The organism is Nocardioides sp. zg-1230 (assembly GCF_013155335.1).
GTDB lineage: Bacteria > Actinomycetota > Actinomycetes > Propionibacteriales > Nocardioidaceae > Nocardioides.
This window is the reverse complement of the sequence record NZ_JABJQZ010000001.1, coordinates 1,511,814-1,623,578: the sequence shown is the minus strand read 5'-3', so window position 1 is coordinate 1,623,578 and position 111,765 is coordinate 1,511,814. Positions and strand designations below refer to the sequence as shown.

Here is a 111,765-nt window from a genome sequence, read left to right as displayed (position 1 = left end):
GAAGGCCGGCATGCGCAACGACGTGATCGTCATGGTCGGCGGCGCACCCGTCACCCAGGAGTACGCCGACGCCGTCGGGGCCGACGGCTACGCGGCCGACGCCTCGCAGACGGTGAAGCGCGCCAAGAGCCTGCTCGAGGCGAAGCGTACGAAGGTCCCTGCCTGATGAGCCCGGCCGAGCCACTGCGCACGGTCCTGCGCTCCGCCTCGCGCGAGGTCGTCATCGGGCACGACACCCGGTTCACGGTCATCGGCGAGCGGATCAACCCCACCGGTCGCCGCATCTTCCAGCAGCAGCTGCGCGACGGCGACTTCTCCGCGATCGAGCGCGACGTCAAGGCCCAGGTCGAGGGCGGCGCCGACGTCCTCGACGTCAACATGGGCGTGCCCCTCACAGACGAGCCCGACCTGCTCGCCAAGGCCATCACCATGGTCCAGGACCTCACCGACCTGCCCGTGTGCATCGACTCCTCGGTGGTCGAGGCCCTCGAGGCCGGCCTGGCCGCCTACCAGGGCCGGGCGCTGGTCAACTCCGTGACCGCGGAGGACGACCGACTCGAGCTGATCCTCCCGCTCGTGAAGAAGCACGACGCCGCGATCATCGCCCTGCCCAACGACCACGACGAGATCCCGATGGAGGCCGACAAGCGGCTCGAGCTGACCGCCAAGATCGTCCGGGTCGCCACCGAGGAGTACGGCATCGCCCAGGCCGACATCGTGATCGACCCGCTGGCCATGCCCATCGGCGCCGACACCACGACCAGCCTGGTGACCTTCGAGGTGATGCGCCGCATCCGCGACGACTTCGGGGTCAACATGACCTGCGGGGCCTCCAACGTGTCCTTCGGGATGCCCGGTCGCCACACCCTCAACGCCACCTGGCTGCCGATGGCGATGACGTCAGGACTCACCAGCGCGATCATGGACGCCCGGACGCCCCAGGTGGTGGAGGCGGTGAAGGCCGCCGACGTGTTCCTGGGCCACGACGACTGGGGCATGGCCTGGATCTCCGCCCACCGGGCGAAGCAGGCAGCCGCCGAGGGCGCGTGACGGCACCACGATGAGCCGACCGCCCGACGGGCCGGACTTCTCGCTCGCCGACGTCGCCCGCGAGGGCCTGATCGAGAGGCCGGGAGCCGAGCCGGTGCCGCACGACGGCACCGGTCGCGTCGACCTGTCCTTCACCGTCCGGACCACGGCCGAGGACGGCGCGGAGGTCGCGCCGACCGTGCGCGGCGTACGCGTCCCTCCCGGCGTGACCGTCTTCGACGCTGCTTCGTGGAACGGCATCGCGATCGACTCGACCTGCGGGGGCCACGGCACCTGCCACAAGTGCCGTATCCAGGTCACGTCCGACGTCGAGGTCCCCCTCACCCGCCACGACGTCCGGACGTTCACTCCCGAGCAGCTCTCCGCCGGCTGGCGCCTCGGCTGCCTGCTGCACGCCACCCGCGACCTGACCGTCGAGGTCCCGCCGCTGACCACGCGGCCCAAGGCCGCGACGGTGGGCATCGGGCGCCAGGTCATCCTGCGCCCCGCCCTGCAGAAGCGCTACGTCGAGCTCGACGAGGCCACGCTCGCCGACCAGCGCACCGACCTCGCCCGCCTCACCGACGCCATCGACGACCTCGAGCTGACCGCCGACCTCCACGTCCTGCGGCGGCTCTCCACGGTGCTGCGCGAGGCCGACTTCAAGGTGACCGCTGTTGTGCTCGACGAGGCGCTCGTCGACGTCGAGCCCGGTGACACCACGGCGATCCGCTACGCGATCGCCTTCGACCTCGGCACCACGACGGTCGTCGGCACCCTGCTCGACGTCGGCACCGGGACCCCGCTGGCCGTCGCCTCCAGCCTCAACTCCCAGCAGCCGTTCGGCGGCGACGTCATCACCCGGATCAGCGCCACGATGATGGACCCCGAGGCCCTCGGCCGCCTCCAGCAGGCCGCCGGTGCCACCCTCGCCGACCTGGCGCGGCGCGTGTGCAGCGAGGCAGGGATCGAGCCCACCGACGTCTACGAGGTGGCGGTCGCCGGCAACGCGACGATGACCGCCCTCGTGCTGGGCATCGACCCCGAGCCCCTGGGCGTCGCCCCGTTCGTCATGTCCGCGGCCAGGCCGCCCGAGGTGCTGGCCTCGGAGATCGGGCTGGACCTCCACCCCCGCGCCCGCGCGTTCTTCTTCCCCGCGCTCGGTGCCTACGTCGGCGGCGACATCGTCGCCGGCATGCTCGCCACCGGCATGGACCGCGACAAGCGCACCCGCCTGTTCATCGACGTCGGCACCAACTGCGAGATCGTGCTGAGCAACGGCGAGACGCTCCTCTCCACCGCTGCCCCCGCCGGCCCGGCCTTCGAGGGCGGTGCCATCCGCTGCGGCATGCGGGCCGCCGACGGGGCGATCGAGGTGATCAAGGTCGACCCGCACGCCGACGACCCTGCCGAGGCCGTGCGGCTCGGCGTGATCGGCGACGTCGAGCCGAGGGGGCTGTGCGGCTCCGGACTGGTGGACGCCGTCGCCGAGCTGGTCAGGGTGGGGCTGCTCGACAGCACCGGACGCCTGGTGCCCGACGGGGAGGCGAAGGAGGTCGCCCCGGCCCTGGCCGACCGCCTGGCCCTCGTCGGCGAGGAACGGGTCTTCCTGCTGCACCGGCCCACCCCCGACGCCGAGCCCGCCGAGTGCGTCTACCTCTCGCAGCGCGACGTCCGCGAGCTGCAGTTCGCCAAGGCCGCGATCTCCACGGGCTGGTCCCTGCTGCTCGACGAGCTCGGACTGGAGCACCGCGACGTCCAGCAGGTGCTGCTCGCCGGCTCGTTCGGGAGCTACCTCTCCCCCGCGTCGGCCGTCCGGATCGGCCTGGTTCCGAGGCTTCCCGTGCTGCGGATCGTCGCCGCCGGCAACGTCGCCGGCGAGGGGGCGAAGATGGCCCTGCTGTCCGTGCGCGAGCGCGCCGGTGCCCTGGCACTGCTGGAGGAGGTGACGTATGTCGAGCTCTCCGACCGTCCCGACTTCAACGACGCATTCGTCGACCAGCTCGGGTTCTCCTGACCGGGTCGCGCTGATCGCGTGCGGAGCCCTCGCCCAGCCCGCCGCGGCCGTCGTCGCCCGCAACGGCTGGGCCGTCGACGTACACCCGCTTCCGCCACTGCTGCACAACCACCCCGAGCAGATCGCGGGCGAGGTGCGCACGATGGCGGTGCGGCTCGCGGCGACGTACGGCCGGGTCGTCGTCGGCTACGCCGACTGCGGCACCTACGGCGCCCTCGACGAGGTGTGCCGCGACCTCGGGCTGGCCAGGCTGCCCGGCCTGCACTGCTACGACGTGTACGCCGGGGCCTCCCGCCTCGAGCGCTTCTTCGACGAGCAACCCGGCACCTACCTGCTGACCGACTTCCTGGTGCGGTCCTTCACCCGCACCGTGGTGCAGGAGATGGGCCTCGACCGCTACCCCGAGCTGCGGGAGGCCTACTTCGGCAACTACACCCGCGTCGTCTGGCTGGCCCAGGCGCCGGACGACGAGCTGCACGAGCTCGCCCGGCAGGCAGCCGCGACGATCGGCCTGCCCCTCACGGTCGTCGGTACCGGCGACCACGGGCTCGAGGAGGCCCTGGCCGGCCTGCTCAGTCCCTGAGCCGCTCGAGCATGGCGGTGCGCCACGCCTCGGTCTCGGCGACCTGGTTGAAGGTGAAGACGTGCAGGCCCTCGACACGAGCGCCGTCCTCCCCCAGCGCGGGCGCGCACTTCTCCAGGAAGGACTCGCCGGTGAACCCGCCGGGTGCGGCGAGCCGGGCGAAGAGTCCCTTGTTCTTGGCGAGGAACTTCGTCGACTCGCCGACCCCGATCCTGGTCGCCATGGTGAGCAGCTTGGTGCGCTCGACCGGGCCGGGCATCCCCAGCAGCAGCGGCATCGTGACGCCGCGGGCACGGAGCCTGCGCACCCAGTCGCGCACGCCGGCCGGGTCGAAGGTGAGGTTGCTGACGATGTGGGTGGCGTAGTGCCGCTTGTCCCACATGGACTGCACGGTCAGGTCGTCGTGGATGGTCGGGTGCGACTCGGGGTAGCCGGTGATCCCGACGTGGGCGAACGGCGATCCCATCGCCTTCAGGTCCTCGAGCAGCGCGAGGGCGTCGGGGTAGTCACCGACCGCCTCGGCGTCGCCTCCGGGCACGAACACCTGGCTGATGCCCTTGCCGCGCAGCCGCTCGACGATCTCGGCCAGCTCGGTCCGCCCCGACACCATGCGCGCTGCGAGGTGGGGCACCACGAGGTAGCCGTGCCCAGTCAGACGCTCGGCGAGGTCGAGCGTGGCCTCCAGCCCCTTCGACGGCGAGGCGGTCACCGTGACCGTGCGGTCGCGGGCCAGGTGCGTGAGGACCTTGTCCTCGGTGGCCGCGGTGGGCAGCACCTCGTAGCGTGCGTTCTCCAGCAGCCGGACCAGGGTCGCCGCCGTTCGCTTGTTGCGCATGGAGCAACTCATTTCGTGATGCGCATCCCTGGCGGCCCACTCTAGTGGTTCGCGCAGCCGCCTGAACAGGCATCGGCGCCCCCGAAATGGCACGAGGGGCGGCCACCTCACGGTGACCGCCCCTCGTGGAGCGACTAGCGGATCGTCACTTGACGGTGACGGTGGCGCCGGCGGCCTCGAGGGCCTCCTTGGCCTTGTCCGCGGCAGCCTTGTCGACGTTCTCGAGGATCGTCTTGGGGGCGGCCTCGACGAGGTCCTTGGCCTCCTTCAGACCGAGGGAGGTCAGGGCGCGCACCTCCTTGATGACGTTGATCTTCTTGTCGCCGGCGGCCTCGAGGACGACCTCGAACTCGTCCTTCTCCTCGGCGGCGGCGTCGCCACCGGCAGCGCCACCGGCGGCCGGGGCGGCGGCCACGGCAACGGGGGCAGCGGCGGTCACGCCGAAGGTGTCCTCGAACTGCTTCACGAACTCGGAGAGCTCGATCAGGGTCATCTCCTTGAAGGCGTCAAGGAGCTCGTCGGTGCTGAGCTTCGCCATGATGGCAAACCTTTCGTCAGTGGGCGGCAGCGTGGCGCGGAGCGACACGCTCGCCCGATGTGTTCTGTAGGTGGTGTACGTCGGCCCTGGTCAGGCGTCGGTGGACTCGGCGGCCGCGTCGGCCGTCTCGTCGGTCGCCTCGGGCTCGGCGGCCTCCTCCGAAGAGGCGGCCTCCTCGACCGGGGCGTCCTCGGCAGCCGGAGCAGCCGGCGTACCGGCACCACCTGCGAGGATCGTGGGGTCCTGCTCGGCCTTGGCCTGCAGCGCACCCGCGAGACGGGCGGCCTGGGCGATCGGGGCGTTGAGCAGGTAGACGGCCTGGGAGAGCGAGGCGAGCATCGCGCCCGCCAGCTTGCCCATCAGCACCTCGCGCGACTCGAGGTCAGCCAGCTTGGCGACCTCGGCAGCGTCGAGGGGCTTGCCGTCCAGCACTCCACCCTTGATGACAAGAGCGGGGTTTGCCTTGGCAAAGTCACGCAGACCCTTGGCGGCCTCGACCACGTCTCCATTGATGAAGGCGATGGCGGTGGGGCCGGTCAGCAGGTCGTCGAAGCCGTCGATGCCAACCTCGTTGGCGGCAATCTTGGCCAGCGTGTTCTTGACCACGGCGTAGTTGGCGTTCTCGCCGAGGGAGCGCCGCAGGTCCTGCAGCTGCTTCACGGTGAGCCCGCGGTACTCGGTCAGCACAGCGCCGGCGGAGTCGTTGAAGGACTCAACGATCTCTGCGACGGCGGCAGTCTTTTCTGGCCGCGCCATGGGTCTCCTTCCGGGGTTGACCACCGGCATCAGGCCCACAGACGACGAACGCCCTGAGCACAGGCTCAGGGCGTGGATGCGGGCGAACCCGCTGCTCTGAATCCTGCGCCGGCCGCCCGCTCCTGCGGACCTTCGGTCACGAGCGAGGAGCTCACGACAACCTGCGGTCTCTGGTTTCGAGTGGAACAGTACGCGTCGGGGCGCGGACCAGACAAATCGGCGAGCGGAGGCGGGAAACACCTCAATCGCCCCACGCCGGCCGCCCATCACTGGTCCAATGACCTCGTGGATCACCAGCTCATGACCGTCGGGGCCTCCCTGGCCCGCAGCGACGAACGCATGCTCACCGGTCGCAACGCCGCCGGACGCCTCTGGAAGACCGGCTTTGCGGGCCTCGACCCCCTGATCGGCGGCGGGATGCGGGCCGGCTCCCTGGTGCTGCTCGCCGGACCGCAGGGCCTCGGCAAGTCGACGTTCGCGCTCCAGGTCGCCCGCAACAACGCAGCCACCGGGCGCCCGGTCCTCTACTTCTCCTACGAGCACGACGCCGAGGACCTGACCCAGAAGCTCATCGCCATGGAGGCGGGCGAGCTCGACGACTCCGACCAGGTGCGGGTCAACAGCATCCGCTCCATCTTCGACGACCTGTGGGTCAGCTCGCTGGAGCACCGCCTGGAGTCGGTCCCTGCCGGTGTCGAGGCGCTGACCCGGGTCGCGCAGTACTCCGAGATGTTGTTCGTGCACCGCTCCACCGGCACCCGTACCGACCTCGCCGCGATCCAGAACGCCATCGATGCCGTGCGCGAGCTCTCCGGCACGACCCCGCTCGTGATCGTCGACTACCTGCAGAAGGTGAAGTCGAGCCACGCCGACGAGGAGTCGAGCACCACGGAGATCGTCGAGGGCCTCAAGGACCTCGCCATCGACATCAGCGCGCCGGTCCTCGCGATCGCCGCGGCCGAGAAGGAGGCGCTGCGCTCGGGCAAGCGGATGCGCGCGAACGACCTGCGCGGATCGAGCGCCCTGGCCTACGAGGCCGACGTCGTGCTGGTGCTCAACAACAAGTTCGACATCGTCGCGCGCCACCACCTGACGTACGACCTCAGCAACGCCGAGCGCTTCCGCGACTACGCCGTCCTGACGGTGGAGAAGAACCGGTTCGGCCGCGACGGCGCGGTGCTGCAGTTCCGCACCCGCTTCGACCAGGGTCGCTACGAGCCGGAGGGCACGGAGGTCAAGGAGCAGCTGATCGACGAGCGGGTCTTCCGGGAGTGAGGCGAAGCCGAATGCGCTGAGACGGCCGGGGGCGCTAGCACTGCTTGCAGTGCGACGCCCCTCGGCCGTGTCAGTCTGGCGACCCGCCCGCCGTGGCTCACATCCCCGGCTGCTGGGTGACCTGGCTGGACGGGGGCTCCTCGATCTCGACCTCGGTGCCGAAGTCGGAGTAGGTGCCCTCGGTGGTCGTGGTGGTCGGCTTCCCACCGCCGACGGCCGGGATCTGCATGGTCTGGGTGAACTTGCGCGGCAGGTCGTCCGCGTCGACCCACATCTCGGTCACGAGCTCGTCGGGGAGCATCTCGGCCATGGCGGGCGGGAACTCCATGGCCTTGAGGTACTGCGTCGGGTCGAGGGTGATCCGGTAGTGGTTGGCCTCGACCCCGTCGACGTCCTCGGTGCCGACGAGCTCGAGCTTCTTCGGCGCCTCCATGGCCTTGAACATGACCTCGGGATCGGTGGCCTTGCCGATCATCCCGAACAGCGAGTTGGGGTCGCTCAGGTCGATCTTGAGCCACTTGTCGCCGGTGCCGAGGTCGGGCGACTTCATGTACATCGCCTTGCCGAGCAGGATCATCTCCATCGCCTGCGCACCCGTGCTGGACGCCTGCATCTCGACGCCGTCGTCACCGAACCGGGCCTGGCCGGTCATGGTCTGGGTCTGGCCCGCGGAGCCGGAGGTGGTCTCGAAGGCGAAGGTCTCGGCCTCGCGCATCGCCTCCATCACGGCGGGGTAGAACTCGTCGGCCGAGAGCTCGGCGAGCGCCGCCTCGGCCGGATCCTCGCTCTCCTCGCTCGAGGTTTCCTCGTCGGTGCTGTCGTCGCTGCTCGTGTCGGTGGCCGAGCTGGAGGTCTCGTCGGCGCCGGAGTCGTCGCTGCACGCGGCGAGCCCGACCCCCATGGTCAGCACCAGGGCGGCGGAGCCGAGGCGGCGGGTGAGGGACGTGACGCGCATGTGTGTCTCCTGGGACGAGTGGTACGGCGATGTCGGCGGCGGGTGTGCCACTGACGTTCTACCCGATGGCCCCCCAGCCAAACGGTGTCCGGGTCCGTGGAAGCAGAACGGCCCGGCCGCCCCGAGGGGCGACCGGGCCGTCAGGCGGCGGTGGATCAGGCCTGGACGGCCTCGTCCTCCGACGCGACGTTCTTCACGCGGTTGGGGTCGACCTGGATGCCGGGGCCCATCGTCGTGGAGACGGTGATCTTCTTGATGTAGCGGCCCTTGGAGCTGGCCGGCTTGAGACGCAGCACCTCCTCGAGGGCGGCGGCGTAGTTCTCCGCGAGCTGGGCCTCGGAGAAGGACGCCTTGCCGATGATGAAGTGCAGGTTGGCGTGGCGGTCGACGCGGAACTCGATCTTGCCGCCCTTGATGTCCGTGACGGCCTTGGCGACGTCGGGGGTCACCGTGCCGGTCTTCGGGTTGGGCATGAGCGAGCGCGGGCCGAGGACGCGGCCGAGGCGACCGACCTTGCCCATCATGTCGGGCGTCGCGACGACGGCGTCGAAGTCGAGCCAGCCACCGGCCACCTTCTCGATCAGCTCGTCGCCACCGACGAACTCGGCGCCGGCCTCGCGGGCAGCCTCGGCCTTGTCGGCGTTGGCGAACACGAGGACACGGGCGGTCTTGCCGGTGCCGTGCGGGAGGTTGACGGTGCCGCGGACCATCTGGTCGGCCTTGCGCGGGTCGACACCCAGGCGCATGACGACGTCGAGGGTCTCGTCGAACTTCTTCTTGGAGCCACCCTTGGCGATCTTGATGGCGGCCAGCGGCGCGTAGAGCTCGTCCTTGTCGAACGTCTCGGCGGCCGCGCGGTAGGTCTTGCTGCGCTGCATGGTCTTCTCGTTTCTCTGGTGCGAAGGATGTGGTTAGCGAGCCAGCGCGGCTCTCCCACGTGTCAGTCGGTCGTGACGCCCATCGAGCGCGCAGTGCCCTCGACGATCTTCATGGCCGCGTCGATGTCGTTGGCGTTGAGGTCGGGCAGCTTGGTGGTGGCGATCTCGCGCACCTGGTCCTTGGTCAGCTTGCCGACCTTGTCCTTGTGCGGCACGCCGGAGCCCTTGGACAGACCGGCGGCCTTCTTGATGAGCTCGGCGGCCGGCGGGGTCTTGGTGATGAAGTCGAACGAGCGGTCCTCGTAGATGGTGATCTCGACGGGGATCACGTTGCCGCGCATGGACTCGGTCTGGGCGTTGTAGGCCTTGCAGAAGTCCATGATGTTGACGCCGTGCGGGCCGAGCGCCGTACCGACCGGCGGGGCCGGGGTGGCCGAACCGGCCTGCAGCTGCACCTTGACGAGTGCGGCGATCTTCTTCTTGGGAGGCATTGCCTTCTTCTTTCTCTCGTGTGGTCATGACGAGGGCACCTGCCCCCTGCCACGGGTTGTTGCTCGTTCATTGTCGGGCCGCGCGGCGGCCCGGACGAAATCGTCAGACCTTCTGGATCTGGCTGAAGCTGAGCTCGACCGGCGTCTCGCGGCCGAAGATCTCGACGAGGGCCTTCACGCGCTGGGACTCGGCGTTGATCTCGGTGATCGTCGCGTGGAGCGTGGCGAACGGACCGTCGACCACCATGACCGAGTCGGAGACGTCGAAGTCGGCGACCTCGACCGGCTTGCGGGGCGTGGTCGCAGCACCCTTCTCGCCCGAGGCAGCGGCCTCGGCCTCGGCGACGGCCACGACGGCCGGCGCGAGCATGTCCTCGACCTCGCTCATGCTCAGCGGCACGGGCTGGTGGCTGTGGCCGACGAAGCCGGTGACGGACGGCGTGTGACGCACGGCGGACCAGGACTCGTCGGTGAGGTCCATGCGGACCAGGACGTAGCCGGGGAGGACGGTGCGGGTGACCATCTTGCGCTGGCCGTTCTTGATCTCCGCGACCTCCTCGGTGGGGACCACGATCTCGTGGATGTAGTCCTCCATGTTGAGGGAGATGATGCGGTTCTCGAGGTTGTGCTTGACCCGCTTCTCCATGCCGGAGTAGGTGTGCACGACGAACCAGTCGCCAGGCTTGGCCCACAGCTCGCGGCGGAAGGCCTCGAGCGGGTCGTTGTCCTCGGCAACCGGGGCGGCCTCGCCGCCCTCGGCGTCGGCAGAGTCCTCGTCAGACACCTCGGCGGCGTCGTCGCCGGCCTCGTCGGTCACGTCCTCGGTGTCCTCGACGACGTCGGCGTCGGCGTCCTCGGGGGTCACCTCGTCGACGGACTCGACCTGGTCGTCGACCTGGTCCACGTCATGGTTGTCAGACACGTCTCACTCCGTAGTTCGTAGCTGGGGGCGGGGAACCGTCTCCCCCGTCGTCACTGGGCGCTGCTGCCCGCGAAGATCTCGAAGACCAGCTTTCCGAAAGCCAGGTCGAGGACCGTCACGAGCGCCATCACCACGACGACGAAGACCAGCACGACGAAGAAGTAGGTGATCAGCTGCTGCTGGGTGGGCCACACCACCTTGCGGAGCTCGGCCACCACCTGGCGCAGGAACGTGGCGGGGCTGGTGCGCCCACGGTCGTCGCCGCGCGAGTCGCGCCGGTCCTGAACCGCGTTGCCGTCAGCCACGTCATCCACCTTCTCGTTGTTGCTGTGCAGTGTTCCTCGCAGGGCACGAGGGACTTGAACCCCCAACCTTCGGTTTTGGAGACCGATGCTCTGCCAGTTGAGCTAGTGCCCTCCGGCGGTCTCGTCCCCATCGCTGGGGGCATGCCGAAGCATGTGGCGAAACCACCAATCCGGAAGCATACGGGGCGGGCCCAGTCCCAGTCGAACCGAGGCACCCCACCGGTCGGCGGGACGCCCACGGCGTCCCCCTACGATGCGTGCATGGCAGGTGCGGGGGCGAGGCCGTCGGAGGGTGCTGGGCCGCGCCGCGAGGTGTCCCGGCTGCCGAAGGCGCACCTCCACCTCCACTTCACCGGGTCGATGCGCCACGAGACGCTGCTCGAGCTGGCCGAGCGCGACGGCATCGCCCTGCCCGACTCACTCGTCGAGGACTGGCCGCCGCAGCTGAGCGCGGCCGACGAGAAGGGCTGGTTCCGCTTCCAGCGCCTCTACGACGTGGCGCGCTCGGTGCTGCGCACGCCCGACGACGTACGCCGCCTGGTGCTCGAGGCCGCCGAGGACGACGTGCGCGACGGGAGCCGCTGGCTGGAGATCCAGGTCGACCCCAGCGGCTATGCCGCCCGTTTCGGCGGCATCACCGCCTTCACCGACCTCGTCCTGGACTGCGTGCGTGACGCCTCGGAGCGCACGGGGCTCGGGATGGCGGTGGTGGTCGCGGCCAACCGCACGCGCCACCCGCTCGACGCCCGCACGCTGGCGCGCCTCGCCGGCCAGTACGCCGGTCGGGGCGTGGTCGGGTTCGGGCTGTCCAACGACGAGCGCCGCGGGCGCACGGAGGACTTCGAGGGAGCGTTCCGGATCGCCGACCGCGCCGGCCTGCTGCTCGTGCCGCACGGCGGCGAGCTGCGCGGGCCGGACCACGTGCGGCAGTGCCTCGACCGTCTCGGCGCCCACCGCCTCGGGCACGGCGTACGCAGCGCCGAGGACCCCGAGCTCCTCGACCGGCTCGTCCAGGACGGTGTCGCGCTCGAGGTCTGCCCGGTCTCGAACGTCTCGCTCGGCGTCTACAGCGACCTCACCTCGGTGCCGCTGCCGCAGCTGCTGGCTGCGGGCGCGACGGTCGCGCTCGGTGCCGACGACCCGCTGCTCTTCGGCTCCCGGCTCGCCGGCCAGTACGCCACGATGCGCGCCGCGCACGACCTCGACGACGCCACCCTCGCCCGCCTGGCGGAGATGTCGTTCGAGGCGTCGCAGGCTCCGTCGGACGTCCTGGCCGCGGCGAAGCAGGACATCGCCGCCTGGCTGGCCTGACGCTCAGAGGGAGCAGCCGACCGTCACGGGCTCGTTGACCAGCGTCACGCCGAAGCGCTCGCGCACGCCGTCACGCACCTCGCGGGCGAGGGTGAGCAACTCCTCGGTGGTGGCGCCGCCGCGGTTGGTGAGGGCGAGCGTGTGCTTGGTGGACAGGCGCACCCGCTCCCCCGCCGCCGCGCTGGCGTAGCCCTTGCCGAAGCCGGCGTGCTCGATGAGCCACGCGGCGCTGGACTTCACCGTGCCGTCGGGCTGCTCCCAGCGGGGAGCGCCGTCGGGCAGCGCGGCGGCCTGCTCGGGGGTGAGGAACGGGTTGGTGAAGAACGAGCCGGCGCTCCAGGTGTCGTGGTCGCCGGCGTCGAGCACCATCCCCTTGCCGCCCCGCAGGGCGAGCACCGCGTCGCGCACCGCGGCGAGCGGGGCCCGCTGCCCGGGCTCGATGCCGAGGCGGCGCGCCAGCTCGGCGTACTGCACCGGCTCGGACAGGTCGCCCTGCCGCAGCTGGAAGGTCACCTCGAGCACGACGTAGCGGCCGGGCTCGGCCTTGAAGCGACTGTGGCGGTAGCCGAAGCCGCAGTCGGCGGCGGCGAAGGTGCGTTGGGTGCGGTCGACGCGGTCCCAGGTGCGGACGCGGGCAATGGTCTGCGAGACGTCCTGGCCGTAGGCGCCGACGTTCTGGATCGGCGTCGAGCCGACGGCGCCGGGGATCCCCGACAACGCCTCGATGCCCGCCCACCCCTGGGCGACGGCGTGGGCCACCAGCTCGTCCCAGTCCTCGCCGGCGGCCACCGTGAGCACCACGCCCCCGCACTGGGCGAGGGCGTCCACGTCGCAGGTGTCGGTGTCGGCGTCCACACCAGTCGTCGCGACCTGGACGACCAGGCCGTCGAAGCCCTGGTCGGCGACGACGAGGTTGGAGCCGCCCGCCAGCAGCAGGACGGGCGTGCCGGCGGCGTCGGCGTCGGCCACCGCCGCGACCAGCTCGGCCTCGGTGGTGGCGCGCACCCACGCGCGGCCGGGACCACCCAGGCGCAGGGTGGTGTGGTCGCGCAGGTCAGGCACGGACGGCGGCCTCGCGGACGACGGCCTTCGGCATGCCGAGGACCTTCTGGCCCCCGCAGGTCACCTCGAGCGCGAGCGTGACGAGACCGTCGGCCACCGACTTCACGGTGCCGCCGACGACCACCTCCGCGCCACCCTCGGCGGGTACGACGACGGGGCTGGTGAACTTCGCCCCGAGGTCGACGACCTCGGCGCCGCCGGTCCACTCCGCGACCGCACGGCCGACCAGGGCGAGCGTGTACATGCCGTGGGCGATCACGCCGGGCAGGCCGACGCTGCGGGCGACGTCCTCGTCCTGGTGGATCGGGTTGTGGTCGCCGCTCGCCTCGGCGTAGGCCACGAGGTCGGCGCGGGTGACCGTGAAGGTCCTCGGCTCGAGGGCATCACCGGCGTTCATCGACGTGGTCATGAGGCGTCTCCGGAGGAGTGGACGAGGGTGGCCTTGCCGGTGCAGACGACCGCGCCGGTGGCGTCGGTGATCTCGCTGGCGGTGGCGATGATGTCGGCGCCGCCGATCTGGCGCAGCCCGGTCACGGTCAGGGTCGCGGTGAGCTCGTCGCCCACCGCGAGCGGGCGGGTGTAGGCGAAGCGCTGCTCGCCGTGGACGATGCGGTGGAGGTCGATGCGCTCGGCGTCGAGGAAGGCCTGCATGGCGTCGAAGGCGAGCACGATCGGGAACGTCGGCGGGACGACGTCACCGGGCTCGCCGGGCCCAGTGGGGTGGCCGACGGCGGCGGCGAATGCGCCGACCCGTTCGGAGGTCACGGTCAACGGTGCCGGCGCGGGGAACTCGCGCCCCACCAGGGAGGGGTCGACGGGCATGTCACGACCCTAGCCGGGTACGACGCAGTCGCACACGGCGTGGGTCGGGAGGTCGAACAAGCCCGCGGCTGAGCCGGCGAAGCCGCGACGGCGCGTCGAAAGCCGCGCCCGAAGACGCAAACGACCCGTCCGATGACTCGGACGGGTCGGTGCGACGGGGAAGAACGCGTCAGCGGGTCTCGCGGTGGGCCGTGTGGTTGCGGCAGCGCGGGCAGAACTTCTTCAGCTCGATCCGGTCGGGATCGTTGCGGCGGTTCTTCTTGGTGATGTAGTTGCGCTCCTTGCACTCCGTGCACGCGAGCGTGATCTTGGGGCGAACGTCAGAGCTCTTGCTGGCCATTGGGAGATCCTTGGGTTTGCGGGTGAGGCGGAGACTTGGTGGTAGCGGGGGCGGGACTCGAACCCGCGACACCACGATTATGAGCCGTGTGCTCTAACCACCTGAGCTACCCCGCCGCGGAGGACGGACGACCCCGGAGGGAGGTCCGACCCAGAGCCCCTTTACGGAATCGAACCGTAGACCTTCTCCTTACCATGGAGACGCTCTGCCGACTGAGCTAAAGGGGCAACGACGGAGAACGATACACACGCCCCGCCACGATGAGAAATCGGCTCAGGCGGCGCCCGGACCGGCCTGGATCCGGGGCCATCCGACGGCCTCCTCGAGCTCGTAGGACAACCCCAGCAGGCGGGCCTCGCGGCCGGCTCCGGCGCCCAGCATCATCCCCTGCGGGAGCCCGGCGGCGGTGGTGGCGAGGGGCAGCGAGATCGCCGGCTCGCCGGTCGCGTTCTGCAGCGGCGTGAACGCCACCCAGTCCATCAGCCGGCCCATGATCTCGTGGTAGTCCTGGTCGGGTCGCAGGTGCCCGACGCGTGGCGTCTCGGTCGCGAGCGTCGGGGTGAGCGTGACGTCGTACGACGCCCGGTGCTGGGCGGCGAGGCGCTGCGAGCCGCGCAGCACCGCGATCGAGAACGGCTGCTTGTGCAGGTTGCGCGCGGCGTGCCGGGCCAGGCCGAGGGTGAGGTTGTCCAGCTTCGCCGGGTCGAAGGTCGGGCCGTAGTCCTTCTTCCCCCGTCGGGCGACGACCAGCGCCAGCATCGACCAGAACCGGACGAAGTGCTCCGGGAAGCTGGCCGGAACCGGGTTGTCGACCTCCTCGACGTGGTGGCCGAGCCGTTCGAGCAGCGCGGCGGTGCGCAGGGTGAGCTCGCGCACCTCCGGGCTGCAGGAGCGGCCGATGCCCTCGGTGACGACCGCGACGCGGAGCCGGGCCTTGCTCGGCCGGGTCACGTCGCCCACCGGAGCGAGGTACGGGTTGCGCCACACCTTCTCGGCCTCGCGGTAGAACGCGGCGGTGTCGCGGACGCTGCGGGTCAGGACGCCGTCGGAGACGATCCGCACCGGCATCTCGCGCATCATCCGGTCCTGGGCGAGGCGACCGCGGGTGGGCTTGAGGCCCACGAGCCCGTTGACCGCCGCCGGGATCCGGATCGAGCCGCCGCCGTCGTTGGCGTGGGCGATGGGCACGGCACCGGCCGCGACGAGGGCGGCGGAGCCGGCGGACGAGGCTCCGGCGTAGTGGTCGGGGCTCCACGGCGAGCGGACCGGGCCCAGGCGCACGTGGTCGGCCGCGCCGGAGAACCCGAACTCCGAGAGCTGGGTCTTGCCGAGCGGGATCAGCCCGGTGGCGAGGTACATCCGGGCGAAGTCCCCGTCGGCGGCCTGCGGCTGCCCGACGAACGCGTCGGACCCGTGCTGGGTCGGCATGCCGGCCACGTCGACGTTGTCCTTGACGAACGTCGGCACGCCTGCGAACCAACCGCCGCGCGGGTTCCTGGCCTCAGCGCGGGCGCGGTCGTAGGCGGCGTACGCCACGGCCCCGAGCGCGGCGTCGACCTGCTCGGTGCGCGCGATCGCGGCCTCGACGACCTCCGGCACCGACACCAGTCCGGAGCGCAGGGCCTCGACGAGGCCGGTGGCATCGAGGTCGGTCAGGGCGTCACCGGCGGAGAAGGCGTGCACGCGCGTCATAGCGGGGCAGCCTACGGACTGCCCGGGTCCGGCGGGAGGGGTGAAATCGGTGGTGGTCCGTGGTCCTCGTGGGGCAGCGTGGTCGCCATGAGCAGCAGCGACCACTGGGACGCCGAGACCGCGACGACGTACGACGAGAGCTCGGCGTTCATGTTCGAGCCCGAGGTCCTCGACCCGGCGGTCGACCTCCTGGCCGGGCTCGCCGGGGACGGCGCCGCCCTCGAGCTGGCCATCGGCACCGGCCGCGTGGCCATCCCGCTGGCCGACCGCGGCGTCCCGGTCTCCGGCATCGAGCTGTCGCAGCCGATGGCCGACCAGCTCCACCGCAAGCGGGCCGACCTCCCAGTGGTCGTCGGCGACATGGCCACGGCCCGCGTCGAGGGCGAGTTCAGCCTCGTCTACGTCGTCTGGAACAGCATCGGCAACGTGCGCACCCAGGCCGAGCAGGTCGCGACCTTCCGCAACGCCGCCCGCCACCTGGCGCCGGGCGGTCGCTTCGTGGTCGAGCTCTGGGTGCCCGGCATCCGTCGCTTCCCACCCGGCCAGGCCGCGGTGCCGTTCCACGTCGGGCGGCGTCACGTCGGGTTCGACACCTACGACATGACCACCCAGCAGGGCACGTCCCACCACTACCGCCGGCACGACGACGGCACGGTCACCTACGGCGAGAGCAACTTCCGCTACATCTGGCCGAACGAGTGCGACCTCATGGCGCAGCTGGGCGGGATGGGGCTGGAGCGCCGTGTCGCCGACTGGCACGGGGCACCCTTCACCAACGACAGCGAGAGCCACGTCTCGGTGTGGTGCAAGCCCGCCTGACCCGGACCGCCTCAGCCGGCGCACCCGCGCCGGTGGCACCCCTCGAGGTGGTCGTCCACCAGACCGACCGCCTCCATGAGGGCGTACATCGTCGTAGGGCCGACGAACGCGAACCCCGCCTTCTTGAGCGCCTTCGACAGCGCCACCGACTCCACCGATGTGGTGGGCACGTCCACGGTGGTGCGCGGCGGCGGACCGGGCTCGGGACGGAAGGACCAGATGAAGGCCTCCAGCCCGCCCTGCTCGCGCAGTGCGACCGTGGCACGCGCGTTGGTGATCGCCGCGTCGACCTTGCGGCGGTTGCGGACGATGCCCGCGTCGGCCATCAGCCGCTCCACGTCGCGCTCGTCGTACGCCGCGACCACGTCGGCCTCGAACCCGCCGAAGGCGGCGCGGAAGTTCTCCCGCTTGTCGAGGATCGTGCGCCACGAGAGACCGGACTGGAAGGCCTCGAGGGTGAGCCGCTCGAGGTGGGCGGCCTCGCCGTCGACGCGCAGGCCCCACTCGGTGTCGTGGTAGGCGAGGTTGACCGGGTCGCCCGCACCCCAGGGGCAGCGGGCCACCCCGTCGTCGCCGACGACGGGACCGGCGCCGCTCAGTGCCGTTCCTTGAGCCGGACGTTGGGCAGGACCGGCGCGGGAATGGGCGGCAGGCCGAGGTCCACCGTGCCGAAGCGGCCCTCGGACACCTCGCGGCCATCGGCCACGACGCCGCGCTCGTCGAAGCCGTCGCCCGCCGCGATCTGGTCCTGCCACTCCCGGCGGTAGCCGGCGATCTCGTCGTGGCTGCGGCCGATGAAGTTCCACCACATCACGATGGCCTCGCCGAACGGTGGCCCGCCGAGGACGAGGAGCCGGGCCTCCTCCTGCGCGGTGACGGTGAGGGTGGACCGTCCGTGCGGGAGGTGGGCGAGGTCGCTGGGTGCCAGCTCCTGGCCGTCGACGTCGATCGTGCCCACGTCGAGCAGGACGCCGTGCTCGAAGGTGGGGTCGACCTCCACCTCGAGGCTCTTGCCCGGGGCGAGCATGACCTCGGCGCCGAGGAGCGGGGTGTGGACCTCGACGGGTGAGCTCGCGCCGAGCACCGAGCCGATGAAGACCCGCGCCTCCCAGCCGGGCCCGCGGACGGGGTCGGGCGCGAAGTGCTCGAAGCGGGGCTCGACGTGGCGGCTGTCGTCGGGCAGCGCGATCCACAGCTGGGCGCCGTGGAGGGTGGTGGTGCCGGGCGTGGAGACCTCGGTGTGGCTGATGCCGCGCCCAGCGGTCATCAGGTTGACCTCGCCGGGGCGCACGGTGGCCAGGCTGCCGACGGAGTCGCGGTGCTCGATCTCGCCGTCGAAGAGCCAGCTGACGGTCTGCAGGCCGGTGTGCGGGTGGGCGGGGAGCACCATGCCGCCGGTCTCGTCCACGGCGTCGGGCCCGTAGTGGTCGACGAAGCACCAGGCGCCGATCAGGGAGCGGTGCCGTTGCGGGAGCGTGCGTCGTACGCGCATGGCCCGGGGACCACCCAGCGGGACCTCACGCGGAGCCATCACCTCGACATCCGTCATTGATCGCCACGGTACCCGCAGGGGTGAATGTGCGCAGGAGGGCCGCCGGACTCGGCCGGCCGACGGGCGTGAGCCGGGTCACGCTCGACCGCTGCGTCGGAACAAGCGACGGGTGGTGCCTGTTGGCGGGTGTCGTGCCCTCCCTCTTCGAGCCCCTGTCCCTCGGTGCCGTCCGCGCCGACAACCGCGTGCTGATGGCTCCCCTGACCCGGATGCGCGCCTCGGTGCCGGGCGACGTGCCCAACGACCTGATGCGCGAGTACTACGTGCAGCGCGCCGGCGCCGGCCTGCTCATCTCCGAGGGCACCCAGATCAGCCCCGAGGGCAAGGGCTACATGGACACCCCCGGCATCCACAGCGACGATCAGGTCGCGGGCTGGCGCCGGATCACCGACGCCGTGCACGAGGCGGGCGGGCTCATCGCGGCTCAGCTGTGGCACGTCGGCCGGGTCTCGCACGAGTCGTTCCACGGCGGCGAGCGGCCCGTCTCGGCCAGCGACGGGCCCTACCGCAACCGCACCACCGTGCGGGGCGAGGACGGGCGACCGACCCGCGTCAGCTGCCCCGTGCCGCGCCCGCTCGCCCTAGACGAGATCCCGCGGGTGATCGAGGACTACCGGCGCGCAACCGTGAACGCCCGCGAGGCCGGCTTCGACCTCGTCGAGATCCACGGCGCGCACGGCTACCTGCTCCACCAGTTCCTCGCCGCCGACAGCAACCTGCGCACGGATGCGTACGGCGGGTCGCTGGCCAACCGGGCACGGCTGATGCTCGAGGTCACCGACGCCGTCGTCGACGCGTGGTCCGCGGACCGCGTCGCCGTCCGGATCTCCCCGATCGGGTCGTTCAACGGGACCGAGGACCCCGAGGGCGCCGAGGCGGGGCTGTACGTCGCCGGTGAGCTCGGCCGCCGCGACCTCGCCTTCCTGCACCTGTCGGAGCCCGACTGGGCCGGCGGGCCGGCGCTGGACGACGACTACCGCCGCGCCCTGCGGGCGGCCCACCCCGGTCCGATCGTCGGCGCCGGCAGCTACGACCTCGCCAAGGCGGAGCGGCTGCTGGAGGCCGGCTTCGTCGACGCGGCGGCCTTCGGCCGGTCGTTCATCGCCAACCCCGACCTGCCGCGCCGACTCGCCGAGGGGCTGCCGCTCAACCCGCCGCGGCCCGAGACGTTCTACGGCGGCGACGCCGAGGGCTACACCGACTACCCGGCGTACGGCGCGGCCTGAGGCGATCGCCGCCCTTCCCCACGCGTTATCCGTTCGTGCCGGCAGGGCACCGGCACCTAGGGTTCGACACGACATGCAGGACTACCCACCCCGGATCGCGACGTTCTACACGGGTTCAGACGACGCACCCACTCCGGACCCCGACACCCGGTCTCCCCTGGCGTTCCTGCGGTGGGTCCTCGGCCAGCAGAAGGCGCTGATCGCGCTCTCGTCGCTCTGCTACGCGCTCTGGTTCCTCCCGATGACGCTCGGGCCGTGGATCTTCGGCCGGGCCGTCGACGACGGCATCGTCGGCGGCTCCGAGTCGGCGCTCCTGGGCTGGGCGGCGCTGCTGCTGCTCGTGGTCGTCATCGGCGGCGTGTTCGGCATCGTCTCGCACACGCTGGTGGTGCGCAGCTGGCTGGTCGCGCTCTACGGCGCGCTCGAGATGGTCACTCGCAAGGTGGCGCAGATGGGCCACGTGCTCCCGCGTCGCGCGCCCACCGGTGAGGTGCTCAGCGTCGCGTCGAGCGACTCCGACGAGTTCGGCGCCCTCACCGAGATCCTGGCGCGCGCCACGGGTCAGCTGGTGTCCTACCTCACCGTCGCGTTCATCGTGCTGACGATGTCGTGGCAGCTCGGGCTGCTCACCCTCGTCGCGGCCCCGGTCCTGGTGGGCGCGGCGCTGCCGCTGCTGCGGCCCCTGCACCGGCGCCAGCAGCTGGAGCGCTCGCGCACCTCCGACCTGACCTCGCTCGCGACCGACATCGTGGCCGGGCTCCGCATCCTGCGCGGCATCGGCGGTGAGCAGACCTTCGGCGCCAACTACGCCCGCCAGTCGCAGTCGGCCCGCCGGGCCGGGGTGTCCGCCGGCATCTGGCAGGCCGTCGTCGAGGCCGTCGGCGTGCTCCTCTCGGGCATCTTCCTCGTGGCGCTGGTCTGGCTCGGCACCCGACAGGTGCTGGACGGCACGCTGAGCGTCGGCCAGCTCATCACCTTCCTCGGCTACGGCCTCTTCATGGTCGGCCCGATCCGCACCTTCTTCGAGTTCGCGCAGAAGTGCACGCGGTCGCTGGTCAGCGCCCGCAAGGCCATCGCGATCTTCGACCAGCGGCCCCCGTGGCGCGACCCGGCCGAACCGGTCGCCCTCGACGGCACCGCACCGCTGCACGACGTCGCCAGCGGGCTCACCGTCCAGCCCGGGCTCCTCACCGTCGTCGTCAGCGCGGTGCCCGAGCAGAGCGCGGCCCTGGCCGACCGCCTCGGGCGCTACCTGCCCGCCGACACCGAGCCGGTGCCGGTGGGCGAGGACCACGGCTCCAAGGGGCGCGCCGCCCGTCGCTCCCGGGCCGAGCGGGCGGCCGAGCGGGCCCGCATCGCGGCGCTCGACGAGGAGCGGGTCCGCCGCCCGTGGGGCGTCACCCTGGGCGGGGTCGACCTGTCGCGCGCCCGCCTCGACGACGTACGACGTCAGGTGCTGGTCAGCGACACGACCAGCCAGCTCTTCGCCGGCACCCTGCAGGACGCCGTGGACCCGCACGCCCGGCTGACCCGCGAGCAGGCCGAGGAGGCCCTGCAGATCGCGAACGCCGAGGACGTGTACGACGCCCTTCCCGAGGGCTGGCAGGGCCAGCTCGACGAGCGCGGCCGCGGCCTGTCCGGTGGCCAGCGCCAGCGCGTGGTGCTCGCCCGCGCCATCGCCGCCGACGCACCGGTCCTCGTGCTGGTCGAGCCCACGTCCGCGGTCGACGCCCACACCGAGGCCCGCATCGCGGCCCGGGTCGCGGAGGCCCGCCGGGGCCGTACGACCGTGGTCACGACGGTCTCGCCGCTGTGGCTCCACCACGCCGACCGCGTCGCACTGCTGCACGACGGCACCGTGGTCGCCGAGGGCCGCCACGCCGACCTGCTGGCCGGCGACGAGGCCTACCGCCGCGTGGTCACCCGCGACCTCGACGAGGAGGCGGTCCGATGAGCACCGACCTCCTCGCCACCTCCGCCGACACCTGGCGCGACCGGGCCGCGGACCCGCCGGCCGTCCCGCCCGAGCTCGACCCGCCCGGCCACGTCGGGCTGCGCGAGCGCAGCCGCGCCCTCTGGCAGCGCCACGACCTGCGCCGCCAGCGCGCCGAGGCCGTCTACGACGCCTCGCGCAACCCGGTGCGCGGCTGGCCGGTCTCGGGCAACCGCGCGGTGCTCGCCTTCTTCGGCGACCTCGTCCGGCAGCGCAAGCGCGCCTTCGCGCTGATGGTGGTCCTCAACGCGCTCGCCGCCGGATCAGCGCTCGTCGTGCCGCGGCTGCTCGGGTCGCTCGTCAACCGCGTGGACGCCCAGGGCGCCGCGGCCACCGGTCTCGACACGCTCGCCCTGGCCGTGGTCGGCGTCGTCGTCCTGCAGGCACTCTTCACCTTCGGCGCCCAGCGCACCTCCACCCACTTCGGCCAGGACCTGCTCGCGTCGGCTCGCGAGCACGTCGTGAGCACGATCCTGCGGCTCCCGGTCGGCCGCGTCGAGGGAGCCAGCACCGGCGACCTCGTCACCCGCGTCACCCGCGACGTCGGCACCATGGCCCGGTCGGTGCAGTGGGGCGTGCCACGGCTGCTGATCTCGCTGATGACCGTCGTGCTGTCGGTCGTGGCGATGCTGCTCAACTCGGTCGTGCTCGCCGTGCCCGCCCTCGTGGTGTTCGCCCTCTGCACCCCGGCGGTGCGCACCTACCTGCGCCGCGCGCCGAAGGCGTACATCACCGAGGGCGCCACCTACTCCCGCATCAACACCACCCTGACCGAGACCGTCGAGGGCTCGCGCACCGTCGAGGCGCTCGGCCTGTCACAGGCCCGGGTGAAGGCGGGCTCGGACGACATCGCCGTCTCGGCGCAGGCCGAGCGCTACGGCATGACGCTCCGCAACGTGCTCTTCGCGGCGCTCAACGCGGCCTTCCAGGTCCCGCAGGTCGTCACGCTCGTCGTGGGCGCCTACGGCTACAGCCGCGGCTGGGTCGACCTGGGCCAGATCACCACCGCCCTGCTCTACGTCGTCGCGCTGGCCGAGCCCCTCGACGCCGTGATCGGCGAGGTCGACCGCCTGCAGGTGGGCGCCGCCTCGACCAGCCGCCTGCTCGGCATCGCCGAGGTGCCGCCCGACCGGGAGCCCGGCGACCGGCTGCCCCACGGGGTCGAGCTGGCCGCCGAGGACCTCCGGTTCGCCTACCGGGAGGGCCACGACGTGCTGCACGGCGTGGACCTGCGGCTGCGCACCGGCGAGCGGCTGGCGGTCGTGGGCCCGAGCGGGTCCGGCAAGTCGACCCTCGGGCGCCTGTTGTCCGGGATCAACCGCCCCCGCACCGGCTCGGCGCGCGTGGGCGGCGTGGACCTCGTCGACCTCCCGCTCGAGGTGCTGCGCACCGAGGTCGCGCTCGTCACCCAGGAGCACCACGTCTTCATCGGGTCCGTGCGCGACAACGTCCTGCTGGCGCGCGAGGACTCCCCCGACGACGCCGTACGTCAGGCGCTCGCCGCGGTCGGCGGCCTGTCGTGGGTCGAGCGCCTGCCCGAGGGGCTCGACACGCTGATCGGCTCCGGCCGCTTCTCCCTGACGCCCGCGCAGGCCCAGCAGGTCGCCCTGGCCCGGCTGATCATCGCCGACCCACACACCCTCGTGCTCGACGAGGCGACCTCGCTCATCGACCCGCGCACCGCCCGCACGCTCGAGGGGTCGATGAACAACCTGCTCGAGGGCCGCACCGTCGTGGCGATCGCCCACCGGCTGCACACCGCCCACGACGCCGACCGCATCGCCGTGGTCATCGACGGGCGCATCGTCGAGCTCGGCAGCCACGACGAGCTGCTCCAGCTCGACGGGGAGTACGCCGACCTCTGGCACGCCTGGACCTCCTGACATCGAGCCCGGGCGTTCGCCTCCTCAGCCGTCGAGGCTGCGGTCGAGGTTGATCACGGCGCTGATCAGGCTGAGGTGGGTGAAGCCCTGGGGGAAGTTGCCCAGCTGCTCGCCGCTGAGGCCCACCTGCTCGGCGTACTGCCCGAGGTGGTTGGCGTAGGTGAACATCTTCTCCAGCGCGAGGCGGGCGTCGGCGAGGCGACCGGCGCGGGTCAGCGCCTCGACGTACCAGAAGGAGCAGAGGGAGAAGGTGCCCTCCTCGACCGGGCCGTCCCCGCCGTCGGCGGCGGTGACGCCGTCACCGAAGGCGTCGGCGTCGTAGCGCAGCACGAGGCTGTCTGAGACGAGCCGCTCCTCGATCGCGGCGAGCGTCGAGAGGAAGCGCGGGTCGTCGGGGGCGAGCATCTTCACCATAGGCATCAGCAGCGCACCGGCGTCCAGGACGTCGCTGTGCGCGAAGGCGGTGAAGGCGCCGAGGTCGTCGTTCCAGCACTCGGTCATCACGCGCTCGTAGATCTCGTCGCGGGTGGCGGCCAGCTCGGTGAGGTCGCCGGGCAGCCCGCGGCGGCGGGCCACCCGCATCATCCGCTCGACGGCGACCCAGCTCATCACGAGCGACGAGGTGTGGGTGCGCGGGTCCGACCGGATCTCCCACATGCCGGCGTCGGGGCGCTGCCAGTTGTCCATCAACCAGGAGACGATCCGGCGCAGGTCGCTCCACGCGTCGTGGCTGATGCCGCGCCCGTGCTTGTCGAAGAGGTAGACCGAGTCGACGATCTCGCCGTAGACGTCGAGCTGCAGCTGGTCGACCGCGCCGTTGCCGACCCGCACGGGGCGGGAGCCGCGGTAGCCGGCGAGGTGGTCGAGCTCGCGCTCGTGCGGCAGCCCGCCGTCGAGGTCGTAGAGCACCCGCAGCGGGCCGAGCTCGTCGTCGCACTCGTCGGCCGCCTCGCCGAGTCGCTCGGAGAGGAAGCGCACGAACGCCGCCGCCTCGTCGGTGAAGCCGAGGCGCAGCAGCGCGTAGACGCTGAAGGCGGCGTCGCGGACCCAGACGTAGCGGTAGTCCCAGTTGCGCGAGCCGCCGATGGTCTCCGGGAGGCTGGTGGTCGGGGCGGCCACGATGCCGCCGGTCGGCTCGTGGCACAGCAGCTTGAGGGTCAGCGCCGAACGGTCCACCCACTCGCGCCACCGGCCGGTGTACGTCGACTGGGCGAGCCAGCCGCGCCAGTAGGCCGCCGTCGCCTCGAACAGGTCGGCCACGTCCGAGCGGGCGCACCCCTGGGCGGGCTCGCCGGGGGCCAGGACCTCGAGCACGAACAGGGCCGACTCGCCGGTGGCCAGGCCCAGCCGCGCCGTGGCGGCGGTGGCGGCGACGTCGAGGTCGACGGTGCTCGACAGGGCGAGGTGCACGTCGCCGTCGGCGAAGCGGACGACGCCGTCCTCGAGGCTCAGGTCAGGGTCGGTGCTGCCGTAGTCGGGCCGGGGCGCCATGTGCATGGTGAGGTCGACCGTGCCGCGCAGGCCGACGACACGGCGGACGAGCCGCTGCCGGTGGTCGGGGTCGTGGGCACGCAGGACGGGCATGAAGTCCTGCACCTCGACCACGCCGTGCTCGGTCATGAAGCGGGTGACGAGGATGTTGGTCTCGGGGTGGTAGTACTGCTGGCTGCGGGCGTCGGGGTCGTCCGGTCCCAATCGCCACGAGCCCCCGTCGGGGTCGAGGATCGAGGCGAACACGCTCGGCGCGTCGAAGCGGCCCGGGCAGAACCAGTCGATCGTGCCGTCGGTCGCCACGAGGGCCGCGGTGCGGAGGTCCCCGATCAGGCCGTGGTCCGCGATGGGCGCGGCCGGGCCGACCGGGCCGGTCGCGCCGGGTCGGTCACTCGCCATCGGCGTCGCCGCTCCCGAGCCGCCAGCCGCCGTCGGGCAGGTCGAGCGCCTCGGTGGGTCCCCAGGACCCCTGCTCGTACGGCAGCGGGGCCGGCCGGTCGTCGAGCACCGGCTGGCACACCTCCCACAGCCGCCGCGTCTCGTCGGCGTGCGCGAAGAGCGTGTGGTCGCCGTGGAGCACGTCGAGCAGCAGGCGTTCGTAGGCCTCGAGCGGCTCGTCGTGCGGGAGCTCCTCACCCAGGTCGAGGCGCATGGTGGCCGGCGCGAGCTCCATCTCCGGTCCCGGCCGCTTGCCGAGGACGTCGACGTGGATCTTCGCCTCGTCGGTCAGCTCGAGGACCAGCTCGTCGCGCGCCCGTCCCTCCCCGAAGACCGTCGAGTCGGGGGCCCGGAAGCGGAGGGTGACCGTGCGCCGGGTCTCGGCCATCGCCTTGCCGGTGCGCAGGTGGAACGGGACGCCGCGCCACCGGTCGTTGTCGACGCGGGCCTCGAGCGCGACGAAGGTCTCGACGTCGGAGTCCTCGTCCACGTCGTCCTCGCCGCGGTAGCCGTCGTACTGGCCGAGCACGACGCGCGCCGGGTCGAGCGGCTGGACGTCGGCGAACACCGCGGCGCGCGCACGTCGTACGGCGTCGGCCGACCACTCCCCCGGGTCCTCGAGGGCGACCGCGCCGAGGATCTGGAAGAGGTGGGTCGAGACCATGTCGCGCAGTGCGCCGGTGGACTCGTAGAACGAGCCGCGGCCCTCCATCGCCAGCGTCTCGGGCACGTCGACCTGCACCGACGCGATGCTCTGCCGGTTCCAGGCCGGCTCGAAGAGGGCGTTGGCGAAGCGCAGGGCGAGCAGGTTCTGCACGGCCTCCTTGCCGAGGAAGTGGTCGATGCGGAAGACCTGCTCCTCCTCGAACACCTCGTGCACGTCACGGTCGAGCTCCTCGAAGGACTGGAGGTCGAGCCCGAAGGGCTTCTCGATGACCAGCCGCGCCCGCTCGGCCAGCCCCTCGCGCCCGAGCATGCCGACCATCCCGGACATCGCGGTCGGCGGCACCGACAGGTACACGAGGCGGCGTACGTCGTCGCCGAGCGCCTCCTCGACCTCCCGCACCCGGGCGGCGAGGTCGGCGCCGTCGTCGGCGTCGGAGGTCTGGAACGACAGGCGGTCGAGCAGGTCCCGGACGACGTCGTCGTCGAGGTCGTCGATCGAGTCGCGCAGCCCCGAGCGCACCTCGTCGCGGAAGTCGTCGTCCGACCCCGGGGAGTGCCGACCGCTGCCGATGACGGCGTAGTGCTGCGGCAGCCGTCCGGCCGCTGCGAGGCGGTAGAGGCCGGGGAACAGCTTGCGCGCCGCGAGGTCGCCGCGGGCGCCGAAGAGGAGGAAGACGCAGGGCGGGAGGTCTGCGGAGCTCATGCCGGCCACGCTAATGACCACCCGAAGAGGGGGTCCGGGCCGGAGACGGGCTCAGCTGTTGCTGTAGACCGCCGGCCCGCCGTCGTCCCCAGCAGCGTCGGGGCCGCGCCCCGCCCACGTCCAGGCGTACGCCGGATCCTCCACCGAGAGGCCGCCCTCACCCAGCTCGAGCGGGGCGAACGTGTCGACCATGACGGCCGACTCGTCGAAGTACTGCACGCCGAGGCTGGCCTCGATCGCGCTGGGCTGCGGCCCGTGGGCGTGACCACCGGGGTGGAGGCTGATCGAGCCGATGCCGATGCCCGATCCCTTGCGGGCCTCGTAGTCGCCGCCGACGTAGAACATGACCTCGTCGGAGTCGACGTTGGAGTGGTAGTAGGGCACCGGGATGGCGAGGTCGTGGTAGTCGACCTTGCGGGGCAGGAAGTTGCAGATGACGAAGTTCCAGCCCTCGAAGACCTGGTGGACCGGCGGCGGCTGGTGGACCTTGCCGGTGATCGGCATGTAGTCCTCGATGTTGAACGTGTAGGGGTAGAGGCAGCCGTCCCAGCCGACCACGTCGAAGGGGTGGGTGGCGTAGGTGAGGCGCGATCCGACGATGCCCGCGCTCGTGCGGTGCTTGACCAGCACCTCCACGTCGGTGCCGTCCGCCTGGAAGGTCTCGGCGGGGCCGTGGAGGTCGCGCTCGCAGTAGGGCGCGTGCTCGAGGAGCTGGCCGAAGCGCGAGAGGTAGCGCTTGGGCGGGTGGATGTGGCTGTTGGCCTCGATGGCGTAGAGGCGCGACGGCTCAGCCGGGACCCAGCGGTGGTCGGTCGCGCGCGGGACGACGACGTAGTCGCCGGCGCGGTAGGGCACGACGCCGAAGACGGTCTCGACGACACCGGTGCCGGACTCGACGAAGACGCACTCGTCACCGATGGCGTTGCGGTAGAGCGGCGAGGGGTCGGTGCCGGTGACGACGTAGGTGAGGCGCACGTCGTTGTTGCCGAGCACCAGCCGGCGGCCCTCGACCGGGCAGGTGCCGGTGGAGAGGTCGTGGAGCTTGAGGTGGCGCGGCTTGAGCGGGTGGTTGGGGGTGCGTGACTGGTCGGGCAGCTCCCAGACGGTGCTGTCGGTGATCGCGCTCGGGACGCCGCGGCGGTAGAGCAGCGAGGAGTCGGAGGAGAAGCCCTCCTCGCCCATCAGCTCCTCGCGGAAGAGGTGGCCGTCGTCGTCGCGCAGCTGGGTGTGGCGCTGGCGCGGCAGCCGGCCAAGTGCTCGGTAATGGGCCATCGCTCGATCCAATCATCCGACTATCGGACGCAGGTGTCCGCTATCTGGTGGCTAGAGTAGCCCCGTGGACCCCGATCCTGCACCTGTCGATCCCACCTCGCCGCCCCCTGCCTGGCCCGCGGAGTGGCGCGGCCTCGTCGACGACGCCGCGATCTTCCCGCCGGGCGACGTGCCGCTGCACGACGCGACCGCGGCACACACCGCGCGCCGCGGGGAGTGGTATGCCGACCTGGTCGGCAGCTTCGTGCTCCGTGACACCGACCTGCCCCACGTGCGCGGCTTCGGCGCCCCGCTGTTGGTGGTGGTCACCGGCGGGGCGGGCCAGCTCGCCGGACCCCTCGGGGCGGCCGACCGGCTCGGTCTGCACGTCGCGGCCGTCGAGATCGCCGTGCGCGACGTCGACGACCCGGTGGGCAACGTCCGGCGGATCGATGCCGCCCTGCGTGCCGCGGAGGTCGACGTACCCCTCTTCGTCGAGCTGCCCGGACCTGCCACCGCAACCTGGCTCGCGGCCGCCGACGAGGTCGCCGCGTGCGGGCACCAGCTCAAGCTCCGCCTCGGCAACGTCGACCACGACCTGGTCCCGGACTCCGCGACCGTCGCCGCGTGGATCGATGCCGCCCTCGACCGGGAGACCCGCTTCAAGGCGACCGCGGGGCTGCACCGGGCCGTCCGCCACGAGCCAGAGGGGGGCGGTGCGCACGGCTTCCTCAACGTGCTGGCTGCGACGAAGGCCCTCTGGGACGGCGGCACCGTCGACGACGCAGAGGCCACGCTCGAGCAGCGCGACGGCGCTGCGCTCGCGGCGGGTCTCGCCGACGGAGGCGTCGACGCGGCGCGGCGCTGGTTCACCTCGTTCGGCTCGTGCTCGGTGACCGAGCCGCTCGACGACCTGGTCTCCCTCGGACTCGTTCCGGCCCCCACTTCCGACCTCACTTCCGACAACGAGGAGGACGCATGACCGCGCACAGCTGGGTCGAGGGAGCCGCCGGCTCCGGGTTCGACGTCGACCACCTGCCTTATGGCGTCTTCGCGCGCTCCGGCGAGCGGCCGCGAGTGGCCGTGCGCATCGGCGACCAGGTGCTCGACCTGAGCGTGGTCGCGGCGGCCGACATGGTCGACACCCACGCGCTGTTCGACCAGTCCACCCTCAACCCGTTCATGGCGGCCGGGCCGGCCGTGTGGGAGTCCACCCGGACGTGGGTGACCGGGCTGCTCACCGACCAGACCGAGCGCGACCTCGTCGAGCCCGCACTGGCGCCGGTGGACTCGGTGACGATGCTGCTGCCGTTCGAGGTCGGCGACTACGTCGACTTCTACGCCTCCGAGCACCACGCCTCCAACGTCGGGCGGATGTTCCGCCCCGACGCCGAGCCGCTCCTGCCCAACTGGAAGCACCTCCCCGTCGGCTACCACGGCCGCTCGGGCACGGTCGTCGTGTCGGGCACCGACGTCGTACGACCGTGCGGGCAGCGGAAGGCGCCGACGGAGGACGAGCCGACGTACGGCCCCTCCCAGCGGCTCGACATCGAGGCCGAGCTCGGCTTCGTGGTCGGCGTGCCGTCGGCGATGGGCGACCGGGTCGCGACCGCCGACTTCGCGCGCCACACCTTCGGCGTCGTCGGCCTCAACGACTGGTCCGCACGCGACATCCAGGCGTGGGAGTACGTCCCGCTCGGCCCGTTCCTCGGCAAGTCCTTCGCCACCTCGATCAGCGCGTGGGTCACGCCGCTGGCCGCCCTCGACGCCGCCTGGACCGACCTGCCCGGCCAGGACGACCCGGAGGTCCTCGACTACCTCCGCGTCGACGGACCCGCCGGGCTCGACATCGAGGTGGAGGTGGTCCTCGAGGGCGAGGTCGTCGCCCGCCCGCCCTACCGCACGATGTACTGGTCGCCGGCCCAGATGCTGGCCCACACCACGGTCAACGGCGCCAGCGTGCGCACCGGCGACCTCTGGGGCTCGGGCACCGTGTCGGGGCCCGAGCGCGACCAGCGCGGCTCGCTGCTGGAGCTGTCGTGGGGCGGCAAGGAGCCGTTCACCGCCGGCGGTCGCGAGCGCACCTTCCTCGAGGACGGCGACGAGGTGGTGCTGCGCTACTCCGCGCCCGGCACCGGTGGCGGCCGCATCACCCTCGGCGAGGTCACCGGCCGGATCCTGCCCGCCCGCTGACCGACCGGGTCCTAGGCTGCAGGTCGTGAAGCAGCTCGGCCAGTACGCCGCCCCGCGGCACGTCGTCGCCCACCTCAGCGACCCGCACCTGATCGGCGGCGGCGGCCTCCACTACGGCGTCATCGACAACGACGCCAACCTGCGCCGCACGCTCGACCGGCTGGCCGCCGTGCACCCGGCGCCGCAGGCGATCGTCTTCACCGGCGACCTCGCCGACCGGGCCGAGCCCGACGTCTACGACACCCTCCGCTCGATCGTCGAGCCGTTCGCCGCGGGGATCGGCGCGACGGTCGTCTGGACGATGGGCAACCACGACGAGCGCGCGCCGTACGCCCGGGGGCTCTTCGACTCCGACGACACCGGGCCCCAGGACCGGGTGCACGAGGTCGACGGCCTGCGGATCGTCGCCCTCGACACCAGCGTCCCGGGCTACCACCACGGCGACCTGACGCCCGACCAGCTCGCGTGGCTCACCGACGTCCTGGCCACTCCCGCCGAGCACGGCACCCTGCTGGCGATGCACCACCCGCCCCTCCCGGTGCCGATGCTGCGGGCCGCCGAGCTCATCGAGCTGCACGACCAGCAGGCGCTGGCCGACGTGGTCGCCGGCACCGACGTGCGCGGGATCCTCGCCGGTCACCTGCACCTCTCCACCTGGTCGACGTTCGCGGGCGTGCCGGTGTCGGTCGCGGCAGCCAGCTGCTACACCACTGACCCGGCCCCGGAGGACCGCTTCGTCTCCGGCGTCGACGCCAACCAGGCCTTCACGATGGTCCACACCTACGACGACCGCCTCGTCCACACGCTCGTGCCGCTCGAGCGGGGCGTCGAGGTGAGCCACATCGGCTCCGACATCGCCGAGGCGCTCGAGACCATCCCGCTGGAGCAGGCGCGCGAGCTCGCCTCCAGCAAGACCTCCCAGTTCAACTCCTAGCCCCCAGGAATCCTGCCTTGCGACTGCTGCTCATGCGCCACGGCCAGACCCACGCCAACGTCTCGGGCGAGCTCGACACCGCCCACCCCGGCCTCGAGCTGACCGAGCTCGGTCGCGCCCAGGCAGAGGCCGCCGCCAAGGCCATCGCCGAGCACCACCTCGACGCGATCTACGTCTCCAGCCGGGTGCGCACCCACCAGACGGCCGCGCCGACCGCCGAGCAGCGGGGCCTCACCCCGACCGTCGTCGACGGGCTGGAGGAGATCGACGCCGGCGACTTCGAGATGCGCAGCGACCACGACGCCGTCGCCGGCTACATCGGCGCCGTCGCCACCTGGCTCGAGGGCGACCTCACTCACCGGATGCCGGGCGCCGAGACCGGCGAGGAGTTCCTCGCCCGCTACGACGCCGCCGTGCGCACCATCGTCGCCGCCGGCCACGACACCGCGCTGATCGTCAGCCACGGCGCCGCGCTGCGCACCTGGGTCTCCACCCGGATGTGCCCGCACCCCGACGCGCCGTCCGTCCACCAGCCGCTGCACAACACCGCGCTCATCGTGCTGGACGGCCACCCGGACACCGGCTGGGAGATGGTCTCGTGGCAGGGCCACCCCGTCGGCGGGGAGTTCCTCGAGGACCCGGCCGCCGAGGACCCCACCGGCGACCTCGACTCCGACGGGGACGGCGAGATCGGCTGACCGTCGCCGCACCTGCGGCAGTGAAGATGTCATGCAGCCCCGAAGTCGGGCCTACACGCCCTCGGTGCCGATGCCCGGGTGGACGAAGGGGTGCCCGGCCCGCATCTGCTCGACCGAGCCGGGGTGCACGCGGGCCAGGTGGGCCAGGCCGCGGCGGCGGTAGCGGAGGGTCTGGACGACGCCGAGCGTCCAGAAGAGGTACTGCACGGCCAGAGCGAGCTTGAAGTCGCCGAGCGTGTAGGTCTCCATGCCGCCCGGCGAGGACAGGTCGAGCACCACGCCGATCAGCGCCATCGTCAGCAGCGAGGCGGTGAAGCCACCGATGTTGACGAGCCCGTTGGCGCGCCCGGTCTCGTGCGGGGGCGTGAACGAGCGGGCCAGGTCGAAGCCGACCATCGAGGCCGGTCCGCCGCTGGCCGTGGCGAAGGCCATCACCACCACGAGCCAGACCGGCGCGGCGCCGGGCCAGAGCAGGACGGCGGTCCAGGGCACCACCATGGTCAGCACGACGCCGACCACGATCCAGGAGCGGTAGTAGGGCAGCCGGCCCACGAGCCGCGCCAGGACGAGGCCGCTCACCACGGCCCACGCGGTCATCGCCATCAGCAGGGTGCTGGCCTCGCGGGACGACCAGCCGAGACCCTGCACCAGGAACGGGTAGCCCCACAGCAGCGCGAAGACCGTGACGGAGAACTGCGAGGAGAAGTGCGACCACATCCCCAGCCGCGTGCCGGGGTTTCCCCACACGGTGCGCACCGACTGGGCCAGCGCCCGCAGCTTGACGGCCACCACGTCCGAGCGCCGGTAGGGCGAGTCCTTGACGAGGGCGAGGACCGCGACGAGCAGCACGATGCCGACGCTGGAGGTCAGCGCGAAGGTGCGGGTCCAGCCGAGCTCGTGGAGGAGGTACGCCAGCGGCCCGGCGGCGACGATCGCGCCGAGCTGGCCGGTCAGCCCGGTGAGCTGGGTGACCATGGGCGCCTGTCGCACCAGGAACCAGATGGTCACGAGCCGGATCACGCTCACGAACACCATCGCGTCGCCGGCTCCGACGATCGCGCGGGACGCGACCGCACCGGCGTACGAGGTCGAGAAGGCGAAGCCCAGCTGGCCCGCCGTCATCAGCGCGAGACCGGCGAGCAGCATCGTGCGCGAACCGTAGCGGTCGAGCAGCACGCCGACCGGCACCTGCATGGCGGCGTAGACGACCAGCTGGAGCACGGTGAACGTCGCCAGGCTGGTGGCGTTGATGTCGAACCGGTCGGACGCGATGATGCCCGCGACGCCGAGCGAGCTGCGGTGGAAGACCGCCAGCACGTAGACGGCGAGCGAGACCAGCCAGATGACCCAGGCCCGCCGCCTCCCGATGTCGTGGATCTGCTCCGCGCTCACTCCTGTCCGGCTTCGCGGTCCACGCCGAGCGCGGAGGAGAGCTCCGCGCGCGTCGGCGGGTCGGCACCAGGACGGGAGACGTTGATGGCCGCGCCGACGGCGGCGGTGGTGACGACGTCGAGCAGGTCGCGGTCGGTCAGCGCTGCGAGTGCCTCGGCGGCATCGCGTCCGTGCACGCCGAGCGCGAGGAGGGCATCGATGAGCACGCCGCTGAAGGTGTCGCCCGCACCGACCGTGTCGGCCACGGCGACCGGCACCCCGGGCACCTCGAGCGCGGTCCCACCAGGACGTACGGCGACCGCGCCGGCCCCGCCGCGCGTCACGACGACCAGCCCGGGACCGGCGTCGGCCCACCGGGTGGCGGTCGTCACGGGGTCGGCGTCGGGGTGGAGCCAGTGCAGGTCCTCGTCGCTCACCTTGACCACGTCGGCGAGCTCGACGAGCTGCTCGACGCGGGCCACCGGGCCGGTGCGGTCCGGGGTGATCGCCGGGCGCGCGTTGGGGTCGAGCGAGAGGAGCGCCCGCCCGCGGTGGGTCCGGAACGCCTCGAGGACCGTGTCGGCGCCCGGGTCGAGGACGGTGGCGATCGAGCCCACGTGGAGCACATCGCACGCCTCCTCGGGCACCGACCGCAGGTCCCAGTCGAGGTCGAACTCGTAGGTGGCGGCGCCCGACTCGTCGAGCGTCACCGCCGCGCTCGACGTACGACCCGAGCCGGTCGGTCCGGCCAGGACGGTGACGTCGCTGGCCTCCAGCCAGGCCCGGACGGCGGCACCGCGCTCGTCGTCGCCGAGAAGCGTGACGAGGCGGACGTCGCGCTCGAGGCGGCCGAGGGTGATCGCGACGTTGGCGGGGCTGCCACCGGGGTGGTCGCGGGTCGTCCCGCCGGGGCCGGGCACCACGTCGACGAGCGCCTCGCCGACGACGAGGATCCGGGGCTGCGCGTCGGTCATGCCCCCATCATGCCCGTGCCGGCCCGCCGCCCGACAGCGCCACCGCGCGGGCGAGACCCGGCGCCAGCGGCATCCGCGGGAGGAGGGTCGCCTGGACCGCGTGGTAGAGGTCGGGCTTGCCGGGCCACACGCTGGCCTGCGGCCGGTTGGACGCGTCGAGCTCGTGGTGCCACGACCCGCGCCTGTGGTCGAGGAGGTGCTCGCGGGCGTAGGCCCACCACTCGGCGTAGCGCCGTGCGTAGCCCTCCTCGCCCGTACGACGGTGCAGCGCCGCGGCGGCCGCTATCGCCTCGGCCGCCACCCAGTGCATCCGCTCGCGTACGACCGGCCGGCCATCCCAGTCGGTCGTGTAGACGAAGCCCGGCGCCCCGTCGGCGTACCAGCCGTCCGCCACCGCGCGGTCGAACAGCAGGCGCGAGGTGTCGAGGAGTCCGGGCGGTGCGGCGTCGCCGAGGGTCGCCTCGAGGTGGAGCAGCAGTCGCGACCACTCGAGTGCGTGCCCGACGGTCGCGCCGAAGGGCTTGAACGGGTCGTCCGGCCGGTCTCGGTTGAGGTCGAGGTCGACCGACCAGTCGGGGCGGAAGTGCTCGGGCAGCCGGCCGTCGTGGGACGGCGCGAGCTCGAGCACCAGGCCGGCCAGGCGCGCCGCCCTCCGGTGCCACACGTCGTCGCCGGTGGCGTCACCGACGGCGAGCATCGCCTCGACCGAGTGCATCGTGGAGTTGAGGCCGCGGTAGGGCGCGGGTGTCGTCCAGTCCCGGTCCCACTCGTCGAGGACGCGTCCGAGGTCGTCGTCCCAGAAGCGCTCCTCGAAGACCTGCATCGCCTCGGTGAGCAGGTCGTCGGAACCGGGCAGGCCCGCGACGACGGCGGTCGAGCCGGCCAGCAGCACGAAGGCGTGGGCGTAGCAGGACTTGGCGTCGTCGGGTTCGCCGGCGGGACCGACCGCGCCGAACCAGCCACCGTGGTCGTCGTCGTGGAGCACCCCGCGCAGGCCGTCGAGCGCGCCGGACGCGATCGCCGCCGCACCCTCGACGCCGAGCAGCGAGCCGAGACCGTAGACGTGCACGGTGCGGCTGGTGATCCACGTGTGCACGGGCCGCGAGAGGTCCGGGGCGCCGTCGTCGTCGAGCCACGCGGCGCCGCCGGCGGGGTGCACGACGCGGCGGCCGAAGCCGAGGAGGCGCCGGCACTCGCCGTCGAGCCAGGCGTCGTCAGGAGGGGCCTGCGTGGAGGGCTGGTCGCTCACCCGGGCAGTCAAGCAGTGACCACCCACGACGCACGAGACCCCCGCACACCGTGCGGGGGTCTCGCGACTGGACTGCGTCCAGTGGCAGGTAGAGGATTCGAACCTCTGTAGGCAATGCCGGCTGATTTACAGTCAGCTCCCTTTGGCCGCTCGGGCAACCTGCCGGGCCGTGCGGAACAATAGCAAGGCACGCACTTCACCACGAATCGCCGGGGCACGCTCCAGGAGGCCCCACGACCAGCCCCTCAGGAGGCACAACACCATGGCTGACTCGAGCTTCGACATCGTGAGCAAGCTGGACCGCCAGGAGGTCGACAACGCGCTCAGCCAGGCGGCCCGCGAGATCGCGACCCGCTTCGACTTCAAGGGCACCGGCGCGTCCATCGAGTGGAAGGGCGAGCAGGCGATCGAGATCACCGCTTCCGCCGACGACCGCGCCAGCGCGGTGCTCAGCGTCTTCCAGGACAAGCTGATCAAGCGCAACCAGAGCCTCAAGATCCTCGACGCCTCCGAGCCGCGCCAGTCCGGCCAGGTCTCCAAGATCGACATCGCGCTCAAGGAGGGCATCACCTCCGAGGACGCGAAGAAGATCTCCAAGCTGATCCGCGACGAGGGCCCCAAGGGCGTCAAGGCGCAGGTGCAGGGCGACGAGCTGCGCGTCTCGTCGAAGAAGCGCGACGACCTCCAGGCCGTCCAGCAGCTGGTGAAGTCGCAGGACTACGACTTCGCGGTGCAGTTCACCAACTACCGCTGATCCCGGCCGCGCCGAGACGGTTCTGTTGGGAACGTCGAAGATTCCTCGAAGCCCCTGACGGCGGTCGTCGCGGCGCCTACGTTGCTGCTACGGGCGTGGCGACCGCACACGAGTCGGCCGCCTCGCCGGGGGGACGAGAACGCCCCACGACCAGGGGGTTGGTCGTGGGGCGTTCTTCATGCGTGGGTGACCCCGATCGCTCACGGGGGTCGAACGACCGGGGTCGGGATGAGTCTAGGCAGGCCCGCGGTGCCACCGAAGGCGAAGGTGTTGTGACTCGTTTCACCAGCCGCCGCTGAGCGACGCCAGCGCGCCGACGAGCGCCACGACCGCGCGGACGGGGTCGGCGGGCAGCGGGAGCGCCCCGATCTCGGCGAGGGTCTGCGCGTCGGCACCGCGCCCGGCGGCGTAGAGGGGGTGGTCGGCGGCGAGCTTGCGCAACGCCGAGGCGTGGGAGGTGAACATCGTCGGCCGCGTCGCGGCCAGCACGACCGCGTCGGCACCGGTGCCCCGCGCAGCGGTGAGGATGGCCGGGACAGGGGTGTCGGCCCCCAGGAACCGCACCCGCACTCCGCGCTCGCGCAGCATCAGAGCCACGCACAGCAGAACCATGTCGTGCCGCTCCCCCGGCGGGCAGGCGAGCAGGACGACCGGCGCGACCGCCGTGGCGTCCGCGAGCACCGGCGCCGGGGGTACGGCGGCCAGTGCGGTCAGCTTGCGCCGCAGCATGTCGCTGACGAAGTGCTCGTGGGCGACCGACAGCGTGCCGGCCTCCCAGCGGTCGCCGACCTCCTGCAGGAAGGGCAGCACGACACCGGTCACCGCTCCGGAGAGCGGGACGTCCCAGAGGAGCCGGGCGATGGCGACCTCCGCGGCCTCGGCGTCGAAGGTCTCGACTGCGGCCCACAGCTCGTCGGAGGTCGTCGTCGTGATGGTCACGGTCGCAACCTAGCCGCCACCACGCTCGCTCGTGACCTTCTGGACGACGCTCCGAGGCTCAGACGGCCGCCGCCATGCGCGGGACCACCGTCGCACCCGCCGCAGGGGTGAGCCACACGGTGCTGCCTTCCGCGAGCCCGTGGGCCCGGGCATGGGCGCGCGTCACCACGACCGACACCTCGTCCCCGTCCACGGTCAGCACGGTGAGACGTACCTCGAAGCCGATGCGGACCATCCGGGAGACCGTGCCCTCGACGCTCCCCGCGAGCTGGGGCGTGGAGTCGAGCTCGATGTCGTGCGGACGGAGCGAGACGCCGCCGAGGTGGGTCACCTCGCCGAGGAACGACATCACGAAGTCGTTGGCCGGCTCGTCGTAGAGCTGGTCGGGGGTGCCGACCTGCTCGACGCGACCCTCGTTGATGACCACGATCTCGTCGGCGACCTCGAGGGCCTCCTCCTGGTCGTGGGTCACGAAGACGGTCGTCACGTGCACGTCGTCGTGCAGGCGCCGCAGCCAGTCGCGCAGCTCCTTGCGGACCTTCGCGTCGAGCGCGCCGAACGGCTCGTCGAGCAGCAGCACCGACGGCTCGACCGCGAGGGCGCGGGCGAGCGCCATGCGCTGGCGCTGGCCGCCGGAGAGCTGCGAGGGAAGGCGGTGGGCGAACTGCGAGAGGTGCACGAGCTTGAGCAGCTCGTGGACGCGGTGCTCGATCTCGTCCTTCGGGCGCTTGCGGATCTCGAGGCCGAAGGCGACGTTCTTGGCCACCGTCATGTGCTTGAAGACGGCGTAGTGCTGGAAGACGAAGCCGACGTTGCGCTTCTGCGCGGGCAGGTGGGTGGCCTCGACGCCCTCGATGGAGACCGATCCGGTGTCGGCCTTCTCCAGCCCGGCGATGATGCGGAGCAGGGTCGACTTGCCACCGCCGCTGGGCCCGAGCAGGGCGGTGAGCTGGCCCGTCGGGATGGTGACGTCGACGTCGTCCAGCGCGACGAAGTCGCCGAACTTCTTGTTCAGGCCTCGGACCTCGATGCTCATGACTGACCTTTCAGGGGTGGTTCTTGGGACGGATGATCGCGACGATGACGATGCAGGCGACGGAGACCATCGCGAGCAGGAAGGCGGTGGCGTACGCGCCCTGCTGGTCGAAGTTGAGGTACTTCTCCTCGACCGCCAGGGTCGCCGTACGGGTCTGGCCGAGCACGTTGCCGGAGACGACCTTGACCGCCCCGAACTCGCCGAGCGAGCGCGCGAGCGTCAGCACGACGCCGTACGTGATGCCCCACTTGATGGAGGGCAGGGTGATCCGCCAGAAGCGCTGGAACCCGTTGGCGCCGAGGCTCTCGGCCGCCTGCTCCTGCTCGGTGCCGATCTCCTCGAGCACCGGCACGATCTCACGGATCATCAGCGGCAGCGCCACGAAGGTGGTCGCCATGATGATGCCCGGCGTCGAGAAGATGACGTCGAGGCCCCAACCGGCCAGCGTCGGACCGAGCCAGCCGTTGCGGCCGCCGTAGACCAGCACCAGGGCGAGGCCGACGACGATCGGCGAGACCGAGAGCGGGATGTCGAGCAGGGCGTTGAGCAGCCGCTTGCCCGGGAACTCGTAGCGCACGAGCAGCAGCGAGACCCCCACGCCGAAGAGGGTGTTGATGACGACCGACCACACCGCGACGTACGCGCTGAGCTGCAGCGCCACCACCATGTCGGGGTCCTCGAAGAGCGAGCGGATCGACCCCCACCCGTCGTCGAAGGTGTTGGTGACGACCAGGGACACCGGCCACGCCACGAGGAAGAACAGGTAAGCGGTGACGATCAACCGGAGCAGGTAGGTCACGGGTGTCTTTCGCACCCGCGGGGGCCGGCGACGTTCCTCGACGGGAGGCGCCTCGCCGGCGACCGGGTGGATCAGCGTGTCAGCCACGTGCGGCCACCCGCCTCTGGATCAGGTCCAGGACCACGATCACCGCGAGCGAGATGGCCAGCAGCACGGTCGCGACGGCGGCGGCCGCAGCCACGTTGTCGTTCTCGATGCTGCTGAGGATGCGCACGGAGGTGACCTCGGTCTTGAACGGGAGGTTGCCCGAGAGCAGGACGAGCGAGCCGTACTCGCTGACGCCCCGGGCGAAGGACAGGGCCGCGCCGGCGGTGATGGCCGGCGTGAGGCTGGGCAGGATGATGCGGCGGAAGACGGTGAACCGGCTCGCGCCGAGCGAGGCAGCCGCCTCCTCCACATCGCGGTCGAGCTCCTCGAGCACCGGCTGGACCATGCGGACCACGAACGGCAGCGTGACGAAGAGGAAGGCGAGGAAGACGGCCGGGCGCTGGTTGGCGATGTCGACGCCGATCGGGCTGCCGGTGCCATAGAGCGAGAGCAGCACCAGGCCGGCGACGATGGTCGGAAGTGCGAACGGGATGTCGATGAGCACCTCGAGCACCGACTTGCCCCAGAAGCGGTCGCGGACCAGGACCCAGGCGATGATCGGGCCCATCACGACGTTGACCGCGGTGACGCCGGCGGCGGTGAACACGGTGAGCTTGATGGCGGCAGCGGTCTGGCCGTTGGTGATGGTCGCCCAGAAGACCTCCCAGCCGCCGTCGATGGCGGTGACGACGACGGCCGCCAGGGGGATCAGGACCAGCGCACTGAACCAGATCATGGCGATGCCGAGCCCGAGCCCCGACGACCGCGTGAGCGTGGAGCGCGGCCCCGACCGGCGAGGAGTCCTCGCCGGTCGGACCGCTGCGATCTCAGTGGATGTCATGGCAGAGATGGGGGTGTGACGTGACGCCGCAGGTCACTCGAGGGACAGTCCGGCGCCGAGGATCGCCTCGAAGATGAGGCCGTTCTCCTCGTCGAAGAACTTCGTCGAGACCTCGTCCCAGCCGCCGAAGTCGTCGTCGACGGTCAGCAACGTCCCGACCTCGGGGAACGGGTTGGACGGGTCGGCTGCGCCCTCGACCGTGCCGCCGTAGTCGACGTCGTCGCGGATCGGGCGGAAGCCGGTGAGGGCGAACTGCTTCTGGCCCTCGTCGGACAGGACGAAGTCCAGCCAGGCCTGCGACGGCTCGGAGGCGTCCTCGAGGATCGCACCCGCGTTCTCGATCAGGAGGCTGGTGTCGGGGAGGACGTACTCGAAGCCCTCGTCGTTCTGGGCGGCGAGGATCGCCTCGTTCTCGTAGGCCATGAGGACGTCACCGGTGCCACCGAGGAAGGCGGTGGTGGCGTCACGACCGCTGCTCGGCAGGGACACGACGTTCTTGAAGAACGCGTCGACGTACTCGGTGGCCTCTTCCTCGGTGCCACCGTCGCTGATCACCTGGCCGTAGGCGGCGAGGGCGTTCCAGCGCGCGGCACCGGAGGACGCAGGGTTGGGCGTGACGATCTCGACGCCCGGCTTGACCAGGTCGTCCCAGTCCTTGATGTCCTTGGGGTTGCCGTCACGGACACCGAACACCACGACCGAGCGGGAGACGACGCCCTTGTTGTCACCGGCGTCCCAGTCGTCGGCCACGAGACCCTCGTCGACGAGGCGGGTGACGTCGGTCGGCACGGAGAAGTGGACGTAGTCGGCCTTGAGGCCCGCGGCGACCGCGCGGCTCTGGTCGCCCGAAGGACCGTAGGAGGTCTGGAACTTCACGCCCTCGCCGTCGGGCGTCTGGGTGAACTCCGTGGCGATGTTCTTGTTGGCGGCCTCGGGGACCGCGAAGCCGACGATGTGGATGGTGTTGGCGGCATCCTCGTCGCTGCTGCTGGCGCCGCCGGGGGCGCACGCGGACAGGGCCAGTCCGGAGACTGCGAGTGCGGCCGCAAGAGCGGCACGTGAACGGATCTGCATGGGGGATGCTCGACTTTCTCGATCGGTGTGCAATGTCGAGAAACATACATGACTTTATTGACTGCAAGGACATTGACCGGTCTTCGAGCGCGTGTCGTGGACCACACCTGCAGCGAACGGGGTACCGGAGAGGCGTCCATCACGTGGGGAGCGGCGGGATTCTGCTGGCGCCGCGACTATCGTGGGCAGCTGGGAGATCACTCTCGAGACACGTAGGAAGCAGGGCAGAGGTGACCCACACCGACAAGCAGGTCAAGCAGCTCGACCGCGTCATCATCCGGTTCGCGGGGGACTCCGGTGACGGCATGCAGCTGACCGGTGACCGGTTCACCCAGGAGACCGCGGCGTTCGGCAACGACCTGGTGACCCTGCCCAACTTCCCCGCCGAGATCCGGGCGCCGCAGGGCACCCTGCCGGGCGTGTCGTCGTTCCAGGTGCACTTCGCCGATCACGACATCCTGACCGCGGGCGACGCGCCCGACGTGCTGGTCGCGATGAACCCGGCCGCGCTGCGCGCCAACCTCGGCGACCTCCACAAGGGCGCGACGATCATCGTGGACACCCACGACTTCACCGCTCGCAACCTCACCAAGGCCGGCTACACCGCCAACCCGCTCGACGGCGACACCCTCGCCGAGTACGCCCTGCACACCGTCGACCTCACCGGCATGACGGTCGAGGCGGTCAAGGCCTTCGGCCTCTCCCGCAAGGACGCCTCGCGCGCGAAGAACATGTTCGCGCTCGGGCTGCTGTCGTGGATGTACGGCCGTCCCACCGACCCCACCACGGCGTTCCTCACCAAGCGCTTCGCCAAGGTGCCCGACATCCGCGACGCCAACCTCGCGGCGTTCAAGGCGGGCTGGAACTTCGGCGAGACCACCGAGGCCTTCGCCGTGCAGTACGAGGTCAAGCCGGCCGTCCTGCCCCCCGGCACCTACCGCAACATCACGGGCAACCTCGCGCTGGCCTACGGCCTGGTCGCCGGCGGCGTGCAGGCCGGTCTCCCGGTGTTCCTCGGCACCTACCCGATCACCCCCGCCTCCGACATCCTCCACGAGCTGTCGAAGCACAAGTCCTTCGGCGTCACGACGTTCCAGGCCGAGGACGAGATCGCGGGCGTCGGCGCCGCCATCGGTGCGTCGTACGCCGGGCACCTGGGCGTCACCTCCACCTCGGGCCCCGGTGTGGCGCTGAAGTCCGAGGCGATCGGCCTGGCCGTGATGACCGAGCTGCCGCTGGTCGTCGTCGACGTCCAGCGCGGCGGCCCCTCGACCGGCCTGCCGACCAAGACCGAGCAGGCCGACCTGCTGCAGGCGATGTTCGGCCGCAACGGCGAGGCTCCGGTGCCGATCGTGGCGCCCCAGTCCCCCGGTGACTGCTTCGCCGCCGCGGTCGAGGCGACCCGGATCGCCGTCACCTACCGCACGCCGGTGCTGCTGCTCTCCGACGGCTACCTCGCCAACGGCTCCGAGCCGTGGCGGGTGCCCGCCGTCGACGAGCTGCCCGTGATCGACCCCGCCTTCGCCACCGAGAAGAACCACGGCAGCGGCGACGACGCGGAGTTCTGGCCCTACCTGCGCGACGAGAAGACGCTCGCGCGCCCCTGGGCGATCCCGGGCACCGCCGGTCTCGAGCACCGCATCGGTGGCCTCGAGAAGGGCGACGGGCACGGCAACATCTCCTACGACCCCGCCAACCACGACTTCATGGTCCGCACCCGGCAGGCCAAGGTCGACCGGATCGCCGACTCGATCCCGCTGGTCGAGGTCGACGACCCGTCCGGCGAGGCCAAGGTGCTGGTCCTCGGGTGGGGGTCGACCTACGGCCCGATCGGTGCCGGCGTACGCCGCGTGCGCAAGGCCGGCTACCAGGTCGCCCAGGCCCACCTGCGCCACCTCAACCCGTTCCCGAGCAACCTCGGCGAGGTCCTGAAGGGCTACGACAAGGTGCTCGTCCCCGAGATGAACCTCGGCCAGCTCTCGCTGCTGCTGCGCGCCAAGTACCTCGTCGACGCCGTCGGCTACAACCACGTCCGCGGACTGCCCCTCAAGGCCACCGAGCTCGCCCACGCGATCGGTGAGCTGGTGGGTCAGGCCGAGGGCATCGACGTCGAGCTCGGCGTGTGGGGCGAGCCGACCCAGAAGGAGCACATCTGATGAGCACGGATCTCGGCCTCCCCGGCCTCCGCTCCGGGACCGAGCAGGTCCCGGCGGCCGACGGGCCCCAGACCGGCAAGGACTTCACCTCCGACCAGGAGGTGCGCTGGTGCCCCGGGTGTGGCGACTACGCCGTGCTCAAGGCCGTCCAGTCGTTCCTGCCGGACCTGGGCCTGCGCCGCGAGAACATCGTCTTCGTCTCGGGCATCGGCTGCTCCTCGCGCTTCCCCTACTACCTCGACACCTACGGCATGCACTCGATCCACGGCCGCGCGCCGTCGATCGCGACCGGCATCGCCACGGCCCGCGAGGACCTGTCGGTGTGGGTCGTCACCGGTGACGGCGACGCGCTGTCCATCGGCGGCAACCACCTCATCCACGCCCTGCGCCGCAACGTCAACATGACGATCCTGCTCTTCAACAACCGGATCTACGGCCTCACCAAGGGGCAGTACTCCCCCACGTCGGAGACCGGCAAGGTCACCAAGTCGACCCCGATGGGCTCGCTCGACCACCCGTTCAACCCGGTGTCGCTGGCGCTCGGCGCGGAGGCGTCGTTCGTCGCCCGCACGATCGACTCCGACCGCAAGCACCTCACCTCCGTGCTCGCCGCGGCCGCGGCCCACCGCGGCACGTCGCTGGTCGAGATCTACCAGAACTGCCCGATCTTCAACGACGGCGCCTTCGACGCGATCAAGTCGCCCGACACCAAGTCCGACGCGATCATCCCCCTCGTGCACGGCGAGCCGATCACGTTCGGCGCCACGCTCGAGGACGGCCGCGGGTCCAAGGCGCTCGTCTGGGACGCCGCCACCGGAGGGGTCACGGTCGTCGCGACCGCCGAGGTCGACGCGGCGGACATCCTGGTCCACGACGCCCACAACGACGACCCCACGATGGCCTTCGCGATCTCGCGGCTGACCGCGGCCGACTACCTCGACCAGTCGCCGATCGGGATCTTCCGCCAGGTGGAGCGACCGACGTACGACGACCAGGCGCGCGAGCAGGTCACGTCCGCGACGACCGGGGCCGGAGATGGCGACGCCGCCGACCGCTCCACCCGTCTGGCGGAGCTGATCGGCGGCGGCGACACCTGGACGATCATCTGATCGTCGGGCCTCAGTCGAAGTAGAGGGTCCAGACCTTGCCCTTGGTGTTGCCGTAGCCGTTGGAGTGGTCGACCTTCGAGCGCCACTTCCACCGGCCGCGGTCGGGGGCGAAGATGCGCGTCTTGAACACGCCGCTGTCGTTGGTCTTGACCTTCTTCACGGTCTTCCACTTGCAGCTGCCGCACTTCTTCTTGAGGATCTTCACCTTCTGCTTGGCGTAGGGCAGCAGGGTGCCGTCGATCTGCGGCTCCATGACGGTGCCCTTGAGCTTGAAGGCGTTGTAGGAGACCTGCTTGTCGCGCGGCGGGACCTCGTCGATGATCCGCTTCGGCAGCGACCCGGCACCGGCGCTCGTGGTGAGCACGCCGACGACGAGCAGGGCGGCGACCAGAGTCGCCAGGACGGTGCGGAGAGTCCGCATGGTGAGTTCCCCCTCGAGTGGTGATGTCTGACTGCCGCAGGGTCCCGACCCCGAGGCCACCCCATCGTAGGTGACGGGGCGCCTCTAGACTCCGGGAGTGCCAGATAGCCGACGCGGACTGATCTTCGGCGCACTGGCCTACACCCTCTGGGGCACGTTCCCTCTCTACTGGACGCTGCTCGAGCCGGCCGGTGCGCTCGAGATCCTCGCCCACCGCATCGTCTGGTCGGTGCTCACGATGCTGGTCATCCTGGTGCTGGCACGACGCGTCGAGCAGTTCCGCGCCCTGCTCCGCGACCGGCGCAGGCTGCTCCTGATCAGCTGCGCGGCCGTCGTCATCACCGTCAACTGGGGCGGCTACATCTGGGGCGTCAACAACGGCCGCGTCGTCGAGACGTCGCTGGGCTACTTCATCAACCCGCTCGTGACCGTGCTGATGGGCGTCCTCGTCCTCGGCGAGCGCCTGCGACGGCTGCAGTGGGTCGCGATGGCGATCGCGTTCTTCGCGGTCGTCGTGCTGACCCTCGACTACGGTCGCCCGCCCTGGGTCGCGCTCGTGCTCGCCTTCTCCTTCGGCACCTACGGCCTGCTCAAGAAGCAGGCGGGTGTCGGCGCCGTGGAGAGCATCACGCTGGAGACCCTCATCATCGCGCCGTTCGCAGCGGCGTACGTCGCCTGGCTCGTCGCCACCGGCGCCTCCACCTTCGGCACCAACGGCGTCGGGCACGCCCTCCTCTTCACCACCACCGGCGTGATCACCGCCGTACCCCTCATGCTCTTCGGCGCCGCGGCGATCCGGGTCTCGATGGTCTCGCTCGGGCTGCTGCAGTACCTCGCCCCCACGATCCAGTTCGCCCTCGGCATCCTCGTCTTCCAGGAGGACATGCCCGCCAGCCGCTGGATCGGCTTCGGCCTCGTCTGGGTCGCGCTCGCGATCTTCACCGTCGAGGCGCTGAACCACCGCCGCCGCCAGCTGCGCCTCATCGCCCAGGCCAGCGCCGTCTGAGCCCTTCCCTGGCGGCGTACGACACGCGGGCGGCGGTGGCCCACCCACATTCCGGCGACCAGAAATGTGGCTTCACCACCGCTCCCCCGGGCAGCGGTGGGTCACGCAGGTTTGCCGGCCGCGGAACATGCCTGACTCACCGCTCGCGCAGGCCGACGCGGTCTGAGTGAAGCCGCTCGTCTGACCGGGTTTCGACTCAGGAGGTGCGGGTCGCGACGATGTCGGCGAAGGACTCCAGCGCCGTACGGACGGGGCCGGGGTCGAGGGCCTCGAGGAGCTTCTTGGCGCGGGCGGCCTCGGCGAGCACGTGGTCGCGGGCCTGGTCGATGGCGGGGTGGCGACGCAGCAGCTCGAGCGCCTCGGCGTGCTCGGCGTCGTCGGCCAGCGGGCGGCCGAGCAGCGACAGCAGGCGGGCGTCGGCCGGGTCGGTCGAGGCCTGGGCCATGAGGACGGGGAGAGTGGGTACGCCCTCGCGGAGGTCGGTGCCGGGCGTCTTGCCGGAGGTGTCGGACTCCGAGGCGATGTCGAGGATGTCGTCGGTCAGCTGGAAGGCCGAGCCGACGATCTCGCCGTAGGAGCTCAGCGCCTCGACGACCTCGGGGCGGGCGCCGCTGAACATCGCGCCATAGCGGGCGGAGGTCGCGATCAGCGAGCCGGTCTTGCCGGCGACGACGTCGAGGTAGTGCGCCAGCGGGTCCTCGCCAGGGCCCGGCGGGACCGTCTCCATGATCTGGCCCTCGACGAGGCGGGTGAACGTGCGGGCCTGGATGAGGACGGCCTCGGGTCCGAGCTCGGCGGTGAGCTCGGAGGAGCGGCCGAAGAGGAAGTCGCCGGTGAGGATGGCGACGTTGTTGTCCCAGCGGGCGTTGGCCGTGGTGGCACCGCGGCGCAGGGACGCCTCGTCCATGACGTCGTCGTGGTAGAGCGAGGCGACGTGGGTGAGCTCGACGACGCAGGCGGCGGTCTCGACCGCCTCCGCGTCAGGGTCGGGACCGGCCTCGGCGGCGAGCAGCACCAGCAGCGGCCGGAACCGCTTGCCGCCGGCCATCATCAGGTGGGCCGCGGCCTCCGAGACGAACTCGGCACGCCCCTTGCAGTGGTCGGCGAGCATCTCCTCGATGCGCGCCAGCCGCTCGACCAGCCGCTGCTCGAGAGCGGGGTCGACGACGGGCATGGCGAGGGGCGAGTCGGTCACCTGATGAATTCTCCCGCAACCGCCGCGAGGTCGAGCACCGGGCCCGGCAGCACGCCGAGGACGAGGGTGATCGCGGCGCCGACGGCGATGGTCGTGGCGGTGAGCACCGAGGGGTACGCCACGCTCGGACCGTCGCCGACCGGCTTGTCGAAGTACATGACCTTGATGACCCGGACGTAGAGGAACGCCGCGACGATGCTCGCGAGCACGGCCGCGACCACGACCGGCCAGGCACCCGCCGCGAGGGCCACCGAGAAGACCGCGAGCTTGCCCACGAACCCGGAGGTGAGCGGGATGCCCGCCATGGCCAGCAGGAAGAACGCGAAGACGGCCGCCACGACCGGCGACTCCTTGCCCAGGCCCGCCCACCGGTCGATGGCGGTGGTCTCGCCACCGCCGTCGCGCACCAGGCTGACGACCGCGAAGGCGCCGATCGTCGCGAAGCCGTAGGTCGCGAGGTAGAAGAGCACGGCCTGGACCGAGCTGATCTCGCCGACGGCGAGCTGGTCGGAGGCCTGCAGGCCCACGACGCCGGTGAGGATGAAGCCGGTGTGCGCGACCGAGGAGTAGGCGAGCAGGCGCTTGATGTCGGTCTGCGTGATGGCCAGCGCGGCGCCGACGAACATCGAGAGCACGGCGATGATCCAGAGCATCGGCTGCCACGACCAGCGGTCGGCGCCGAGCGCGACGTAGAACAGGCGCATGATCGCGCCGAAGGCGGCGACCTTGGTGCCGGCCGCCATGAAGGCGGTCACCGGGGTCGGCGCGCCCTGGTAGACGTCGGGCGTCCACGCCTGGAACGGCACCGCACCGACCTTGAAGAGCAGGCCGACCGACAGCAGGCCCGTGCCGATGAGCAGCAGGCTCTGGTTGCCGACGTCGTTGCGCACGGCCTCGTTGATCGCAGCGAAGTCCAGGGAGCCGGCGTAGCCGTAGAGCAACGCGGCACCGTAGAGGAAGAAGCCGGACGAGAAGGCGCCGAGCAGGAAGTACTTGAGCGCTGCCTCCTGGCTGAGCAGGCGACGCCGACGGGCGAGGCCGCTGAGCAGGTAGAGCGGCAGCGAGAGGACCTCGAGGCCGACGAACATCGTGAGCAGGTCGTTGGCCGCCGGGAAGAGCATCATGCCGAAGACCGCGAACATCATCAGCGGGTAGACCTCGGTGTGCTCGCGGTTGGCCGCGATGGACGCGGTCTCCGCGTCGGTGCCCGGCACCGCCGCGGCCTGGCCGGCGAACGCCGACACCCCGCCGTCGAGGTGGCGCTCGGCGAAGAGCAGCACCCCGGCGATCGCCAGCGCGAGGACCAGGCCCCAGATGAAGAGGCTCGGCCCGTCGACCGCGATCGTGCCACCGACGGCGAGCACGCCGCGCGCGGCGCCGTCGTCGTACGTCTGGACGTCCTGCGCGACGAGCACGACACCGACGAGGGCGAGCACGAGGCCGCCGAGGGCCAGCACCACCTGGGCGGTGTAGCGGACCGAGCGCGGGAGGAACGCCTCGACGACGACGCCGAGGCAGGCGACACCGAAGACGACCAGCAGCGGCCAGAGCTCGAAGTACTCGACGCTGGGCTTCACGAACTCGGTCACTGGGGACCACCCTCCTGGCCGATGCCCACACTCGCGAGCGAGTCGTGGACGAACGGGTTGATGACGTCGAGCAGCGGCATCGGGTAGAAGCCGAACAGCACGAGCGCGAGCAGCAGCGGGGCGAGGATGCCCACCTCACGACGGTCGAGGTCGGCCACCGGGGCCATGCCGACCCGGTCGGGTCCGGTCATCGTGCGCTGGTACATCCAGAGCGCGTAGAACGCGGCCAGGACGATTGCGAGCACCGCGACCGAGCCGACCAGCCAGTGGTGGTCGAACGCGGCGATGATGACGAGCATCTCGGACACGAACGGCGACAGGCCGGGCAGGCCGGCTGCGGCGAGGCCGCCGACGAGGAAGAAGCCGGCGAGCACCGGGGCGGCCTTCTCGACCCCGCCCATCTCGCGGATGGAGGCGGTGCCGGTGCGGTGGATCAGGAACCCGGCCACCAGGAACATCAGCGCCGTCGCGATGCCGTGGTTGACCATGTAGAGGATCGCCCCGGTGCTGCCGTTGGAGCTGAAGACGAAGATGCCCAGCACGATGAAGCCGAAGTGCGAGAGCGACGTGAGGCCGATGAGGCGCAGGACGTCGTCCTGGCCGATGGCGACCAGCGCGCCGTAGATGATCGAGATCAGCGCGAGCACGACCACGACCGGTGTCGCCCACTGCGACGCGTCGGGCAGCAGCCCGAGGCAGAACCGCAGCATGCCGAAGGTGCCGATCTTGTCGAGGATGCAGACCAGCAGCACCGAGGTGCCGGTGGTCGCCTTCTCCGTCGTGTCGGCCAGCCAGGTGTGCACCGGGAACATCGGCGCCTTGATCGCGAAGGCGACGAAGAAGCCGACGAACAGCCAGCGCTGCGTCGTCTCGTCGATGTCGAGGGCGGCCAGGTCGCTGATGAGGAAGCTCGGGTTGCCCGCGTTCGCGGAGACGACGTAGAGCCCGATCACCGAGGCGAGCATGATGAGGCCGCCGGCGAGCTGGTAGATGAGGAACTTGGTCGCGGCACGCCCCCGGCCGGCCCGGCCGAAGCCGCCGATGAGGAAGTAGGCCGGGATCAGGGTCGCCTCGAACACGACGTAGAAGAGCAGCACGTCGGTGGCGGTGAAGACGGCCAGCGACATGGCCTCGAGGGCCAGGGTCCAGGCGAAGAAGGACTTCGCGCCGTTGTTGCCCGGGGCCTCCGACTCGTGCCAGCCGGCGAGCAGCACGATCGGCACGAGGACGACCGTGAGCAGGACCATCAGCAGGCCGAGGCCGTCGACGCCGAGCGCGTAGTGGACCCCGAGGGACTCGATCCACGTGCGGGTCTCGGTGAGCTGCATGCCGCCGCCCAGCGTGTACTGCGTCGCGGCCACGATGCCGGCGACGAGGGTCGCGGCGGCGAAGCCGAGGCCGACCAGCCGGGCGACCGCAGCCGGCACGAAGGCCGTGACGAGCGCGCCGACGAGCGGCAGCAGGATCAGGACAGTCAGGATCATCCGAGGTTCACCGCCAGCAGAGCGAGGACGACCAGCAGGGCGCCACCGAGGAGGGACAGGGCGTAGGAGCGGACGAAGCCGTTCTGGACTCGACGCAACGTGGTGGACAGGCCGCCGACGGCGGAGGACCCGCCCTCGACGACACCGTCGACGCCGACGCGGTCGAAGGTGGCCAGGCCACCGACCAGTCCTGCTCCGGGACGTACGACGACGGCGTCGTTGATCGCGTCGCCGTAGAGGTCGGCGCGAGCGGCGCGGGTCGCGAACGACACGTCCTGCGGGGCCTCGCGCGGGATCTCGCGCTTGCCGACCAGGAACCAGGCCGCGGCCACGCCGAGCGCGACGACGGCGGTGATGATCAGCGTGATCACGATGGCCGGCAGCGGCGGCTCGTGGTGCTCGGCGACACCGGTCACCGGCTCGAGCCAGGTGACGATCCAGTCGCCGAGCAGCAGGGCGCCGCCGAGGACGGACAGCGCGGCCAGCACGATCAGCGGCACGGTCATCACCTTGGGCGACTCGTGCGGGTGCACGTCCTTCTCCCACCGCTTGGTGGTGAAGAAGGTCATCAGCATCAGGCGGGTCATGTAGAAGCCCGTGATGCCGGCGCCGAGGAGGGCCAGGACGCCGATGACCAGGTTGTCGGCCAGCGCCGACTCGATGATCTTGTCCTTGGACCAGAAGCCGGAGAAGCCCGGGAAGCCGATGATCGCAAGGTAGCCCATCGCGAAGGTCAGGAAGGTGACCGGCATCGCCTTGTTGAGCGCCCCGTAGTGGCGCATGTCCACGTCGTCGTTCATCCCGTGCATCACCGAGCCCGCGCCGAGGAACATGTTGGCCTTGAAGAATCCGTGCGTCAGCAGGTGGAAGATCGCGAACGGGTAGCCCACGGGACCGAGTCCGGCGGCCAGCATCATGTAGCCGATCTGGCTCATGGTCGAGCCGGCCAGCGCCTTCTTGATGTCGTCCTTGGCGCAACCGAGGATCGCACCCCACAGGAGCGTGACGGTGGCGACGACGACGACCGCGGTCTGCGCGACGGGCGTGAGCTCGTAGATGAAGTTCGAGCGCACGACGAGGTAGACGCCGGCGGTGACCATGGTCGCCGCGTGGATCAGGGCCGAGACCGGGGTCGGGCCCTCCATCGCGTCGAGCAGCCAGGCCTGCAGCGGCACCTGCGCGGACTTGCCGCACGCGCCGAGCAGGAGCAGCAGGCCGAGGGCGTTGAGGGTGCCCTGGCTCGCCTCGCCGGCGAGCTCGCTGACCGCGCCGAAGTCGGTGGTGCCGAACGTCGCGAACATCAGCGCGATCGCCAGCGACAGGCCGATGTCTCCGACGCGGTTGATCACGAAGGCCTTCTTGGCCGCGGCCGCGGCCGACGGCTTGTGCTGCCAGAAGCCGATGAGCAGGTAGGACGCGAGGCCGACGCCCTCCCAGCCCAGGAAGAGGCCCACGAAGTTCGCCGAGAGGACCAGCATGAGCATGGCCGCGACGAACAGGTTGAGGTAGCCGAAGAAGCGGCGGCGACGGGGGTCGTGCTCCATGTAGCCGATGGCGTAGACGTGGATCAGCGACCCGACACCGGTGATGAGGAGCAGGAAGAGCGCGGCCAGCTGGTCGTAGAGCAGATCCATGCCGACCGTCAGCGAGCCGGTCTCGAACCAGGTCCACAGCTGCTGGCCGATCTGGCGCGACTCGGCGTCGCGGCCGAGCAGCGCGAAGAACAGCACGAGGCTCAGCACGAAGGAGAGTGCGGCCATCGCGGTGCCGAGGAGGTGGCCGTGCTTGTCGGCGGTCGCCCTGAGCGAGGTCGGCAGGAACGGCGCGACGCCGAGCAGCAGGATCGCGCCGAGCGCCGGGAGCGCGATGACCAGCCAGAGCAGGTCGAAGACACCGCCCGCGCCCATGTCGGGCGCGACCACGGGGGTCGTGTGGGCGCCCTCCTCGGCCATGGGGAGGCCGACCGCGAGGACTGAGTGGGACAACAGGTTCACAGGTGCTCCCTCAGTACTTCAGCAGGCTGGCGTCGTCGACCGAGGCCGAGCGTCGGGTGCGGAAGATGGTCATGATGATCGCGAGTCCGATCACGACCTCGGCAGCCGCCACCACCATCACGAAGAACGCGGTGATCTGGCCGTCGAGGTTGCCGTGCTGGCGGGCGAACGCCACGAACGCCAGGTTGCAGGCGTTGAGCATCAGCTCGACGCACATGAACACGACAATGGCGTTGCGGCGCGTGAGGACGCCGACGCAGCCGATCGTGAAGAGGATCGCCGAGAGGACGATGTACTGGGTCACTTGACGTCCTCTTCCGTGCTCGCGGGCGCGCCGGCCTTGCCGGAGGTCTCGGGCATCGTGGCCGGGTCGTGCCCGTCGAAGCCGGCGATCTGACGTCGTACGTCGTCGATGTCGTCGGCGAGCGCGGGAGCCGAACGGACCGTGCCGCGGGCGGCGAGCACCCGGGAGACCGACGACTCGGCGGCGGTGCCGTCGGGCAGCAGGGCCGGGGTGTCCACCGCGTTGTGCCGGGCGTAGACGCCCGGCGAGGGCAGCGGCCCGAGGTGCTTGCCGTGCTCGGCGTAGTCACGCATGCGCTGGGCGGCGAGGTCGGCCTGCGTCTGCTTCGGCGTCAGGCGCTCGCGGTGGGCGAGCACCATCGCGCCGAGGGCGGCGGTGATCAGCAGGGCGCTGGTCGCCTCGAAGGCGAAGACATAGCGGGAGAACAGGATGTTGGCGATCGCCGGCACGTTGCCGCCGGCGTTGGCCTCGTCGAGCCCGACCACCGCGCCGAGCGCGACCTGGCTGACACCGAGCACCAGCACGGTGCCGAACAGCAGGCCGAGGACGACCGCCATCACGCGCTGGCCGCGGATGGTCTCCACCACGGAGTCGGTCGCGTCGACGCCGATGAGCATCATCACGAAGAGGAACAGCATGAGGATCGCGCCGGTGTAGACGATGATCTGCACCGCGAAGAGGAACGGCGCGTCGAGCACGGCGTAGAGGAACGCCAGGCTGATCATCACGACGGCGAGCAGCAGCGCGGCGTGCACGGCCTTGCGGACGAACAGGATGCCCAGCGCGGCGGCCACCATGATCGGGGCCAGGATCCAGAACGTCATCGGGGTCCCCTCGGAGTTGTCGTGCGGAGGAGCGCAGCGGGGGAGGACGAGAACTTCGTGGGGTGGTTCATCGGGTGGCCCCCCGGTAGTAGTCACCCTCGTCGTCGCCGAGTCGCATCGCGTGCGGCGGCTCCTCCATGCCCGGCAGCAGCGGCGCCAGCAGGTCGGACTTCTCGTAGATCAGGTCGGCGCGGTTGTCGTCGGCGAGCTCGTACTCGTTGGTCATCGTCAGGGCGCGCGTCGGGCACGCCTCGATGCACAGCCCGCACAGGATGCAGCGCAGGTAGTTGATCTGGTAGACGCGGCCGTAGCGCTCACCGGGGCTGAACCGTCCCGAACCGTCGGGGAGGTCGACGTTGGACGCGCCCTCGACGTAGATCGCGTCGGCCGGGCACGCCCAGGCGCAGAGCTCGCACCCGATGCACTTCTCCAGGCCGTCGGGCCAGCGGTTGAGCTGGTGCCGGCCGTGGAAGCGGGGAGCCGTCGGCAGCTTCTCGAACGGGTACTGCTCGGTGACGACCTTCTTGAACATGGTCCGGAAGGTGACGCCGAACCCGGCGATCGGGTCCCAGAGGCTCTCCTTGATGCCCTTGGACCCCTGCCCGGACTGAGGGGACTCACTCATGGTTCTCCTCCGCTGCAGCGGTGACGGTGGTGCGGCTCTGGGCGAACGACAGCGGCGCGGCGCCTCCGCGGACGGCACCGCCCGTGGGCATCGGCGGCACGGGGAAGCCACCGGCGAACGCGTCGTGCGGCTCCTCGCTCGCCTCGATCGCGGCCTCCTCGTCCGAGGTGTCGCCCTTGTCGCCGACGAACATCAGTCCGACGGTCAGGACGAGCAGCACCGCGATGGCGGCGACGAGGTAGGTGCGGTTGATGTTGCCCTCGAGCGAGATGACGCGGATCGTCGCGACGGCCACGATCCAGGCCAGCGAGACCGGGATGAGGATCTTCCAGCCCAGCGCCATGAACTGGTCGTAGCGCATGCGGGGCAGCGAGCCGCGCAGCCAGACGAACAGGAAGATGAAGCAGAAGACCTTGCCGAAGAACCACAGCAGGGGCCAGTAGCCGCTGTTGGCGCCCTCCCACACGTTCTCGATGCCCCACGGCGCGGCCCAGCCGCCCAGGAAGAGGGTGGTGGCGATGGCCGACACGGTCGCGAGGTTGATGTACTCGGCCAGGAAGAACAGGGCGAACTTCAGGCTGGAGTACTCGGTGTGGAAGCCGCCGACCAGCTCACCCTCGGCCTCGGGCAGGTCGAAGGGTGCTCTGTTGGTCTCGCCGACCATCGAGATCACGTAGATCACGAACGACGGCAGCAGGATCAGGCCGAACCACAGCCGGTCCTGGGCGGCGACGATCTCCGAGGTCGACATCGACCCGGCGTAGAGGAAGACCGCGACCAGCGCGAGGCCCATGGCGACCTCGTAGGAGATCATCTGCGCGCTCGAGCGCAGGCCGCCCAGCAGGGAGTACGTCGAGCCGGACGACCAGCCACCGAGGACGATGCCGTAGATGCCGATCGAGGCGATGGCGAGCATGAAGAGCACGGCCACCGGCATGTCGGTCAGCTGCAGCGGGGTCTCGTGGCCGAAGAAGTTCACCACCGGGCCGAGCGGGATGACCGCCCAGGTGACGAAGGCGGGAACGACGGCGATGACGGGCGCGAGCAGGAAGACGACCTTGTCGGCCGCCTTGGGGATGATGTCCTCCTTGAGCGCGAGCTTCACGCCGTCGGCCAGCGACTGCAGGAGGCCGAAGGGGCCGTGCACGTTGGGCCCGACGCGGTGCTGCATCCGGGCCACGACCCGGCGCTCGAACCAGATGTTGAAGAGCGTCAGCAGCACGAGGATCAAGAAGATGAGGACGGCCTTGAGGGCGATGACCCACCACGGGTCCTGGCCGAAGGCGGCCAGGCCGGGGTCGGGCAGGTCCGCCGCCAGCGGGGCGAGATGCATCACTGGACCCGTCACTGTGCTGCTCCCTTCAGGGTGACCGTGCTGCCGGGCGAGGCGAGCTCGGCGAGGACGCCGCGACCGATCGACCGGGCCGGGACCCAGACGACGCCGTCGGGCATGTCGGCGACCACGACGGGCAGCGTCATGCTGCCCCGGTCACCGGTGACGGTGACGAGCGGCTCGTCGCCGGGCTGGGCCTCGAGCATGCCGAGCACCGACTCGTACGACGCGCGGCTCACGCGCGCGACCGGCCTGCGGGCGGTGGCGCGGAGGTGCTCCTCGCCGTCCTGCATCGAGCCGAGGTCGATGAGCTGCTTCCAGGTCGCCAACGCGAAGGCGGTCCCGGCGTTCTTCGGGGCCTTGGCCGGCTTCGGTGCCTTGCCGGCGTCGAGTGCCGGGCGGGCGCCGTCCCACGGGCCGAGCGACTGCATCTCGTCACGCACCTCGGCGACCGTGCGGAAGCCGAGCGGGCGACCGTGCCCGATCGCGGCGAGCTCGTCGGCGATGCCGGACAGGACGCGCAGGTCGGGCAGCGACGCCGGGTTGGCGAACACCGCGTCGAAGGACCGCGCGCGCCCGTCCCACGTCACGAAGGTGCCGGCCTTGTCGGTGACCGGGGCCACCGGGAGCACGACGTCGGCGACGCGGGTCACGTCGGTCTCGCGCAGCTCGAGGCTGACGACGAACCGGGCGACGTCGAGGGCGGCGCGGAAGGCGGCGGGGTCGGCGGTGTCGTCGGGGTCGACGCCACCGACGACGAGGCCGCCGAGGTCGCCCTTGGCCAGTGCCGCGACGATGGCGTTGCCGTCACGGCCGACCTTGGCGGGGAGCTGGTCCGCCCCCCATGCGGCGCCCAGGTCGACACGGGCTGCCGCCTCGGTGAGCGGACGTCCGCCGGGCAGGAGGTTGGGCAGCGCACCGGCCTCGACCGCGCCGCGGTCGCCGGCGCGACGCGGCACCCACGCGATGCGGGCGCCGGTGCCGGCGGCGAGCTCGGCGGCTGCGCTGAGCGCACCGTGGGTCTGGGCGAGGCGCTCCCCGACGAGGACCACGGCGTCCTTGGTGACGCCGTGCTCGGCGTCCTTGAGCGAGCCGATCACCTCGACCTCGGTGCCGGGCGCGGCCGGCACGAGGCGGCCGTTCATCTTGGTCAGCCCGCGCGAGGCGTAGGGCGCCACCGACACGACCTGCGTACGACCCTTCCTGGCGGCCTTGCGCAGCCGCAGGAAGAGCGTCGCTGCCTCGTCCTCGGGCTCGAGGCCCAGCAGCACCACGACGGGAGCTGCCTCGAGGTCGGCGTAGGTGACGTCACCGGCGAGTGCGACGTGGCTGGCGAGGAAGCTCGCTTCCTCGGCGCTGTGCGGGCGGGCACGGAAGTCGATGTCGTTGGTGCCGAGGGAGACCCGGGCGAACTTGGCGTAGGCGTAGGCGTCCTCGGCGGTCAGCCGGCCGCCGGTGAGCACGGCCGCGGCGCCGGCGTCGCGCAGGCCGCGGGCGGCCACGGCGAACGCTTCGGTCCACGATGCGGGGCGCAGCACGCCCTCCTCGCGGACCTGCGGGTAGGTGATCCGGTCGTCGACCTGCGTGTAACGGAAGGCGAAGCGGTCCTTGTCGCTGATCCACTCCTCGTTGACCTCGGGGTCGTTGCCCGCGAGGCGCCGCATGACCTTGCCGCGACGGTGGTCGACGCGGATCGCGGCCCCGCAGGCATCGTGCTCGGCGACCCCGGGCGTGGAGACCAGGTCGAAGGGACGTGAGCGGAAGCGGTAGTCCGCCGAGGTGAGCGCACCCACCGGGCAGATCTGGATCGTGTTGCCGGAGAAGTAGCTCTCGAAGGGCTCGCGCTCGTAGATCGCGACCTGCTGCAGCGCACCGCGCTCGGCGAGGGCGATGAACGGGTCACCGGCGACCTGCTCGGAGAAGCGGGTGCAGCGCGCGCACAGCACGCAGCGCTCGCGGTCGAGCAGCACCTGGGCGGAGATGTTGATCGGCTTGGGGAACGTGCGCTTGATCCCGCCCTTGGCCGAGAAGCGGCTCTCGCCGCGACCGTTGCTCATCGCCTGGTTCTGCAGGGGGCACTCGCCGCCCTTGTCGCAGACCGGGCAGTCGAGCGGGTGGTTGATCAGCAGGAACTCCATGATTCCCTGCTGGGCCTTGTCGGCCACCTCGCTCGTGGCCTGGGTGTTGACCACCATGCCCTCGGCGACCGGCAGCGTGCAGGAGGCCTGAGGCTTCGGGAAGCCGCGGCCGTTGCCGGCGTCGGGGATGTCGACCAGGCACTGGCGGCACGCGCCGACCGGGTCGAGCAGCGGGTGGTCGCAGAAGCGCGGGATCTGCACCCCGACCTGCTCGGCGGCGCGGATGACCAGCGTGTCCTTGGGGACGCTGACCTGGACGCCGTCGATGGTCAGGGTGACCAGGTCGACGTCGGTCTTCTCCGGCGCCTTGTCGGTCGCTGTCATGCAGTGGCTCCAACCGGTGCGAAGGCGGTCGAGGCGGCCGGGTCGAACGGGCAGCCGCCGTGGGTCAGGTGGGCGAGGTACTCGTCCCGGAAGTACTGGATCGAGCTCGAGATCGGGCTCGTCGCTCCATCGCCGAGCGCGCAGAACGCGCGGCCCAGGATGTTGTCGCACTGGTCGAGGAGCAGGTCGAGGTCGTCCTCGCTGCCCTCGCCCTTCTCCAGGCGGGCCAGGGTCTGCGCCAGCCACCAGGTGCCCTCGCGGCACGGGGTGCACTTGCCGCACGACTCGTGCTTGTAGAACTCGGTCCACCGCAGCACCGCGCGGACCACGCAGGTCGTCTCGTCGAAGATCTGCAGGGCGCGGGTGCCGAGCATCGAACCGGCCGCGCCCACGGACTCGAAGTCGAGCGGTACGTCGAGGTGCTCGGGGGTCAGCAGCGGCGTGCTGGAGCCGCCGGGCGTCCAGAACTTCAGCTCGTGACCTTCTCGGACCCCTCCGGCCAGGTCGAGCAGCTGGCGCAGCGTGATGCCCAGCGGGGCCTCGTACTGGCCGGGGTTCTTCACGTGCCCGGACAGGCTGAAGATGCCGAAGCCGTTGGACTTCTCGGTGCCCATGCCGGCGAACCAGGCGGCGCCGTTGGTGATGATGCTCGGCACGGAGGCGATCGACTCGACGTTGTTGATCACGGTCGGGCTGGCGTAGAGCCCGGCCACGGCCGGGAACGGCGGGCGCAGGCGCGGCTGGCCGCGACGTCCCTCGAGGCCCTCGAGCAGCGCCGTCTCCTCGCCGCAGATGTACGCACCCGCACCGGCGTGCACGATCAGGTCGAGGTCGTAGCCCGAGCCGTGGATGTTCTTGCCGAGGTGGCCGGCCAGGTAGGCCTCCTGCACGGCGCGCTGGAGGCGACGGATGACGTGGAGGACCTCGCCGCGCACGTAGATGAACGCAGTGTGGGCGCGGATGGCGTAGGAGCTGACGATGACGCCCTCGACCAGCGTGTGCGGGCTGGCCATCATCAGCGGGATGTCCTTGCAGGTGCCCGGCTCGGACTCGTCGGCGTTGACGACGAGGTACTTCGGCCTCGGGTTGTCCTGCGGGATGAAGCCCCACTTCATGCCCGTCGGGAAGCCGGCGCCACCGCGGCCGCGGAGACCGGAGTCCTTGACGGCGGTGATCACGTCGTCGGGCGTCATCGCGAACGCCTTGTCGAGGGCGGCGTAGCCACCGCGCTCCTCGTACGACGCCAGCGTCCAGGCGCGCTCGGCGTCCCAGTTGTCGGTGAGGACCGGGGTCAGTGTGTCCGTCACTTGCTCTCTCCCTCCGGAGCGGTCCAGCCCTTCTCGCGGGCGATCGCGAGACCGGCCAGCGAGGCAGGACCGGCGGCCGGTCCCTCATCGGCGCGGTCGTCGGGGAAACCGGCCATCACGCGCTCGGCCTCGCGCCAGGTGCACAGCCGCGGCCCACGGGTCGAGTGGACCTCGCGTCCGGCGCGCAGGTCGTCGACGACCTGGACGGCCGACTCGGGCGTCTGGTTGTCCATGAACTCCCAGTTGACCATCATCACCGGGGCGTAGTCGCACGCCGCGTTGCACTCGACGTGCTCGAGGGTGATCTTGCCGTCCTCGGTGGTCTCGTCGTTGCCGACGTCGAGGTGGTCCTTGAGGCGCTCGAAGATCAGGTCGCCGCCCATGACTGCGCACAGCGTGTTGGTGCAGACGCCGACGTGGTAGTCGCCGACCGGCTTGCGCTTGTACATCGTGTAGAAGGTCGCGACCCCGTTGACCTCGGCGGCGCTGATGCCGAGGACCTCGGCACACGCCTCGATGCCCTCGGGGGTGATCCGGCCCTCGACCGACTGCACGAGGTGCAGCATCGGCAGCAGGCCGGACCGGGCCTCGGGGTAGCGGGCCGCGATCTCGCGCAGCTCGGCCCAGGTCTTGTCGTCGAGACTCATCTGTCGACGCCTCCCATCACGGGGTCGATCGAGGCGATGGCGACGATGACGTCGGCGACCATGCCGCCCTCGCTCATCACGCTCGTCGCCTGCAGGTTGGTGAACGACGGGTCGCGGAAGTGCGCGCGGAAGGGTCGCGTACCGCCGTCGGAGACGACGTGGGCGCCCAGCTCGCCGCGCGGCGACTCGATCGGGACGTAGGCCTGGCCTGCCGGGACCCGGAAGCCCTCGGTCACCAGCTTGAAGTGGTGGATCAGCGCCTCCATGGACTCGCCCATGATGTGGCGGATGTGGTCGAGGCTGTTGCCCATGCCGTCGCTGCCGATGGCGAGCTGGCTGGGCCACGCGATCTTCTTGTCACCCACCATCACGGGCGCGCCCTCGAGGCCGGCGAGGCGGTCGGCGCACTGCTCGACGATCTTGAGCGACTCCCACATCTCGTTGAGCCGGATGCGGAAGCGGCCGTAGGAGTCGGCGGTGTCCCAGGTCTGGACCTCGAAGTCGTAGTCCTCGTAGCCGCAGTAGGGCTGGGTCTTGCGCAGGTCCCAGGCGTAGCCGGTCGAGCGGAGCACCGGCCCGGTGAGGCCGAGCGCGAGGCAGCCGGCCAGGTCGAGGTGGCCGACACCTTCGAGGCGTCCCTTGAAGATCGGGTTGGCGTTGCAGAGGGCGGCGTACTCCGGGAGGCGCTTCTTCATCAGCGCGATGAAGTCGCGGATCTCGTCGAGGGCGCCGGGCGGGAGGTCCTGGGCGACGCCGCCGGGGCGGATGAACGCGTGGTTCATGCGCAGGCCGGTGATCAGCTCGAAGAGGTCGAGCACGAGCTCGCGCTCGCGGAAGCCGATCGTCATCACCGTGAGGGCGCCGATCTCCATGCCGCCGGTCGCGATGGCGACCAGGTGCGAGGACATGCGGTTGAGCTCCATCAGGAGCACGCGCATGACCTGCGCCTTCTCGGGGATGTCGTCCTCGATGTCGAGCAGGCGCTCCACGCCCAGCACGTAGGTGGCCTCGTTGTAGAACGGGGAGAGGTAGTCCATGCGGGTGCAGAACGTCGTGCCCTGCACCCAGGAGCGGTACTCCATGTTCTTCTCGATGCCGGTGTGGAGGTAGCCGATGCCGCAGCGGGCCTCGGTGACCGTCTCGCCCTCGAGCTCGAGGATGAGTCGGAGCACGCCGTGGGTGGAGGGGTGCTGGGGGCCCATGTTGACCACGACCCGCTCCTCGGCGGACTCGCCGATGCTCTGCGTGATCGAGTCCCAGTCCTGGCCCGTGACGGTGAAGACGCGGCCCTGGCTGGTCTCGCCGGGCGCGGCGTAGAAGTCCTGCTCGGTAGTCATTCCGGGGTCCCCGATCGATTGTTCGTGGAGGAGCGGAGCGGAGGAACGGAGAATCGAGTGGGGTGGATCATCAGTTGTACGACCTTCGCTGGTCCGGCGGAGGGATGGACCCGCCCTTGTACTCGACGGGGATGCCGCCGAGCGGGTAGTCCTTGCGCTGCGGGTGGCCCGGCCAGTCGTCCGGCATGAGCACCCGGGTCAGAGCGGGGTGACCGTCGAAGATCAGCCCGAACATGTCGTAGGTCTCGCGCTCGTGCCAGTCGAGCGTCGGGTAGATGCTCACCAGGCTCGGCACGTGCGGGTCGCTGTCCGGCGCGGTGACCTCGACGCGGATGCGACGGTTGTGGGTCATCGACGTCAGGTGGTAGACCGCGTGCAGCTCGCGACCCGAGTCCTCGGGGTAGTGGACGCCGCTGACGCCGGAGCAGAACTCGAAGCGCAGCGCCTCGTCGTCGCGGAGCATCTGCGCCACGAACGGCAGGTCCTCGCGGCGGACGTGGAAGGTGATCTCGCCGCGGTGGACCACGACGCTCTCGATGGCCGAGGTGAGCTCGGTCGCCTCGAGCCGCGCCTCCAGCGCTCCGGCCACCTCGTCGAACCAGCCGCCGTACGGCTTCTGCGAGGGCGGCGGGAACACCGTTGCGCTGACGAGGCCGCCGTAGCCGGACGTGTCGCCGGTGCCGGAGACGCCGAACATGCCGCGGCGCTCGCCGACCGCCCGGACCTCACCGGTCGGGGCGGGCACGTTCTCCGGGGACTGCTCGGGCGCCGGCTGCTCGACGCCGCTGCCGGTGCCGGTCTCGGACTTGGCCTTCTCGAGGTTGCGCTCCTCGGCGGGACGCGCGGCCTCGTTCTTGTCGGTCTTGTCGTCGGACTCGTCCTGGGCCTTGCCGGCGGCCTTCTCGTCGGGCTTGTCGCTCACCGGAGCAGACCCTTCATCTCCGAGGTGGGCAGGGCACGCAGCGCGGCGGTCTCGAGCTCGGCGACCTCGTCGCGACGGTTGGCACCCAGCTTGGTGTGCTGGACCTGGTCGTGCAGCTTGAGGATCGCGTCGATGAGCATCTCCGGGCGCGGCGGGCAGCCGGGGAGGTACATGTCGACGGGCACGACGTGGTCGACGCCCTGGACGATCGCGTAGTTGTTGAACATGCCGCCGGAGGAGGCGCAGACCCCCATCGCCAGGACCCACTTGGGCTCGGGCATCTGGTCGTAGATCTGGCGCAGGACCGGGGCCATCTTCTGGCTGACGCGGCCGGCGACGATCATCAGGTCGGCCTGGCGGGGGCTGGCGCGGAAGACCTCCATGCCGAAGCGCGCGAGGTCGTACTTGGGGGCGCCCGTGGTCATCATCTCGATGGCGCAGCAGGCCAGGCCGAAGGTGGCGGGCCAGAACGACGCCTTGCGCATGTAGCCCGCGACGCCCTCGACGGTGGTCAGCAAGACACCCGACGGCAGCTTCTCTTCGAGACCCATCTCAGATTCCTCCCGTTGAGGGTCGCCAGGTGCGTGCAGTGCCAAGGCCGAGGAGCGAAGGCGACCCGGGTTTGGTCGTCGAGCGACGAGAACGCCGGCAATGTGCGTACATGGCGGCCATCAATCCCAGTCCAGTCCGCCGCGGCGCCACACGTAGGCGTAGGCCACGAACACAGTGCCGATGAAGAGGACCATCTCGACGAGGCCGAAGAGGGCCATCTGGTCGAAGTGGACGGCCCACGGGTAGAGGAAGATGATCTCGATGTCGAAGACGATGAAGAGCATCGCGGTGATGAAGTACTTCACCGGGATCCTTCCGCCTCCGACGGGCTGCGGCGTCGGCTCGATGCCGCACTCGTAGGAGTCGAGCTTCGCCCGGTTGTAGCGCTTGGGACCCACGACGGCGCTCATGATCACGGAGAAGACCGCGAAGCCCGTCGCGATGAGTGCCAGCGCCAGGATCGGCGTGTAGAGCTCCATCGCTTCCCTTCCGGTGGACCTGCGCCACGCCCTGGTGGGCCTGTGCCGTGAGACATGTGCCCTTGTGAATGGCTTCACGAGTGGCGCGGGCCACAGTCTAGGACTCCGGTGTCACATACGTCACGTGGGGGTCCGGACCAGCCCGGACGCCGCGATTGCGGGCCTGACCTGCGGATTTAGGTGACGATTGCGTGCACTAAATGCGCTGCGACTGGTCAGGCGGTCGCGCGGTGCAGCGCGACGATGCCGCCGGTGAGGTTGCGCCACTCGGGCCGCTGCCAGCCGGCCTCGGCGACCATCTCCGCGAGTCCCTCCTGGTCCGGCCAGGCGCGGATCGACTCGGCGAGGTAGACGTAGGCGTCGGAGGCGCTCGCGGTCAGGGAGGCGATCGCGGGCAGCGCGCGCATGAAGCCGTCCATGTAGAGGCTGCGGAACGCGCCGTTGGCGGGGGTGCTGAACTCGCACACCACGAGTCGGCCGCCCGGCCGGGTGACGCGGAGCATCTCCCTGAGCCCCGCCACCGGGTCGACGAAGTTGCGCAGGCCGTACGAGATCGTCACCGCGTCGAACGTGTCGTCGAGGAACGGCAGCCGGGTGCCGTCGCCGGCGACGAACGGCAGCGACGGCCGGTCCTTCTTCCCCTGCTGGAGCATGCCGACCGAGAAGTCGCACGGCACGGCGGTGGCCCCGTGGGCTCCGAAGGGCTCGCTCGAGCAGCCCGTGCCGGCGGCGAGGTCGAGCACCAGGTCGCCGCGCTGCGGCGCGACGGCGTCGACCATGGCGCGGCGCCAGGTGCGCTGGATGCCCGCCGTCATGAGGTCGTTGGTGAGGTCGTAGCGCTTCGCCACGGTGTCGAACATGCGACGAACGTCGGTCGGTTGCTTGTCCAGGTCAGCGCGGGCCACGCCGCGAGCGTAGGCGTCCGAACCCCGGAAGGTGCAACGCGGGGTGGTCGTCGTACGTCCCTATGATCACCACGTCGATCTCCAGGTCGACGGCTTCCGGGGGAGGACCCACATGTCACGTCACCGCGCTCCTGCGCTCGTCCTCGCGGTGCTCTGCGCCCTGATCTGCACCCTGACCGGTGTTGGCGGCGTCGCCGCGTCCGCCAGCGCATCCGCCGCCCCGACGGCGCGCGCCGCCTTCGCCCCGATGCAGCTCGGCGACTCGGGGTGGCGAGTGCGGGTGCTGCAGAGCCGGCTGCACCAGCTCGACCTGCACTCCGAGGTCGTCACCAACCGGTTCGACCGCGAGACCCGTGACGGGGTCGCGACCTTCCAGCGCCGCCGCGGCTGGACCGCCGACGGTGTCGTCGACGAGCGCACGTGGCTCAAGGTCGTGAGCCTGACGACCGAGCCGACGACCGAGGCGCTGCACAACGTCTACACCCCCGGCAGGCCGCTGCTGCAGCGCGGCGACACGGGCATGTGGGTGCGTCAGGTGCAGGCGCGCCTCGCACAGATCCGCTGGTACGACGCCGAGGTGACCGGTCGCTACACCGGCGCGACGGTGAAGGCGGTGAGGGGCTTCCAGGCGAAGCGGCGGATCCCGGTGACCGGCGCGGTCGACCGGCGCACGCTGACCCGGCTCAAGGCGATGACCCGGGAGCCGACGAAGGCCGAGCTGTTCAACATCGAGCCCTCGGGCCCGGCCCTCGACCAGCGCTGCCTCTCGGGGCGGGCGATGTGCATCGACAAGACGTCACGCTCGCTGCGCTGGGTCGTCGACGGCGTGGTCCTCGAGACCGTCGAGGTGCGCTTCGGCTCCGACGAGCTGCCCACGCGCGAGGGGGCGTTCACCGTGTTCCGCAAGTCGCGCGACCACGTGTCGAGCCTCTACGACACGCCGATGCCCTACGCCATGTTCTTCTCGGGCGGGCAGGCGGTGCACTACTCCCCCGACTTCGCCGCCAACGGCTACGACGGCGCGTCCCACGGCTGCGTCAACGTGCGCGACCGCGCCACCGTCGCGTGGCTGTTCGACCGGGTCCGGCTCGGCGACAAGGTGATCGTCTACCGCTCCTGAGCGAGCCGGCTCAGGAGCCGGGCGTGCCGGCGAGCGAGAAGGCCGAGTCCAGCCCGTCGCCCGCCCGACCACGACGCGGGAGCGAGACCGAGGCGGCCTCGACCTGCGGCGCCGCCGGTACGTCGACCACCGCGTGCTCGCGCGACAGCTCGAGCCGGACGGCCGGGTGGTGCGCGACGCGTCCGAGGCGGAAGCCCAGCGTGGTCGCCAGCGCGCTGATCCTGCGGTGGACACGGGCGTCCATCACCAGCACCCGCAACCGGCCGCCCCACCAGGGCGCCAGGGCGGTGACCTCGGCGGCGAGCTTGCGCTCCTTCGAGCCGAGCCGCGCCTCGGCGACCTGGGCGGACGCGGCGTCGAGGACCTCGCTCGGGGTCGCGTGCCACGGCGAGCCGTCGACGGTGCCGGCCTCGAGGAGGTCCTCCAGCACCCGGGCCGCCGTGTGGTCGAGCAGCACGTGGGTCGGCGCGACGTGGGCGAGGGCCGCCTCGAGCTCCTCCGGCCTCTCGACCCACGCGAGGGTGAATCCCGACGTGAGGTGCGCGTCGCGCGCGACGGTCGTGAAGCGGTCGGTCGCCTCGCCGGTCAGCAGGACGACGTCCGTGCCGGTGATGTCGGACAGCGCACCGGAGCACTCGGGGCGGAAGAGCCAGGCCTGGGCCTTCTCCCGGGGCAGGCCCAGCACCGGCGCGGAGGAGGCGCCGGCGCGCGCGCCGGCAACCCAGGACAGCAGGTCGGGCTGGCGCTTGCGCCGCTCGAGGCCCATCCCGCGCAGCCGCTCCCACGAGCGGTCGTCGCACTCGAAGAGCTGGGCGTCGGCCAGGGCGGCACGCCGCAGCAGCGACAGTCGGCTCTCGTCGTCGACGACGACGAGCCGCACCTCCACCTCGTCGAGGAGCCGACCCACCTCGGCGGGATCGAGGTGCTCGGGCAGCAGCAGCGGCACCGCGCCGGCGACGCGCGTGGCGAGCTCGAGCTCGAGCTGGCGGACGCCCGTCGGGACCCGGATGACCACCACCTGGCCCGGGTTGACCCCGGCCTCGATCATGCCGGCGGCGCCGTCGATCACGCGGCGGTAGAGCTCGTTCCACGTCAGCGTGGTCCACGAGCCGTCGCGCACCTCCGTCACCGCGACCTCGAGCGCGCGGTTGCGCGCGTGACGCTCCAACCGGACGAGCGGAGATTCGTGGGCAGGCACGTGCGGGCTCCTGGGCATCCTGGGGGTGTGTCGGTCACCGGGCAACCTAGGTGACCGACGCCTCTCCTGTTCGCCGTTTGGCCGATCTCCCGTCCTCGCCCTGCACGCCTCGGCGTAGGCTCCCCACTCGTGACGACCCCCGCGTCCGCCTCCACCCCGCCGCTCGTCGTGCGCACCGTCCCGGTGGACCCGTCGGATCTCCCCCTCCTCGACCTGCTGCCCCGGCAGGAGCCGGTCAGCTGGCTGCGCCGCGGCGAGGGCCTGGTCGGCTGGGGTGTCGCCGCCCGCCTGGAGACGTCAGGACCGACCAGGTTCAGCGACGCGGTGAAGTGGTGGGCGGAGACCGTCGCGCGCGCCGACGTCGAGGACCAGGTGGCCGAGCCGGGCACGGGCCTCGTCTGCTTCGGTGCCTTCGCCTTCGCCGACGAGCCCGGTGACTCCGTGCTCGTCATCCCCCAGGTCGTCGTCGGGCGTCGCGGCGACCGGGCCTGGCTGACGACCGTCTCGGTCGAGGCACCCGTGCTGACCCCCGCCCCCGCTCCCGAGCCGCCCGTCGGGCTCGTCTTCTCGGACGGCGCCCGCAACGGCGAGGAGTGGATGTCGGTCGTGGCCGAGGCCGTCCGGCGCATCACCTCCGGCGACCTGGAGAAGGTCGTCCTGGCCCGCGACCTCATCGCCACCACCGACGAGCCGCTCGACGTCCGCTGGCCGCTGCACCGGCTGGCAGCCCAGTACGAGATGTGCTGGACCTTCCACGTCGAGGGGCTGTTCGGCGCCACCCCCGAGATGCTCGTGCGCCGTGAGCGCGGCCTGGTGACCTCGCGCGTGCTGGCCGGCACCATCCGACGTACAGGCGACGACGAGCGCGACCTCGCCCTCGCGGCGACCCTGGCTCGCTCGTCGAAGGACCTCGAGGAGCACGAGTACGCCGTGCGCTCGGTCGCCGACGCCCTCGAGCCGCACTGCTCGTCGATGAACGTGCCGGAGGCGCCGTTCGTCCTCCACCTGCCCAACGTCATGCACCTGGCCACCGACGTCAACGGCGTCGTCCACGACGACGCGACCTCGCTGCAGCTGGCCGAGTCGCTCCACCCCTCCGCAGCCGTGGGCGGCACCCCGACCGTCGAGGCGACGCGCCTCATCGCGGAGATCGAGGGGATGCCGCGCGACCGCTACGCCGGCCCCGTCGGCTGGATGGACGCCTCCGGCGACGGCGAGTGGGGCATCGCGCTGCGCTCGGCGATGGTCACCGAGTCCGGGGTCCGGCTCTTCGCCGGCTGCGGCATCGTGGCGAGCTCGGACCCCGAGGCCGAGCTGGCGGAGTCGCAGGCGAAGTTCGTGCCCGTCCGCGACGCGCTGGGCGCCGGCTGACCCGAGCCGCTCAGAGGTCCTGGCCGGGCTCGCGACGCTCGAAGGCCTGGCCCTCGGGCAGCAGGTTGGCCATGTGGGAGGCGACCATGTCGAGGCCGACGTCGCTGTAGACGCGGTCGTGGATCGCCAGCGACCGGGGTGCCGCGACCTCGCGCACGAAGTCGATGGCCTCGCTGACCTTGAGCCAGGGCGCGCTCACCGGCGCGAGGAGCACGTCGACCGTCCGTCCGGGCGGTGTCAGCGCGTCGCCCGGGTGGAAGACGCTCGCTCCCCCGGACTCCAGGACGTAGCCCGAGTTGTCGAAGCGGTCGTAGTCGGGATGGATCACCGCGTGCTTCTCGCCGACGACCTCGACCGCCGTGCCCGCGACCTCGAGCCGGTCACCGGGCCGCACCACCGTCACGCGCTCGGCGACCTCGGGGGCCTGCTCGCGGAGCAGCCGCTCCACGGCGGCGATCGTCCAGATCGGCACGTCACTGTCACGGAGGTGGTGGGGATGCACGTGGTCGGCGTGCTCGTGGGTGATCAGGACGGCGTCCGCGCCCTCGAGGGCGACAGGGTCGGTGAACACCCCCGGGTCGAGGACGACGACACCGCCGTCACCCTGCACCCGGACGCACGCGTGGCCGAACTTGGTGATCCGCATGGTTCCCACCATAGGCGCGCGCCGCGACCGGGGAATCGCCGAACGGGTGGGGCCAAAGGTTAGGGTGGTGCAGCCTCCGACGGGTGGAGTGCCCTGGGGGAATCACCAATCGCACCCGAGACGAAGAGAGTTCTTTATGTCTGCACGCCGCGTGCTCGCAGGCAGCGCCGTCGCGCTGCTCCTGCCCGCGTCCCTGCTCCTGACGGTCGAGACCGGCTCGGCCACCGACTCCGTCGCGCCCACCGCGTCGACGTCGTCGCTGACCAAGAAGGCCGGCCAGAAGATCTCCGTGGAGGTGCTCCCGCAGATCGTCCAGCAGGGCAAGCGCACCGCCAGCGCGGACTCCGCCAAGGGCGCCGTGACCGCGACCATCAAGCCGGTCAAGGTCGGCCGCAAGGTCGTCCTCGAGCGTCTCGTCGGGACGTCGTGGAAGAAGGTCGGCACCGCCAAGCAGGAGCGGTCCGGTGACGCCAACTTCCGGGCCAACGTCTCCAGCGGCGGCGCGGCGATCACCTACCGCGTCACGGCGCAGAAGTTCAAGGGCCTCAAGAAGGTCTCGAGCTCGGCCGCCGACACGTCGCAGTGGCTGACCCCGACGTTCACCGACGAGTTCTCCGGCGGCTCGCTGAGCTCCGTGTGGAGCATGCGCGGCCAGGACTACGAGCCGTCCAGCAAGCGCAAGTGCTCCAAGGGCGACCCGAAGGCCGTCAAGGTCGGCGGCGGCACCCTGCGCCTGAGCGTCATCAAGGACAAGTCGGCCAAGGGCAAGTGCAAGGCCACCTCGCGCAAGCTCAAGAAGAAGATCTCCTACCGCCTCAACGGCCACGTCGGCACCGAGGGCGCGTTCAGCTACCGGTACGGCGTCGCCGCCGCGCGCGTGAAGATGCACAAGTCGCAGGGCCAGCACTCGAGCTTCTGGTCGCAGCCGGTCGGCGGCAACGGCCCGGGCAGCGACGGCCACGAGATCGACATCATCGAGTACTTCGGTGACAAGCACCCGCAGGGCGGCCTCACCAGCTTCATCCACTGGTACAAGGGCAAGCGCCTGATCAAGACCGGCTCGTGGATCAAGGACTCCAAGTCGTTCCTGCAGAACAAGCGCGACGGCTGGTCGAAGAACTACCACGTCTTCTCGGTCCAGTGGACGCCCAAGACGATCATTTTCCGCATCGACGGCAAGGAGACCTGGCGCACGTCCAAGCGCGTGTCGAAGGCCCAGCAGTACCTCATCCTGAGCCTGCTCGCCTCCGACTACGAGGCGCTGGAGATGAACGACAAGAAGCTCCCGCAGCACATGTACGTCGACTGGGTCCGCGTGTGGGAGACCCCGCAGTCCTGATCGACTGACACACCACAGCACGACGATCCGCGCGCTGGCCCTTCCGCTTTCAGGGGAGGGCCAGCGCGCGGATCTTTTCGTCCAGCTCCCGTCGGTTGTCGCGACGCACCCGCGCCTCGACGACCTCGATGCCGCCGTTGGGCATCGCCAGCGCCTGCTCGAGCTCGGGCAGGCTGCCGACCTGCAGGTGCGGCACCCGGGCGGCCGCGCAGACGCTCGCCAGGTCGACCCCGTGCGGGGTGCCGAAGAGGGTGTCGAAGCGGTCGGCGTGCTCAGGAGCGCCCTGCTCGAGGGTCGCGAAGATCGACCCGCCGTCGTCGTTGACCACGACGATCGTCAGGTCCGGCCGCTCCTCGTGGGGGCCGAGGAAGAGACCGGTCGTGTCGTGCAGGAACGTCACGTCGCCCATCAGGGCGACCGCGCGTGACGACTGCGGCCGGCCGAGCGCTGCGCCGACCGCCGAGCTGATGGTGCCGTCGATGCCGGCCAGGCCACGGTTGGCGATGACCTTGCGACGACCGCCGACCTCGTAGCGGGCGACCATCAGGTCGAGGTCGCGGATCGGGTTGGAGGCGCCCACCACCAGCAGGCCGCCGGGCGGCAGCGCGCGGCTGACCGCCCCGGCCACCTCGTACGGCGTGAGGTCGGGCTCGGCGGCGAGCAGCCGGTCGAGCTCGCGGGACGTCGTACGGTCCGCGGCGCGCCAGGCGTCGGCCCAGGCGGGGTCGTCCGGTGACGCCACGTCGACCTGGTCCGCCTCCTGCGCGACGGCGTACGGACGTCCGGCCCACATGCCGCGCGGGCGGGCCGACACCACCTCGACGTCCTCGCGGGCGAGGAGCCGGGCGACCGGCCGGGACAGGGTGGGATGGCCGAGCACGACCACCCGCTCGACCTGCGCCCCGAGCTCACCGGCGAGCAGCAGCCGGTAGGCGCGGATCACCGCGTCACCGGTGCGGCAACCGCTGGAGGGCTCGGCGAGCAGCGGCCAGCCGGCCTTCTCGGCGAGCACGCGCGCGGGCGGGCCGGCGTCGTCGCCGGCGACCACGACCGTGCGCGGACCGGGCTCGAGGACGAGGCGCGTCATCGGGGCGCCGACCGCGGGCACCGGCCACTCGGGCACCTCTCCCCCGTCCCAGCCCGCGTCGTCGGGCAGGAGCGGGTCGTCGAGCTGCACGTTGAGGTGGACCGGGCGGCGGCCGTCGTGGCCCCGCACGAAGGCGAGCAGGTCGACGAGGCCGGACTCGAGGTCCCCCTCGGACACGTCGAGGGTCGGGGCGAAGGTGCCGAAGATCCCCACCTGGTCGGTGGTCTGGTTGGCGCCGGTGCCGCGCAACGGCGCGGGGCGGTCGGCGGTCACGACGACGAGCGGGACCCCGGCGTGGGCCGCCTCCATCACCGCGGGGAGCAGGTGGGCGACGGCGGTGCCGGAGGTGCAGGTGACCGCGGCGGGACGGTTGGTCACCTTGGCGAGCCCGAGGGCGACGAAGCCCGCCGTGCGCTCGTCGACCCGGGTGTGCAGGCGCAGGGCGCCTGCCTGCGCGGCGTCGAAGAGCGCGAAGGAGAGCGGCGCGTTGCGGGAGCCGGGGGCGACGACCACCTCACGCACCGCCGCACCGCGCAGGGCGGTCACCACCGCACGGGCGAGCCGGGTCGAGGGGTTGGTCATGTCGGCCGATCCTGCCCCACCGACGCCAGCCGGGCGCGCCAGTGGTCGACCCGGTCAGCCGGCGCCGCCAGCCGGGCGAGGGCGGCGGGGTCCACCTCGGGGTGTCCGACCCGGAGCATGCCGTCGACCGGCAGCATCGGCTCGGTGACGACGTCGTCGGTGAGCAGCTGCACGGTGGCCAGCCCGCACGCGTGGTGGAGCTCGGGCAACGCAGCCGCGAGGGCCACGCCGGCCGCGATGCCGACGCTCGACTCGACGGCGCTGGACACCACGACGGGCAGGCCGATGTCCTCGGCGATGCGCAGGCAGGCACGCACCCCACCCAGGGGCTGCACCTTCAGCACCGCGACGTCCGCCGCCTCGAGGTCGCGCACCCGGTAGGGGTCCTCGGCCCGGCGGATCGACTCGTCGGCGGCGATCGGCACAGCCACGCGTCGTCGTACGGCCGCGAGGTCCTCGACGGCCGCCACCGGCTGCTCGACGTACTCCAGCCCGCCTGCGGCCCGGTCGATCGCCGCGATCGCGCGGACCGCCTCGTCGACGTCCCAGGCACCGTTGGCGTCGACGCGCACCAGGCCGTCGGGCCCGAGGGCGTCGCGCACCGCCTCCACGCGCGCCAGGTCGTCGGCCAGCGTCTGGCCGCGCTCGGCGACCTTGACCTTCGCCGTGCGGCAGCCGCCGGCGGTGACGATCGCGTGCGCCCGCTCCGGGTCGGTGGCCGGGACGGTGACGTTGACCGGTACGACGTCACGTAGCGGCTCCGGCCAGCCCACGTCGGCCGCCTCGCGCGCCGCGGCGAGCCACGGGCGCGCGGTGGCGTCGTCGTACTCCAGGAACGGCGACCACTCCCCCCACCCCGCCTCGCCGCGCAGCAGCACGCCCTCGCGCACGGTGATGCCGCGGAACCTCGTGCGCAGCGGGATGGAGAAGACGTGCAGGTCGGCCGTCACAGCGCGGCCCGGATGGCCTGCCGGTCGACCTTGCCGTTGGGCAGCAGCGGCAGGCTGTCGACCCACCGGAACTCGCGCGGCGCCCACGAGCGGGGCTGCTCGAGGCTGACCCAGTCCCGCAGCTCGCCCTCGCGGACGTTGCCGACCACCACGGCGACGACCCGCTGGCCCCACTCGGGGTCGGGGACGCCGAGGACCTCGGCGTCCTTGACGAGGAGGTGCTGCCGCAGGCGTTGGGCGACGGCGGACACGGGGATCTTCACGCCGCCGCTGACGACCACGTCGTCAATGCGCCCGATGACCTGCAGGCGGCCGTCCTCGTCGAGGCGTCCGGCGTCGGAGGTGAGGAACCATCCGTCGACGACCGACTCGGCGGTCAGCGCGGGGTCGTCGGCGTAGTGGCTGAACAGGGTGGGTCCGGCGATCCGGATGCGCCCCTCGGCGCCGATCGTGACGCCCACGCCGTCGAGGGGGACGCCGTCGTAGACGCACCCGCCGGAGGTCTCGGAGGAGCCGTACGTCGCCACGACGCGCACGCCCAGCGCTTCGGCCCGCCTGCGCACCTCCGGGTCCATCCCACCGCCGCCGACCAGGACGGCGTGGCAGCGCGCCAGGGCTGCAGCCTGCTCGGGGTTGCCGACGATGCGGTGAAGCTGCGTGGGCACGAGCGAAGCGAACGTCGGGGTGTCGGCGTGGTCCGTGGCCATCGCGCGCCCGACGTCGAGGCCGTCCACGACGACGGGCTCGTGCCCGGCGACGAGGGAGCGCACGATGACCTGGACCCCGGCGACGTACGACGAGGGCAGCGCGAGGAGCCACCGTCCCGAGGCACCCAGCCGGCGCGCGGACGCCTCCACGCTGGCCAGGACCGCCCGGCGCGGGATGACGACACCCTTGGGCTTCCCCGTGGAGCCGGACGTCTCGATCAGGAGCGGCGGCGAGGCATCGGCCTCCAGCCACCTCGACAGCTGCCGGATGGCGACGGAGGGCTCGTCCGACGGGCGCAGGAAGCTCACACGGCGAACGCTAGTGGCTCGGCCGCGCCGCGCGGCCTCCGGTCGTGGCGTACGTCGTAGTGTCGCGACCATGACCGCGTACTGGATCACCACCTACAAGGCCGTCCACGACCCCGACAAGGTGGCGGCCTACGCCACGCTCGCCGGTCCCGCGCTGACCGCGGCGGGCGGACGGTTCCTGGTGCGCGGTCTGCCGGAGGCGACGTTCGAGAAGGGCGAGACCACCCGCACGATCGTCATCGAGTTCGCGTCCGTCGAGGCGGCGGTGGCCGCGCACGACAGCGAGGCCTACCAGGAGGCGCTCCGCGCCCTCGACGGCGGCGCCGACCGCGACATGCGCGTGGTGCCGGGGGCGTAGCCGCTCCTCCCGGCCCTACCCGGGCCGAGGCCGATGGGCGCCGTGGCATCGTGGAGGGATGGACGCCTTCCGGCTCGTCGTCACGGTCGTCGTGATGGTGGGCGTCGTCGTGGCCATCCTGCTCTTCGAACGACGCCGGGCCGAGCGCATCCGGCGCGACACCGGACGGATGGCACAGGGTCGCTACGACGCTGACGGCGAGGACGATCGGGAGCCGTAGCCGCACGCATTTCCCCACAACTGGGGCGTGTCCCACGGTCGAGCGCGACCTACGGTCCAGAGAAGTGCTGGAAGCTCTTTTCTCCGGAGGAGATGGCATGGAGGGCAACGGGGGAACGTCTGCTCCGGTCAGGCTGCTGGTCGGGACCTTCCTGGTGGGCACCGTGCTGGGCCTGCTGGGCGTGATCGTGTGGGTGGGCATCGACGGCGACGGCGACGACGCACCCCGACAGGCGAGCAGCAGCGCTGCTGATCCCGGGGGCGAGAACGAACTGGGGACCGATCCCGGGAGTGACCTCAGCCCGGCGCCGCCCCAACCCGTCGCCGACACCCGTCCGGAGCGCTGCTCCGACGCAGCCGCGGCGCTCGAGGGACCACTCGACGCGGCGCGGCCGGCCCTGCGCCAGTGGGACGTGCACGTCGAGGCCATGAACCAGCTCGTGGTCGGCGAGATCACCCTGCAGCAGGCGACGCGCTTCTGGGACCAGACCAGGCTGGGTGCCCAGCGCAACGTCGAGCGCTTCCGGAGGGCCTGGGCCTCGCTCGAGCGCACCGGCGTCGACTGCCCGGGGCCCGCGCTGCTCGGGCCGGCACCCGCGGCGGTGCGCTCGTGCTCGCGCCTCGTGGAGGCCGAGCTGGAGGTCGCACAGAAGGCGAAGACGTCGATCGACACCTGGGAGAGGCACGTGCACCACATGGACATGCTCAAGCTGGGAACGCTGTCGCCCGAGAAGGCAACCGAGATGTGGTTGCAGATGTGGAAGCGTGGCGTCCGCGACCTGGACGTCTACCGCTCCGCTGCGCGCAAGCCCGCGCTCGAGGCCGGATGCCCGGGCTCCGACTCCGGCAGCTGAGGCCCGAACCGCCCAGGTCGCCTCAGGTGGCGACGGCCTCGCGGACCCGGTCGAGCATCGCCTGCTCGCCCGCGCTGACCTGCTCCGCGCCGAAGCCCATGAAGCCGCCCTCCTTGGCGGCCGCGGCCGCGGCCTCGGCACTCGCCAGCAACCACGCGCCGTACGCCGCCGCCTCCTCGGCAGTGGCCTTGGCGGCCACGATCGCCACCACGGCACGGAGCTCGCCGACCACCTGGTCCCCGACCGCCGGACCCGTGGGCTTGTAGCCCTTGAGCGGGTGCCGGCGCTCCTGCACCATCGCCTGGACGTCGAGCGCCACGTCGGCCAGGAGCTCTTCGCGGCTCGGCGGACTGGTGGCCGACTTCATCGCCGCCATCGTCTCCTTCGCGGCCTCGATGGGGCCGCCGGGGTCGGCGAGGGAGATCGCCAGCCCGGCCACGAACGGCGCCCGCACGATCCGGGCCCAGTCCTCCTCGGAGAAGTCACTCTTGGTCGTCACGCCATCGTCCCTTCCGTGCGCGGTGGCCGCACCCCGAGCGGGCTGGGCCGCAGCCAGTCTCCGGTGCGGCCGCTGCGTTGTCCTCACACCCGGCGAGGGAGGACGGGACGCGATCGTTCCCCGATCGGGTCACGTGGCGGCAGCCACCCGCACCCCGGGCGGGAGGTGCGAGCCGTCACCGATCGCGTCGTCGAGCCATGCCCCGATCACGCCTGCCAGCTCCACGGGGTGGCTGAAGTTCACGGCGTGCGCGGCCCGGTCGACCAGGGCGACCGTCAGGTGCTCCGGGGCGAGCCGGGCCACCTCGCGGATGCGGCCGGGGGGCGGCAGGAGCGGATCGCGGGTCCCCAGTACGGCAAGGGTCGGGACGGGGGTGTGCACCAGTCGCTCGAGGGACGGGAAGCGGGTCAGCTCGGCGAAGAGCCGCAGCCCGTTCAGTGGCCCGAACCTCACGTAGTCGGGGAGAGCGACGGGGAACATCCTCGTGCTCTCCCGGAACACGTCCCGCGCCAGCTGACCGACGGCGCGGCCCAAGGGCTGGTTGTGCACCCCTCCAGCCGGCGAGACGAGGACGAGCCGGTTCACCCGCTCGGGCGCGCTGTGCGCGACCTCCAGGCTGATCGCGCAGCCCATCGAGTTCCCGACCAGGACGGCCTCGTCGATCTCGAGGTCGTCGAGGAGCGCGATGGTGCACTCGGCCAGGGCCGGGATGTCGAGGACGTGGTCCCGGCGCTCGCTGCGCCCGTAGCCGGGAAGGTCCGGCACCACGTTGACCCCGCGAGCGGCCAGCGCCCGGGCGGTCGGCATCAGGTAGGCACCGGAGATCGCGAACCCGTGCAGGTGGACGATGGGAACACCGTCACCGGACGTGCTGCGCCGGCAGTGGACCGACGTGCCTCCCACCTGCCGCCGCTCGTCCACCCAGCCGTCGCCTGGTCCGGGGTGGGCCCTCATGGGCCGAGGCTAGTGCTCCCGGCACGGTCCCCGCCGCGGCCGGCGCACGAGCATCGCGATTTCTGGGGACCCGCCGCCGGTCCGGCTTCGGTAGCCTGCGAAGGTCCCGTGGAGAACGAGGAGGGTCACCCATGGGGGTCGCACCCGCCGACGACTGGCGCCGCGGCGAGGCCGTGGACGCGCCGCCTCCGACGTCGCCACCCGCCTTCGAGCTGGCACCGGACGACGTCTCGAGCATCCCGCTCTGGCCGGTGCAGGAGATCGTCGACGGCGCGTTCTTCGTGATCGGCACCGTGCTCGTGATGTGGCTGGGATGGATCGTGATCGCGGTCGGCTTCGACGACGGCTGGTACGCGATCGGCGCGGTGCTCCTGTTCTGGCTGCTGCTGGCCTACGTGGGGCTGCCGCGCCTGCAGGAGGTGCTCTCGAAGGTCTACGTGCCCGACTACTTCATCGGACGGACCCTGACCGACGTGGGCGTGCTCGGCGACCCGGTCAACCTGGCGGTGGACGGCACCGAGGCTGACATCCATGCTGCCCTGCGCCGAGCCGGCTGGACCCTTGCCGACGAGCTCACCATCCGCTCCTCGTGGCGGATCGTGGTCTCGTCGGTGCTGCGCCGCCCCTACCCCGAGGCCCCGGTCTCGTCGCTGTTCCTCTTCGGTCGGCGGCAGGCCTTCGCCTACCAGCAGGAGGTCGACGGCAATCCGTCGCAGCGCCACCACGTGCGGTTCTGGCCGGTCCCGCACGGCTGGAAGCTGCCCGGCGGGTTCGAGGTGCAGTGGCTGGCGGCCGCGACGTACGACAAGGCGGTCGGCATCTCCCTGTTCACCCTCCAGGTGACCCACCGGGTGGACGCCGACATCGACATCGAGCGCGACTACGTCGTCGACACCGTCCGCTACGCGGTCCCGGACGCCTCCCTTCGGGTCGTCAAGGACTACTCCAGCGCCTTCACCACCCGCAACGGTGGCGGCGACGTCGTACGCACCGACGGGAGCCTGCCGATCCTCGACCTGACCGGACTGCAGGCGCCGGAGCCGGACCGGGTGGAGCAGGCCACCGACGCGTTGTCGCGCGCGGCCTCCCACCGGGTCCCGCCGCCGAGCCTCCTCGCCGCGGCCGTGATGAGCATCGGCAAGGCCACCGTGACCCTGGCGACCGTCCTCGTCGCCGCCTTCCAGAGCGCGAGCGCCCCGACCACCGCCTCGGCCCGCGAGGTCGCCGTGATGGGAGGCAGCGCCCTGCTCCTGATCGGCCTGTGGGTGTTCATGCTCGCCCACCGCGCGTGGGCCCGGACCGCCCTCATGGTCGTGTGCACCGCGGAGGCGGTCACGCAGCTGCTCGACCTCGGCGCCGCCGCCGAGGTGCACTTCCTCGTCCTGACGAGCACCGCCATCTCCGTCCTCATCCTCATCGCGGTCAGCTCGGCCGGAGCCCGGCGCTGGGTGGGGCTGGGTCCGCGAGCCTGAGCCCGCTCCCGCGGCGCGGCGGCGTCCGAAAATCGCAGGACACTGTCGGTGCGACCGACGAGAATGGCCGGCGATGTTCACAGCGCTGATCGCCTACCTCACCCCACCCTCTCGGCTCGCCGGTCGCCTCTCGACCCAGTCGCTGCTGTTCGCCCTCGGCGAGGGCACCTTCATGGCGGGGTCGGCGGTGTTCTTCACCGAGGTGGTCGGCCTGACCGGGCCGCAGGTCGGCCTCGGCCTGACGCTGGCGGGCATCGCGGCGTTCATCGCGGCCTACCCGATGGGCAAGGTCGTCGACCGCTTCGGCCCCAAGCGCTGCTGGGCGATCAGCTCCGCCGGCCAGGCGGCGCTGGTGTGCAGCTGGCCCTTCATCGACAGCTTCGCCGGCTACGTCGCCCTCGCCGTGGCCCTGGAGGTGGTCGGCTCATTGGGCGGCGCCGCCCACGGGGCGTACACGATCGACGTGCTCCCCGCGGCCGAGCGCGTCGAGTCGCGCGCCTACATGTACTCCGCGCTCAACGTCGGGTTCACCCTCGGCGCGCTCGCCGGTGGCATCGCCCTCGCCACGGAGTCGCTGACGGTGATCTCGGCGCTGCCGTGGTTCACCGCGGCCGTCTTCGCGTTCAACGCCGTCAACGTCACCCGCCTCCCCCCGGCCTCCCACGACCTCAAGACCACCGAGGAGCGCAAGGTCCGGGTCGAGGGCCCCGGACCGATGAAGAACGTCGGCTGGCTGGCCGCGTCGTTCTGCAACGGCACGCTGTGGACCAACCAGGTCATCCTCAACCTCGTCATCCCGCTCTGGCTGGTGCAGAAGACCGACGCCCCGTGGGTGGTGCTCGCCTTCCTCTTCGGCACCAACACGGTGATGTGCATCCTGCTGCCGCTGGCCGCCGCGCGCGGGGTCCGCGACCTCTCGACCGGGCTGCGGGCGATCCGGATCTCGACCGTCTTCTTCATCGTCTCCTGCGTCATCACGCTGTCGACCCACCACACCCTCGGCCTGCTGACGGTCGTGCTGTTCTTCCTCGGCCACGTGACCCTCACCGGCGCCGAGCTCTTCCTCTCGGCCGCCAGCTGGACCTTCGAGGCCGAGCTGATGGACCCGCGCCGCCGCGGCGAGTACCAGGGCGCAGCCGAGCTGATGGGCACGCTGGGCCGCGTCTGGGCGCCCGCCCTCTACACGTTCCTCGTGATGGACTGGAGCTCGCTCGGCTGGCTGGTCATCGCCGCCCTCGTCACCGCGGCGGCGGTGGGCCTGCACCCGTCCGTGCGCCTGGCCCGCCGCTTCCTCGAGCAGCACGTGCCGGCCGACATCCTGGCCGACGCGACGTCGTCGGCGAAGGCCGCCGAGCCCGCGCCGCTGGGGCCGCCGACGGTGGAGCAGCCGGCGGAGCCTGGCGGCGCCAGCCCGCTCGGCTCCTGACACAATCCGGCGGTGACCTCCTCCGCTGACTGGCTCGCCGGCGCCCGGCCGCGCACCCTCCCTGCGGCGGTCGCTCCCGTGCTCGCCGGCACCGGCGTGGCGGCGTACGTCGACCAGGCCCCGCTCGGCGACCTCCAGTGGTGGAAGGCCCTGCTCGCGCTCGTCGTCAGCCTGGCGCTCCAGGTCGGGGTCAACTACGCCAACGACTACTCCGACGGGGTCCGCGGGACCGACGCCGACCGCGTCGGGCCGATGCGGCTCGTCGGGTCGGGCGCGGCGTCGCCTCGCGCCGTGAAGGCGGCGGCCTTCGCCGCCTTCGGCGTCGCCGCCGTGGCCGGCCTCGTCCTCGCTGCCACGACGGCGTGGTGGCTGGTCGCGGTCGGACTGGTGTGCGTCGTGGCCGCCTGGTTCTACACCGGCGGCGGAAAGCCCTACGGCTACCTCGGCCTCGGCGAGGTGATGGTGTTCGTCTTCTTCGGCCTCGTCGCGGTCGTGGGCACGACCTACGTGCTGACCGAGACGTGGGAGTGGCCGGCCCTCTACGCCGGCACCGGCATCGGCGCGCTCGCGTGCGCCATCCTCGTGGCCAACAACCTCCGTGACATCCCGACCGACACCGTCGCGGGCAAGCGGACGCTCGCGGTGCGGCTCGGCGACGAGCGCACCCGGTCCCTCTACGCCTTTCTCGTGCTGGTCGCCGCGGCCGCCGTGGTCGCCGTGGCCGTCGCCACCACCTGGTGGGCGCTCCTCGGCCTCGGGTTCCTCGCTCGCGCACTGCCCCCCACCCGGGCCGTCCTCGGCGGTGCGAACGGCCCGGCCCTCATCCCCGTCCTGGCCGCCACCGGCGCCTCGGAGCTGCTCTGGTCGGTCCTGGTCGCAGCGCCGCTGCTCGTGCTGGGCTGAGCCCCGAGGACCGGGCGACAAACCCGGTGGCCTGAGCCCGGCGCGCTCACTAGCGTGGCCGGGTGGACTACGACTTCGCGATCCTCGACCTCGCCGACGACTCCGACGACGCGTCCGCCCGGCGCAGAGGCTGGGTCGGTGCGGTCCTGCGCGGCTTTCGCGACCCGCGACCCGACGACGAGCTGATCGACCGGTGGGTGGGCCACTACCGCGAGGACCGGGTGACGGTGCGTGGCGCGTGGCTGCCCGCCGGCGAGTTCGGCGCTGGGCCGATGCCGGTGGCGACCTACGCCAGCCTCGACAAGACCCTCAACGCCGGTCGGGAGCTGCTGCCGCTGCGGATGGTCACCGACGTCACCACGAGCGCCGCCCACCGGCGCCGCGGCCTGCTGCGCCGGATGATCGAGGACGACCTGGCCGACGCCGTCGAGCAGGGCGTCCCGATGGCGGCCCTGACCGCGTCGGAGGCCACGATCTACGGCCGCTGGGGCTTCGGGCCGGCGACGTTCCGCCATGCCGTGGAGGTCCACACCACCCCCGGCTTCGCGTTCCGCGACTTCACCGACGCCGGCCGCGTCGAGCTCCTCGAGCCGATCGACGCCTGGCCGCACGTCAAGGCGGTGTTCGATGCCTTCCACGCCCGGCAGCGCGGCTCGGTCGAGTGGCCGACGCAGTACCAGGACATCCACACCGGCGCCTACGACTTCAACGGCAGCGGCTCCCACCGCAAGATCCGGGTCGCCCTGCACCTCGACCAGGACGGGCAGGTCGACGGCTTCGCCGTCTTCCAGCACGGCGAGAAGGACACGGTGAGCGTCGACGAGATGGCCGCCCTGACCCCGCAGGCCCAGCTCGGCCTGTGGTCGTTCCTCGCGGCGATCGACCGGGTGAAGACCGTGAGCTTCGGCCTCTTCCACCCCGACGACCCGCTGATGTGGGCGCTGACGGACCTCAACCGCGTGAAGACCACCGAGCTCCAGGAGTTCCTCTGGCTGCGGGTCCTCGACGTCCCACGGGCGCTCGCCGCCCGCCCGTGGGCCGCCGACGGGGCGCTCGTGCTCGAGGTCGACGACCCGCTGGGTCACGCGGCCGGACGCTACGAGGTCGTCACGCGCGACGGCGTCGCGGAGCTCGTCCGAACGGACGCCGATGCCGACGTCAGGCTGACGAGCGAGATGCTCGGCTCGCTCTACCTCGGCGGCGTCCCCGTCCTGCAGCTGCACCGGGCGGGCCGCGTCGACGGGGCGCCCGAGGCCGTACGCCGCTTCGCCGCGATGGCCGACCTCAGCGAGCCGGCGTACAACCTCACGGGGTTCTGACGGGGGCGCGACCTGACCCTGGTTCGGAGGGACCAGCCTTGCGCCTTGACGGCCGTTCGACGTCGTCGCACGCTCAGAGGTAAACGTGTCGGCCTACGTGCTCGTACGCGGCCAGGAGGCGGCGCTGGTCGACTGCGGCCTCGGCAGTCGCGTGGAGGAGATCGGGGCGGTGCTGGGAGCCGCCGGCACGTCGGGGCGGCTCCTGCGGCCGGTCGCAGACGGTGAGGAGGTCTTCGGCCTGCAGGTGGTCGACACCCCCGGGCACACCCCCGGCCACATCGCCGTCTTCGACACCGATTCGAAGGTGCTCGTCGCCGGCGACGCCATCACCAGCACCCTCGACGGGCTGCAAGGCCCCATGCGGGAGTTCACGGCTGACATGTCGACGGCCGAGGCGTCGGTCCGCAAGCTGGCCGCTCTGGAGCCGCAGGTCGTCCTCGTGGGCCACGGTCCCCCCGTCCAGCTGGACGCCGCCGCCCAGCTGCGACGGCTGGCCAGCTCCCATGACCTGACCACGACGAGGTCGACGACCGCCCAGGCGCTTGGAACAGGTCTCGCTCTCGGCGAGGCCGAGTCCGCCCATGGTCCACGTGTTCGACGCTGGGACCCGTTCTACGCGAGCCGACCCGAGCTCAGTGTCCGCCGAGGACCTCACCGACGGCGGAGGCGAAGACGATCAGGAACGTGAGGGACGCGAGCACGATCACCAGCACCGATCGTTCCTTCTCGCGGAAGATGGCCAGGCCCGAGGTGACGAGGGAGGCGAGAGCGAGCCCGATGATGCCGATGCCGATGGCGATGCTCAGCGCCCGTGGCAAGTAGGAGACGAGGATCCACACAGGAAGCACCAGGTAGAGCAGCACGGGAAGCAGGAGCCACAGCGCGCGGCGACCCATCGGAGTGCGAGGCAAGGCGTACATCTCGATCCTCCCGTCCGGACCACCCGGTCCGTCCTCTGTCTCCCGGGACCTGGCTCCAGCCAATCGCGAGATCGGGCGGCGAGGCAGAGGCTTAGGTACGCACGGGGCCGGGACCGATGCACTCATCTGCCGTGACCAGCACGTTCATGTCCGGGATCCGCGCGAGTGTTCGCTAGCGTCCGGACCATGACGCCAGCGCCCGCGCACGACGACGTGGTGCCAGGGAGAAGCCGGGTCCGGGGTGGCGGGGTGAAGCGCTCTGGAGCGGTGCTCCTGCTTGCCTTGGTCGCCGGGGCTGCCACGGCGTGCGAGAGCCTCGGTGGTGGGCTCGACATCGTCAACGAGACCGACCAGGTGCTCTACAACGTCGAGCGCATCCCGCCCGACGGCGGGAGGTGGCAGCTGACCATCAACGACTGCTCTGACACGGACCTCGAAGTCACCACCAAGGACGGCACGGTGTTCGCCGAGCTCAGCGAGAGGTGGTGCCCCGGCCAGGTGTGGACCATCCGGGGAGAGGACGACAGCGTGCTCGAGGACAGGTGATCCCCGAGCGTCAGTCCTGGTCCTCGCGCGCCTTGCGCTCCTCGAAGGCCGCGGAGGCCCGGGACGCGCGCGACTCTACGCGCCGTGCGAAGGCCTCGCGCTGGCGGTTGAGGATGAAGTACGACGCGATGCCGGAGATCAGGAACGCCAGGATCACGGCCCAGAAGAGGTTGTAGCGACCGTCGAAGACCAGGGCCATGACACCCACCACGACGCCGAACGACGCCAGGAACAACGCGATCCGCATGACGGTGTAGACAACGAACTCCTTCACGCCTCAAGACTAGGCGCACCCCATTACATTGGAGGAATGCTGAAGGTCCTGCTCGTCGTCGCTGTGATCGCGGTCGTCGTGTGGTTCCTCGTCAGGCTGACGCTGCGTCGCCTCGACGGTGGGGGCACGTCACGCCCGCGGGTGATCGGGCCCGACGACGACCCCGACTTCCTGCGTGGCCTCGACCGGCCCCGCAAGCCCGAGGACGACTGACATCTCGGGCGCGGCTCCCTCGGCGTACGAGTGCTGGCTGGAGGAGCTGAAGAAGTTGATGCCGATGAAGTTGAACCACAGCGTCGCGGCACCGACCAGCGCCAGGATGGCGGCGTTGCGGCCGCGCCACCCCGCCGTCGCGCGGGCGTGCAGGTAGGCGGCGTACACCACCCACGTGATGAAGGCCCAGACCTCCTTGGGGTCCCAGTTCCAGTAGGCCCCCCACGCCTGGTGCGCCCAGATCGGACCGGTGATGAGGACGGCGAACGTCCACACCGGGAAGCCGAAGGCGTGCATCCGGTAGGACAGCCGGTCGAGCACCTTGGGCTCGGGGACCCGCGCGAGGTAGCCGGTGGTCGACGTCGAGCGGGCCTTGACGAGGTAGAGCCCGGACAGCAGGGCGCCGATCGTGAAGGCTCCGGTCGAGATCACGGCCGCGACCACGTGGATCACCAGCCACGGGGAGTTGAGCGCGTCGGGCAGCGGCAGCACCGCGTCGTCGAGCCCGAGGAAAGCCGCCATCAGGGCAGCCACGACGAAGGTGGTGACCAGCGGGCCGAGCCACTCGATGTCGAGGCGGAGCGTGGCCAGCACGAAGATCAGCGCCACCACGAAGGTGCCCGAGATCGTGAACTCGTACATGTTGCCCCACGGCACCCGGTTGGGGTCGGCCGCGAGTCCGCGGGCCACCAGCGCGACGAGGTGGACGAGGACCGCGAACACCGTCAGCACGAGGCCGAGTCGACCGGCCACCTCGGTACGACGGCTCGGTCCGGCGGGATTCTCGACACCGGAGTCGCTGCTCGCGCCTGCGGGGCGCGCGGCGACCGTGGCGAGCTCGACGTCGTCGGCCCCCACCCGGGCAGCCGTCCGCAGGGTCGCCAGCTCGAAGAAGTAGGCCAGCATGGCCAGGAAGTAGAGCACCGCCGCGGCGATGACGCCCTGGTAGCTCAAGACCTCCCACTGTGCGTCCGTCACGACTCGTCCTCCTTGGTGCTGGTCTGCTTCGTCCGGGTCGGGTCCTGCAGCTGTGCCACGACGTCCGCCAGCTCGGCGGCGCCGTCCTCGGGGTCGCCGCCCGAGGACCGGTCGAGCCGCGCGAGCTCGACCAGGGTGGTGCCGTCGTCCTGCCGGCGGGCGCGGACCCACAGGCGCCGCGGCCGCACGAAGAGCGAGGCCAGCAGGCCCAGCAGGGCGAGCACGACGCCGGCCAGTGCGACCAGCTTGCCGGGGGTGCGGCTGATCTGGATCTTGTTCCAGCGCTCGACGCCCTCGAACGTCACCGAGCCGAGCCCGTCCGGCAGGTCGACGCTCTCGCCGGGGCGCAGGTCCATGCGGAACGGCTGGCCGTTGGGCTTCGTCACCTGGGTCGCGCCGGCCTTGTCGAGCACGTAGACCGACGAGGCCGAGCCGTCCTGGAGGCCGAGGTCGCCGGTCCACAGGCTCATCGAGATCAGCGGGTCGCCCAGCGCGCCGAAGATCGACGACGGCATGGTCAGGTTGCCGCCGGCGTCGCGGCCCATCGCGAACGTCGGGTAGAACGCACCCTCGAGGCCGATCTGCTGGGGCCGGGCGAACGGCGCCTTGACGACGCCGAAGGACTCGAAGGTCTGCGCGTTGGTCGGCAGGAACACCACGGGTCCGCTCTTGGTGACCTCGCCCTCGCCGTCGCGGATCGTGATGACCGGGGCGTAGCCGTGGCCGATGAGGAAGACGTCGGTGCCACCGATGGTGAGCGGGTGGTTGACCTTGAGGTCGTAGGTCTCCGTCTCGCCGCCGGGCTCGGTCTCGTAGTCGAGCGTGGCGACGAACTCGCGCGCCATGCCGGCCCGCTTGCCCTCGGTGAGCCAGTCGACGTCGAAGTCGGTGATGCTGAAGGAGAACGGCTCCATCACGTCGGGGTCGAAGAGCGCGCCCGGGGCGAAGTCGTCGTACTGCGTGAGGTTGTTGGAGAAGCCGTAGCCGTCGCCGTTGAGCAGGATGACGCCACCCTTGTAGCCGAACAGGCTGCCCGCGGCGACGCCGACCAGCACGACGATCACGGCGAGGTGGAAGAGCAGGTTGCCGGCCTCGCGCAGGTGGCCCCGCTCGGCGGCGACCGCGTCCTCTCCCTCGACGTGGTGGACGCGGAAGCGCCGTCCCTTCACGACATGGACCGCGCGGGCCAGCACGACGTCAGGGTCCTCGTCGGTGGTGTACGACGTGCTCTCGGGCAGGCGCGAGAGGTGGCGGGGCGCCCTCGGGGGCTTGGCCCGCAGGGCGCGGGCGTAGACGAACAGGCGCGGGATGATGCAGCCGACCAGCGAGATCATCAGCAGGATGTAGATCGCGGAGAACCACACCGAGCCGTAGACGTCGAACAGGTCGAGCCGGTCCCAGATCGGGGCGAGCCGCGGGTGGTTGTCGCGCCACTGGCTGACAGCCAGCGAGTCGATGTTGTCCTGCGGGATGACCGAGCCCGGGATCGACGCGAGCGCGAGCAGCAGCAGCAGCACCAGCGCCGTACGCATCGAGGTGACCTGCCGCCACGACCACCTCGCCAGCTCGCGAGCCGTCAGCTCGGCGGGCAGGGCGGTCGCCTGGCGGTCGTCGGAGGGCCGCTGGCGCAGGTCGGGCTTGAGGTCGGTCACACCGGCACCGTGAATCCCTGGACGACCTGCAGCTGGAGCCACTGCACGATGCGGTCCCACCAGCCGGTGACGAGCAGGACGCCGACGAGGATCATCATGACGCCTCCGAGGCGTACGACGAGCACCTGGTGCCGGCGGACGACGGCGAACGCGCCGAGCATGCGGCGGTAGGCGAACGCGGCGGCGATGAAGGGCAGGCCGAGCCCCAGGGCGAAGACCGCCGAGAGCAGAGCCCCTCGGCCGGCGGTCGCCTCGTTGACCGACAGCACGTTGATCGCAGCGAGCGTCGGGCCGACGCACGGCGTCCAGCCGACCCCGAACAGGAACCCCAGCAAGGGCGCCGCGGCGAGACCGACGGCGGGCACCTTGTGGATCCGCCAGTCGCGCTGGAGGAAGCCGAACCCACCGAGGAACGCGACCCCGAGCAGGATCGTGATGATGCCGAGCACGAGGTTGAGCTGACGCGTGTGGGTGAACAGCCACGCCCCCGCCGCGCCGGTGAGGCTGCCGAGCAGCACGAAGACGACCGAGAAGCCGAGCACGAAGAGGGTCGCGCCGAGCACCATCCGGCTGCGGCGCGCCTGGTCGAGGTCGCCTCCCGAGATGCCGGTCGCATAGGACAGGTAGCCCGGCAGGAGCGGGATGACGCAGGGGCTGAAGAACGAGATCAGGCCGGCGGCGAGGGCCACGGGGAGGGCCAGCACCATCGAGCCGGACAGCGCGGCGTCCTGGAACCAGTCACTCATCGAGGACCGCCTCCACGAGCGAGACCAGCGTCTGCGTGGTCGGGATCCGGCCGTTCACGGACGCGGCGACCCGGCCCTCGGCGTCGAGGACGACCGTGCTCGGGATCGACCGCGGCGTCAGGGTTCCGGCGAACGGGAGCAGCGCAGCCCCGTCGGGCGAGTAGACCGACGCGTAGGGGACCTCGAGGTCGCGGACGTAGGCGGCCGCGTCGTCCTGCGAGGCGTCACGGATGTTGAGGCCGATGAACTGCACGTCGTCGCCCAGCGCGGCGGCCGCCTCGTTGAGGTCGGGCTGCTCGGTGATGCACGGTGGGCACCACGACGCCCACACGTTGACGACCACCGGCCCGCCGCGCAGGTCGGCGAGGTCGACGTCACCACCCTCGAGGTCGGTGCCGGTGAGGTCGACGGGCTCGCCCCGGTCGGCCGGCGCCACCTCGGTGGGGACGCCCGTGCCGGAGATGTAGCCCTTGTCGCCGGTCCCGGACAGGCCGGAGCAGCCCACCAGCGCGAGCAGGCAGACGAGGCCCACGACCGGGCCCAGGAGCAGGCGGGCGAGCTTCAGGGCCGGTCCTCCTGCGGGGCTCCGCCGGCGGAGAACGGGGCGGAGCGGTCGGCCACCGGGATCAGGTCGCCGGCCGGCTCGGAGTAGCGGACCTGCGTCACGCGGTCGTCGTCGAAGACGATGCTCGTGAGCGAGCAGAGCGTGCACTGGCGGGTCTTGGGGTGGTGGAGGTAGCTGCGCTTCTCGAGGAACAGCCGGGTCGTCCAGATCGGCAGCTGGTGGGAGACCACCACGGCCTCGTGCCCGGCCGCGACCTCGCGCGCGTCGTGGACCGCCGCCATCATCCGACCGGCGATCTCGTCGTAGGGCTCGCCCCACGACGGCTTGAACGGGTTGTACATGTGACGCAGCAGCTCGGGGTGCTTGAGGAAGGTCTTGGCACCGCCGCCGAAGTCGACGCCCTGGAACTTGTTGCCCGACTCGATCACGCGCGGGTCGACCTGCGGCGTCATCGCCAACCGCTCCGCCAGCGGCGCGAGGGTCTCCTGCGCGCGCTCCAGCGGCGACGTACGGAGGTGGACGATGTCGCGGTTGCCGATCGACTCCGCGATCCGCTGCGCCATCTGGTGGCCGAGGTCGGACAGGTGGAACCCGTCCATCCGGCCGTAGAGGATGCCCTCGGGGTTGTGGACCTCACCGTGCCGGAGCAGGTGGACGGTGGTCTGGACTCCCATGTCAGTTGCCTCCCGCTGCCGCGGCCGCGATCGCGGCGGCCGGCAGGGCGTCGATGATGGTGGACACGGCCCGGTCGTCGTGGGCCGCCGAGACGAACCATGCCTCGTAGGCCGACGGGGGCAGGTAGACGCCCTGGCCGAGCATCGAGTGGAAGAACGCGGCGTAGGCGCCGGTGTCCTGCTGGCCGGCCTCGGCGAAGTCGCGGACCGCGCCGTCGCGGAAGAACACCGAGAACATCGTGCCGGCGGTCTGGACGACGTGCGGGACGCCCGCGGCCTGCAGGTGCTCCGAGACGGCCGCCCGGATGGTCTGCGCGGTGGCGTCGAGCTGGGCGTACACCTCCGGCGTCGCCAGCTGCAGGGTGGCGAGGCCGGCCGTGGTGGCGACGGGGTTCCCCGAGAGCGTGCCGGCCTGGTAGACCGGCCCCTCGGGCGCGAGGTGGGCCATCAGGTCCGCGCGGCCGCCGAAGGCCGCAGCGGGGAATCCGCCGCCCATCACCTTGCCGAAGGTCATCAGGTCGGGCGTCCAGCCCTCGACGGCGCCGTCGAGGCCCCAGCCGCCCTGCTCGGTCGCGCGGAAGCCGGTCATCACCTCGTCGCTGATGAAGAGGGCGCCGTGGGCGCGGCAGGTCTCGGCGAGGAAGGCGTTGAAGCCCGGCGCCGGCGGGACCACGCCCATGTTGCCCGGGGACGCCTCGGTGATCAGGCACGCGATGCGGGGGCCGTGCTTCTCGAAGGCGGCCTGCACGGCGGCGCGGTCGTTGTAGGGTAGGACGAGGGTCTCGGCGGCCGCGGTCGCGGGCACGCCGCTGGTGCCGGGCACCGCCAGCGTCGCGACGCCCGAGCCGGCCTCGGCCAGCAGCGGGTCGACGTGGCCGTGGTAGCAGCCGGCGAACTTCACGACGAGGTCGCGGCCGGTCGCGCCGCGCGCGAGCCGGATCGCCGACATCGTCGCCTCGGTGCCGGAGGAGACGAAGCGGACCCGCTCGACGGGGGTGCGGGCGACGATCTCCTCCGCGAGCTCGACCTCGGGCTCGGTCGGGGTGCCGTACGACGTACCGCGGGCCACCGCGCCGGCGACGGCCGCCTGCACGTCTGGGTGCGCGTGGCCGAGCAGCATCGGGCCCCAGGAGCAGATCAGGTCGACGTAGTCGTTGCCGTCGGCGTCGGTGAGCCAGGCGCCGGAAGCCGACGTGATGAAGCGCGGCGTCCCGCCGACCGCGGTGAACGCGCGGACGGGCGAGTTCACGCCACCGGGCGTCACGGCCCGGGCGCGCGCGAACAGGGCCTCGCTGGCCGCGGTCGTCGTGGGGATGGTCGCGGAGGTCACCGGGTCATTGTCACGCAGGAGGGCAAGGGATCCCCAGTCGGTGCGCGCGCAGGTCCCCCCGTTGTGGGTTGGCGCACAGGCGACGCGCGCGTAACTTGGTGTGACGAATCGTCGTTGACGAGGTGTGGACGTGCCCGGAGGGGGTACGAGGAATCCATTCCGAGCACGGGACGACCAAGGGGAGTGCACTACATGTCGAGTTCCGCCCGACTGCACCGAGCGATCGCCCTCGTCCCGCTCGCGATCCTCTCCGCGGCGTGGACGGCCAACCTCGCGGGCGTGGGCGTCGACCCGGCGAGCGCCGACCCCGACGGCTCGCAGACCCTCCCCGACGGCACCGTCCTGCCGGCCGAGGCGATCGAGGCCCCGGCCAGCGTGGGCGAGCCGGTGACTCGCGCCGCCGCGCTCACCCCCGGTTCCGCCAGCGACATCCCTCAGGCAGCCCTGTCCGCCTACCAGCGGGCCGAGGCCGTGATCAACGAGGCCGACAAGGGCTGCAACCTGACGTGGGAGCTCATCGCCGCCATCGGCCGCGTCGAGTCCGACCACGGCCGCTTCGGCGGCAACGCCCTCGACGATCGAGGCGTGGCCCGCCCCGGCATCTACGGCATCGCGCTCGACGGCAAGAACGACACCCAGCGCATCCTCGACACCGATGCCGGGCAGTACGACGACGACACCCGCTTCGACCGGGCCGTCGGCCCGATGCAGTTCATCCCCTCGACGTGGTCGGTCGTGGGCGTCGACGGGGACAACGACGGCACCCGCGACCCGCAGGACATCGACGACGCAGCCCTCGCGACGGCCGTCTACCTCTGCTCGGGCGACGACGACCTCTCGACGGAGAAGGGCCAGCGGGCCTCGGTCTACCGCTACAACCACTCGAACGCCTACGTCGACCTGGTCTTCGAGATCATGCAGGCCTACCTGGACGGCGACTTCAGCGCCGTGCCCACCTCGACCCTCACGTCGGGCGTGATCGTCCCCGAGGCCACCGCCCCGTCCGGCGGCAACGGCGGGAAGGGCGGTGACGGCGGCCGCGACGACGGAGGCAGGGGCGGCAACGGCGGCAAGGGCGACGACTCCTCGCCCACCAAGGACCCGACCCCCAGCCAGACCCAGACCCCGACCTCCACGCCGACGCAGACGCAGACCCCCACCCCGACGCAGGACCCGACGTCGTCGCCGACCCAGGACCCGACCCAGGACCCGACCCAGGACCCGACCAAGGACCCGACCAAGGACCCGACGGTCGTGCCCACGGTCGACCCGACGAGTCCCCTGCCGTCGCCCGCCCCGACCCTGCCGACGCTCCCCACCAACACGATCACGGCCACCCTCACCTACGCCGAGGCGCAGGCCCAGTGCCTCGCCAGCGGGATCTCGGCCCTCGACCTGCCGGCCCTCAACGCCTGCATCGACAACCTGATGAATCCTTGACCGCCAGCGCTGACCGAGGCACGAGGTCGGCGCGTGGGGCGGTCAGCGCTGCAGCAGGCGGGCAGCCTCGGAGGCCCAGTAGGTGAGGATCACGTCGGCGCCGGCGCGGCGGATCGAGGTGAGGGTCTCCATGACGGCGGCCTCGCGGTCGATCCAGCCGTTGGCCGCGGCGGCCTCGAGCATGGCGTACTCACCGGAGACGTTGTAGGCAGCGACCGGCACGTCGACGGCGTCGCGCACGCGGCGTACGACGTCGAGGTAGGGCAGGGCCGGCTTCACCATGACGATGTCCGCTCCCTCTGCGACGTCGAGGAGCACCTCCCGGACGCCCTCGAGGGCGTTGGCGGGGTCCTGCTGGTAGGTGCGGCGGTCGCCGACGAGCGAGGAGTCGACGGCCTCGCGGAAGGGCCCGAAGAACGCGGAGGCGTACTTCGCGGAGTAGGCCAGCACCGACACGTGGCTGTGCCGGGCGGCGTCGAGCGCCGAGCGCACCACGGCGACCTGGCCGTCCATCATGCCGCTGGGCCCGACCATGTCCACGCCGGCCGCGGCCTGGGCGAGCGCCATCTCGGCGTACGCCGCCAGCGTCTGGTCGTTGTCGACCTCGCCGTCGGGGGTCAGCAGGCCGCAGTGGCCGTGGTCGGTGAACTCGTCGAGGCACAGGTCCGACATCACGGTGAGCTGGTCGCCCACCTCGGCGACGACGTCGGTGATGGCGAGGTTGAGCACGCCGGCCGGGTCGATCGCACCGGACCCGGTGGCGTCCTTGGTCTCCGGGATGCCGAAGAGCATCACGCCGCCGAGACCGAGCTCGGCGGCCTCCGCCACCGCCCGTTTGAGCGAGTCGCGCGAGTGCTGGACGACGCCGGGCATCGACGAGATCGGGCGCGGCTCGGCGAGACCCTCCCGGATGAACACCGGCAGGACCAGCGAGCTGGGCACCACGTGGGTCTCGGCGACCATGCGGCGCAGCGCAGGCGTGCGCCGCAGCCGCCGGGGTCGGATGGTCGGAACCTGGACGTGCGTCTCGTCGCTCACGTGGCCATCCTCCCCGAGCGCTGGTGGCAGCGGTGACCCACCCACATTCGGCACGCTCGGAATGTGGGTGGGCCACCGCTCGAGGTGACTACTTGGCGCGGGCCTTGCGGCGCCCCGACGCGGTGCGCTCGCTCGGGCGGGTCACCGGCTCACCGGCCTCGATCATCGCGAGGCGACGCGAGGCACCGAAGTCGGCGAGGGCGTCGACGAGGACCTCCACGTCGGGCGTGGGGGCCAGCACGTCGACCCGCAGGCCGTGCTCCTCGGCGGTCTTGGCCGTCTGCGGGCCGATGACCGCGATGATAGTCGACGGGTGCGGCTTGCCGGCGATGCCGACGAGGTTGCGGACCGTCGACGACGAGGTGAAGACGACGGCGTCGAACTTGCCGGTCTTGATGGCGTCGCGGACCGGCGCCGGCGGCGGGGTGGCGCGCACCGTGCGGTAGGCGGTGACGTCGTCGCACTCCCAGCCGAGGTCGACCAGGCCGGCGACGAGGTTCTCCGTCGCGATGTCCGCGCGGGGCAGGAAGACCCGGTTGATCGGGTCGAGCACCTCGTCGTAGGGCGGCCAGTCCTCGAGCAGGCCGGCGGCGGACTGCTCGCCCGACGGGACGAGGTCGGCGCGCAGGCCCCAGTCGGCGATCGCCTGGGCGGTCTTGTCGCCGACCGCGGCGATCTTCAGCCCGGAGAACGCGCGGGCGTCGAGGCCGTACTCCTCGAACTTCTCGCGCACGGCCTTGACCGCGTTGACCGAGGTGAAGGCGATCCACTCGTAGCGACCCTCGACGAGGCCGCGGACGGCCTTGTCCATCTGGAGCGGGTTGCGCGGCGGCTCGACCGAGATGGTCGGCACCTCCTCGGGCACGGCGCCGTACTCGCGCAGGCGGCGCGACAGCGAGCCGGCCTGCTCCTTGGTGCGGGGCACCAGCGCGCGCCAGCCGAAGAGCGGCTTGGTCTCGAACCACGACAGCGTCTGGCGCAGGTCGACGACGTCACCGATGACGGTGATCGCCGGCGGGGCGATGCGCGCGGCGCGGGCGTCGGCGGCGATGTCGGCCAGGGTGGAGATGAGGGTCTGCTGCTCGGTCGTGGTGCCGACGCGGGTCATCGCGACCGGCGTCTCGGGCGAGCGGCCGGCCTCGACGAGCGCGGCGGCGGTCTCGCCGATGCTGCCGACGCCGGAGAGCAGGACGAGGGTGCGGTCGTCGGCGTAGGCGCTCCAGTCGATCTTGTCACCGCAGGTGACGACGGCCATCTCCTTGTGGCGCTTGGTGGTCAGCGGGATGCCGGCGTAGGCCGGGACCGCGCTCACCGAGGAGACGCCGGGGACGACCTCGAAGCCGACGCCCGCCTTGACGCAGGCCTGTGCCTCCTCGGGGCCGGAGGCGTAGAGGAACGGGTCGCCGGTCATCAGGCGGACCACGCGCTGCTTCTTGCCGTGGCGTACGACGACCTTGGCGCGGGCCGCGTGGGTCAGGGGCTGGCCGTCCTCGCCGAAGCCGCCGTCCACGATCTCCGGGCCGCCGACGAGGCCGTCGGGGCCCTCGACGAGGCCGAGGACCGAACGGACCAGGGCGACGTGGTCGGGGGCCTCGGTCACGATCACCTCGGCACCCTGGAGGAGCTCCACGGCTCGCACCGTCAGCAGGCCCGGGTCACCGGGTCCGCTGCCGACGAACGACACCCAGCCCTGGGCCGGGGTGGGCGCGCCCATGCCAGTCGTGCCAGTGGCCTGGGGGGTCTGTACTCGCGTCATGCGTGCTGGTTCCTCACTGGTGGTCCCTGTACAAGTGGTGCTTCCATCAGGTCTGCTGCTCCCTCGGCGAGCATGTCGCTCGCGAGGCGTGTTCCGATCTGTGCGGCCTCGGCGACGGGGCCGGTGGCGCTCATCCGCACCGACAGGCCGCCGTCCTCGGAGAGGACCACGGCGCGCAGCCACAGCTCCTCGCCGTCCTCCCCCTCGACGACCTCGGCGAGCGCACCCAGCGGGGCCGAGCAGCCGGCCTCGAGGGTGGAGAGCACCGCGCGCTCGGCGGTGACCGCGGCGCGGGTGGCGGAGTCGTCGAGCCGGGCCAGCGCTGCCACGAGCTCGGTGTCGCCGGAGCGGCACTCGATCGCCAGGGCGCCCTGGCCGGGCGCGGGCAGCATCTGGAGCGGGTCGAGGACCTCGGTGACCTCGTCGAGGCGGCCGAGGCGGGCCAGGCCTGCGCGGGCCAGGACGATCGCGTCGACCTCGCCGCTGCGGACCTTGCCGATGCGGGTGTCGACGTTGCCGCGGATGCCCCGCAGCTCCAGGCCGAGGCCGAGGGCCGCGAGCTGGCTGACCCGGCGCGGCGAGCCGGTGCCGAGCCGGCTGCCCACGGGCAGCTCGCCCAGGGTCAGGCCGTCGCGGGCCACGATGACGTCGCGCGGGTCCTCGCGCGGCGGGACCGCGGCGAGCGCGATGCCGTCGGCGGGCGTGGTCGGCAGGTCCTTGAGCGAGTGCACGGCGAGGTCGACGTGGCCGTCGAGCAGCGCGTCGCGCAGGGCACTGACGAAGACTCCCGTGCCACCCATCTGCGCGAGCGGAGCGGCGCTGCGGTCACCCTCGGTCGAGACCTCGACCAGCTCGACCTCGCGACCCAGGGTTGCCTCGACCATCCCGGCGACCAGCCCGGACTGGGTGGTGGCGAGGGCGGAGGCGCGGGTGCCGAGACGGAGTGCAGCGGTCATGACTGTCCCTCCGCCCGGGAGATGGCGTCGACCGCGTCGGGGTCGAGGCGGAAGAGCTCGGCGAGGGCGGCGGTGTAGGACACGGCCGGCTCCGCGTCGGCGAGCTCCTTGACCCGGACGGTCGGCTCGTGGAGCAGCTTGTCGGCGACCCGGCGCACGGTCTGGAGCACCTCGGCGCGGGTGGCGTCGTCGAGGCCCGGCAGGCGCGTGGCCAGCCGCTCCATCTCGGCGTCGACGACCGCGGTGGCCATCGAGCGCAGCGCGACCACGGTGGGCGTGACGCTCGCCTGGCGGCGTACGGCGAGGAAGGCGCTGATCTCCTGCCCCACGATGGTGCGTACGTCGTCGACGCCCGCGGTGGCCTCGAGGCCGCGCAGCTCGTCGGCGAGGCCGGCGAGGTTGATCAGCTCGACGCCCGGCAGGTCGGCCAGCGACGGGTCGACGTCGTGCGGCAGCGCGAGGTCGATGACGGTCAGTGGCCGGTCGCTGCTGCCCCGCGCGGTGACGACGTCGCCGAGGCGCACCAGCGGCTCGGGCGCACCGGTGCAGGAGATGACGATGTCGGCGGTGGCGAGCTCGCCGACCAGCCGGTCGAGCGGCACCGAGGTGGCGGCGTACTCGTCCGCGAGCCGCTGCGCCCGGGAAGCGGTGCGGTTGAGCACGGAGATGCTGGCCGCGCCGTTGCGCGACAGGTGGGCGACCGCGAGCGAGGCCATCGCGCCGGCGCCGATCACGAGGGCCTTCGCGCCGTCGACGGGCACCGAGCTGCGCTCGAGCGCGGCGGTGACCAACGACGGGGCCGCGCGGTCGATGTCGGTCTCGGCGTGGGCCCGCTTGCCGACGCGCAGCGCCTGCTGGAAGAGGGTGTTGAGCGCCGGACCGACGGTGCCGTGCTCCTGGCCGACGCGCAGCGCCTCGCGGGTCTGGCCGAGGATCTGGCCCTCACCGACGACCATCGAGTCGAGGCCGGCGGCGACCTGGAAGAGGTGGGAGACGGCGCCCTCGTCGTAGTGGACGTAGAGGTGCGGAAGGAGTGCCTCGGTGGACTGCTCGGCCCGGGCGACGAGGAGGCCGGACAGGTCCTCGACGCTGCCGTGGAAGCGGTCGACCTCGGCGTAGACCTCGAGGCGGTTGCACGTGATGATCGCTGTCGCCTCGGAGACGTGGTCGCCGCCCATCACGTCTTGGATGAGCTTGGTCGCGCCCTCACCGTCGAGCGCGAGCTTCTCGAGCAGCTCGACAGGCGCAGACTTGTGGGAGATGCCCACCACGAGGACGCTCATGGCCGTACTCGCTTCGCTCCGTGCGCCCATGAGGCACTCGACGCACTGCGCTGGATGATTCGCTCGCTGCGCTCGCTCATGCCGTCACCTCCGTCGTGGGGAGGCCCGACTTGCGCTGCTCGTGGTAGGCGAGGATCTGCAGCTCGATGGAGAGGTCCACCTTCCGTACGTCGACGCCGTCCGGCACGGTCAGGACGGTCGGGGCGAAGTTGAGGATGCTGGTGATGCCGGCGGCGACCATGCGGTCGGCGACGGACTGGGCCGCGACGGCGGGCGTCGCGATCACGCCGATCGACACGGCGTCCTCGGCCACGATGGACTCGAGGTCCTCGAAGGACCGGACGTCGAGCCCGGCGACGACCTCGTCGTGCCGGTCGGGGTCGGCGTCGAGGAGCGCCACCACCCGGAACCCACGGCTGCGGAATCCGGAGTAGTTGGCGAGGGCGTGACCGAGGTTTCCGATGCCGACGATGACGACCGGCCAGTCCTGCGTCACGCCGATCTCGCGGGCGATCTGGTAGCGGAGGTACTCCACGTCGTAGCCCACGCCGCGGGTGCCGTAGCTGCCGAGGTAGGAGAGGTCCTTGCGGAGCTTGGCGCTGTTGACGCCGGCAGACGCGGCGAGCTCCTCGCTCGAGCAGGTCGTCGTACCGCCCTCGGCCAGGCCGGTCAGGGCACGCAGGTACACGGGAAGCCGAGCGACAGTTGCCTCGGGAATGTCCCGGGCAGAGTCGGGGGTCCGTGCGGTCACAGCTGCTTCTTCCTAGTCCCCGCGAACCTCGCGCGGACTCCGCCACTGTAGGAGTTTGTGAACGGGAGAACAAAACGGGAGAACGGCGGGCTAGCACATGTGAGAAGACCCACCCGAAGCGGGGGTCCCACGACTTGCGCAGGCCCTGTCCGGGGGCGTATCCGCGAGGGCTGTCGGGAACGGAGGACAGCCCCCCGCCGGCATGTCACGATGCACGGGGCGAGACGCCTCGGGGACACGCACCCCCGGAGGGACGGGAGGGACCGAGGATGAGGGTCAGAGCGATCGTGGCGCTGCGAGAACGGCTCAAGGGACACCGACGTCGACCCCGTCAGCCGGGGCTGCTCGCGGGCGGTCCTGCACCCGACCCGAGGCGTCCCCAGCAGTCCCTCGACCCCAACGCCAGGTTCATCGGCGAGCAGATGGGGGGCGGCGGGGAGGGGTAGGCGCGCGCCGTCAGCCCACGACCTCGCGGAGCATCCGGTCCGAGGCGAGCAGCGCCTCACGGTCGTACGTCGACGAGCTCGCCAGCAGCTCGTCCGCCTCGGCGCGCTCGGCCAGGGACTCGAGACGGCGGCGCACGGCCTCCGGGCCGCCGGCGACCGCCCGGTCGAGCGAGGCCTCGACGCGTCGGCGTACCTGGCTCGACCACGTCGCGGCGCGGATGGACGGCACCGACTCCAGTGGCGGGAACTCACCGTTCCGGCGGGACTGCGCCATCGCCCAGGCCTCGGGCAGGGCGAGCTGACGGGCGGTCGCGTCGTCGTCGGCGACGAGGACGTCGAGGGAGATCGTGACCCGCGGCGCGCTGCCCTCGTGCGGGACGAACGAGCGGCGGTAGCGGGTCAGCGCGTCGGGGAGCTCGTCGGAGTCGAGGATCGGGCCTCCCACCACCACGGACAGGCCCAGCCGTGCCGCGACCTCCAGCCCGCGCCCGGTGGCGAGCAGGTGCATCGGCACCGGCCGGCCGGTGGCGGGGCGGGCGGTCACCTCGGCGGTGCCCTCGAGATGGCCGCGCAGCTCGAGCAGGTCGTCCTCGAAGGTGTCGCCGTCCTCGTGGTCGCGGCGCAGGGCGCGGCGCACCGGCGGCGTGAAGCCGAGCGACCGGCCGAGGCCGAGGTCGACGCGACCGGGATGGAGGGAGTCGAGCACGAGGAACTGCTCGGCGACCACCAGGGGCTGGTGCAGCGGCAGCATCACGCCGCCCGACCCGATCCGGATGCGCTCCGTACGGGCGCCGATGGCGGCCAGCAGGACGGCCGGCGCACCCGACGCGATCCCGGGGACGGCGTGGTGCTCGGCGACCCAGAACCGGTCGAAGCCGACCTGCTCCGCGTGCACCGCCCTGGCCACCGTCGCCTCCAGGGCGGCGGCGTCGGGCGCGCCGACGCGGGTCCTCGAGCGGTCGAGCAGAGAGAGCCTCACGCCTGGCCCAACGCGTCATGTCGCCGTCGACATCCCGGACGGGATGACGCGCTCCTCACGCTCGGAGGGCCGCCCGCAGCCGCGTCTCGTCGACGCGCCAGAAGTCGTGCTGCCTGCCGTCGACGAAGGTCACCGGGATGTCCTCGCCGAAGCGGTCCTCGAGCTCGTCGTCGGTGGTGATGTCGACCTCGTCGAAGGACTCCCCCATGTCGGCGCACACTCGCGCGACGACCTCGCGGGCGGCGTCGCAGAGGTGGCAGCCCGGTCGGGTGTAGAGCGTGATCCGCGGGGTGCTCATGGGAGGAGCCCCTGCACCCGACGTCGCTCGAGGCCCCGCAGCCGCCCCTTCTGCACCTTGCCGGTCGCGGTGAACGGCAGCTCGTCGACGACCTCGATGCGGGTCGGCTGCTTGAAGCGCGCCAGCCGTACGACGGCGTGCGCGCGCACGGCCTCCTCGAGGTGGGGACGGGCGTGGGCGACCCCGCCGACCGGGACGACGTACGCCACCACGGCCTCGCCCGTCGCCTCGTCGGGCACCCCGATGACGGCGGCCTCGGCCACCCCGTCGACCTCGCGGATGACGTCCTCGACCTCGGTCGGGTAGACGTTGAAGCCGCTGACGATGACGAGCTCCTTGACCCGGTCGACGAGGAACAGGTCCCCGCTCGCGTCGAGGAAGCCGACGTCGCCGGTGCCGTACCAGCCCTCCTCGTCGGGGCCGTCGGAGCCGTCGGGCCAGTAGCCGCTGAAGAGGTTGTCGCCGCGCACCTGGATCTGGCCGGGGTCCTCCCCCTCGACCTGGCCCCACGTCTCGTCGACCAGTCGCAGCTCGATGCCGGGCAGCGCGGCGCCGACGGACCCCGCCCGGGGCTCACGGCTGCACAGCGTGCTCGTCACCACCGGCGACGCCTCGGTGAGGCCGTAGCCCTGGTGCACGGGGATGCCGGTGCGCGAGGTGAACTCCTCGATCACCTCGGGCTCCAGCGGGGCCGACCCCGACAGCACGAGCCGGACCGGCCCGAGCCGCTCGCGCAGGTGCTCGTCGGGCAGCCAGTGGGCGAAGACGGGCGGCGCGATCGGCACGACGGTGCACGCCTCGTCGTCGATGAGGTGGAGCACCGCCTGCGGGTCGAACTGCTCCACCAGCAGCAGCCGCGCCCGGTGCCGCAGGACGCCGCCGAGCACGGCGTTGAGGCCGTAGACGTGGAAGAGCGGCAGCACGCCGAGCACCACGTCGTCGCCGTGCATCATCGGCGGCTCGACGGCCGCCACCTGCTCGATGTTGGCCAGGAGCGCGCGCTGGCTGAGCATCGCGGCGCGGGGCAGGCCGGAGGTGCCGCTCGTGTAGAGGAGCGCGGCGAGCTTCTCGGGGTCGGGCAGCGGCGGGACGGGGCGTACGACGTCCGCGCGGAGGTCGTCGAAGGCCAGCTCGCCCTCACCGGGCGCGGTCCCCGTGACGACGACCGTCGGCCGGGCGACGTCGGGGTCGAGCTCGCCCAGCGCAGCGCGTACGGCGTCGAGCGCGGTCTCGTCGGCGACCACGAGCCGGGTGCCGGAGTCGGCGACCATCCGGGCGAGCTCGCCGGGCGTGGACCGCGGGTTGACCGGGACGGCGACGACCTGGGCGCGGAGCACGCCGAGGTAGGTGGTGACGAACTCGATGCGGTTGCCGATGGCGATCATCACCCGCTGACCGGCACGGATGCCGTGGGTCCCGAGCCCGGTCGCGATGCGGGCCACCTCGTCCTCGAGCCGGGACCAGGTGAGCGAGCGACCGCCGCTCTCGACGAGGGCCTGCCGGTCGGGGACCTCGTCGGCAGCCTCGGCCACCAACGCGGAGATGTCGTTGCGCGGCATGCGTCGATCCTTCCACAGCCCGGCGGCGGAGCCGGGCGCCGCTACGCTTGAGGGGTGACCCCGTCCGAGCGGCCCCGGCGCCTCAACCTGCAGCAGCGGTCGGCCCTCGCGGGCGAGGCTGCGGCGGCGTCCGCGGAGGTCGAGAACGCCCTCGCCTGGCCGAGCGACCCGACGGCGGCCGCCTTCTTCGACGTCGACAACACCGTCATGCAGGGCGCCAGCATCTTCCACTTCGCGCGGGGTCTCTACCGCCGTCGGTTCTTCACCACCCGGGAGATCGCCTCGGCGGCGTGGAAGCAGGCCTACTTCCGGATCGCGGGCGTCGAGGACCCCGAGCACGTGGCCGACGCACGCAACTCCGCCCTGTCGTTCATCGCCGGGCACACCACCGCGGAGCTCGAGGAGCTCGGCGAGGAGATCTTCGACGAGGCGATGGCCCACCGCGTCTGGCCCGGCACCCGCGCCCTGGCCCAGCTCCATCTCGACGAGGGCCAGCGGGTGTGGCTGGTGACGGCCGCACCGATCGAGATCGCCACCATCATCGCCCGGCGGCTCGGCCTCACCGGCGCCATGGGCACGGTCGCCGAGCACGTCGACGGCGTCTACACCGGCCAGCTCGTGGGCGACCTGCTGCACGGGCCGGCGAAGGCGGAGGCGATCAAGGCGCTCGCCGCCCGCGAGGGCCTCGACCTCGCCCGCTGCTCGGCCTACTCCGACTCCAGCAACGACCTCCCGATGCTCTCGCTGGTCGGCGACCCCTGCGCGATCAACCCCGACGCCCGGCTGCGCGCCCACGCGCGTGCCCACGGCTGGCGCATCCACGACTACCGAACCGGGCGCAAGGCGGCTCGGGTCGGCTTCCTCGGCGCCGCCGTCGCCGGCGCGGTGACGGGCGCCGTCGCCGCCGGCGTGAGCCTGCGCGGGCGCGACCGCTCCGCCTGAGCCCTCACCCCCCGAGGTGTAACCCGTAGTTACTCACGGGTTCACAAGGCCGACCGGGGCCCTTATCGTGGAGGATGCTGCAACCGGGAGGGGACACCGCATGCGGTCGACGAACGACCTCGATCGTGCCTTCGAGCACGGCATGGACGCGCTCAGGCGCGCGGTCGTCGCTGCCCTCGCGGTCCAGCCCGCACCCCGGCCCGCCCTGCAGCTCGCCGGCCACGTGCTGCTCGCCGAGACCGCGGCGCCCGGGGGTCGCGTCGGTGGGCCGAGCGGCTCCTCCGGCGGTCCCGTGGGCGACGAGGACCGGGCGACGTCCTCGGAGGTCGACGAGGCCGAGCGCGAGCGGCTGATCGCGCTGGTCGAGCTCGCCCGCGCCGGCGACAAGGAGGCGTTCGGCCTCCTCTACGACCACTACCAGGCCTCGGTCTACCGCTTCCTCTACTACCGCACCCGCTCCCAGACCCTCGCCGAGGACCTCACCTCCGAGACCTTCTTCCGGGCGCTGCGCAGCATGAACGGCTTCCGCTGGCAGGGCAAGGACTTCGGCGCCTGGCTGATGACCATCGCCCGCAACCTCACGATGGACCACTTCAAGGCCGGTCGCACCCGCCTGGAGCTCACCACCGAGGACATGTCCCCGCACGACGACACCACCGAGGGACCCGAGGGCGCGGTCATCGCCGGGCTCACCAACGAGGTGCTCCTCAAGGCGCTCACCGAGCTGCCGGTCGAGCAGCGCGAGTGCCTCATCATGCGGTTCCTGCAGGGCCTGTCGATCGCGGAGACGGCGCAGGCCCTCGCCCGGTCCGACGGCGCGGTCAAGCAGCTCCAGCTGCGCGGCGTACGCAACCTCGCCAAGCTGCTGCCGGAGGGGTTGAGAGACACGTGACACAACCCGTAACCCCTGCCTCGTCTGGCTCGTTCGTCCCAGTGGGAGGACCCGCCAGCAGTGAGACAGGACGACCGCGATGACAGCCCCCTTCTCAGCACGACGACGTGCTGACGAGTTCGAGGCACTCCTCTCCCGTGACCCCGCAACCACCTCGTCGGGGCCGTCAGGACGTGATGCGGAGCCGTACGCCGACCTGCTCGAGGTCGTGGCCGACCTGCGGGCGGTGCCGCCCGTGGCGGCCCGCCCGGAGTTCGTGGCGTCGTTGCGCGAGCGGCTGATGGCGGAGGCCGACACCGCGCTGGTCCGCCAGCCCGCGGCACCGTCGCGCCTGGCGATGCCGGCCTCCTCGCGCACCCGACCGCGCCGCCTCGGCGCGCTCCTCGGCGGCGTCGCCCTCGTCGGCTCCGCGGCCACGATGGCCGTGGCCGCCCAGACGGCCCTCCCCGGTGAGTCGCTCTACGGCGTCAAGCGCGGGATCGAGTCCGCACAGGTGCGCCTCGCGACCGACGACGCAGCCCGCGGTCGCACCCTGCTGGCGCAGGCCGGCACGCGTCTCACCGAGCTCGAGGAGCTCGCCGCCGGTGACGCCGGCCGCGACCAGCTGGTCCCCGACACGCTCGACTCCTTCACCCGCCAGTCGAGCGACGGCGTGCGCAGCCTGCTCGTCTCCTACGAGGCGACCGGCCGCGACGTCGACGCTCAGCTCGCGCGGGACTTCACCGCCACCAGCATGGACCGGCTCGAGCGCCTCCAGGGCGAGCTGCCCGAGAGCGCCCGCGACGAGCTGCTGGCCGCGGGGCGGACGCTCGCCGACCTCGACCTCGAGGTGAGCAACGCCTGCGCCACCTGCACCGGCGGCATCACCATCACGCCCGAGTTCCTGCTGACGAGCGCCCCGCAGCGCGACCTGCTCTCCGGCCTCGACACCGACCAGCTGACGCTGGAGGGCGCGCCGATCTCGGGGCAGGACCTCACCGGCATCACCGTCCCCGAGGTGCTCGACCCGCAGCAGGTCGTGCCGACCACGCTGCCCTCGACCACGCCCGGCCCGTCCTCGGCCGTGCCCGACCCGACGGGCACCGATCCCGTCAAGCCCGAGCCGACCAAGCCGGTCAAGGACATCACCAAGGGCCTCACCGACACGGTGACCGACACGACCGACGACGTCACCGACGGCGTGACGGACACGACCGGCACCCTCACCGGTCAGCTCGACGACGCGACCGGCGGCGCGCTCGGCGGCCTCACCTCGGACGCCGACGACGCGACCGGCGGGCTCATCGGCGAGGTGACCGGCACCGTCGACGGGTTGACCGACGGCACGCTCGACGACGCGACCGGCGGCCTCCTGCCCTGACCGCGGCCGCGCCGCTCAGCTGAAGACGCCGCCGCGGTCGCGCAGCAGGTCGAACAGCGTGTGCTGGATCGTCTCGCGCACCTGGTCGGTGACGTTGAAGACGAGCATCGGGTCCTCCGCCTCGCCGGGCTCGTAGGCGTCGGTGCGGATCGGCTCGCCGAACTCGAGGATCCACTTCGAGGGCAGCGGCACGAGGCCGAGCGGCCCGAGCCACGGGAAGAACGGCGTGATCGGGATGTAGGGCACGCCGAGCAGCCGCGCGAGCGCCGGCACGTTGCCGACGAGGGGGTAGATCTCCTCGGCCCCCACCACGGAGAGCGGGATGATCGGCACGCCGGTGCGCAACGCGGCCGAGACGAAGCCGCCCCGCCCGAAGCGCTGCAGCTTGTAGCGCTCGCTGAACGGCTTGCCGATGCCCTTGAAGCCCTCCGGCCAGACACCGACCAGCTCGCCGTCGGAGAGCATCCGCTCGGCGTCCTCGGTGCAGGCCAGCGTGGCGCCGCCCTTGCGCGCCAAGGAGCTGACCAGGGGCAGCTTGAAGACCAGGTCGGCGCCGAGCGGGCGCAGGAAGCGGCCCGCGTGGTCGTGCACCGTGAGCATGGTCATCAGGCCGTCGAGGGGGACGGTGCCGGAGTGGTTGGACACGACCAGCGCGCCGCCCTCAGCGGGGATGTTCTCCAGGCCGCGGACCTCGAGGCGGAACCACTTCTCGGCGATCGGGCGCAGCGCGGCCATGAAGAAGCGCTCGGTGAGCTCGCGGTCGAAGCCGTAGTCGTCGACCTCGTAGTCACCCTCGAGGCGGCGGCGCACGAACGCCATCAGCTCGGCCGCGCGACGCTCCCAGTCGGCCCCGAAGACCTCCTGCGCGGCCTCCTGCAGAGCCGACAGCCAGTCGCCCACCGGGATGCCGGTGGTCGGGGGTGGCGTCGCGGACGCGTCGTCGGCCGGCGGCGGTGCAGCCGCCTCGTCGATCGGCGGGGTGGCCCGGCCACCGTCGGCGCGGGCCTTCTTCCTCGGCGCGCCCGGCTTGGCGGACGAAGCCTTGCGAGACGACGAGGGCGCCAGGTTGCGGGCGGCCGAGGACGGCCGAGCGCTGCCGGAGCCGCGACCGGGGCGGCCGCCAGTGCCGATGGGGATGACGACGGCGTCGTCGCCGTCGCGGCGACGGGCTTCCTCAGGCACGACCGGCCCCTTCCTCCACGGCGGGCGCCACCGAACGGCAGAAGTCGGCGAACGCCTCGGCCGTGGTGAACTGCGGCTCGAAGCCGAGCACGGTGCGCATCCGGGTGGTGTCCACACCCCGACCGTAGGTCAGGAAGCCCAGCTGCTCGGGAGAGAAGTCCGACACGCGGGCCTGTCGCATGGTCGAGCCGAGCCGTCCGACGGCGAAGCGCGGCAGGGCGACCGACGGCGTGCCGAGACGGCGTACGGCCTGGCTCAGCGTCAGCAGCCCGTCACCGGCGACGTTGAAGGTTCCGGGCGAGCTGTTGGTCGCCGCGTGGCACAGCACCCGCATCAGGTCGTCCTCGTGGAGGAGCTGCAGCCGCGGGTCGAAGCCCAGGACGCGCGGGATGAGCGGGAGCCGGAAGTAGTTGGTCAGCGGGCTCGAGACATGGGGCCCGACCACGTTGGCCGCCCGGATCAGCGTGACGTCGACGTCGGGGCGTCGACGGGCGAAGCCACGGACGTAGCCCTCGATCTCGTAGACGTCCTTCGCGTAGCCCGACGAGGGCAGGCGCTTGGGGCCCATGTCCTCGGTGAACATCGCGGGGTCGCGCGGACCCGATCCGTAGACGGTGGTGGTCGACTTCACGACCAGCCGCTCGACGGTCGACGACCTCTGGCACGCAGCGAGCAGCTGCATCGAGCCGATGACGTTGAGCTCTTTCATCGTCCCGCGACCGCCGGCGGAGCCGGGCGTCGCGATCACGCTCATGTGGACGACGGTGTCGACGTCCTCCTTGGCGATGACCTTGGCGATGACGGGGTTGCGGATGTCGGCGCGGACGAAGGAGACGTCGCCGATGTCACCGCGCGGCGGGACCACGTCCACGCCGATGACTCGATCGATGGACGGGTCGCCGGTCGCGGCGCGCGCGAATCGTCGTCCGATGTCCCGGGAGATCCCGGTGACCAGCACGACCCGCCCCATGGTCGAGGGGTGTTACTTGCCGAGCTTGCGGCGCTGGACGCGCGTCTTCTTGAGCAGCTTGCGGTGCTTCTTCTTAGCCATGCGCTTGCGCCGCTTCTTGATGACAGAACCCACGAATCAGACCTTTCCTTGCGGCCGACGTTCGTCGGCCGGACCCGCATACCCTACTTGCCGGGTGCGAGGAGCGCGGAATCGAGTCGGACCCGTGGATCCCCGCCGGAGACGGGATCCGTCAGCCGGCGTTGTAGAAGCTCTTGCGGAGGTACTCGTTGACGTCGTCCTCCCGGACCCGGAAGGAGCGGCCGACGCGGACGGCCGGCAGGTCGCCGCCGTGCACGAGCCGGTAGACCGTCATCTTCGAGACGCGCATCCTGGCCGCGACCTCGGCGATGGTCAGGAACTGCGCCTCGGACATGTCGCCTGGGGTGTTCTCAGCCATGGTGTGCACCGATCCTTCTGCGCGGCGACGGCACCGGATTTCCGCACCGGCGTCACAGGCGTGCCGCTCTCGCTGACAATAGGGCTCGCGTGACGCATGGGGAAGAGGAACGCCAGAGAAACTTGTGTGACTGCGGCGTGTCGGGTTGCGTCCTTGACGAACCGGGCTTGTTCCGGCGGCGCCGACCGTCAGGGAAGCGGGTCGAGGCCGTGCAGCGGGAAGACCTCCATGCGCGTCGCATGGATGGCACGGTCCAGCCACGTCTCGGGGTCGTAGCCCCCCGACCAGTCGCGGTAGGCCGGGGTGCGGCCGTCGGTCATCCGGTGCGGTGCGGTCGCCCCGATCACCTGCTCGACGTGGGCCCGCCAGGCCGGAGGCGTCGGTTGCGCGGGATCGACCGGGGAGCCGGAGACGATCGCCAGCAGGTGGGTCCAGGCGCGGGGCACGACGTCGACGACGGAGTAGCCGCCACCGCCGGTGACGACCCACCGCCCGTCGGCGACCTCGTGGGCCAGCTCGTGCAGCGCGAGGTAGGCCGCGCGCTGTCCGTCGACGCTGAGCATCATGTGGGCGAGCGGGTCGTTCATGTGCGAGTCGCAGCCGTGCTGGGTGACCAGCACCTGCGGGGAGAACTCACGCAGGATGGGGGGTACGACGGCGTGGAACGCGCGCAGCCAGCCGGCGTCGGCCGTGCCGGGTGGCAGCGCGACGTTGACCGCGGTGCCCTCGGCGCCGGGGCCTCCGGTGTCGCTCGGGAAGCCCGTACCGGGGAAGAGCATCTGCCCGGTCTCGTGCAGGGAGACGGTGAGGACCCGCGGGTCGTCCCAGAAGATCTTCTCGACGCCGTCGCCGTGGTGGACGTCGATGTCGACGTAGGCCACCCGCTCGGCACCGTCGGCGAGCAGCTGCTTGATGCCGACCGCGACGTCGTTGTAGATGCAGAAGCCGCTGGCCTTGTCGGGCATCGCGTGGTGCAGGCCGCCGGCGATGTTGACGGAGTGGAGCGACTCCCCGCTCCAGACCTGGCGGAACGCCTCGAGCGTGGCGCCGACGACGTGGGCGCTGGCGAGGTGCATGTCGGCGAAGACCGGGTCGTCCTCGGTGCCGAGGCCGCGGGCGGCGTCCTCGAAGCCGGGCGTCGCCCCGGCCCGGGTGACGGCCTCGATCAGTCCCGCGTCGTGGACGGTCGCGATCTGCTCGTCCGTGGCCACCGGCGCGTCGACCCGCTTGATGCCGGCGAGCACCCCGAGCTCCTCCGCCAGGCGCATGGTCAGGTCCACGCGGACCGGTGACATCGGGTGCGTGGGCCCGAAGTTGTACTCGCAGAGCGTCTGGTCGAAGACGACCGACGCAGGCCCCGGACACTCCATGTGGCGGACGTTACTCCCACCTGCCGTCACCGGACGCGGGCGACCACCACCGTGTTGCCGAGATAGCGCTCACCGTCCCAGTCGGTGCACGTCACGAGCACCAGGTCCGGGGCGCCCGTGGGCGAGAACAACCGACCGGCACGGGCGGCCACGTCGGCCCTCCCGAGGTCGCGGACCGAGCGGACCGTGAACTCGAGCGCGCGACGGTCCGTCATCACCTCGACCGTGTCCCCCACCTCGACATCGGCGAGGTCGTCGAAGACACCGCCACCGTCGTGCACGGTGTGCCCGGTCAGCACCGCGGACCCGCGGCTGCTGCCGGGACGGGCCCCGCCGCGCCACCAGCCCACGAGCCGCGGGTCGGCGGGCGGGACCAGCGTCCCGTCGGTTGCCAGGTCGACCGCGACGACGGGCGCACGCACCCCGAGGCTGGGGAGCCGAACCGCGACCGGGCGCCCGGGCCGGTCGGGCGTCGTACGCGTGGCCGGGGATCGCTGTGGGGCGACCTCGGCCGGGAGGCGGGGGGCGGCCGTGCTGTCCGATGGCGCGGCAGGCTCGGGGCGCAGGGTCGTTGCCGCCATCGTCCCCACCACGACCAAGGCCAGCAGCACGCCGACCAGCGTGGTCCAGCGCGCGACGGTCAGGAGACGCGACGGTCGCATCGTGCCCTCCCTCCGTCGCCCGCCCCGCGGGACGTCACCCGGCTCGCCGCCGGGTGACGTCCTCGGTCGCGGTCAGGCGTGTCGGATCCTCACCAGCACTCCGCCGGCCGAGGCCAGCAGGACCATCCCCATCCCCGAGAGGACGATGCCCCACAGCTGCGCCGTCGCGGTGCCCGCGCCGGGAGCCGAGGCGAGCCCGGCATCGACGGCGGTCGGCACCGGAGCGGCCGGCGGGGCCGGAGGCTCGGACGCCTGCGCGCCCAGCACCTCGGGCGCGGCCGCCTCGGGCGCCTGCGACTGCGGGACAGGGGCAGGCTCCTCCACTGCTTCCACGTCCTCCTCGGCCGGCTCTGCGGTCGCGGTGGTGGGTTCCACCTCAGGCGGTGCCACCACAGGCGGTGCCACCTCGGGGGGCGTCACCACGGGCGGGGTCACCACGGGCGGGGTCACCACGGGCGGGGTCACCACGGAGCGGACCTGCTTCTGCCACAGGTAGTCGAGGTGGCTGACCTCGGCGACGGCAGGGGTGAAGGTGCGCGTGCGCTCTTCCACCCGGAAGGTCTCGTCCTGACCCTCGATCACGAACGACCCGAAGTAGTACCAGTCCGCGTTGCCCACACCACCGTCAGGACCGTGGCTTGCGTAGTGCAGACCCGTGCCGGTGTACGGACCACCATCAGGTGCGCTGGTCGAGGTCAGGTGGCCAGGAGGCTCCTGCTCGGCGTTCGGCTGCCAGTTGGCGTCACCTTCCGGACGTGTCGGGACGGGAGGCGTACCTTCCACCGGGCCACCCCTCCACGAGAAGTGCCGGAAGACCGTCTGGTCGGCCGTGCCGTCACCGTTGCCGACGACGCGGTACTCGTGGGTGTCGGTGTCGGCCGGAGGCGGTGGCGTGAGGTCGGTAGCACTCCACGCACTCCACTCGCCGTACGACTCAGGGACCGCGATCGTGGTCACGTGCGTGGTCGGCTCTCCCACGGGAGTCCACCGCTCGGTGTCGGTCGTGGGCCCGGGGGGCGCGTTCTCGTGGGTGAGGACGGGGTCGCCCTCGTTCACCCACTCCGTGTAGTCGACCGATTGAACGGCGCGCGCGGGCGTCGACTCCGCCGTCCCGGCGGTGACGAGGAGCAGACCGCCGGAGGAGACGGCCAGGAGGCCGGTGATGGCGAGCCCGAGTGCCACCCTGATCGTGCTTCTGCGTTCTCTTCTGGGTGTCGCGGACATGACCACCACCCCACTTAGGTATCCGCGAGATGACCTGGTCGGTCACTTCCATTGTCACTCGGAGTTACCCCGGGTCCCAGCGTTTGTGACCAACCAGACGGAAACCGTCTCGACGGGCGGAAACCCGCATGCAGAGCGGGTTTCCGGCGTTGTGGGTGGTGTCGTCAGCTGCCTTCGGCGAGCTCGCGGGAACGGTTGCGGGCCGCCTCCATGGCGGCCAGGAAGGCCGCACGGACCTTGTGGATCTCGAGCTCGCGGAGGGCCGAGGCCGTCGTACCGCTGGGTGAGGTGACCTGCTCGCGCAGCACGACCGGGTGGGTGCCGGTCTCCCGCAGCATCGCCGCGGAGCCGACGAGCGTCTGCACGACCAGCTCGGTCGAGGTGGCACGCGGCAGGCCGAGGTGCACGCCCGCCTCGATCATCGACTCGACGACGAAGAAGATGTAGGCCGGTCCGGACCCGGAGATGGCGGTGACGGCGTCCATCTGCTTCTCGGGGATGCGCAGCACCTTGCCGGTGGAGGCCATCAGCGACTCGACCTCGGCCAGGTGCGCCTCGTCGCAGTGGGAGCCGGGCGAGATCGCGGCCATCCCCTCGTCGACCAGCGCGGGCGTGTTGGGCATGACCCGGACGACGGCGACGCCCTCGGGCACGTGCGACTCGATGAACGACGTGGTGATGCCGGCCGCCAACGACACCAGCAGCTGGCCGGCCCGGAGGTCGGGGGCGATCTCCTCGAGGACGTCACCCATGTCCTGCGGCTTGACGACCAGCGCGACGGTGTCAGCCGTGGCGGCGGCCTCGCGGTTGGAGACGACCGCCACGCCGTAGCGCTCCTCGAGCTCGCGGGCCCGCTCGGCGCGCTTCTCCCCGACCATCAGCTGGTCGACGCGGCGTCCGGCGCGCACCAGCCCGGAGAGCAGGGTCTCCCCCATGACGCCGGCGCCGATGATCGCTGTGCTCATGGGGCCAACCTACTTGGCCTCCGCGACCCTATTTCTTGCTGATCAGGGAGCGAACGAAGAAGGCGAGGTTCTGGGGCTTCTCGGCCAGCCGCCGCATCAGGTAGCCGTACCACTCGGTGCCGTAGGGGATGTAGACGCGCACGGTCTCCCCGGCAGCCGCCAGCCGCTTCTGCTCCTCGGGCCGGATGCCGAAGAGCATCTGGAACTCGTAGGTCCCCGGCCGTCGGCCGAAGCGGCTCGCCAGCGACGAGGCGATCTGCACCATCCGCGGGTCGTGGGTGGCGATCATCGGGTAGCCCTGACCGGCGAGCAGGACCTTCAGGCAGCGGACGTAGGACTTGTCGACGTCGATGCGGTCCTGGAAGGCGACCTTCTCCGGCTCCATGTAGGCGCCCTTGCACAACCGCACGCGTGAGCCCTCGTAGGCCAGCGCACGGCAGTCGGCCTCGGTGCGTCGCAGCATCGCCTGGAGCACCGCGCCCGTCTCGGGGAAGTCCTTGCGGAGCTCGCGGAGGATCGAGAGCGTCGAGTCGGTGGTGGTGTGGTCCTCCATGTCGAGGGTCACGGTCGTGCCGGCGTTGCGGGCGGCTCGGCAGATCTCGCGCGCGTTCTCCAGCGCGACCTTGTGCCCGTTGTCGGGGAGGAACTGGCCGATCGCGCTGAGCTTGACCGAGACCTCCGCGTGCGGCGCGAGGCCCTTGGTCGCCAGGTCGGCGAGCAGCTCCTTGTAGGCCGCGACGGTCGCGTCCGCCTGGGCGGCGTCGGTCGTGTCCTCGCCGAGGTAGTCGAGCGTCACCCGGAGGCCCTCGTCGACCAGGCCCGACGTCGCAGCGACCGCGTCGGCGGTGGTCTCGCCCGGCACGTAGCCGGTGACGATGGAGCTCGAGACGGGCATCGTCGAGACGAGCTTCTTGACCCCCTGGCTGCGGGCGAGGAGCAGGATCGGCTGGCGGAGCAACGACATGGCGGCAAGGCTACGCCGACCTCCACCGAACCTTCACAGCTCCTCCACCCCATCCGGGCCGGTGTTCTCCTAGCGTCGTCGGCATGACGTCGGCCCTCTCCTCCCCCACCTCCCGGTACGCCCTCGCGCTGGCCCTGTCGGTCGGCACCGTCCTGTTCCTCCTCTTCGGCATCGGTGCCCTCGGCATCGTGGGTGAGGGCGACCGCGACTGGCTCTACCTCGCCGCGCCCGCCGTCCTGCTGGTCGTCGCCGCGGCGACCCGGTTCCGCCCGCGCGGGATGGTGCTCGCACTGGGCGCCGCGGCGGCCACCACGCTGGCGGCCGGGGTCGTCGCCGTGGTGCTGGTCGCCACGGACCGGGCCGTGGCGTCGATCGCCGACGTCGTGATGATCACGGCGATGTACGCCGCTCTCTTCGCGGCTGCCGGATGGCTCTTCAGCCGGGTCCCGGAGCCGCCGGTCGACGCCGTCGCGAGCGACATCAGGCGGACGTGATGGCAAGGCGGAGGGCCGAAGGCGGGCCGCTGGGCCCGTCGAGCGCCCGACGACGCCGCCAGCGCGCCCGCATGGTGACGCGCAGCAGGTGAGAGACCGGCGGATTCGGGTCAGGGTGTCCGACGCCTGAGGGTCGCGGCGCCGAGCGCGAGCGCACCGAGCGCGAAGCCGGCGACGACCAGCACGTTGCGCCACACCTCGCCCGTGTCGGCCGCCCCGACGAGCTCCTGCATGGCGTCGACGGCGTACGACATCGGCAGCACGTTGCTGACCGCCTCGAGGACCGCCGGCATCGCATCGCGCGGCACGAACAGCCCGCACAGCAGGATCTGGGGCAGCACGAACGCCGGCATGAACTGCACCGCCTGGAACTCGGTCGTCGCGAAGGCGCTGACCAGCAGCCCGAGCGCCGTACCGAGGACCGCGTCGGCCACCGCCACCACGCCGAGCAGCCAGATCGGACCCTGCACCTCCAGGCCGAGGAGCCCGACGCTGACGGCCACCGCCAGCACGGACTGCACGGCCGCGAGCAGGCCGAAGGCGAGCGCGTAGCCGAGCAGGAAGTCGAGCTTGCCCATCGGCATCGTGAGCAGCCGCTCGAGGGTGCCCGACGAGCGCTCGCGCAGCGTCGTCACGCTCGTCACCAGGAACATCACGATGAAGGGGAACATCGCCAGCAGGCCCGGCCCGAAGCGGTCGAACAGGTCGCCCGGGAGGTCGGCGAACATCCACCACAGCAGGGTGATCAGCACGCACGGGACGACCAGCAGCATCGCCAGCGTGCGGTGGTCGCGCCGGATCTGCGTGAGGACGCGGCCGGCGACGGCGAGGGTGGTGCGGGCGCTCATCGCAGTGGCGCTCATGCCGCACCGCGCCCTTCGACGAGGCGGAGGAACGCCTGCTCGATGTCCGGCGCCCCGGTGCCGCGGCGGACCTCTTCGGGCGAGCCGTCGGCGATGATCCGACCCTCGCGCATCAGCAGCAGCCGGTGGCACCGCTCGGCCTCGTCCATGACGTGGCTCGAGACGAGGACCGCGGCCCCGCGGTCGGCGATCCGGTGGAACAGGTCCCACAGGTCGCGGCGCAGCACCGGGTCGAGACCGACCGTCGGCTCGTCGAGCACCAGCAGGTCCGGCGTACCGAGGAGGGCG

The 111,765-nt window shown here is 71.6% G+C and carries 111 protein-coding genes, 4 tRNA genes and 1 pseudogene (2 of these 116 running past the window's edge); 35 read left to right on the top strand and 81 right to left on the bottom strand.

What is annotated here, in order from left to right; translation table 11 throughout:
• The 4 genes in view from HOO61_RS07925 to HOO61_RS07910 are tightly spaced (at most 10 nt apart) and all read left to right on the top strand, a layout consistent with a single transcriptional unit that may run on beyond the window.
• On the top strand, window positions 1-166 hold the 3' portion of the coding sequence (locus tag HOO61_RS07925; protein ID WP_172258031.1) for a corrinoid protein. It extends 500 nt beyond the left edge of the window; only the last 166 of its 666 coding nucleotides appear in the window; the start codon falls outside the window, past its left edge; the stop codon is at window positions 164-166.
• Complete coding sequence (locus HOO61_RS07920) at window positions 166-1,050, top strand: dihydropteroate synthase (RefSeq protein ID WP_172258030.1); 885 nt, start codon at window positions 166-168, stop codon at window positions 1,048-1,050. Before HOO61_RS07925 ends, HOO61_RS07920 begins: the two co-directional genes overlap by 1 nt.
• Before the next feature lie 10 nt (window positions 1,051-1,060).
• Entirely contained in the window at window positions 1,061-3,046 is a 1,986-nt protein-coding gene (locus HOO61_RS07915) for an ASKHA domain-containing protein (RefSeq protein ID WP_172258029.1), read from the top strand.
• Entirely contained in the window at window positions 2,982-3,629 is a 648-nt protein-coding gene (locus HOO61_RS07910; RefSeq protein WP_172258028.1) for a DUF1638 domain-containing protein, read from the top strand. Before HOO61_RS07915 ends, HOO61_RS07910 begins: the two co-directional genes overlap by 65 nt.
• Here the strand turns inward: HOO61_RS07910 and HOO61_RS07905 are convergent.
• The 3 genes from HOO61_RS07905 to rplJ all read right to left on the bottom strand — a co-directional run bounded on the left by HOO61_RS07905 (window position 3,619) and on the right by rplJ (window position 5,758).
• Entirely contained in the window at window positions 3,619-4,464 is an 846-nt protein-coding gene (locus HOO61_RS07905) for a methylenetetrahydrofolate reductase (RefSeq protein ID WP_172258027.1), read from the bottom strand. The two genes, HOO61_RS07910 and HOO61_RS07905, sit on opposite strands and share 11 nt — an antisense overlap.
• 145 nt (window positions 4,465-4,609) lie before the next feature.
• Window positions 4,610-5,002 carry a 50S ribosomal protein L7/L12 gene (gene rplL, locus HOO61_RS07900; protein WP_172258026.1) on the bottom strand — a complete coding sequence of 131 codons (393 nt, stop codon included), beginning with the start codon at window positions 5,000-5,002 and terminating at the stop codon, window positions 4,610-4,612.
• A gap of 90 nt (window positions 5,003-5,092) precedes the next feature.
• Window positions 5,093-5,758 (bottom strand): 50S ribosomal protein L10, encoded by a 666-nt coding sequence (gene rplJ, locus HOO61_RS07895; RefSeq protein WP_172258025.1) that lies wholly within the window; start codon window positions 5,756-5,758, stop codon window positions 5,093-5,095.
• A gap of 285 nt (window positions 5,759-6,043) precedes the next feature.
• Here rplJ and HOO61_RS07890 point away from each other — a divergent pair, with 285 nt between their 5' ends.
• Window positions 6,044-7,033: a DnaB-like helicase C-terminal domain-containing protein gene (locus HOO61_RS07890; protein WP_172258024.1), complete on the top strand. Its 990-nt coding sequence runs from the start codon at window positions 6,044-6,046 to the stop codon at window positions 7,031-7,033.
• Window positions 7,034-7,130: 97 nt separating this feature from the next.
• On the opposite strand, the gene HOO61_RS07885 is transcribed toward HOO61_RS07890, so the two are convergent.
• The 6 genes from HOO61_RS07885 to HOO61_RS07860 all read right to left on the bottom strand — a co-directional run bounded on the left by HOO61_RS07885 (window position 7,131) and on the right by HOO61_RS07860 (window position 10,696).
• Window positions 7,131-7,988: a hypothetical protein gene (locus tag HOO61_RS07885; RefSeq protein WP_172258023.1), complete on the bottom strand. Its 858-nt coding sequence runs from the start codon at window positions 7,986-7,988 to the stop codon at window positions 7,131-7,133.
• Window positions 7,989-8,143: 155 nt separating this feature from the next.
• Window positions 8,144-8,866 (bottom strand): 50S ribosomal protein L1, encoded by a 723-nt coding sequence (rplA, locus tag HOO61_RS07880; RefSeq protein ID WP_172258022.1) that lies wholly within the window; start codon window positions 8,864-8,866, stop codon window positions 8,144-8,146.
• A gap of 62 nt (window positions 8,867-8,928) precedes the next feature.
• On the bottom strand, window positions 8,929-9,357 hold the full coding sequence (gene rplK, locus HOO61_RS07875) for a 50S ribosomal protein L11 (protein WP_172258021.1): 429 nt from the start codon (window positions 9,355-9,357) through the stop codon (window positions 8,929-8,931).
• 103 nt (window positions 9,358-9,460) lie between these two features.
• Window positions 9,461-10,279 (bottom strand): transcription termination/antitermination protein NusG, encoded by an 819-nt coding sequence (nusG, locus tag HOO61_RS07870; RefSeq protein WP_367650068.1) that lies wholly within the window; start codon window positions 10,277-10,279, stop codon window positions 9,461-9,463.
• A gap of 50 nt (window positions 10,280-10,329) precedes the next feature.
• Entirely contained in the window at window positions 10,330-10,584 is a 255-nt protein-coding gene (secE, locus tag HOO61_RS24060) for a preprotein translocase subunit SecE (RefSeq protein WP_172258020.1), read from the bottom strand.
• Between the two features lie 39 nt (window positions 10,585-10,623).
• Window positions 10,624-10,696: transfer RNA gene (locus HOO61_RS07860), tRNA-Trp, on the bottom strand.
• Window positions 10,697-10,845: 149 nt separating this feature from the next.
• Between HOO61_RS07860 and HOO61_RS07855 the strand changes: the two genes are divergently transcribed.
• Window positions 10,846-11,895, top strand: coding sequence for an adenosine deaminase (locus HOO61_RS07855; RefSeq protein ID WP_172258019.1), 1,050 nt, complete (start codon window positions 10,846-10,848; stop codon window positions 11,893-11,895).
• A gap of 3 nt (window positions 11,896-11,898) precedes the next feature.
• On the opposite strand, the gene HOO61_RS07850 is transcribed toward HOO61_RS07855, so the two are convergent.
• The 7 genes from HOO61_RS07850 to HOO61_RS07820 all read right to left on the bottom strand — a co-directional run bounded on the left by HOO61_RS07850 (window position 11,899) and on the right by HOO61_RS07820 (window position 15,811).
• On the bottom strand, window positions 11,899-12,957 hold the full coding sequence (locus tag HOO61_RS07850) for a UDP-N-acetylmuramate dehydrogenase (RefSeq protein ID WP_172258018.1): 1,059 nt from the start codon (window positions 12,955-12,957) through the stop codon (window positions 11,899-11,901).
• Window positions 12,950-13,366, bottom strand: a complete 417-nt coding sequence (locus HOO61_RS07845) for a MaoC/PaaZ C-terminal domain-containing protein (protein WP_253941986.1) — start codon at window positions 13,364-13,366, stop codon at window positions 12,950-12,952. Before HOO61_RS07845 ends, HOO61_RS07850 begins: the two co-directional genes overlap by 8 nt.
• Window positions 13,363-13,779 carry a MaoC family dehydratase N-terminal domain-containing protein gene (locus HOO61_RS07840; protein WP_172258017.1) on the bottom strand — a complete coding sequence of 139 codons (417 nt, stop codon included), beginning with the start codon at window positions 13,777-13,779 and terminating at the stop codon, window positions 13,363-13,365. The genes HOO61_RS07845 and HOO61_RS07840 overlap by 4 nt, the downstream gene beginning before the upstream one ends.
• Window positions 13,780-13,948: 169 nt before the next feature.
• On the bottom strand, window positions 13,949-14,119 hold the full coding sequence (gene rpmG / locus HOO61_RS07835; RefSeq protein ID WP_090969093.1) for a 50S ribosomal protein L33: 171 nt from the start codon (window positions 14,117-14,119) through the stop codon (window positions 13,949-13,951).
• A gap of 39 nt (window positions 14,120-14,158) precedes the next feature.
• Window positions 14,159-14,235 (bottom strand) — tRNA-Met (locus HOO61_RS07830).
• 38 nt (window positions 14,236-14,273) lie between these two features.
• A tRNA-Thr gene (locus tag HOO61_RS07825) sits at window positions 14,274-14,346 on the bottom strand.
• 46 nt (window positions 14,347-14,392) lie between these two features.
• Window positions 14,393-15,811: an amidase gene (locus HOO61_RS07820; RefSeq protein ID WP_172258016.1), complete on the bottom strand. Its 1,419-nt coding sequence runs from the start codon at window positions 15,809-15,811 to the stop codon at window positions 14,393-14,395.
• Between the two features lie 87 nt (window positions 15,812-15,898).
• On the opposite strand from HOO61_RS07820, the gene HOO61_RS07815 reads away from it, so the two are divergent.
• The gene (locus HOO61_RS07815; RefSeq protein ID WP_172258015.1) at window positions 15,899-16,630 is read left to right on the top strand and encodes a class I SAM-dependent methyltransferase; all 732 of its coding nucleotides are present in this window, start codon (window positions 15,899-15,901) and stop codon (window positions 16,628-16,630) included.
• Window positions 16,631-16,641: 11 nt separating this feature from the next.
• Here the strand turns inward: HOO61_RS07815 and HOO61_RS07810 are convergent, their stop codons facing one another.
• The gene (locus HOO61_RS07810) at window positions 16,642-17,193 is read right to left on the bottom strand and encodes a DNA-3-methyladenine glycosylase I (protein ID WP_367650067.1); all 552 of its coding nucleotides are present in this window, start codon (window positions 17,191-17,193) and stop codon (window positions 16,642-16,644) included.
• 32 nt (window positions 17,194-17,225) lie between these two features.
• Complete coding sequence (locus HOO61_RS07805) at window positions 17,226-18,179, bottom strand: pirin family protein (protein ID WP_172258014.1); 954 nt, start codon at window positions 18,177-18,179, stop codon at window positions 17,226-17,228.
• Between the two features lie 134 nt (window positions 18,180-18,313).
• Here HOO61_RS07805 and nemA point away from each other — a divergent pair, with 134 nt between their 5' ends.
• From nemA to HOO61_RS07790, 3 genes are all read left to right on the top strand, one after another.
• Complete coding sequence (gene nemA, locus HOO61_RS07800) at window positions 18,314-19,408, top strand: N-ethylmaleimide reductase (RefSeq protein ID WP_172258013.1); 1,095 nt, start codon at window positions 18,314-18,316, stop codon at window positions 19,406-19,408.
• 73 nt (window positions 19,409-19,481) lie between these two features.
• The gene (locus HOO61_RS07795; protein WP_172258012.1) at window positions 19,482-21,362 is read left to right on the top strand and encodes an ABC transporter ATP-binding protein; all 1,881 of its coding nucleotides are present in this window, start codon (window positions 19,482-19,484) and stop codon (window positions 21,360-21,362) included.
• The gene (locus HOO61_RS07790) at window positions 21,359-23,284 is read left to right on the top strand and encodes an ABC transporter ATP-binding protein (protein WP_172258011.1); all 1,926 of its coding nucleotides are present in this window, start codon (window positions 21,359-21,361) and stop codon (window positions 23,282-23,284) included. Before HOO61_RS07795 ends, HOO61_RS07790 begins: the two co-directional genes overlap by 4 nt.
• A gap of 24 nt (window positions 23,285-23,308) precedes the next feature.
• On the opposite strand, the gene HOO61_RS07785 is transcribed toward HOO61_RS07790, so the two are convergent.
• Genes HOO61_RS07785 through HOO61_RS07775 form a run of 3 tightly spaced genes read right to left on the bottom strand, consistent with a single transcriptional unit; the run spans window position 23,309 to window position 27,854 of the window.
• Window positions 23,309-25,174: a glycoside hydrolase family 15 protein gene (locus HOO61_RS07785; RefSeq protein WP_172258010.1), complete on the bottom strand. Its 1,866-nt coding sequence runs from the start codon at window positions 25,172-25,174 to the stop codon at window positions 23,309-23,311.
• Window positions 25,164-26,582 (bottom strand): glucose-6-phosphate dehydrogenase, encoded by a 1,419-nt coding sequence (gene zwf / locus HOO61_RS07780; RefSeq protein WP_172258009.1) that lies wholly within the window; start codon window positions 26,580-26,582, stop codon window positions 25,164-25,166. The genes HOO61_RS07785 and zwf overlap by 11 nt, the downstream gene beginning before the upstream one ends.
• Window positions 26,583-26,633: 51 nt before the next feature.
• A complete protein-coding gene (locus HOO61_RS07775) occupies window positions 26,634-27,854 on the bottom strand; it encodes a homogentisate 1,2-dioxygenase (RefSeq protein ID WP_172258008.1) in 1,221 nt (406 codons plus the stop codon).
• 64 nt (window positions 27,855-27,918) lie between these two features.
• Between HOO61_RS07775 and HOO61_RS07770 the strand changes: the two genes are divergently transcribed.
• Genes HOO61_RS07770 through HOO61_RS07755 form a run of 4 tightly spaced genes read left to right on the top strand, consistent with a single transcriptional unit; the run spans window position 27,919 to window position 31,658 of the window.
• The gene (locus HOO61_RS07770; protein WP_172258007.1) at window positions 27,919-28,815 is read left to right on the top strand and encodes a hypothetical protein; all 897 of its coding nucleotides are present in this window, start codon (window positions 27,919-27,921) and stop codon (window positions 28,813-28,815) included.
• The gene (gene fahA / locus HOO61_RS07765; RefSeq protein WP_172258006.1) at window positions 28,812-30,026 is read left to right on the top strand and encodes a fumarylacetoacetase; all 1,215 of its coding nucleotides are present in this window, start codon (window positions 28,812-28,814) and stop codon (window positions 30,024-30,026) included. The genes HOO61_RS07770 and fahA overlap by 4 nt, the downstream gene beginning before the upstream one ends.
• A gap of 25 nt (window positions 30,027-30,051) precedes the next feature.
• Entirely contained in the window at window positions 30,052-30,960 is a 909-nt protein-coding gene (locus tag HOO61_RS07760) for a metallophosphoesterase (protein ID WP_172258005.1), read from the top strand.
• Window positions 30,961-30,977: 17 nt separating this feature from the next.
• Window positions 30,978-31,658: a histidine phosphatase family protein gene (locus tag HOO61_RS07755; protein ID WP_172258004.1), complete on the top strand. Its 681-nt coding sequence runs from the start codon at window positions 30,978-30,980 to the stop codon at window positions 31,656-31,658.
• A 51-nt stretch (window positions 31,659-31,709) separates the two neighbouring features.
• Here the strand turns inward: HOO61_RS07755 and HOO61_RS07750 are convergent, their stop codons facing one another.
• The 4 genes from HOO61_RS07750 to HOO61_RS07735 all read right to left on the bottom strand — a co-directional run bounded on the left by HOO61_RS07750 (window position 31,710) and on the right by HOO61_RS07735 (window position 35,416).
• Window positions 31,710-33,050, bottom strand: a complete 1,341-nt coding sequence (locus HOO61_RS07750) for an MFS transporter (RefSeq protein ID WP_172258003.1) — start codon at window positions 33,048-33,050, stop codon at window positions 31,710-31,712.
• Window positions 33,047-34,003: a carbohydrate kinase gene (locus HOO61_RS07745; protein ID WP_172258002.1), complete on the bottom strand. Its 957-nt coding sequence runs from the start codon at window positions 34,001-34,003 to the stop codon at window positions 33,047-33,049. The genes HOO61_RS07750 and HOO61_RS07745 overlap by 4 nt, the downstream gene beginning before the upstream one ends.
• Before the next feature lie 7 nt (window positions 34,004-34,010).
• Entirely contained in the window at window positions 34,011-35,252 is a 1,242-nt protein-coding gene (locus HOO61_RS07740) for an AGE family epimerase/isomerase (protein ID WP_172258001.1), read from the bottom strand.
• Window positions 35,253-35,334: 82 nt separating this feature from the next.
• A tRNA-Tyr gene (locus tag HOO61_RS07735) sits at window positions 35,335-35,416 on the bottom strand.
• Window positions 35,417-35,514: 98 nt separating this feature from the next.
• Between HOO61_RS07735 and HOO61_RS07730 the strand changes: the two genes are divergently transcribed.
• Window positions 35,515-36,006: a YajQ family cyclic di-GMP-binding protein gene (locus HOO61_RS07730; RefSeq protein ID WP_172258000.1), complete on the top strand. Its 492-nt coding sequence runs from the start codon at window positions 35,515-35,517 to the stop codon at window positions 36,004-36,006.
• Between the two features lie 282 nt (window positions 36,007-36,288).
• Here HOO61_RS07730 and HOO61_RS07725 read toward each other — a convergent pair whose 3' ends face one another.
• Genes HOO61_RS07725 through HOO61_RS07705 form a run of 5 tightly spaced genes read right to left on the bottom strand, consistent with a single transcriptional unit; the run spans window position 36,289 to window position 40,782 of the window.
• The gene (locus HOO61_RS07725) at window positions 36,289-36,945 is read right to left on the bottom strand and encodes a cobalamin B12-binding domain-containing protein (RefSeq protein ID WP_172257999.1); all 657 of its coding nucleotides are present in this window, start codon (window positions 36,943-36,945) and stop codon (window positions 36,289-36,291) included.
• 58 nt (window positions 36,946-37,003) lie between these two features.
• Complete coding sequence (locus tag HOO61_RS07720) at window positions 37,004-37,981, bottom strand: sulfate/molybdate ABC transporter ATP-binding protein (protein ID WP_172257998.1); 978 nt, start codon at window positions 37,979-37,981, stop codon at window positions 37,004-37,006.
• 10 nt (window positions 37,982-37,991) lie between these two features.
• Complete coding sequence (locus HOO61_RS07715; protein WP_367650066.1) at window positions 37,992-38,867, bottom strand: sulfate ABC transporter permease; 876 nt, start codon at window positions 38,865-38,867, stop codon at window positions 37,992-37,994.
• Window positions 38,860-39,708 (bottom strand): sulfate ABC transporter permease subunit CysT, encoded by an 849-nt coding sequence (gene cysT, locus HOO61_RS07710; RefSeq protein WP_172257997.1) that lies wholly within the window; start codon window positions 39,706-39,708, stop codon window positions 38,860-38,862. Before cysT ends, HOO61_RS07715 begins: the two co-directional genes overlap by 8 nt.
• 33 nt (window positions 39,709-39,741) lie before the next feature.
• Window positions 39,742-40,782 (bottom strand): sulfate ABC transporter substrate-binding protein, encoded by a 1,041-nt coding sequence (locus tag HOO61_RS07705; protein ID WP_172257996.1) that lies wholly within the window; start codon window positions 40,780-40,782, stop codon window positions 39,742-39,744.
• Between the two features lie 230 nt (window positions 40,783-41,012).
• Between HOO61_RS07705 and HOO61_RS07700 the strand changes: the two genes are divergently transcribed.
• Window positions 41,013-42,938, top strand: coding sequence for a 2-oxoacid:acceptor oxidoreductase subunit alpha (locus HOO61_RS07700; RefSeq protein ID WP_367650065.1), 1,926 nt, complete (start codon window positions 41,013-41,015; stop codon window positions 42,936-42,938).
• On the top strand, window positions 42,938-44,047 hold the full coding sequence (locus HOO61_RS07695) for a 2-oxoacid:ferredoxin oxidoreductase subunit beta (RefSeq protein ID WP_172257994.1): 1,110 nt from the start codon (window positions 42,938-42,940) through the stop codon (window positions 44,045-44,047). Before HOO61_RS07700 ends, HOO61_RS07695 begins: the two co-directional genes overlap by 1 nt.
• A 10-nt stretch (window positions 44,048-44,057) precedes the next feature.
• Here the strand turns inward: HOO61_RS07695 and HOO61_RS07690 are convergent, their stop codons facing one another.
• Window positions 44,058-44,468 carry a hypothetical protein gene (locus tag HOO61_RS07690; RefSeq protein WP_172257993.1) on the bottom strand — a complete coding sequence of 137 codons (411 nt, stop codon included), beginning with the start codon at window positions 44,466-44,468 and terminating at the stop codon, window positions 44,058-44,060.
• A gap of 97 nt (window positions 44,469-44,565) precedes the next feature.
• Here HOO61_RS07690 and rarD point away from each other — a divergent pair, with 97 nt between their 5' ends.
• Complete coding sequence (gene rarD / locus HOO61_RS07685) at window positions 44,566-45,474, top strand: EamA family transporter RarD (RefSeq protein WP_367650064.1); 909 nt, start codon at window positions 44,566-44,568, stop codon at window positions 45,472-45,474.
• 196 nt (window positions 45,475-45,670) lie between these two features.
• On the opposite strand, the gene HOO61_RS07680 is transcribed toward rarD, so the two are convergent.
• From HOO61_RS07680 to HOO61_RS07605, 16 genes and pseudogenes are all read right to left on the bottom strand, one after another.
• A complete protein-coding gene (locus HOO61_RS07680; RefSeq protein ID WP_367650063.1) occupies window positions 45,671-46,669 on the bottom strand; it encodes a polyprenyl synthetase family protein in 999 nt (332 codons plus the stop codon).
• On the bottom strand, window positions 46,666-48,258 hold the full coding sequence (gene nuoN / locus HOO61_RS07675; RefSeq protein ID WP_172257992.1) for an NADH-quinone oxidoreductase subunit NuoN: 1,593 nt from the start codon (window positions 48,256-48,258) through the stop codon (window positions 46,666-46,668). Before nuoN ends, HOO61_RS07680 begins: the two co-directional genes overlap by 4 nt.
• Window positions 48,255-49,742, bottom strand: a complete 1,488-nt coding sequence (locus tag HOO61_RS07670) for an NADH-quinone oxidoreductase subunit M (protein WP_172257991.1) — start codon at window positions 49,740-49,742, stop codon at window positions 48,255-48,257. The genes nuoN and HOO61_RS07670 overlap by 4 nt, the downstream gene beginning before the upstream one ends.
• On the bottom strand, window positions 49,739-51,649 hold the full coding sequence (gene nuoL / locus HOO61_RS07665; RefSeq protein ID WP_216658740.1) for an NADH-quinone oxidoreductase subunit L: 1,911 nt from the start codon (window positions 51,647-51,649) through the stop codon (window positions 49,739-49,741). Before nuoL ends, HOO61_RS07670 begins: the two co-directional genes overlap by 4 nt.
• Before the next feature lie 97 nt (window positions 51,650-51,746).
• A complete protein-coding gene (nuoK, locus tag HOO61_RS07660; RefSeq protein ID WP_129456153.1) occupies window positions 51,747-52,040 on the bottom strand; it encodes an NADH-quinone oxidoreductase subunit NuoK in 294 nt (97 codons plus the stop codon).
• Window positions 52,037-52,873, bottom strand: a pseudogene (locus tag HOO61_RS07655) (NADH-quinone oxidoreductase subunit J); the annotation flags it as partial. The pseudogene HOO61_RS07655 and the gene nuoK, both read right to left, overlap by 4 nt.
• A gap of 58 nt (window positions 52,874-52,931) precedes the next feature.
• Window positions 52,932-53,489: an NADH-quinone oxidoreductase subunit NuoI gene (gene nuoI / locus HOO61_RS07650; protein WP_172257989.1), complete on the bottom strand. Its 558-nt coding sequence runs from the start codon at window positions 53,487-53,489 to the stop codon at window positions 52,932-52,934.
• Window positions 53,482-54,822, bottom strand: a complete 1,341-nt coding sequence (nuoH, locus tag HOO61_RS07645; protein ID WP_172257988.1) for an NADH-quinone oxidoreductase subunit NuoH — start codon at window positions 54,820-54,822, stop codon at window positions 53,482-53,484. Before nuoH ends, nuoI begins: the two co-directional genes overlap by 8 nt.
• 11 nt (window positions 54,823-54,833) lie before the next feature.
• Window positions 54,834-57,284, bottom strand: coding sequence for an NADH-quinone oxidoreductase subunit G (locus HOO61_RS07640; RefSeq protein WP_172257987.1), 2,451 nt, complete (start codon window positions 57,282-57,284; stop codon window positions 54,834-54,836).
• A complete protein-coding gene (nuoF, locus tag HOO61_RS07635) occupies window positions 57,281-58,591 on the bottom strand; it encodes an NADH-quinone oxidoreductase subunit NuoF (RefSeq protein ID WP_172257986.1) in 1,311 nt (436 codons plus the stop codon). Before nuoF ends, HOO61_RS07640 begins: the two co-directional genes overlap by 4 nt.
• Window positions 58,588-59,238, bottom strand: coding sequence for an NADH-quinone oxidoreductase subunit NuoE (nuoE, locus tag HOO61_RS07630; protein ID WP_172257985.1), 651 nt, complete (start codon window positions 59,236-59,238; stop codon window positions 58,588-58,590). The genes nuoF and nuoE overlap by 4 nt, the downstream gene beginning before the upstream one ends.
• Window positions 59,235-60,575 carry an NADH-quinone oxidoreductase subunit D gene (locus tag HOO61_RS07625; RefSeq protein WP_172257984.1) on the bottom strand — a complete coding sequence of 447 codons (1,341 nt, stop codon included), beginning with the start codon at window positions 60,573-60,575 and terminating at the stop codon, window positions 59,235-59,237. Before HOO61_RS07625 ends, nuoE begins: the two co-directional genes overlap by 4 nt.
• Before the next feature lie 70 nt (window positions 60,576-60,645).
• Window positions 60,646-61,320, bottom strand: coding sequence for an NADH-quinone oxidoreductase subunit C (locus HOO61_RS07620; protein WP_367650080.1), 675 nt, complete (start codon window positions 61,318-61,320; stop codon window positions 60,646-60,648).
• 173 nt (window positions 61,321-61,493) lie between these two features.
• Entirely contained in the window at window positions 61,494-62,048 is a 555-nt protein-coding gene (locus HOO61_RS07615; RefSeq protein ID WP_172257982.1) for an NADH-quinone oxidoreductase subunit B family protein, read from the bottom strand.
• A gap of 120 nt (window positions 62,049-62,168) precedes the next feature.
• On the bottom strand, window positions 62,169-62,528 hold the full coding sequence (locus tag HOO61_RS07610; RefSeq protein ID WP_172257981.1) for an NADH-quinone oxidoreductase subunit A: 360 nt from the start codon (window positions 62,526-62,528) through the stop codon (window positions 62,169-62,171).
• 215 nt (window positions 62,529-62,743) lie between these two features.
• Window positions 62,744-63,433 carry a demethylmenaquinone methyltransferase gene (locus HOO61_RS07605; RefSeq protein ID WP_172257980.1) on the bottom strand — a complete coding sequence of 230 codons (690 nt, stop codon included), beginning with the start codon at window positions 63,431-63,433 and terminating at the stop codon, window positions 62,744-62,746.
• A 112-nt stretch (window positions 63,434-63,545) separates the two neighbouring features.
• Here HOO61_RS07605 and HOO61_RS07600 point away from each other — a divergent pair, with 112 nt between their 5' ends.
• Window positions 63,546-64,553 carry a L,D-transpeptidase family protein gene (locus tag HOO61_RS07600; protein ID WP_172257979.1) on the top strand — a complete coding sequence of 336 codons (1,008 nt, stop codon included), beginning with the start codon at window positions 63,546-63,548 and terminating at the stop codon, window positions 64,551-64,553.
• Window positions 64,554-64,563: 10 nt separating this feature from the next.
• On the opposite strand, the gene HOO61_RS07595 is transcribed toward HOO61_RS07600, so the two are convergent.
• Window positions 64,564-65,751, bottom strand: coding sequence for an AMP-binding protein (locus HOO61_RS07595; protein WP_172257978.1), 1,188 nt, complete (start codon window positions 65,749-65,751; stop codon window positions 64,564-64,566).
• Window positions 65,752-65,880: 129 nt separating this feature from the next.
• Between HOO61_RS07595 and HOO61_RS07590 the strand changes: the two genes are divergently transcribed.
• Entirely contained in the window at window positions 65,881-67,122 is a 1,242-nt protein-coding gene (locus HOO61_RS07590) for an isochorismate synthase (RefSeq protein WP_172257977.1), read from the top strand.
• Window positions 67,123-67,132: 10 nt separating this feature from the next.
• On the opposite strand, the gene HOO61_RS07585 is transcribed toward HOO61_RS07590, so the two are convergent.
• Complete coding sequence (locus tag HOO61_RS07585; protein WP_172257976.1) at window positions 67,133-67,768, bottom strand: MBL fold metallo-hydrolase; 636 nt, start codon at window positions 67,766-67,768, stop codon at window positions 67,133-67,135.
• 136 nt (window positions 67,769-67,904) lie between these two features.
• Between HOO61_RS07585 and HOO61_RS07580 the strand changes: the two genes are divergently transcribed.
• Window positions 67,905-69,107 carry a family 16 glycosylhydrolase gene (locus HOO61_RS07580; RefSeq protein WP_172257975.1) on the top strand — a complete coding sequence of 401 codons (1,203 nt, stop codon included), beginning with the start codon at window positions 67,905-67,907 and terminating at the stop codon, window positions 69,105-69,107.
• 49 nt (window positions 69,108-69,156) lie between these two features.
• Here the strand turns inward: HOO61_RS07580 and menD are convergent, their stop codons facing one another.
• From menD to HOO61_RS07565, 3 genes are read right to left on the bottom strand one after another with little or no spacing between them, the layout of a single operon-like run.
• A complete protein-coding gene (menD, locus tag HOO61_RS07575) occupies window positions 69,157-70,776 on the bottom strand; it encodes a 2-succinyl-5-enolpyruvyl-6-hydroxy-3-cyclohexene-1-carboxylic-acid synthase (RefSeq protein WP_172257974.1) in 1,620 nt (539 codons plus the stop codon).
• Window positions 70,773-71,726, bottom strand: a complete 954-nt coding sequence (locus HOO61_RS07570) for an o-succinylbenzoate synthase (RefSeq protein WP_367650062.1) — start codon at window positions 71,724-71,726, stop codon at window positions 70,773-70,775. Before HOO61_RS07570 ends, menD begins: the two co-directional genes overlap by 4 nt.
• A complete protein-coding gene (locus HOO61_RS07565) occupies window positions 71,723-72,742 on the bottom strand; it encodes an AMP-binding protein (RefSeq protein WP_367650061.1) in 1,020 nt (339 codons plus the stop codon). Before HOO61_RS07565 ends, HOO61_RS07570 begins: the two co-directional genes overlap by 4 nt.
• Before the next feature lie 70 nt (window positions 72,743-72,812).
• Here HOO61_RS07565 and HOO61_RS07560 point away from each other — a divergent pair, with 70 nt between their 5' ends.
• The 3 genes from HOO61_RS07560 to HOO61_RS07550 all read left to right on the top strand — a co-directional run bounded on the left by HOO61_RS07560 (window position 72,813) and on the right by HOO61_RS07550 (window position 74,173).
• Window positions 72,813-73,100 (top strand): DUF1330 domain-containing protein, encoded by a 288-nt coding sequence (locus HOO61_RS07560; protein WP_172257973.1) that lies wholly within the window; start codon window positions 72,813-72,815, stop codon window positions 73,098-73,100.
• A 58-nt stretch (window positions 73,101-73,158) separates the two neighbouring features.
• Window positions 73,159-73,320 (top strand): hypothetical protein, encoded by a 162-nt coding sequence (locus HOO61_RS07555; RefSeq protein ID WP_172257972.1) that lies wholly within the window; start codon window positions 73,159-73,161, stop codon window positions 73,318-73,320.
• Window positions 73,321-73,417: 97 nt separating this feature from the next.
• Complete coding sequence (locus tag HOO61_RS07550; RefSeq protein ID WP_172257971.1) at window positions 73,418-74,173, top strand: hypothetical protein; 756 nt, start codon at window positions 73,418-73,420, stop codon at window positions 74,171-74,173.
• 22 nt (window positions 74,174-74,195) lie between these two features.
• Here HOO61_RS07550 and HOO61_RS07545 read toward each other — a convergent pair whose 3' ends face one another.
• Both HOO61_RS07545 and HOO61_RS07540 read right to left on the bottom strand, forming a co-directional pair.
• On the bottom strand, window positions 74,196-74,672 hold the full coding sequence (locus HOO61_RS07545) for a hypothetical protein (RefSeq protein ID WP_172257970.1): 477 nt from the start codon (window positions 74,670-74,672) through the stop codon (window positions 74,196-74,198).
• Between the two features lie 129 nt (window positions 74,673-74,801).
• Window positions 74,802-75,626, bottom strand: coding sequence for an alpha/beta fold hydrolase (locus HOO61_RS07540; RefSeq protein WP_172257969.1), 825 nt, complete (start codon window positions 75,624-75,626; stop codon window positions 74,802-74,804).
• Window positions 75,627-75,757: 131 nt separating this feature from the next.
• On the opposite strand from HOO61_RS07540, the gene HOO61_RS07535 reads away from it, so the two are divergent.
• The 5 genes from HOO61_RS07535 (at window position 75,758) to HOO61_RS07515 (ending at window position 81,434) form a co-directional block, all read left to right on the top strand.
• A complete protein-coding gene (locus tag HOO61_RS07535) occupies window positions 75,758-77,098 on the top strand; it encodes an LssY C-terminal domain-containing protein (RefSeq protein WP_172257968.1) in 1,341 nt (446 codons plus the stop codon).
• A gap of 73 nt (window positions 77,099-77,171) precedes the next feature.
• A complete protein-coding gene (locus HOO61_RS07530; RefSeq protein ID WP_172257967.1) occupies window positions 77,172-78,524 on the top strand; it encodes an MFS transporter in 1,353 nt (450 codons plus the stop codon).
• A gap of 12 nt (window positions 78,525-78,536) precedes the next feature.
• Window positions 78,537-79,427, top strand: a complete 891-nt coding sequence (locus HOO61_RS07525; protein ID WP_172257966.1) for a 1,4-dihydroxy-2-naphthoate polyprenyltransferase — start codon at window positions 78,537-78,539, stop codon at window positions 79,425-79,427.
• Between the two features lie 62 nt (window positions 79,428-79,489).
• Window positions 79,490-80,746, top strand: coding sequence for a GNAT family N-acetyltransferase (locus HOO61_RS07520; protein ID WP_172257965.1), 1,257 nt, complete (start codon window positions 79,490-79,492; stop codon window positions 80,744-80,746).
• 85 nt (window positions 80,747-80,831) lie between these two features.
• Window positions 80,832-81,434: an MBL fold metallo-hydrolase gene (locus HOO61_RS07515; RefSeq protein ID WP_172257964.1), complete on the top strand. Its 603-nt coding sequence runs from the start codon at window positions 80,832-80,834 to the stop codon at window positions 81,432-81,434.
• On the opposite strand, the gene HOO61_RS07510 is transcribed toward HOO61_RS07515, so the two are convergent.
• Window positions 81,379-81,666: a hypothetical protein gene (locus HOO61_RS07510; RefSeq protein WP_172257963.1), complete on the bottom strand. Its 288-nt coding sequence runs from the start codon at window positions 81,664-81,666 to the stop codon at window positions 81,379-81,381. The genes HOO61_RS07515 and HOO61_RS07510 overlap by 56 nt on opposite strands.
• Window positions 81,667-81,915: 249 nt before the next feature.
• Here HOO61_RS07510 and HOO61_RS07505 point away from each other — a divergent pair, with 249 nt between their 5' ends.
• Window positions 81,916-82,212 (top strand): hypothetical protein, encoded by a 297-nt coding sequence (locus HOO61_RS07505; protein WP_172257962.1) that lies wholly within the window; start codon window positions 81,916-81,918, stop codon window positions 82,210-82,212.
• Between the two features lie 10 nt (window positions 82,213-82,222).
• Here HOO61_RS07505 and HOO61_RS07500 read toward each other — a convergent pair whose 3' ends face one another.
• The 7 genes from HOO61_RS07500 to hemL all read right to left on the bottom strand — a co-directional run bounded on the left by HOO61_RS07500 (window position 82,223) and on the right by hemL (window position 88,644).
• Entirely contained in the window at window positions 82,223-82,486 is a 264-nt protein-coding gene (locus HOO61_RS07500) for a DUF4229 domain-containing protein (RefSeq protein ID WP_172257961.1), read from the bottom strand.
• Between the two features lie 129 nt (window positions 82,487-82,615).
• Window positions 82,616-83,677, bottom strand: a complete 1,062-nt coding sequence (gene ccsB / locus HOO61_RS07495) for a c-type cytochrome biogenesis protein CcsB (protein ID WP_172257960.1) — start codon at window positions 83,675-83,677, stop codon at window positions 82,616-82,618.
• Complete coding sequence (locus HOO61_RS07490) at window positions 83,674-85,329, bottom strand: cytochrome c biogenesis protein ResB (RefSeq protein ID WP_367650060.1); 1,656 nt, start codon at window positions 85,327-85,329, stop codon at window positions 83,674-83,676. The genes ccsB and HOO61_RS07490 overlap by 4 nt, the downstream gene beginning before the upstream one ends.
• Window positions 85,326-86,075, bottom strand: a complete 750-nt coding sequence (locus HOO61_RS07485) for a cytochrome c biogenesis CcdA family protein (protein ID WP_172257959.1) — start codon at window positions 86,073-86,075, stop codon at window positions 85,326-85,328. Before HOO61_RS07485 ends, HOO61_RS07490 begins: the two co-directional genes overlap by 4 nt.
• Window positions 86,068-86,607, bottom strand: coding sequence for a TlpA family protein disulfide reductase (locus HOO61_RS07480; protein WP_367650059.1), 540 nt, complete (start codon window positions 86,605-86,607; stop codon window positions 86,068-86,070). The genes HOO61_RS07485 and HOO61_RS07480 overlap by 8 nt, the downstream gene beginning before the upstream one ends.
• 29 nt (window positions 86,608-86,636) lie before the next feature.
• Complete coding sequence (locus tag HOO61_RS07475; RefSeq protein ID WP_172257958.1) at window positions 86,637-87,314, bottom strand: histidine phosphatase family protein; 678 nt, start codon at window positions 87,312-87,314, stop codon at window positions 86,637-86,639.
• A 1-nt stretch (window position 87,315) separates the two neighbouring features.
• A complete protein-coding gene (gene hemL / locus HOO61_RS07470) occupies window positions 87,316-88,644 on the bottom strand; it encodes a glutamate-1-semialdehyde 2,1-aminomutase (protein WP_172257957.1) in 1,329 nt (442 codons plus the stop codon).
• A 192-nt stretch (window positions 88,645-88,836) separates the two neighbouring features.
• On the opposite strand from hemL, the gene HOO61_RS24495 reads away from it, so the two are divergent.
• Complete coding sequence (locus HOO61_RS24495; RefSeq protein ID WP_172257956.1) at window positions 88,837-90,084, top strand: lytic murein transglycosylase; 1,248 nt, start codon at window positions 88,837-88,839, stop codon at window positions 90,082-90,084.
• A 42-nt stretch (window positions 90,085-90,126) separates the two neighbouring features.
• On the opposite strand, the gene hemB is transcribed toward HOO61_RS24495, so the two are convergent.
• The 8 genes from hemB to HOO61_RS07425 all read right to left on the bottom strand — a co-directional run bounded on the left by hemB (window position 90,127) and on the right by HOO61_RS07425 (window position 99,150).
• Window positions 90,127-91,122: a porphobilinogen synthase gene (gene hemB / locus HOO61_RS07460; RefSeq protein ID WP_172257955.1), complete on the bottom strand. Its 996-nt coding sequence runs from the start codon at window positions 91,120-91,122 to the stop codon at window positions 90,127-90,129.
• Between the two features lie 88 nt (window positions 91,123-91,210).
• Window positions 91,211-92,878 (bottom strand): uroporphyrinogen-III synthase, encoded by a 1,668-nt coding sequence (locus HOO61_RS07455; RefSeq protein WP_172257954.1) that lies wholly within the window; start codon window positions 92,876-92,878, stop codon window positions 91,211-91,213.
• Window positions 92,875-93,834: a hydroxymethylbilane synthase gene (hemC, locus tag HOO61_RS07450; RefSeq protein WP_172257953.1), complete on the bottom strand. Its 960-nt coding sequence runs from the start codon at window positions 93,832-93,834 to the stop codon at window positions 92,875-92,877. The genes HOO61_RS07455 and hemC overlap by 4 nt, the downstream gene beginning before the upstream one ends.
• Window positions 93,831-95,117: a glutamyl-tRNA reductase gene (locus HOO61_RS07445; protein WP_172257952.1), complete on the bottom strand. Its 1,287-nt coding sequence runs from the start codon at window positions 95,115-95,117 to the stop codon at window positions 93,831-93,833. Before HOO61_RS07445 ends, hemC begins: the two co-directional genes overlap by 4 nt.
• Before the next feature lie 76 nt (window positions 95,118-95,193).
• Entirely contained in the window at window positions 95,194-95,868 is a 675-nt protein-coding gene (locus HOO61_RS07440; RefSeq protein ID WP_172257951.1) for a redox-sensing transcriptional repressor Rex, read from the bottom strand.
• Between the two features lie 456 nt (window positions 95,869-96,324).
• Complete coding sequence (locus tag HOO61_RS07435) at window positions 96,325-97,293, bottom strand: MsnO8 family LLM class oxidoreductase (RefSeq protein ID WP_172257950.1); 969 nt, start codon at window positions 97,291-97,293, stop codon at window positions 96,325-96,327.
• Window positions 97,294-97,348: 55 nt separating this feature from the next.
• Window positions 97,349-97,591 (bottom strand): glutaredoxin family protein, encoded by a 243-nt coding sequence (locus HOO61_RS07430; protein WP_172257949.1) that lies wholly within the window; start codon window positions 97,589-97,591, stop codon window positions 97,349-97,351.
• On the bottom strand, window positions 97,588-99,150 hold the full coding sequence (locus HOO61_RS07425; RefSeq protein ID WP_172257948.1) for a class I adenylate-forming enzyme family protein: 1,563 nt from the start codon (window positions 99,148-99,150) through the stop codon (window positions 97,588-97,590). Before HOO61_RS07425 ends, HOO61_RS07430 begins: the two co-directional genes overlap by 4 nt.
• 54 nt (window positions 99,151-99,204) lie before the next feature.
• Here HOO61_RS07425 and HOO61_RS07420 point away from each other — a divergent pair, with 54 nt between their 5' ends.
• From HOO61_RS07420 to HOO61_RS07410, 3 genes are all read left to right on the top strand, one after another.
• On the top strand, window positions 99,205-100,092 hold the full coding sequence (locus tag HOO61_RS07420) for an HAD-IB family hydrolase (protein ID WP_172257947.1): 888 nt from the start codon (window positions 99,205-99,207) through the stop codon (window positions 100,090-100,092).
• A gap of 100 nt (window positions 100,093-100,192) precedes the next feature.
• Window positions 100,193-100,984, top strand: coding sequence for a sigma-70 family RNA polymerase sigma factor (locus tag HOO61_RS07415; protein ID WP_253941983.1), 792 nt, complete (start codon window positions 100,193-100,195; stop codon window positions 100,982-100,984).
• 79 nt (window positions 100,985-101,063) lie between these two features.
• On the top strand, window positions 101,064-102,344 hold the full coding sequence (locus HOO61_RS07410) for a DUF5667 domain-containing protein (RefSeq protein WP_172257946.1): 1,281 nt from the start codon (window positions 101,064-101,066) through the stop codon (window positions 102,342-102,344).
• A 15-nt stretch (window positions 102,345-102,359) separates the two neighbouring features.
• On the opposite strand, the gene HOO61_RS07405 is transcribed toward HOO61_RS07410, so the two are convergent.
• From HOO61_RS07405 to HOO61_RS07365, 9 genes are all read right to left on the bottom strand, one after another.
• The gene (locus HOO61_RS07405) at window positions 102,360-103,526 is read right to left on the bottom strand and encodes a lysophospholipid acyltransferase family protein (protein WP_367650058.1); all 1,167 of its coding nucleotides are present in this window, start codon (window positions 103,524-103,526) and stop codon (window positions 102,360-102,362) included.
• Window positions 103,519-104,496: an NAD-dependent epimerase/dehydratase family protein gene (locus HOO61_RS07400; protein WP_172257945.1), complete on the bottom strand. Its 978-nt coding sequence runs from the start codon at window positions 104,494-104,496 to the stop codon at window positions 103,519-103,521. Before HOO61_RS07400 ends, HOO61_RS07405 begins: the two co-directional genes overlap by 8 nt.
• A 12-nt stretch (window positions 104,497-104,508) precedes the next feature.
• Window positions 104,509-104,610: an AURKAIP1/COX24 domain-containing protein gene (locus HOO61_RS07395; protein WP_008356322.1), complete on the bottom strand. Its 102-nt coding sequence runs from the start codon at window positions 104,608-104,610 to the stop codon at window positions 104,509-104,511.
• A 118-nt stretch (window positions 104,611-104,728) separates the two neighbouring features.
• A complete protein-coding gene (locus tag HOO61_RS07390) occupies window positions 104,729-104,935 on the bottom strand; it encodes a helix-turn-helix domain-containing protein (protein WP_172257944.1) in 207 nt (68 codons plus the stop codon).
• A gap of 188 nt (window positions 104,936-105,123) precedes the next feature.
• Window positions 105,124-106,305, bottom strand: coding sequence for an acetoin utilization protein AcuC (locus tag HOO61_RS07385; RefSeq protein ID WP_172257943.1), 1,182 nt, complete (start codon window positions 106,303-106,305; stop codon window positions 105,124-105,126).
• A 26-nt stretch (window positions 106,306-106,331) separates the two neighbouring features.
• The gene (locus HOO61_RS07380; RefSeq protein WP_253941981.1) at window positions 106,332-106,967 is read right to left on the bottom strand and encodes a class F sortase; all 636 of its coding nucleotides are present in this window, start codon (window positions 106,965-106,967) and stop codon (window positions 106,332-106,334) included.
• A 72-nt stretch (window positions 106,968-107,039) separates the two neighbouring features.
• A complete protein-coding gene (locus tag HOO61_RS07375; protein ID WP_172255709.1) occupies window positions 107,040-108,149 on the bottom strand; it encodes a hypothetical protein in 1,110 nt (369 codons plus the stop codon).
• A 206-nt stretch (window positions 108,150-108,355) separates the two neighbouring features.
• Window positions 108,356-109,156, bottom strand: a complete 801-nt coding sequence (proC, locus tag HOO61_RS07370) for a pyrroline-5-carboxylate reductase (protein ID WP_172257942.1) — start codon at window positions 109,154-109,156, stop codon at window positions 108,356-108,358.
• Between the two features lie 28 nt (window positions 109,157-109,184).
• Window positions 109,185-110,114, bottom strand: a complete 930-nt coding sequence (locus HOO61_RS07365; protein ID WP_172258203.1) for a proline dehydrogenase family protein — start codon at window positions 110,112-110,114, stop codon at window positions 109,185-109,187.
• A gap of 89 nt (window positions 110,115-110,203) precedes the next feature.
• Here HOO61_RS07365 and HOO61_RS07360 point away from each other — a divergent pair, with 89 nt between their 5' ends.
• Window positions 110,204-110,614: a hypothetical protein gene (locus HOO61_RS07360; RefSeq protein WP_172257941.1), complete on the top strand. Its 411-nt coding sequence runs from the start codon at window positions 110,204-110,206 to the stop codon at window positions 110,612-110,614.
• Between the two features lie 110 nt (window positions 110,615-110,724).
• On the opposite strand, the gene HOO61_RS07355 is transcribed toward HOO61_RS07360, so the two are convergent.
• Both HOO61_RS07355 and HOO61_RS07350 read right to left on the bottom strand, forming a co-directional pair.
• Window positions 110,725-111,477, bottom strand: coding sequence for an ABC transporter permease (locus tag HOO61_RS07355; protein WP_253941980.1), 753 nt, complete (start codon window positions 111,475-111,477; stop codon window positions 110,725-110,727).
• Window positions 111,474-111,765, bottom strand: partial view of an ABC transporter ATP-binding protein gene (locus HOO61_RS07350; RefSeq protein ID WP_172257940.1) — the final stretch only. 425 nt of this gene lie beyond the right edge of the window; the window shows 292 of its 717 coding nt (coding positions 426-717); the start codon falls outside the window, past its right edge; it ends in the stop codon at window positions 111,474-111,476. Before HOO61_RS07350 ends, HOO61_RS07355 begins: the two co-directional genes overlap by 4 nt.

What these genes read in the sequence shown, in the direction of transcription:
- HOO61_RS07475 (WP_172257958.1), bottom strand. Translation starts at nt 87,314, where the DNA reads ATGGGAGTCCAGACCACCGTCCACCTGCTCCGGCACGGTGAGGTCCAC.
- HOO61_RS07455 (WP_172257954.1), bottom strand. Translation starts at nt 92,878, where the DNA reads ATGACGCGAGTACAGACCCCCCAGGCCACTGGCACGACTGGCATGGGC.
- HOO61_RS07580 (WP_172257975.1), top strand. Translation starts at nt 67,905, where the DNA reads ATGTCTGCACGCCGCGTGCTCGCAGGCAGCGCCGTCGCGCTGCTCCTG.
- HOO61_RS07600 (WP_172257979.1), top strand. Translation starts at nt 63,546, where the DNA reads ATGTCACGTCACCGCGCTCCTGCGCTCGTCCTCGCGGTGCTCTGCGCC.
- HOO61_RS07820 (WP_172258016.1), bottom strand. Translation starts at nt 15,811, where the DNA reads ATGACGCGCGTGCACGCCTTCTCCGCCGGTGACGCCCTGACCGACCTC.
- HOO61_RS07485 (WP_172257959.1), bottom strand. Translation starts at nt 86,075, where the DNA reads ATGAGTGACTGGTTCCAGGACGCCGCGCTGTCCGGCTCGATGGTGCTG.
- HOO61_RS07745 (WP_172258002.1), bottom strand. Translation starts at nt 34,003, where the DNA reads ATGACCGACGCGCAGCCCCGGATCCTCGTCGTCGGCGAGGCGCTCGTC.
- HOO61_RS07585 (WP_172257976.1), bottom strand. Translation starts at nt 67,768, where the DNA reads ATGCGGATCACCAAGTTCGGCCACGCGTGCGTCCGGGTGCAGGGTGAC.
- zwf (WP_172258009.1), bottom strand. Translation starts at nt 26,582, where the DNA reads ATGAGCTCCGCAGACCTCCCGCCCTGCGTCTTCCTCCTCTTCGGCGCC.
- fahA (WP_172258006.1), top strand. Translation starts at nt 28,812, where the DNA reads ATGACCGCGCACAGCTGGGTCGAGGGAGCCGCCGGCTCCGGGTTCGAC.
- HOO61_RS07355 (WP_253941980.1), bottom strand. Translation starts at nt 111,477, where the DNA reads ATGAGCGCCACTGCGATGAGCGCCCGCACCACCCTCGCCGTCGCCGGC.
- HOO61_RS07730 (WP_172258000.1), top strand. Translation starts at nt 35,515, where the DNA reads ATGGCTGACTCGAGCTTCGACATCGTGAGCAAGCTGGACCGCCAGGAG.
- HOO61_RS07530 (WP_172257967.1), top strand. Translation starts at nt 77,172, where the DNA reads ATGTTCACAGCGCTGATCGCCTACCTCACCCCACCCTCTCGGCTCGCC.
- HOO61_RS07690 (WP_172257993.1), bottom strand. Translation starts at nt 44,468, where the DNA reads ATGCGGACTCTCCGCACCGTCCTGGCGACTCTGGTCGCCGCCCTGCTC.
- HOO61_RS07510 (WP_172257963.1), bottom strand. Translation starts at nt 81,666, where the DNA reads ATGTACGCCTTGCCTCGCACTCCGATGGGTCGCCGCGCGCTGTGGCTC.
- HOO61_RS07905 (WP_172258027.1), bottom strand. Translation starts at nt 4,464, where the DNA reads ATGCGCAACAAGCGAACGGCGGCGACCCTGGTCCGGCTGCTGGAGAAC.
- HOO61_RS07415 (WP_253941983.1), top strand. Translation starts at nt 100,193, where the DNA reads ATGCGGTCGACGAACGACCTCGATCGTGCCTTCGAGCACGGCATGGAC.
- HOO61_RS07445 (WP_172257952.1), bottom strand. Translation starts at nt 95,117, where the DNA reads ATGAGCGTCCTCGTGGTGGGCATCTCCCACAAGTCTGCGCCTGTCGAG.
- HOO61_RS07640 (WP_172257987.1), bottom strand. Translation starts at nt 57,284, where the DNA reads ATGACAGCGACCGACAAGGCGCCGGAGAAGACCGACGTCGACCTGGTC.
- nuoI (WP_172257989.1), bottom strand. Translation starts at nt 53,489, where the DNA reads ATGAGTGAGTCCCCTCAGTCCGGGCAGGGGTCCAAGGGCATCAAGGAG.
- HOO61_RS07550 (WP_172257971.1), top strand. Translation starts at nt 73,418, where the DNA reads ATGGAGGGCAACGGGGGAACGTCTGCTCCGGTCAGGCTGCTGGTCGGG.
- HOO61_RS07785 (WP_172258010.1), bottom strand. Translation starts at nt 25,174, where the DNA reads ATGGCGAGTGACCGACCCGGCGCGACCGGCCCGGTCGGCCCGGCCGCG.
- HOO61_RS07790 (WP_172258011.1), top strand. Translation starts at nt 21,359, where the DNA reads ATGAGCACCGACCTCCTCGCCACCTCCGCCGACACCTGGCGCGACCGG.
- proC (WP_172257942.1), bottom strand. Translation starts at nt 109,156, where the DNA reads ATGAGCACAGCGATCATCGGCGCCGGCGTCATGGGGGAGACCCTGCTC.
- HOO61_RS07360 (WP_172257941.1), top strand. Translation starts at nt 110,204, where the DNA reads ATGACGTCGGCCCTCTCCTCCCCCACCTCCCGGTACGCCCTCGCGCTG.
- HOO61_RS07840 (WP_172258017.1), bottom strand. Translation starts at nt 13,779, where the DNA reads ATGCCCGTCGACCCCTCCCTGGTGGGGCGCGAGTTCCCCGCGCCGGCA.
- menD (WP_172257974.1), bottom strand. Translation starts at nt 70,776, where the DNA reads ATGACCAACCCCTCGACCCGGCTCGCCCGTGCGGTGGTGACCGCCCTG.
- rplA (WP_172258022.1), bottom strand. Translation starts at nt 8,866, where the DNA reads ATGCAGCGCAGCAAGACCTACCGCGCGGCCGCCGAGACGTTCGACAAG.
- HOO61_RS07885 (WP_172258023.1), bottom strand. Translation starts at nt 7,988, where the DNA reads ATGCGCGTCACGTCCCTCACCCGCCGCCTCGGCTCCGCCGCCCTGGTG.
- HOO61_RS07695 (WP_172257994.1), top strand. Translation starts at nt 42,938, where the DNA reads ATGAGCACGGATCTCGGCCTCCCCGGCCTCCGCTCCGGGACCGAGCAG.
- rplK (WP_172258021.1), bottom strand. Translation starts at nt 9,357, where the DNA reads ATGCCTCCCAAGAAGAAGATCGCCGCACTCGTCAAGGTGCAGCTGCAG.
- HOO61_RS07920 (WP_172258030.1), top strand. Translation starts at nt 166, where the DNA reads ATGAGCCCGGCCGAGCCACTGCGCACGGTCCTGCGCTCCGCCTCGCGC.
- HOO61_RS07555 (WP_172257972.1), top strand. Translation starts at nt 73,159, where the DNA reads ATGGACGCCTTCCGGCTCGTCGTCACGGTCGTCGTGATGGTGGGCGTC.
- hemC (WP_172257953.1), bottom strand. Translation starts at nt 93,834, where the DNA reads ATGACCGCTGCACTCCGTCTCGGCACCCGCGCCTCCGCCCTCGCCACC.
- HOO61_RS24495 (WP_172257956.1), top strand. Translation starts at nt 88,837, where the DNA reads ATGTCGAGTTCCGCCCGACTGCACCGAGCGATCGCCCTCGTCCCGCTC.
- nuoE (WP_172257985.1), bottom strand. Translation starts at nt 59,238, where the DNA reads ATGAGTCTCGACGACAAGACCTGGGCCGAGCTGCGCGAGATCGCGGCC.
- HOO61_RS07845 (WP_253941986.1), bottom strand. Translation starts at nt 13,366, where the DNA reads ATGACCACGTCGATGAACGCCGGTGATGCCCTCGAGCCGAGGACCTTC.
- HOO61_RS07910 (WP_172258028.1), top strand. Translation starts at nt 2,982, where the DNA reads ATGTCGAGCTCTCCGACCGTCCCGACTTCAACGACGCATTCGTCGACC.
- rpmG (WP_090969093.1), bottom strand. Translation starts at nt 14,119, where the DNA reads ATGGCCAGCAAGAGCTCTGACGTTCGCCCCAAGATCACGCTCGCGTGC.
- nuoH (WP_172257988.1), bottom strand. Translation starts at nt 54,822, where the DNA reads ATGCATCTCGCCCCGCTGGCGGCGGACCTGCCCGACCCCGGCCTGGCC.
- HOO61_RS07625 (WP_172257984.1), bottom strand. Translation starts at nt 60,575, where the DNA reads ATGACTACCGAGCAGGACTTCTACGCCGCGCCCGGCGAGACCAGCCAG.
- nuoL (WP_216658740.1), bottom strand. Translation starts at nt 51,649, where the DNA reads ATGGGCGCGGGCGGTGTCTTCGACCTGCTCTGGCTGGTCATCGCGCTC.
- HOO61_RS07705 (WP_172257996.1), bottom strand. Translation starts at nt 40,782, where the DNA reads ATGCAGATCCGTTCACGTGCCGCTCTTGCGGCCGCACTCGCAGTCTCC.
- HOO61_RS07560 (WP_172257973.1), top strand. Translation starts at nt 72,813, where the DNA reads ATGACCGCGTACTGGATCACCACCTACAAGGCCGTCCACGACCCCGAC.
- rplJ (WP_172258025.1), bottom strand. Translation starts at nt 5,758, where the DNA reads ATGGCGCGGCCAGAAAAGACTGCCGCCGTCGCAGAGATCGTTGAGTCC.
- HOO61_RS07855 (WP_172258019.1), top strand. Translation starts at nt 10,846, where the DNA reads ATGGCAGGTGCGGGGGCGAGGCCGTCGGAGGGTGCTGGGCCGCGCCGC.
- HOO61_RS07385 (WP_172257943.1), bottom strand. Translation starts at nt 106,305, where the DNA reads ATGGAGTGTCCGGGGCCTGCGTCGGTCGTCTTCGACCAGACGCTCTGC.
- HOO61_RS07815 (WP_172258015.1), top strand. Translation starts at nt 15,899, where the DNA reads ATGAGCAGCAGCGACCACTGGGACGCCGAGACCGCGACGACGTACGAC.
- HOO61_RS07540 (WP_172257969.1), bottom strand. Translation starts at nt 75,626, where the DNA reads ATGAGGGCCCACCCCGGACCAGGCGACGGCTGGGTGGACGAGCGGCGG.
- HOO61_RS07380 (WP_253941981.1), bottom strand. Translation starts at nt 106,967, where the DNA reads ATGCGACCGTCGCGTCTCCTGACCGTCGCGCGCTGGACCACGCTGGTC.
- HOO61_RS07795 (WP_172258012.1), top strand. Translation starts at nt 19,482, where the DNA reads ATGCAGGACTACCCACCCCGGATCGCGACGTTCTACACGGGTTCAGAC.
- HOO61_RS07720 (WP_172257998.1), bottom strand. Translation starts at nt 37,981, where the DNA reads ATGAGCATCGAGGTCCGAGGCCTGAACAAGAAGTTCGGCGACTTCGTC.
- rplL (WP_172258026.1), bottom strand. Translation starts at nt 5,002, where the DNA reads ATGGCGAAGCTCAGCACCGACGAGCTCCTTGACGCCTTCAAGGAGATG.
- HOO61_RS07610 (WP_172257981.1), bottom strand. Translation starts at nt 62,528, where the DNA reads ATGGAGCTCTACACGCCGATCCTGGCGCTGGCACTCATCGCGACGGGC.
- HOO61_RS07410 (WP_172257946.1), top strand. Translation starts at nt 101,064, where the DNA reads ATGACAGCCCCCTTCTCAGCACGACGACGTGCTGACGAGTTCGAGGCA.
- cysT (WP_172257997.1), bottom strand. Translation starts at nt 39,708, where the DNA reads ATGACATCCACTGAGATCGCAGCGGTCCGACCGGCGAGGACTCCTCGC.
- HOO61_RS07535 (WP_172257968.1), top strand. Translation starts at nt 75,758, where the DNA reads ATGGGGGTCGCACCCGCCGACGACTGGCGCCGCGGCGAGGCCGTGGAC.
- HOO61_RS07400 (WP_172257945.1), bottom strand. Translation starts at nt 104,496, where the DNA reads ATGGGGCGGGTCGTGCTGGTCACCGGGATCTCCCGGGACATCGGACGA.
- HOO61_RS07805 (WP_172258014.1), bottom strand. Translation starts at nt 18,179, where the DNA reads ATGACGGATGTCGAGGTGATGGCTCCGCGTGAGGTCCCGCTGGGTGGT.
- HOO61_RS07915 (WP_172258029.1), top strand. Translation starts at nt 1,061, where the DNA reads ATGAGCCGACCGCCCGACGGGCCGGACTTCTCGCTCGCCGACGTCGCC.
- HOO61_RS07670 (WP_172257991.1), bottom strand. Translation starts at nt 49,742, where the DNA reads ATGATCCTGACTGTCCTGATCCTGCTGCCGCTCGTCGGCGCGCTCGTC.
- HOO61_RS07390 (WP_172257944.1), bottom strand. Translation starts at nt 104,935, where the DNA reads ATGGCTGAGAACACCCCAGGCGACATGTCCGAGGCGCAGTTCCTGACC.
- HOO61_RS07430 (WP_172257949.1), bottom strand. Translation starts at nt 97,591, where the DNA reads ATGAGCACCCCGCGGATCACGCTCTACACCCGACCGGGCTGCCACCTC.
- HOO61_RS07425 (WP_172257948.1), bottom strand. Translation starts at nt 99,150, where the DNA reads ATGCCGCGCAACGACATCTCCGCGTTGGTGGCCGAGGCTGCCGACGAG.
- HOO61_RS07615 (WP_172257982.1), bottom strand. Translation starts at nt 62,048, where the DNA reads ATGGGTCTCGAAGAGAAGCTGCCGTCGGGTGTCTTGCTGACCACCGTC.
- HOO61_RS07775 (WP_172258008.1), bottom strand. Translation starts at nt 27,854, where the DNA reads ATGGCCCATTACCGAGCACTTGGCCGGCTGCCGCGCCAGCGCCACACC.